Annotated in this window: 108 protein-coding genes, 1 tRNA gene and 3 pseudogenes (1 of these 112 cut by a window edge); 43 read left to right on the top strand and 69 right to left on the bottom strand. The window is 61.7% G+C overall.

Features of this window, described 5'->3' with window-relative positions; genetic code table 11:
• From H0241_RS10760 to H0241_RS10740, 5 genes are all read right to left on the bottom strand, one after another.
• Nucleotides 1-1,773, bottom strand: the 5' portion of a protein-coding gene (locus H0241_RS10760) for a sarcosine oxidase subunit alpha (RefSeq protein ID WP_181057394.1). Its footprint begins 1,221 nt before the window's first position; 1,773 of the gene's 2,994 nt are visible here — the first part of the coding sequence; the start codon lies at nucleotides 1,771-1,773; its stop codon lies off the left edge, out of view.
• Nucleotides 1,770-2,066, bottom strand: coding sequence for a sarcosine oxidase subunit delta (locus H0241_RS10755; protein ID WP_181057393.1), 297 nt, complete (start codon nucleotides 2,064-2,066; stop codon nucleotides 1,770-1,772). The genes H0241_RS10760 and H0241_RS10755 overlap by 4 nt, the downstream gene beginning before the upstream one ends.
• A gap of 12 nt (nucleotides 2,067-2,078) precedes the next feature.
• Entirely contained in the window at nucleotides 2,079-2,501 is a 423-nt protein-coding gene (locus H0241_RS10750; protein WP_181057392.1) for a hypothetical protein, read from the bottom strand.
• Complete coding sequence (locus H0241_RS10745; protein WP_023683196.1) at nucleotides 2,501-3,754, bottom strand: sarcosine oxidase subunit beta; 1,254 nt, start codon at nucleotides 3,752-3,754, stop codon at nucleotides 2,501-2,503. Before H0241_RS10745 ends, H0241_RS10750 begins: the two co-directional genes overlap by 1 nt.
• 125 nt (nucleotides 3,755-3,879) lie before the next feature.
• Nucleotides 3,880-4,620, bottom strand: a complete 741-nt coding sequence (locus H0241_RS10740; protein WP_181057391.1) for a hypothetical protein — start codon at nucleotides 4,618-4,620, stop codon at nucleotides 3,880-3,882.
• Between the two features lie 200 nt (nucleotides 4,621-4,820).
• Between H0241_RS10740 and H0241_RS10735 the strand changes: the two genes are divergently transcribed.
• The 8 genes from H0241_RS10735 to H0241_RS10700 all read left to right on the top strand — a co-directional run bounded on the left by H0241_RS10735 (nucleotide 4,821) and on the right by H0241_RS10700 (nucleotide 11,107).
• A complete protein-coding gene (locus H0241_RS10735) occupies nucleotides 4,821-5,591 on the top strand; it encodes an SDR family oxidoreductase (RefSeq protein ID WP_181057390.1) in 771 nt (256 codons plus the stop codon).
• 110 nt (nucleotides 5,592-5,701) lie between these two features.
• Nucleotides 5,702-6,088, top strand: coding sequence for an SET domain-containing protein (locus H0241_RS10730; protein WP_023671139.1), 387 nt, complete (start codon nucleotides 5,702-5,704; stop codon nucleotides 6,086-6,088).
• A 176-nt stretch (nucleotides 6,089-6,264) separates the two neighbouring features.
• Nucleotides 6,265-6,543, top strand: coding sequence for a 30S ribosomal protein S21 (gene rpsU, locus H0241_RS10725; protein ID WP_023671138.1), 279 nt, complete (start codon nucleotides 6,265-6,267; stop codon nucleotides 6,541-6,543).
• A 210-nt stretch (nucleotides 6,544-6,753) separates the two neighbouring features.
• Entirely contained in the window at nucleotides 6,754-7,608 is an 855-nt protein-coding gene (locus H0241_RS10720) for a tetratricopeptide repeat protein (RefSeq protein ID WP_181057389.1), read from the top strand.
• Between the two features lie 166 nt (nucleotides 7,609-7,774).
• Nucleotides 7,775-8,335, top strand: coding sequence for a DUF4274 domain-containing protein (locus H0241_RS10715; RefSeq protein ID WP_181057388.1), 561 nt, complete (start codon nucleotides 7,775-7,777; stop codon nucleotides 8,333-8,335).
• A 140-nt stretch (nucleotides 8,336-8,475) separates the two neighbouring features.
• Nucleotides 8,476-8,949 (top strand): DUF992 domain-containing protein, encoded by a 474-nt coding sequence (locus tag H0241_RS10710; protein WP_181057387.1) that lies wholly within the window; start codon nucleotides 8,476-8,478, stop codon nucleotides 8,947-8,949.
• 88 nt (nucleotides 8,950-9,037) lie between these two features.
• Nucleotides 9,038-9,517 (top strand): DUF992 domain-containing protein, encoded by a 480-nt coding sequence (locus tag H0241_RS10705; protein WP_181057386.1) that lies wholly within the window; start codon nucleotides 9,038-9,040, stop codon nucleotides 9,515-9,517.
• Between the two features lie 153 nt (nucleotides 9,518-9,670).
• Entirely contained in the window at nucleotides 9,671-11,107 is a 1,437-nt protein-coding gene (locus tag H0241_RS10700) for an MFS transporter (RefSeq protein WP_181057385.1), read from the top strand.
• A gap of 33 nt (nucleotides 11,108-11,140) precedes the next feature.
• Here the strand turns inward: H0241_RS10700 and H0241_RS10695 are convergent, their stop codons facing one another.
• Nucleotides 11,141-11,992 (bottom strand): LysR family transcriptional regulator, encoded by an 852-nt coding sequence (locus tag H0241_RS10695; RefSeq protein WP_181057384.1) that lies wholly within the window; start codon nucleotides 11,990-11,992, stop codon nucleotides 11,141-11,143.
• Nucleotides 11,993-12,090: 98 nt separating this feature from the next.
• Between H0241_RS10695 and H0241_RS10690 the strand changes: the two genes are divergently transcribed.
• Nucleotides 12,091-13,416, top strand: coding sequence for an aspartate aminotransferase family protein (locus H0241_RS10690; RefSeq protein ID WP_181057383.1), 1,326 nt, complete (start codon nucleotides 12,091-12,093; stop codon nucleotides 13,414-13,416).
• Nucleotides 13,417-13,443: 27 nt separating this feature from the next.
• Here H0241_RS10690 and coaBC read toward each other — a convergent pair whose 3' ends face one another.
• The 3 genes from coaBC to ubiE form a co-directional block, all read right to left on the bottom strand.
• A complete protein-coding gene (gene coaBC / locus H0241_RS10685) occupies nucleotides 13,444-14,916 on the bottom strand; it encodes a bifunctional phosphopantothenoylcysteine decarboxylase/phosphopantothenate--cysteine ligase CoaBC (RefSeq protein ID WP_210284850.1) in 1,473 nt (490 codons plus the stop codon).
• Nucleotides 14,917-14,996: 80 nt separating this feature from the next.
• Entirely contained in the window at nucleotides 14,997-16,571 is a 1,575-nt protein-coding gene (ubiB, locus tag H0241_RS10680) for a 2-polyprenylphenol 6-hydroxylase (protein WP_181057382.1), read from the bottom strand.
• Between the two features lie 34 nt (nucleotides 16,572-16,605).
• Nucleotides 16,606-17,382 (bottom strand): bifunctional demethylmenaquinone methyltransferase/2-methoxy-6-polyprenyl-1,4-benzoquinol methylase UbiE, encoded by a 777-nt coding sequence (gene ubiE / locus H0241_RS10675; RefSeq protein ID WP_181057381.1) that lies wholly within the window; start codon nucleotides 17,380-17,382, stop codon nucleotides 16,606-16,608.
• 134 nt (nucleotides 17,383-17,516) lie between these two features.
• Between ubiE and H0241_RS10670 the strand changes: the two genes are divergently transcribed.
• The 3 genes from H0241_RS10670 to H0241_RS10660 all read left to right on the top strand — a co-directional run bounded on the left by H0241_RS10670 (nucleotide 17,517) and on the right by H0241_RS10660 (nucleotide 19,929).
• Nucleotides 17,517-18,491 carry an adenosine deaminase gene (locus H0241_RS10670; protein WP_181057380.1) on the top strand — a complete coding sequence of 325 codons (975 nt, stop codon included), beginning with the start codon at nucleotides 17,517-17,519 and terminating at the stop codon, nucleotides 18,489-18,491.
• 115 nt (nucleotides 18,492-18,606) lie between these two features.
• Nucleotides 18,607-19,236, top strand: a complete 630-nt coding sequence (upp, locus tag H0241_RS10665) for a uracil phosphoribosyltransferase (RefSeq protein WP_181057379.1) — start codon at nucleotides 18,607-18,609, stop codon at nucleotides 19,234-19,236.
• A 129-nt stretch (nucleotides 19,237-19,365) separates the two neighbouring features.
• The gene (locus tag H0241_RS10660; RefSeq protein WP_181057378.1) at nucleotides 19,366-19,929 is read left to right on the top strand and encodes a TIGR02281 family clan AA aspartic protease; all 564 of its coding nucleotides are present in this window, start codon (nucleotides 19,366-19,368) and stop codon (nucleotides 19,927-19,929) included.
• Between the two features lie 10 nt (nucleotides 19,930-19,939).
• Here H0241_RS10660 and deoA read toward each other — a convergent pair whose 3' ends face one another.
• From deoA to H0241_RS10630, 6 genes are all read right to left on the bottom strand, one after another.
• Nucleotides 19,940-21,259, bottom strand: a complete 1,320-nt coding sequence (gene deoA, locus H0241_RS10655; protein WP_181057377.1) for a thymidine phosphorylase — start codon at nucleotides 21,257-21,259, stop codon at nucleotides 19,940-19,942.
• Nucleotides 21,259-22,077, bottom strand: coding sequence for a purine-nucleoside phosphorylase (locus H0241_RS10650; RefSeq protein ID WP_181057376.1), 819 nt, complete (start codon nucleotides 22,075-22,077; stop codon nucleotides 21,259-21,261). Before H0241_RS10650 ends, deoA begins: the two co-directional genes overlap by 1 nt.
• Nucleotides 22,078-22,089: 12 nt before the next feature.
• Nucleotides 22,090-22,482 carry a cytidine deaminase gene (gene cdd, locus H0241_RS10645; protein WP_181057375.1) on the bottom strand — a complete coding sequence of 131 codons (393 nt, stop codon included), beginning with the start codon at nucleotides 22,480-22,482 and terminating at the stop codon, nucleotides 22,090-22,092.
• Between the two features lie 114 nt (nucleotides 22,483-22,596).
• Nucleotides 22,597-23,568 carry an ABC transporter permease gene (locus H0241_RS10640; RefSeq protein WP_023683182.1) on the bottom strand — a complete coding sequence of 324 codons (972 nt, stop codon included), beginning with the start codon at nucleotides 23,566-23,568 and terminating at the stop codon, nucleotides 22,597-22,599.
• Between the two features lies 1 nt (nucleotide 23,569).
• Entirely contained in the window at nucleotides 23,570-24,709 is a 1,140-nt protein-coding gene (locus tag H0241_RS10635; protein WP_181057374.1) for an ABC transporter permease, read from the bottom strand.
• Nucleotides 24,706-26,238, bottom strand: a complete 1,533-nt coding sequence (locus H0241_RS10630) for an ABC transporter ATP-binding protein (protein ID WP_181057373.1) — start codon at nucleotides 26,236-26,238, stop codon at nucleotides 24,706-24,708. Before H0241_RS10630 ends, H0241_RS10635 begins: the two co-directional genes overlap by 4 nt.
• A gap of 220 nt (nucleotides 26,239-26,458) precedes the next feature.
• Between H0241_RS10630 and H0241_RS10625 the strand changes: the two genes are divergently transcribed.
• Nucleotides 26,459-26,665 carry a SlyX family protein gene (locus H0241_RS10625; protein WP_181057665.1) on the top strand — a complete coding sequence of 69 codons (207 nt, stop codon included), beginning with the start codon at nucleotides 26,459-26,461 and terminating at the stop codon, nucleotides 26,663-26,665.
• Between the two features lie 13 nt (nucleotides 26,666-26,678).
• Nucleotides 26,679-27,074, top strand: coding sequence for a hypothetical protein (locus H0241_RS10620; protein WP_181057372.1), 396 nt, complete (start codon nucleotides 26,679-26,681; stop codon nucleotides 27,072-27,074).
• Here the strand turns inward: H0241_RS10620 and H0241_RS10615 are convergent.
• The 4 genes from H0241_RS10615 to H0241_RS10600 all read right to left on the bottom strand — a co-directional run bounded on the left by H0241_RS10615 (nucleotide 27,069) and on the right by H0241_RS10600 (nucleotide 29,993).
• Nucleotides 27,069-27,524: a GNAT family N-acetyltransferase gene (locus tag H0241_RS10615; protein WP_181057371.1), complete on the bottom strand. Its 456-nt coding sequence runs from the start codon at nucleotides 27,522-27,524 to the stop codon at nucleotides 27,069-27,071. The two genes, H0241_RS10620 and H0241_RS10615, sit on opposite strands and share 6 nt — an antisense overlap.
• Before the next feature lie 67 nt (nucleotides 27,525-27,591).
• Nucleotides 27,592-28,581: a BMP family lipoprotein gene (locus tag H0241_RS10610; RefSeq protein ID WP_181057370.1), complete on the bottom strand. Its 990-nt coding sequence runs from the start codon at nucleotides 28,579-28,581 to the stop codon at nucleotides 27,592-27,594.
• A 232-nt stretch (nucleotides 28,582-28,813) separates the two neighbouring features.
• Entirely contained in the window at nucleotides 28,814-29,137 is a 324-nt protein-coding gene (locus tag H0241_RS10605; protein ID WP_181057369.1) for a hypothetical protein, read from the bottom strand.
• Between the two features lie 115 nt (nucleotides 29,138-29,252).
• Entirely contained in the window at nucleotides 29,253-29,993 is a 741-nt protein-coding gene (locus tag H0241_RS10600; RefSeq protein WP_235984224.1) for a hypothetical protein, read from the bottom strand.
• Nucleotides 29,994-30,354: 361 nt separating this feature from the next.
• On the opposite strand from H0241_RS10600, the gene H0241_RS10595 reads away from it, so the two are divergent.
• Nucleotides 30,355-30,444: transfer RNA gene (locus tag H0241_RS10595), tRNA-Ser, on the top strand.
• Here H0241_RS10595 and H0241_RS36365 read toward each other — a convergent pair.
• From H0241_RS36365 to H0241_RS10555, 7 genes are all read right to left on the bottom strand, one after another.
• Nucleotides 30,400-32,175 carry a recombinase family protein gene (locus H0241_RS36365; protein WP_407941740.1) on the bottom strand — a complete coding sequence of 592 codons (1,776 nt, stop codon included), beginning with the start codon at nucleotides 32,173-32,175 and terminating at the stop codon, nucleotides 30,400-30,402. The genes H0241_RS10595 and H0241_RS36365 overlap by 45 nt on opposite strands.
• 642 nt (nucleotides 32,176-32,817) lie before the next feature.
• Nucleotides 32,818-33,753, bottom strand: a complete 936-nt coding sequence (locus H0241_RS36360) for a recombinase family protein (RefSeq protein ID WP_181057367.1) — start codon at nucleotides 33,751-33,753, stop codon at nucleotides 32,818-32,820.
• 598 nt (nucleotides 33,754-34,351) lie between these two features.
• Nucleotides 34,352-35,176: an ATP-dependent metallopeptidase FtsH/Yme1/Tma family protein gene (locus H0241_RS10575; RefSeq protein ID WP_181057366.1), complete on the bottom strand. Its 825-nt coding sequence runs from the start codon at nucleotides 35,174-35,176 to the stop codon at nucleotides 34,352-34,354.
• 348 nt (nucleotides 35,177-35,524) lie between these two features.
• Nucleotides 35,525-37,435, bottom strand: a complete 1,911-nt coding sequence (locus tag H0241_RS10570; RefSeq protein ID WP_181057365.1) for an AAA family ATPase — start codon at nucleotides 37,433-37,435, stop codon at nucleotides 35,525-35,527.
• A complete protein-coding gene (locus H0241_RS10565) occupies nucleotides 37,435-37,647 on the bottom strand; it encodes a hypothetical protein (RefSeq protein WP_181057364.1) in 213 nt (70 codons plus the stop codon). The genes H0241_RS10570 and H0241_RS10565 overlap by 1 nt, the downstream gene beginning before the upstream one ends.
• 368 nt (nucleotides 37,648-38,015) lie before the next feature.
• The gene (locus tag H0241_RS10560; RefSeq protein ID WP_181057363.1) at nucleotides 38,016-38,903 is read right to left on the bottom strand and encodes a hypothetical protein; all 888 of its coding nucleotides are present in this window, start codon (nucleotides 38,901-38,903) and stop codon (nucleotides 38,016-38,018) included.
• A 226-nt stretch (nucleotides 38,904-39,129) separates the two neighbouring features.
• Nucleotides 39,130-39,600, bottom strand: a complete 471-nt coding sequence (locus H0241_RS10555; RefSeq protein WP_181057362.1) for a very short patch repair endonuclease — start codon at nucleotides 39,598-39,600, stop codon at nucleotides 39,130-39,132.
• 67 nt (nucleotides 39,601-39,667) lie between these two features.
• Between H0241_RS10555 and H0241_RS10550 the strand changes: the two genes are divergently transcribed.
• On the top strand, nucleotides 39,668-41,212 hold the full coding sequence (locus tag H0241_RS10550) for a DNA cytosine methyltransferase (RefSeq protein WP_181057361.1): 1,545 nt from the start codon (nucleotides 39,668-39,670) through the stop codon (nucleotides 41,210-41,212).
• 3 nt (nucleotides 41,213-41,215) lie between these two features.
• Here H0241_RS10550 and H0241_RS10545 read toward each other — a convergent pair whose 3' ends face one another.
• From H0241_RS10545 to H0241_RS10500, 9 genes are all read right to left on the bottom strand, one after another.
• Nucleotides 41,216-42,046 carry a hypothetical protein gene (locus H0241_RS10545; protein ID WP_181057360.1) on the bottom strand — a complete coding sequence of 277 codons (831 nt, stop codon included), beginning with the start codon at nucleotides 42,044-42,046 and terminating at the stop codon, nucleotides 41,216-41,218.
• A gap of 176 nt (nucleotides 42,047-42,222) precedes the next feature.
• Nucleotides 42,223-44,028: an AIPR family protein gene (locus H0241_RS10540; protein ID WP_181057359.1), complete on the bottom strand. Its 1,806-nt coding sequence runs from the start codon at nucleotides 44,026-44,028 to the stop codon at nucleotides 42,223-42,225.
• Between the two features lies 1 nt (nucleotide 44,029).
• Nucleotides 44,030-45,031 carry a PD-(D/E)XK motif protein gene (locus H0241_RS10535; protein ID WP_181057358.1) on the bottom strand — a complete coding sequence of 334 codons (1,002 nt, stop codon included), beginning with the start codon at nucleotides 45,029-45,031 and terminating at the stop codon, nucleotides 44,030-44,032.
• A complete protein-coding gene (locus tag H0241_RS10530) occupies nucleotides 45,015-47,879 on the bottom strand; it encodes a Z1 domain-containing protein (RefSeq protein WP_181057357.1) in 2,865 nt (954 codons plus the stop codon). The genes H0241_RS10535 and H0241_RS10530 overlap by 17 nt, the downstream gene beginning before the upstream one ends.
• Entirely contained in the window at nucleotides 47,876-49,342 is a 1,467-nt protein-coding gene (locus H0241_RS10525) for an ATP-binding protein (protein WP_235984240.1), read from the bottom strand. The genes H0241_RS10530 and H0241_RS10525 overlap by 4 nt, the downstream gene beginning before the upstream one ends.
• Before the next feature lie 39 nt (nucleotides 49,343-49,381).
• Complete coding sequence (locus H0241_RS35405) at nucleotides 49,382-51,520, bottom strand: sigma-70 family RNA polymerase sigma factor (RefSeq protein WP_328824649.1); 2,139 nt, start codon at nucleotides 51,518-51,520, stop codon at nucleotides 49,382-49,384.
• A gap of 811 nt (nucleotides 51,521-52,331) precedes the next feature.
• Nucleotides 52,332-53,222: a plasmid partitioning protein RepB C-terminal domain-containing protein gene (locus tag H0241_RS10510; RefSeq protein WP_181057355.1), complete on the bottom strand. Its 891-nt coding sequence runs from the start codon at nucleotides 53,220-53,222 to the stop codon at nucleotides 52,332-52,334.
• Complete coding sequence (locus tag H0241_RS10505; RefSeq protein ID WP_328824648.1) at nucleotides 53,219-54,115, bottom strand: plasmid partitioning protein RepB C-terminal domain-containing protein; 897 nt, start codon at nucleotides 54,113-54,115, stop codon at nucleotides 53,219-53,221. Before H0241_RS10505 ends, H0241_RS10510 begins: the two co-directional genes overlap by 4 nt.
• Nucleotides 54,112-55,686: a recombinase family protein gene (locus H0241_RS10500; RefSeq protein WP_181057354.1), complete on the bottom strand. Its 1,575-nt coding sequence runs from the start codon at nucleotides 55,684-55,686 to the stop codon at nucleotides 54,112-54,114. Before H0241_RS10500 ends, H0241_RS10505 begins: the two co-directional genes overlap by 4 nt.
• Nucleotides 55,687-55,748: 62 nt before the next feature.
• On the opposite strand from H0241_RS10500, the gene H0241_RS10495 reads away from it, so the two are divergent.
• On the top strand, nucleotides 55,749-56,120 hold the full coding sequence (locus tag H0241_RS10495; protein WP_181057353.1) for a hypothetical protein: 372 nt from the start codon (nucleotides 55,749-55,751) through the stop codon (nucleotides 56,118-56,120).
• A 129-nt stretch (nucleotides 56,121-56,249) separates the two neighbouring features.
• Here the strand turns inward: H0241_RS10495 and H0241_RS10490 are convergent, their stop codons facing one another.
• A complete protein-coding gene (locus H0241_RS10490; protein WP_181057352.1) occupies nucleotides 56,250-57,008 on the bottom strand; it encodes a hypothetical protein in 759 nt (252 codons plus the stop codon).
• Between the two features lie 576 nt (nucleotides 57,009-57,584).
• Here H0241_RS10490 and H0241_RS10485 point away from each other — a divergent pair.
• Both H0241_RS10485 and H0241_RS10480 read left to right on the top strand, forming a co-directional pair.
• A complete protein-coding gene (locus H0241_RS10485; RefSeq protein ID WP_181057351.1) occupies nucleotides 57,585-58,178 on the top strand; it encodes a hypothetical protein in 594 nt (197 codons plus the stop codon).
• Between the two features lie 175 nt (nucleotides 58,179-58,353).
• Entirely contained in the window at nucleotides 58,354-60,537 is a 2,184-nt protein-coding gene (locus tag H0241_RS10480; RefSeq protein WP_181057350.1) for a KAP family P-loop NTPase fold protein, read from the top strand.
• Between the two features lie 20 nt (nucleotides 60,538-60,557).
• Here the strand turns inward: H0241_RS10480 and H0241_RS10475 are convergent, their stop codons facing one another.
• Nucleotides 60,558-60,953, bottom strand: a complete 396-nt coding sequence (locus tag H0241_RS10475) for a hypothetical protein (protein ID WP_328824647.1) — start codon at nucleotides 60,951-60,953, stop codon at nucleotides 60,558-60,560.
• 1,650 nt (nucleotides 60,954-62,603) lie between these two features.
• Here H0241_RS10475 and H0241_RS10470 point away from each other — a divergent pair.
• Together H0241_RS10470 and H0241_RS10465 are read left to right on the top strand one after the other, a co-directional pair.
• A complete protein-coding gene (locus tag H0241_RS10470; protein WP_181057348.1) occupies nucleotides 62,604-63,275 on the top strand; it encodes a toll/interleukin-1 receptor domain-containing protein in 672 nt (223 codons plus the stop codon).
• A gap of 6 nt (nucleotides 63,276-63,281) precedes the next feature.
• Complete coding sequence (locus H0241_RS10465; protein ID WP_181057347.1) at nucleotides 63,282-63,989, top strand: SOS response-associated peptidase; 708 nt, start codon at nucleotides 63,282-63,284, stop codon at nucleotides 63,987-63,989.
• Between the two features lie 43 nt (nucleotides 63,990-64,032).
• Here the strand turns inward: H0241_RS10465 and H0241_RS10460 are convergent, their stop codons facing one another.
• Nucleotides 64,033-64,725, bottom strand: a complete 693-nt coding sequence (locus tag H0241_RS10460; RefSeq protein WP_181057346.1) for a class I SAM-dependent methyltransferase — start codon at nucleotides 64,723-64,725, stop codon at nucleotides 64,033-64,035.
• A 635-nt stretch (nucleotides 64,726-65,360) separates the two neighbouring features.
• Between H0241_RS10460 and H0241_RS10455 the strand changes: the two genes are divergently transcribed.
• Genes H0241_RS10455 through H0241_RS10440 form a run of 4 tightly spaced genes read left to right on the top strand, consistent with a single transcriptional unit; the run spans nucleotide 65,361 to nucleotide 66,351 of the window.
• The gene (locus tag H0241_RS10455) at nucleotides 65,361-65,540 is read left to right on the top strand and encodes a hypothetical protein (protein WP_181057345.1); all 180 of its coding nucleotides are present in this window, start codon (nucleotides 65,361-65,363) and stop codon (nucleotides 65,538-65,540) included.
• Nucleotides 65,541-65,551: 11 nt separating this feature from the next.
• Nucleotides 65,552-65,761: a hypothetical protein gene (locus H0241_RS10450; protein WP_181057344.1), complete on the top strand. Its 210-nt coding sequence runs from the start codon at nucleotides 65,552-65,554 to the stop codon at nucleotides 65,759-65,761.
• 16 nt (nucleotides 65,762-65,777) lie between these two features.
• Complete coding sequence (locus tag H0241_RS10445) at nucleotides 65,778-66,098, top strand: hypothetical protein (RefSeq protein ID WP_181057343.1); 321 nt, start codon at nucleotides 65,778-65,780, stop codon at nucleotides 66,096-66,098.
• Nucleotides 66,088-66,351, top strand: coding sequence for a hypothetical protein (locus H0241_RS10440; protein ID WP_181057342.1), 264 nt, complete (start codon nucleotides 66,088-66,090; stop codon nucleotides 66,349-66,351). Before H0241_RS10445 ends, H0241_RS10440 begins: the two co-directional genes overlap by 11 nt.
• A 4-nt stretch (nucleotides 66,352-66,355) precedes the next feature.
• On the opposite strand, the gene H0241_RS36125 is transcribed toward H0241_RS10440, so the two are convergent.
• From H0241_RS36125 to H0241_RS10425, 3 genes are read right to left on the bottom strand one after another with little or no spacing between them, the layout of a single operon-like run.
• A complete protein-coding gene (locus H0241_RS36125) occupies nucleotides 66,356-66,697 on the bottom strand; it encodes a DUF982 domain-containing protein (RefSeq protein ID WP_181057341.1) in 342 nt (113 codons plus the stop codon).
• Between the two features lie 44 nt (nucleotides 66,698-66,741).
• Nucleotides 66,742-66,942 (bottom strand): hypothetical protein, encoded by a 201-nt coding sequence (locus H0241_RS10430; protein ID WP_181057340.1) that lies wholly within the window; start codon nucleotides 66,940-66,942, stop codon nucleotides 66,742-66,744.
• Between the two features lie 11 nt (nucleotides 66,943-66,953).
• Nucleotides 66,954-67,823, bottom strand: coding sequence for a hypothetical protein (locus H0241_RS10425; protein ID WP_181057339.1), 870 nt, complete (start codon nucleotides 67,821-67,823; stop codon nucleotides 66,954-66,956).
• Between the two features lie 457 nt (nucleotides 67,824-68,280).
• Here H0241_RS10425 and H0241_RS10420 point away from each other — a divergent pair, with 457 nt between their 5' ends.
• A complete protein-coding gene (locus tag H0241_RS10420; RefSeq protein WP_181057338.1) occupies nucleotides 68,281-68,484 on the top strand; it encodes a hypothetical protein in 204 nt (67 codons plus the stop codon).
• Nucleotides 68,485-68,627: 143 nt separating this feature from the next.
• Here H0241_RS10420 and H0241_RS36355 read toward each other — a convergent pair.
• Nucleotides 68,628-69,322: pseudogene (locus H0241_RS36355) on the bottom strand (DUF6119 family protein).
• Nucleotides 69,323-71,195: 1,873 nt separating this feature from the next.
• On the opposite strand from H0241_RS36355, the gene H0241_RS10405 reads away from it, so the two are divergent.
• Together H0241_RS10405 and H0241_RS10400 are read left to right on the top strand one after the other, a co-directional pair.
• Nucleotides 71,196-73,298 carry an oxidoreductase gene (locus H0241_RS10405; RefSeq protein ID WP_181057336.1) on the top strand — a complete coding sequence of 701 codons (2,103 nt, stop codon included), beginning with the start codon at nucleotides 71,196-71,198 and terminating at the stop codon, nucleotides 73,296-73,298.
• Nucleotides 73,299-73,307: 9 nt separating this feature from the next.
• The gene (locus H0241_RS10400) at nucleotides 73,308-74,846 is read left to right on the top strand and encodes a trimethylamine methyltransferase family protein (RefSeq protein WP_181057335.1); all 1,539 of its coding nucleotides are present in this window, start codon (nucleotides 73,308-73,310) and stop codon (nucleotides 74,844-74,846) included.
• A gap of 215 nt (nucleotides 74,847-75,061) precedes the next feature.
• On the opposite strand, the gene H0241_RS10395 is transcribed toward H0241_RS10400, so the two are convergent.
• The 15 genes from H0241_RS10395 to H0241_RS10325 form a co-directional block, all read right to left on the bottom strand.
• Nucleotides 75,062-75,742, bottom strand: a complete 681-nt coding sequence (locus H0241_RS10395) for a TetR/AcrR family transcriptional regulator (protein WP_181057334.1) — start codon at nucleotides 75,740-75,742, stop codon at nucleotides 75,062-75,064.
• A 43-nt stretch (nucleotides 75,743-75,785) separates the two neighbouring features.
• On the bottom strand, nucleotides 75,786-77,348 hold the full coding sequence (locus H0241_RS10390; RefSeq protein WP_181057333.1) for an ABC transporter substrate-binding protein: 1,563 nt from the start codon (nucleotides 77,346-77,348) through the stop codon (nucleotides 75,786-75,788).
• On the bottom strand, nucleotides 77,345-78,379 hold the full coding sequence (locus H0241_RS10385) for an oligopeptide/dipeptide ABC transporter ATP-binding protein (RefSeq protein WP_181057332.1): 1,035 nt from the start codon (nucleotides 78,377-78,379) through the stop codon (nucleotides 77,345-77,347). The genes H0241_RS10390 and H0241_RS10385 overlap by 4 nt, the downstream gene beginning before the upstream one ends.
• Nucleotides 78,376-79,341 carry an ABC transporter ATP-binding protein gene (locus tag H0241_RS10380; RefSeq protein WP_181057331.1) on the bottom strand — a complete coding sequence of 322 codons (966 nt, stop codon included), beginning with the start codon at nucleotides 79,339-79,341 and terminating at the stop codon, nucleotides 78,376-78,378. The genes H0241_RS10385 and H0241_RS10380 overlap by 4 nt, the downstream gene beginning before the upstream one ends.
• Entirely contained in the window at nucleotides 79,338-80,225 is an 888-nt protein-coding gene (locus H0241_RS10375) for an ABC transporter permease (protein ID WP_181057330.1), read from the bottom strand. Before H0241_RS10375 ends, H0241_RS10380 begins: the two co-directional genes overlap by 4 nt.
• Complete coding sequence (locus H0241_RS10370) at nucleotides 80,209-81,159, bottom strand: ABC transporter permease (RefSeq protein ID WP_181057329.1); 951 nt, start codon at nucleotides 81,157-81,159, stop codon at nucleotides 80,209-80,211. The genes H0241_RS10375 and H0241_RS10370 overlap by 17 nt, the downstream gene beginning before the upstream one ends.
• A 19-nt stretch (nucleotides 81,160-81,178) precedes the next feature.
• Nucleotides 81,179-83,188 (bottom strand): CocE/NonD family hydrolase, encoded by a 2,010-nt coding sequence (locus H0241_RS10365; protein WP_181057328.1) that lies wholly within the window; start codon nucleotides 83,186-83,188, stop codon nucleotides 81,179-81,181.
• A 315-nt stretch (nucleotides 83,189-83,503) separates the two neighbouring features.
• Complete coding sequence (gene atzF, locus H0241_RS10360; protein WP_181057327.1) at nucleotides 83,504-85,354, bottom strand: allophanate hydrolase; 1,851 nt, start codon at nucleotides 85,352-85,354, stop codon at nucleotides 83,504-83,506.
• Entirely contained in the window at nucleotides 85,351-85,701 is a 351-nt protein-coding gene (locus tag H0241_RS10355; RefSeq protein WP_181057326.1) for a cupin domain-containing protein, read from the bottom strand. The genes atzF and H0241_RS10355 overlap by 4 nt, the downstream gene beginning before the upstream one ends.
• Nucleotides 85,694-86,362, bottom strand: a complete 669-nt coding sequence (locus H0241_RS10350) for a cysteine hydrolase family protein (protein ID WP_181057325.1) — start codon at nucleotides 86,360-86,362, stop codon at nucleotides 85,694-85,696. The genes H0241_RS10355 and H0241_RS10350 overlap by 8 nt, the downstream gene beginning before the upstream one ends.
• Nucleotides 86,362-87,885, bottom strand: a complete 1,524-nt coding sequence (locus H0241_RS10345) for an ABC transporter ATP-binding protein (protein ID WP_181057324.1) — start codon at nucleotides 87,883-87,885, stop codon at nucleotides 86,362-86,364. Before H0241_RS10345 ends, H0241_RS10350 begins: the two co-directional genes overlap by 1 nt.
• Nucleotides 87,886-87,895: 10 nt before the next feature.
• Nucleotides 87,896-88,615, bottom strand: a complete 720-nt coding sequence (biuH, locus tag H0241_RS10340; protein WP_181057323.1) for a biuret amidohydrolase — start codon at nucleotides 88,613-88,615, stop codon at nucleotides 87,896-87,898.
• Nucleotides 88,612-89,538, bottom strand: coding sequence for an ABC transporter permease (locus H0241_RS10335; protein ID WP_181057322.1), 927 nt, complete (start codon nucleotides 89,536-89,538; stop codon nucleotides 88,612-88,614). Before H0241_RS10335 ends, biuH begins: the two co-directional genes overlap by 4 nt.
• Nucleotides 89,538-90,680, bottom strand: a complete 1,143-nt coding sequence (locus H0241_RS10330) for an ABC transporter permease (protein ID WP_181057321.1) — start codon at nucleotides 90,678-90,680, stop codon at nucleotides 89,538-89,540. Before H0241_RS10330 ends, H0241_RS10335 begins: the two co-directional genes overlap by 1 nt.
• A gap of 18 nt (nucleotides 90,681-90,698) precedes the next feature.
• Nucleotides 90,699-91,826 carry a BMP family ABC transporter substrate-binding protein gene (locus H0241_RS10325; protein WP_181057320.1) on the bottom strand — a complete coding sequence of 376 codons (1,128 nt, stop codon included), beginning with the start codon at nucleotides 91,824-91,826 and terminating at the stop codon, nucleotides 90,699-90,701.
• A gap of 295 nt (nucleotides 91,827-92,121) precedes the next feature.
• On the opposite strand from H0241_RS10325, the gene H0241_RS10320 reads away from it, so the two are divergent.
• Nucleotides 92,122-92,811, top strand: a complete 690-nt coding sequence (locus H0241_RS10320) for a GntR family transcriptional regulator (RefSeq protein ID WP_181057319.1) — start codon at nucleotides 92,122-92,124, stop codon at nucleotides 92,809-92,811.
• A 199-nt stretch (nucleotides 92,812-93,010) separates the two neighbouring features.
• Here the strand turns inward: H0241_RS10320 and greA are convergent, their stop codons facing one another.
• The gene (gene greA / locus H0241_RS10315; protein WP_181057318.1) at nucleotides 93,011-93,493 is read right to left on the bottom strand and encodes a transcription elongation factor GreA; all 483 of its coding nucleotides are present in this window, start codon (nucleotides 93,491-93,493) and stop codon (nucleotides 93,011-93,013) included.
• Between the two features lie 332 nt (nucleotides 93,494-93,825).
• On the opposite strand from greA, the gene H0241_RS10310 reads away from it, so the two are divergent.
• The 3 genes from H0241_RS10310 (at nucleotide 93,826) to H0241_RS10300 (ending at nucleotide 96,025) form a co-directional block, all read left to right on the top strand.
• Nucleotides 93,826-94,245, top strand: a complete 420-nt coding sequence (locus H0241_RS10310) for a VOC family protein (protein WP_181057317.1) — start codon at nucleotides 93,826-93,828, stop codon at nucleotides 94,243-94,245.
• 257 nt (nucleotides 94,246-94,502) lie between these two features.
• A complete protein-coding gene (locus tag H0241_RS10305) occupies nucleotides 94,503-95,447 on the top strand; it encodes a DMT family transporter (protein WP_181057316.1) in 945 nt (314 codons plus the stop codon).
• Nucleotides 95,448-95,833: 386 nt separating this feature from the next.
• The gene (locus tag H0241_RS10300; protein ID WP_181057315.1) at nucleotides 95,834-96,025 is read left to right on the top strand and encodes a hypothetical protein; all 192 of its coding nucleotides are present in this window, start codon (nucleotides 95,834-95,836) and stop codon (nucleotides 96,023-96,025) included.
• A 745-nt stretch (nucleotides 96,026-96,770) separates the two neighbouring features.
• On the opposite strand, the gene H0241_RS10295 is transcribed toward H0241_RS10300, so the two are convergent.
• On the bottom strand, nucleotides 96,771-97,772 hold the full coding sequence (locus H0241_RS10295) for a L,D-transpeptidase family protein (RefSeq protein ID WP_181057314.1): 1,002 nt from the start codon (nucleotides 97,770-97,772) through the stop codon (nucleotides 96,771-96,773).
• Nucleotides 97,773-97,922: 150 nt separating this feature from the next.
• On the bottom strand, nucleotides 97,923-98,681 hold the full coding sequence (locus tag H0241_RS10290; RefSeq protein WP_181057662.1) for a DUF1236 domain-containing protein: 759 nt from the start codon (nucleotides 98,679-98,681) through the stop codon (nucleotides 97,923-97,925).
• A gap of 203 nt (nucleotides 98,682-98,884) precedes the next feature.
• Here H0241_RS10290 and H0241_RS10285 point away from each other — a divergent pair, with 203 nt between their 5' ends.
• The gene (locus tag H0241_RS10285) at nucleotides 98,885-99,184 is read left to right on the top strand and encodes a DUF1236 domain-containing protein (RefSeq protein ID WP_181057313.1); all 300 of its coding nucleotides are present in this window, start codon (nucleotides 98,885-98,887) and stop codon (nucleotides 99,182-99,184) included.
• A gap of 251 nt (nucleotides 99,185-99,435) precedes the next feature.
• On the opposite strand, the gene H0241_RS35615 is transcribed toward H0241_RS10285, so the two are convergent.
• From H0241_RS35615 to H0241_RS10265, 5 genes are all read right to left on the bottom strand, one after another.
• On the bottom strand, nucleotides 99,436-99,705 hold the full coding sequence (locus tag H0241_RS35615) for a PilZ domain-containing protein (RefSeq protein WP_235984222.1): 270 nt from the start codon (nucleotides 99,703-99,705) through the stop codon (nucleotides 99,436-99,438).
• Between the two features lie 63 nt (nucleotides 99,706-99,768).
• A complete protein-coding gene (locus tag H0241_RS10280; RefSeq protein ID WP_181057312.1) occupies nucleotides 99,769-99,978 on the bottom strand; it encodes a hypothetical protein in 210 nt (69 codons plus the stop codon).
• A 116-nt stretch (nucleotides 99,979-100,094) separates the two neighbouring features.
• Nucleotides 100,095-100,676, bottom strand: a complete 582-nt coding sequence (locus H0241_RS10275) for a DUF308 domain-containing protein (protein WP_181057311.1) — start codon at nucleotides 100,674-100,676, stop codon at nucleotides 100,095-100,097.
• Between the two features lie 110 nt (nucleotides 100,677-100,786).
• Nucleotides 100,787-101,374, bottom strand: coding sequence for a TetR/AcrR family transcriptional regulator (locus H0241_RS10270; RefSeq protein ID WP_181057310.1), 588 nt, complete (start codon nucleotides 101,372-101,374; stop codon nucleotides 100,787-100,789).
• A 192-nt stretch (nucleotides 101,375-101,566) separates the two neighbouring features.
• Entirely contained in the window at nucleotides 101,567-101,911 is a 345-nt protein-coding gene (locus H0241_RS10265) for a hypothetical protein (RefSeq protein ID WP_181057309.1), read from the bottom strand.
• A gap of 36 nt (nucleotides 101,912-101,947) precedes the next feature.
• Between H0241_RS10265 and H0241_RS10260 the strand changes: the two genes are divergently transcribed.
• Complete coding sequence (locus H0241_RS10260; RefSeq protein WP_181057308.1) at nucleotides 101,948-102,226, top strand: hypothetical protein; 279 nt, start codon at nucleotides 101,948-101,950, stop codon at nucleotides 102,224-102,226.
• A 21-nt stretch (nucleotides 102,227-102,247) separates the two neighbouring features.
• Here H0241_RS10260 and H0241_RS10255 read toward each other — a convergent pair whose 3' ends face one another.
• A complete protein-coding gene (locus H0241_RS10255) occupies nucleotides 102,248-102,781 on the bottom strand; it encodes an inorganic diphosphatase (protein ID WP_181057307.1) in 534 nt (177 codons plus the stop codon).
• A gap of 106 nt (nucleotides 102,782-102,887) precedes the next feature.
• Between H0241_RS10255 and H0241_RS10250 the strand changes: the two genes are divergently transcribed.
• A complete protein-coding gene (locus H0241_RS10250) occupies nucleotides 102,888-103,097 on the top strand; it encodes a hypothetical protein (protein ID WP_181057306.1) in 210 nt (69 codons plus the stop codon).
• A gap of 135 nt (nucleotides 103,098-103,232) precedes the next feature.
• Nucleotides 103,233-103,742: a YciE/YciF ferroxidase family protein gene (locus H0241_RS10245; protein ID WP_181057305.1), complete on the top strand. Its 510-nt coding sequence runs from the start codon at nucleotides 103,233-103,235 to the stop codon at nucleotides 103,740-103,742.
• 90 nt (nucleotides 103,743-103,832) lie between these two features.
• On the opposite strand, the gene H0241_RS10240 is transcribed toward H0241_RS10245, so the two are convergent.
• The gene (locus H0241_RS10240; protein ID WP_181057304.1) at nucleotides 103,833-104,819 is read right to left on the bottom strand and encodes an aldo/keto reductase; all 987 of its coding nucleotides are present in this window, start codon (nucleotides 104,817-104,819) and stop codon (nucleotides 103,833-103,835) included.
• A 164-nt stretch (nucleotides 104,820-104,983) separates the two neighbouring features.
• On the opposite strand from H0241_RS10240, the gene H0241_RS10235 reads away from it, so the two are divergent.
• From H0241_RS10235 to H0241_RS10215, 5 genes are all read left to right on the top strand, one after another.
• Nucleotides 104,984-106,198 carry an ABC transporter substrate-binding protein gene (locus tag H0241_RS10235; protein WP_181057303.1) on the top strand — a complete coding sequence of 405 codons (1,215 nt, stop codon included), beginning with the start codon at nucleotides 104,984-104,986 and terminating at the stop codon, nucleotides 106,196-106,198.
• A gap of 73 nt (nucleotides 106,199-106,271) precedes the next feature.
• On the top strand, nucleotides 106,272-107,144 hold the full coding sequence (locus H0241_RS10230; protein ID WP_181057302.1) for a branched-chain amino acid ABC transporter permease: 873 nt from the start codon (nucleotides 106,272-106,274) through the stop codon (nucleotides 107,142-107,144).
• Complete coding sequence (locus H0241_RS10225; RefSeq protein WP_181057301.1) at nucleotides 107,141-108,148, top strand: branched-chain amino acid ABC transporter permease; 1,008 nt, start codon at nucleotides 107,141-107,143, stop codon at nucleotides 108,146-108,148. Before H0241_RS10230 ends, H0241_RS10225 begins: the two co-directional genes overlap by 4 nt.
• The gene (locus H0241_RS10220) at nucleotides 108,145-108,867 is read left to right on the top strand and encodes an ABC transporter ATP-binding protein (protein WP_181057300.1); all 723 of its coding nucleotides are present in this window, start codon (nucleotides 108,145-108,147) and stop codon (nucleotides 108,865-108,867) included. Before H0241_RS10225 ends, H0241_RS10220 begins: the two co-directional genes overlap by 4 nt.
• Entirely contained in the window at nucleotides 108,864-109,586 is a 723-nt protein-coding gene (locus H0241_RS10215; RefSeq protein ID WP_181057299.1) for an ABC transporter ATP-binding protein, read from the top strand. The genes H0241_RS10220 and H0241_RS10215 overlap by 4 nt, the downstream gene beginning before the upstream one ends.
• Before the next feature lie 26 nt (nucleotides 109,587-109,612).
• Here the strand turns inward: H0241_RS10215 and H0241_RS10210 are convergent, their stop codons facing one another.
• Complete coding sequence (locus H0241_RS10210; RefSeq protein ID WP_181057298.1) at nucleotides 109,613-110,353, bottom strand: FadR/GntR family transcriptional regulator; 741 nt, start codon at nucleotides 110,351-110,353, stop codon at nucleotides 109,613-109,615.
• Nucleotides 110,354-110,561: 208 nt separating this feature from the next.
• Here H0241_RS10210 and H0241_RS10205 point away from each other — a divergent pair, with 208 nt between their 5' ends.
• Both H0241_RS10205 and H0241_RS10200 read left to right on the top strand, forming a co-directional pair.
• A complete protein-coding gene (locus H0241_RS10205; protein WP_181057297.1) occupies nucleotides 110,562-111,464 on the top strand; it encodes an NAD(P)-dependent oxidoreductase in 903 nt (300 codons plus the stop codon).
• A 332-nt stretch (nucleotides 111,465-111,796) separates the two neighbouring features.
• Nucleotides 111,797-112,606: pseudogene (locus H0241_RS10200) on the top strand (AraC family transcriptional regulator); the annotation flags it as partial.
• A gap of 9 nt (nucleotides 112,607-112,615) precedes the next feature.
• On the opposite strand, the pseudogene H0241_RS10195 reads toward H0241_RS10200, so the two are convergent.
• Nucleotides 112,616-112,774, bottom strand: a pseudogene (locus tag H0241_RS10195) (IS630 family transposase); the annotation flags it as partial.

Here is a 112,774-nt window from a genome sequence, read left to right as displayed (position 1 = left end):
GACCGGGGTATAGGGCGCCCGGAAGGTAGTCAGGCCGACCTCGGGGATCGGCTTGCCCAGTGTTTCGGCGGCAATCGCCAGGCCGTGCATGTTGGACGTCTTGCCCTGGTCGGTCGCCATGCCGTTGGTGGTGAAGCGCTTGACGTGCTCGATCGAGCGCATGCCCTCATGCACCGCCTGGCGGATGTCCTTGGCGGTGACGTCGTTCTGGAAATCGACGAAAGCCTTGACCGTCTTGTCTGGTCCGGCGCCGGGGGCTGCGCCCAGCATGCCGCGCGACCAGCTTTCCGAGGCATCGACCTTCGGCTTCGTCCCCTTGGCTGTTTTCGCGCCGGCGTCTTTCGCCGCCTTGGCGCCGGCCGCATAGGCTTCGTCGATCGACGCCGCCAGCCCGTCCGTGCCGTTGCAGGCGCCGACCGAGACGCAGTCCTGCGCATAAATTCCGGGCACGAAGCGCTTGGTCTCGTCGTTGAAGGCAACCTTGCCGCGCGACTGCGAGAACAGATGCACCGACGGCGTCCAGCCGGCCGACATCAGGATGGCGTCAACGGGAATGGTGCGCTCGCCGCCGCCATTCTTCGGCTGCACCGTCATCGACGTCACGCGCAATTTGCCGCCGGCGCGGATTACCGCGCGACCGAAATTGACTTCGATGCCGAGCGCCCTCGCCTCGTCGATCACCGGCCCGGTCGGATGATCGCGCAGGTCGACGATCGCCGCAATGTTGACGCCGGCCTTCTTCAGGTCGATCGCTGCCGCATAAGCAGAATCATTGGCGGTGTAGACGCCGACATTTTTGCCGACCGCCACGCCATAATGGTTGAGGAAAATGCGCGCCGCCGAGGCAAGCATGATGCCGGGTCGGTCATTGTCGGCAAACACCATGTGGCGCTCGATGGAGCCGGTCGCCAGCACCACGCGCTTGGCGCGCACCTGCCACAGCCGCTCGCGCGGCAGATCGTGGCCGGGGCTTTGCAGATGGTCGCTGACGCGCTCGACCAGACCGACGAAATTCTGCGCGTAATAGCCGAACGCCGTCGTGCGCGACAGCACGCGGACATTGTCCATGGCCTTGAGTTTCGCGATCGCGCCTTGCGCCCAGGCATAACCGTCCTGGCCATCGATCTTCGCGCCGGTCTCGAAGCGCAGGCTGCCGCCGAAATCCGCTTGCTCGTCGGCGAGGATGACACGCGCGCCGGTTTCAGCCGCAGCCAAGGCGGCCGCGATGCCGGCAGCACCACCGCCCAGCACCAGCACGTCGCAATGCGCATAACGCGACGAATAGTGGTCGGGATCAGGCTTGTCGGGCGAAACGCCAAGACCCGCCGCGGCGCGGATCTTCGGCTCGTACAGGCTCTTCCAGGCCGCCTTCGGCCACATGAAAGTCTTGTAGTAGAAGCCAGCCGAAAACAGCGGCGATGCAATGTCGTTGACCGCGCCGACGTCGAAGGCGAGCGATGGCCAGCGGTTCTGCGACTGCGCGACAAGCCCGTCATAGAGTTCCTGCACGGTGGCGCGGATGTTCGGCGCCTTGCGCGCGTCGTCACGCTTGACCTCGACCAGCGCATTGGGCTCTTCCGCCCCTGCGGACAGGAAGCCGCGCGGCCGGTGATATTTGAACGAACGGCCGACGAGATGCACGCCATTGGCCAATAGCGCCGAGGCCAGCGTGTCGCCTTCGATGCCGGTATAGGACTGGCCGTCGAACGAGAACCGCGCGGTCTTGGCCTGGCTGAGACGGCCAGCGCTCGGAATACGGAACGCGCCGCTCATTTGGAAGCTCCCGGCAACTTCGCGGGTTTCGGCTCGCCCGCCTTGTAGGTCATGACGAACTTGTCGGTGACGGTGTCGCGCACCGCGTTGAAGAAGCGCGCGCAGCCATGGATGTGGCGCCAGCGCTCATAGATGATACCCTTGGGATTCGAGCGGATGAAGAAGAACTTTTCGAAGTCGTCATCGCTCTCGCCGGCCATGTTGGCCGAGCGCGCAATATGCGCCTCGCCGGCGTTGCGGAACTCGAGTTCCGGGCGCTCTTCCTCGCAATAGGGGCAGCGGATGAGAAGCATTGTTGTTCGTTCCTACAATTCGCCGTGGCCGACATGCGCGCCGGCCGGTTGGTTGCAAAGCCTCTGGCCCATCGCCGCAAAAGGCGCGACGAGCCGAATGCGCTCTTTCACGCTTGCGGCGGGGCGAAACAGCTCGCGATACTCCATGTTGCCGATCGTGAGCTGAAAGGGATCGGTCGTCACGATGACGCTGCGTGGCTCGAATGTGTCGTCCTCGCCGAGATCGGAAGGCCTGTTCTCCATGAAGATGACCACCTTCTGGCCACCGCTCCACACGCAGGCCAGAATGCCGGCGTCGATCGAAAACGGCCAACTGGCCTCGTTGCCGGCGCGGCTGATCGGCTGCGTGCGCACCTCTTCCGGTGACGGAAAGTGGAACAGATCCTGTTCCCCCGCCAACACCAGCGGCATCGCGACAGCCAGCTCCGCCATCATCAGTGTGCCACCGCCGCCGCCGCCGCCTCGTCGATGAGGCGGCCGGTGCGGAAGCGCTCGATGGTGAAGGGCGCGTTGATCGGGTGCGGATCGTCCTTGGCAATGGTGTGGGCAAAGACATGGCCCGAACCCGGCGTCGCCTTGAAACCGCCCGTGCCCCAGCCGCAATTGACGTAGAGGCCGGGCACCGGCGTCTTGGCCAGGATCGGCGAACGGTCGGGCGTGACGTCGACAATGCCGCCCCACGAGCGCAGCATTTTCATGCGCGTGAAGATCGGGAACATCTCGCAGATGGCGTCGAGCGTATGCTGCAGGATGTGCAGTCCGCCGGTCTGCGAATAGGAGACATACTGGTCGGTGCCGGCGCCGATCACCAGCTCGCCCTTGTCGGACTGCGAGATATAGGCGTGCACCGTGTTCGACATCACCACGCAAGGCACCACCGGCTTGACCGGCTCCGACACCAGCGCCTGCAGCGGATAGCTCTCCAGCGGCATGCGCACGCCGGCCATGTTCATGATGACGGAGGAGTGGCCTGCAGCCACCACGCCGACCTTCTTGGCGCCGATGAAGCCGCGCGTCGTGTCGACGCCCATGACCGCGCCATTGGCCGCCCGTTTGACGCCGGTGACCTCGCAATTCTGGATGATGTGGACGCCGCGCGCCGAAGCGCCGCGGGCATAGCCCCAGGCAACCGCATCGTGACGCGCCGTGCCGCCGCGCCGCTGCAAGGCAGCGCCGACGACCGGATAGCGCGCCTGCCTGGAAATGTTGAGCGGCGGGCAGAATTCCTTCGCCTGTTCAGGCGTCAGCCATTCATTGTCGATGCCGTTCAGCCGGTTGGCGTGGACATGGCGCTTGAGCACTTGGATGTCGTGCACATTGTGCGCCAGCATCATGACGCCGCGCGCAGAATACATGACGTTGTAGTTGAGCTCCTGGCTGAGCCCATCCCACAGCTTCAGCGCATGGTCGTAGATGCCGGCGCTTTCGTCATAGAGATAGTTGGAACGGATGATGGTGGTGTTGCGGCCGGTGTTGCCGCCGCCGAGCCAGCCCTTTTCCAGCACCGCGACATTGGTGATGCCGTGCACGGTGGCGAGATAGTATGCTGTGGCCAGTCCGTGGCCGCCGGCGCCGACGATGATGACGTCGTATTCCTTCTTCGGCTCCGGCGAGGACCATTGTTCCTCCCAGCCCTTGTGGCCGCGCATGGCCTCACGGGCGATGGCGAATACCGAATATTTTTTCAACGTTCCAGCCTCGCAAATGGCGGCAGGGCATTCACTCGGCCCCGGCGCGCGAGGTGTATCACTAGCGAAACGGCGCTTCCACCCTTGCGCTGTTTGCGACGGCGCTTGCCGTTTTGCGCCGGGCGTCAACCGCCGTCGTTTGGAACTTCGGCTTTTGACGGTTCGGCTGGCGGACGCCTGACAATGGACGGCCCGATTGCATAGGTCGGCCGCAAATAACCTTGGCGGCAATCGGCGGCGATTTTACGAATTTCCGCATCGTCCGACTGCTCCGCCATGGCCACGAAGCGCTCGACGATCACCTCGCGCGGCCTGATAGCCATTGCCGCTGCAAAGCGTCGCAACACCGCATCCGGATGCGCGAGCAACCTTGGCAGGTCTTTCGACCTCGGCATAGAATACCGGCCGTAAGCGTTGACCAACATCCCAAAGGCCGAGTCCTGACGCCGCGCGGCGGCATTTTCCACCGCGAGCTGCAACTGCCAACGCTCCGCAAGACAGATGAACTGTACGACTTTCCAGCGAACGCCGGCCTGTTCGTCATCCAGCCCGAGCATCACGCGACCGAGGATGGCTCCATCGTCCGGCGTCGTGCATCCCAGGAGCGCCTCGATCGCGTCGAACCTAATCCGCACGATTTTGCTGTCGAGCAGATCGGCGATCTCCGCAACAACGCAATTCATCCTATAACTTATCCTGGGACTGATTTCGGCCACCAAGTAAGCAGCGGCGGCCTGCGTATGAAGGTTGTCAGACGTCAGCAGCGGTCGGAGGTTTTCGAGCGGAAAGCCTTTGTGGAATTCCGATTGAAGAGCAAACGTCAACTCACTGTCGCCCTCGAAGCCGGGGGCCAACAACTTGCTCATTATGTCTTGGGGGGTCATTGCAAAGGGTGGCGCGTCCACCCGCAAGGTTTGAAGAGCCACTTCGTAGCTTGGTGTCCGCCAGGCGTCAAGAAACCCTTGTTGAGGGCAACGCAGGTATCGGGTGGCTCGTGCCGCCTCGATTTGCGACCAAGCATCCGAACGCCGGCAAGGCTGGCGCAGCGAAGAAAAGGATGCAGAAAATGTTCGCACTCGCCAACAAGGTCGCCATCGTCACCGGCGCCAGTTCCGGCATCGGCCGCGCTGCCGCAAAACTCTTTGCCGAAGAAGGCGCCAAGGTCGTTGTCGCGGCCCGCCGCCAGGCCGAGCTTGACGCGCTGGTGGCCGAAATCGAGGACGCCGACGGCACAGCGATCGCGCTTTCCGGTGACGTCAGGGACGAGGCCTATGCAAAAACCCTTGTCGATCTGGCTGTCGAAAAATTCGGTGGGCTCGATATCGCTTTCAACAATGCCGGCTCGATCGGCGAGACGGGTCCGGTTTCCGAACTGTCGCTCGAGGGCTGGCGCGAGACGCTCGACACCAACCTGACCAGCGCCTTTCTCGGCGCCAAATACCAGGTGCCGGCGATGGTCGAGCGCGGTGGCGGCTCGCTGATCTTCACCTCCACCTTCGTCGGCCACACCGTCGGCATGCCCGGCATGACCGGCTATGGCGCCAGCAAGGCCGGGCTGATCGGCCTCACGCAGGTGCTGGCCGCTGAATATGGCGCCAAAGGCGTGCGGGTCAACGCGCTGATACCGGGCGGCACCGACACGCCGGCAAGCATCACCAACGCACCGGGTGCCGGTCCCGAGGTGCTGGCTTTCGTCGAAGGCCTGCACGCGCTGAAGCGCATGGCGCAACCGCAAGAGATCGCCCGCGCGGCGCTCTTTCTGGCGTCGGATGCGTCGAGCTTCACCACCGGATCGGCGCTGTTTGCCGATGGCGGCGTCTCGATCACCCGGACGTGAAGCATTTCGCGGTCATTGCCTGCATCGATCAGCCATAGAGCTCGAAACCGGACTTGCTTTTTCCAGGCGATTTGGCGATTCGGTTTCGAGAGAGGACTTCGAGGACGGACATGCTGCTGATCAGAACCTATGTCGCCCAGAGCGCAATCGAAGGCGTCGGCGTCTTTGCCGCCGAGCCGATCAGGAAGGGCGCCTCGATCTGGCGGCTCGATCCGGATTTCGACCGGCTGATCCCGATGGACAAATACGAGGCAGCACCCCCGCATCTCAAGGAATTGCTCGACCGCTACGCCTATCCGAGCCCGGACCGTCCCGGCTTCATGGTCTATGAAGTCGACAATGGCCGCTTCATGAACCATGCCGAGCGGCCGAACACGGATTTCTCGCAATATGGCGGCGCGACCGCCACCCGCGATATATCAGCCGGCGAGGAAATCACCTGCGACTACGGCGAATTCTTCGAGGATTTCGCCCGGCTTCATCTGGCCAGCGCCTAGTTAGCGCCCTATCTTGGGGCGACCTTGGCAAATTGGCGGTTGTCCTTCATTTCGAGTGTGGACAGCGCGGCCTGATTCTGCTATCAGCCGCCACAATTCGTGGTGTAAATCGCCGCGGAGGCATGTGGCTATGGCCACTTGCCTGTTGATATCAAACCCGAAAGACAGGATTGCCCGTGCAGGTACTCGTCCGCGACAATAACGTTGATCAGGCGCTTCGCGCTCTCAAGAAGAAGATGCAGCGCGAAGGCATTTTCCGCGAAATGAAGATGCGCGGCCATTACGAGAAGCCTTCCGAGAAGCGCGCCCGTGAAAAGGCCGAAGCCGTTCGCCGCGCCCGCAAGCTGGCCCGCAAGCGCGCCCAGCGCGAAGGCCTGTTGCCGATGACGCCGCGTCCGGTTGCTGCCGGCGCCGCCGGTGGTCCTGGTGGTGCTCCGCGCCCGCCGCGGTTCTGACGCCAATTTTTCGTCCTTTTCGAAGGATACTCTGAGGTGGCGCGATGCGGAATCGCCGCCACCTTTTTGTTTAGAGCGCCGCCTTTTTGTTAAAGGGCGTTCCCTTGAACGCGCCAACGACGCTCTAAATCTTGTTACGACAATTTGTGACCCGGCCCGGAGGGAGGGACCCGGACTGAGCGACGCGGCTGAAGTGAGGACAGGGCAGACATGAACGCAATCAGCGTAAAGCGCAGAACCACAATGCGCGATTTGGCCCTGACGGCAGCCCTGATGTCCGGCCTGGTGCTTGCCAGCTGCCAGAGCGTCCCGACCGGTGAATTCAACAACATCGACAAGGCGCAAGGCTCAACCGAGAACATCTCCTCGCTGTCGGCGGTGATCCAGCGCAATCCGCAGGACCCGGAAGGCTACAATGTGCGCGGCTCCGCCTATGGCCGTGGCGGCCAGTACCAGGCGGCGCTGAAGGATTTCGACACCGCCATCCAGCTCAACCCGAATTTCTACCAGGCCTATTCGAACCGGGCGCTGATCCAGCGCTTCCTCGGCAACCAGGCAGCCGCCCTTGCCGACTACAACCGCTCGATCCAGATCAATTCGAACTACGACGCCGCCTATATCGGCCGCGGCAACCTCTATCGCAAGGCCGGCCAGACCCAGCAGGCCTTCAACGATTTCCAGAAGGCGATCCAGCTGGACACGACGGACGCCCGCGCCTACCACAATCGCGGCCTGATCTATCAGAGCCAGGGCCAGCACAAGTTTGCCATCGAGGATTTCTCGACGGCCATCTCGCTGGCGCCTGATGCCGCCGAACCGTATAACGGCCGCGGCCTCTCCTATCTCGCCATGAACGACGAGGACAACGCTTTCTCCGACTTCAACATGGCCATCAAGCTCGATGGCAAGAATGCTGAAGCCTGGGCCAACCAGGCGCTGATCTACGAGCGCCGCGGCGACAAGGTAAAGGCGTCGAAAGCCTACCGCGAAGCCGTCCATCTCGACCCGACCTACCAGCCGGCCAAGGACGGCCTGTCGCGCACGGCGAGCGCCACCGCCGGCTGATACCTAGCCGGCGCGCCGCCATCGGCGGCCGCCTTTCAACAATGTTCCGTTCCTAATGCAGCGCGCTGCAAGGCCTGCCGCGCAGCAAAATCGCAATATTTGCGTGCCACCATGCAAGGTGAGAGGCGACAGAAGTCGACATCCGCAACATCGGGACGGCACCGCGATGGATGAGAACGAACTCCAGATCCAGCAACAGATCGCCTGGCTTGAAACGGCCTCTCCCGACGATTGGCACCGTGCCGTGCTCGACTTCAACTGGGACTGGGACATCGGCCCGCTGTTCTGGATCGCGCGCCAGCCGCAATGCGACAAGGCCACGGCGTTGACCATGTTCTGGCTGGGGCAGCCGGCCTATTACCTCATCCTGGCCGCGGAGAACGGCGGAACGGACGATCGGCGGGAGCCGGTCTGGGACATGCTGAAATTTATTGCCCAGCGCATCAACGCCAACGGCTATATCAGGTCGAAAATCGCCTACGCCGTCGATGATCTCGTCGAGCAGGATTTTGACGAACTGGTCGAGAAAGCAGATCAGCTGGCCAATTCGCCGCTGAAGCCGCATCCGGATATGCGCCGCGCCCTTCGCGGACGGCGGATCGTCAACGACGTCGACTTTTACCGGCGTTATCCCGAGGATTTCCATGGCACGGTGCTGATCGAATTGCCGGACCCAAGCCCCCTGGACAAGGCTTGGTCGGCGCTTGGGCGCCTGTGGCGCCACTGAGTTCTGGCCGACACGCAATCACCCAATCTTAACCACCGAGGGCAAAGCGTTAACCCTCGCCTTGATCGCGCCAAGTTTTCAGCGGAACGCTCCGGGCCATTCAACCGTTGTTGAAGGCAATTTTCGAAAAGGACTGACCCATGATCAAGAAAATCATCTGTGCCGCGGCACTCGCCGCCACCGCTCTTGCCACTCCCGTCAACGCCGGCACGCTCCGGCTGGGCACGCTCGATTGCACCATAGATGGCGGCGTCGGCTACATTGTCACGTCGAACAAGGGCGTCGCCTGCACATTCCGCCCCTATCATCATGGGCCGGCCGAGCAGTACACGGGGATGATCTCCAAGCTGGGCGTGGATGTCGGCCAGACCCATCAGGGTCAGTTGGCGTGGGCAGTTCTGGCCGCCACCCGCAGCCATGACGAGGGCGACCTTGCCGGCCACTATTACGGCGTCAATGCAGAGGCTAGCGTGGTGACCGGTGGCGGTGCCAACCTTCTGGTCGGCGGCCTCGACAGCGCCTTCATGCTGGAGCCGCTCAGCGTCCAGGCACAGACCGGCGTCAACGTAGCGGTAGCCGTGACCTCGCTGGAACTGATCCACTCGTTCAAGTAAGCATCGGCAAATAAGCATCTACTGATCCCTCTACGTGCGGCGCGGAACAGGATACTGTTTCGCGCCGCATGCTTTTGGGGGAACCGCCGTGCTCAAAACCGCTATCGCCGCCGCCATCATAGCCACCTTTGCGGGACAAGCCCGGGCGCAGGACCAGGGCATCGAACTCGGTGTGCTCGATTGCGCCATCGGCGGCGGCACCGGCTTCATCTTCGGCTCCAGCAAGGATCTGAGCTGCACCTTCACGCCGGCCGACAAGAGCTTTTCGCCGGAAGCCTATTTCGGCGCCGTCAACAAATACGGGCTCGATATCGGCACCACCAAGCAGACCGTCATGCAATGGCTGGTGCTGACGCCGCTGAAGAACATTTATGCGCCGGGTGCGCTGGCCGGCGACTATATCGGCGCCAGCGCCGAAGTGACGGCGGCGGTTGGTGCCGGCGCCAATCTCCTGGTCGGCGGCTCCTCGCAGGCCTTCACCTTGCAGCCGCTCAGCCTGCAGACGCAGACCGGCATCAACATCGCCATCGGCGTCAGCCAGTTCCAGCTGCGCAGCACCGAGAACTGATAGCGCTGGCGAAAAAAGCCGCTTGAACTCAACCACGGTTGAGGTTTTAGAAGCCTGCCCTGACTGAAACAGCGCCCATGGCCCCGCCGGAAACCCTCGCTGGCTTCTGGTGCCATGCGCCGACATAGAGATATGCAAGGCAGGGTAGGAATGATGACTGAAATCACCAGCAACAAAGTCGACTGGCGGGCATTGTGGGCAAGCGGCGACCTCGCGCGCTTCTGCTTCATCAGCCTTGGCATCCTGCTGCACGCCACCAACGAGACGATGGTGGCAACCGTTATGCCGGCCATGGTCGGCGACCTCGCCGGCGTGCAGTTTGTCGGCTGGTCGCTGGCGGTCTACGAACTCGGCGCCATCGTCGCCGGCGCTGCCGCCGGGCGGCTGGTCAGCTATGTCGCGCTGCGCTCCAACGTGACGGTCGCCGCTCTGCTCTATGCCGCCGGCGCGCTGGTCTGCGCCACCGCGCCGTCCATGCCGGTGTTCCTCGCCGGCCGGCTGGTCGAGGGTCTCGGCGGCGGTGCGCTGGTGTCGCTGGCCTTCGTGTCGGTCGAGCGGCTGTTCGACCGCAATATCTGGCCGCAGCTGTTCGGCATCATGTCGGCGATCTGGGGCGTCGCCGCCTTCAGCGGCCCGATGCTCGGCGCCATCATGGTCGACCTGTTGTCCTGGCGCTGGGCCTTCGGTGTCTTCGTGCTTGGCGGCATCGCCATGGCGCTTGCCAGTTTCATCGTGCTGAACACACCGGAAGCGAAGAAGCCGCAAGCTGCGGCGGGCACCTCGCCGCCCTTCCCCTATGCCGCGCTTGGCTGTCTCACCGTGGCCGTCGTGCTCATCGCCACCGCCGGCGTCGATGTCGCCCTGCTGCGTTCGTCGCTGCTGCTTGTCCTCGGCCTCGCCGGCCTGGCGCTGTTTGTGTTCGTCGACGCCATGAAGCCGCAGTCACGGCTGTTCCCATCGGGCCTGTTCTCATGGCGCTCGCCGCTCGGCAGCGGCATGACCATGGTGGCCGCCTTCTCGACGGCGACCGTCTCCTTTTCCATCTACGGGCCGCTGCTGCTGACCACGCTGCACGGCATTCCGATCCTGACCACCGGTTACATCATCGCCGCCGAATCCATCGCCTGGTCGATCCTGTCGATCGCCATCGCCAACGCGCCGCTGGAGCGTGAGCGGCAGATCCTCGTCATCGGCGCGCTGATGATTGCAGCCGGACTCGCCGGCTTTGCCTATGCCATTCCGGAGGGATCGATCCCGCTGATCCTGCTCTGCGCTTTGTCGCAGGGCGGCGGTTTCGGCGTGTGCTGGCCCTTCCTCACCCGCATCATCGTCGCCTCGGCCCGTGACGGCGAACAGACCATCGCGTCGGCCGCCGTGCCGACCCTGCAGCGTATCGGCTACGCCGTCGGCGCCGCAATGGCCGGCATCATCGCCAATGCCAGCGGCTTCTCCGCAGGGTTGAACCGCGAGGCAGCGGCGCACGTCGCCGGCTGGCTGTACCTTGCCTTCGTACCGCTCGGCATTGTCGGTTGCCTGGCGGCGTTGAAGATGGCTTTGGCGGCAGGTCGGCCGCAGATTGCGACAGGCTGAGGCCAGTACGATTTGGCCGGTCGCCTGCTGGCCTCAAAGTGCTGGAAGCACGCCGCTGATATGATTGGCGAACGCTTCCACCGCGGGGGATCGCTCGGTGTCGGCAAAGGCGATGAGAATGCCAAGGCGCGGCAGCTGAGGCAGCGGCGCGCCCAGAATATGCAGGTCGGGTGGCACCGCCTCCTGCGCCATCACGCTTATCGCCAGACCCGACCGCGCCACCGCGATCAAACCCGCAAGGCTGTTGCTGGCGTAGGCGATCTTGTAGCGCAGCCCTGCACGGGCCATCGCCTCGCAAGCCGCCTTGTGGTCGACGGCGTTCGACGCCGACAGCGCCAGCGGAACGGTGTCGCCGAACTCGTAGGGATCGAGCGCCGGCTTGCTGCCGACCCAGACCAGCCTTTCCGTGCGCACGACGCCTTCTGCATCGTGCGCATTCGAAACCAATGCCAGGTCGATCTGGCGAGCGTTTAGAAGCGTCCGCAATTCAACCGTCGGTGCCGACACGACCTTGATCTCGACATCGGGATACGTCGTCCCAAAACTCTTCAAGAGCGCGGGAAAGAATGCGCTCAGATAATCCTCGGGGCTGCCGAAAATGATCGAACCGTGCAGGCCCTTCTCGGACAGTGCAGAGATCGCCTCGTCATGGATTTTGATAATGCGCTCGGCATAGGCAAGGAAGCGCTCGCCGCTGCCGGTGAGCCGCACCCCGCTGCCGCTGCGGTGAAACAGGTTCTGGCCCAGCGCCTCCTCTAGCCGCCGTATCTGCATGGTCACGGCCGACTGCGTGCGTCCGACCTGTATGGCCACCGCGCTCAGCGTTCCCGAATGCGCCGCACGCACGAAGGTTGCCAGCAGCCTGAGATCGAGTGGAGCCTGCATATCAATTCCATTGATATCGGAATCCGATTACTATCAATTTTACTGCATCCCTGCCATCGGCTATTTTTCCCTCCTCAAAGGTTTGATGGAGCTGCGGCATGTCGAAAAACTCGGATCGCGAATTCTGGGCAGCGGCGCAGAAGCATTTGATCCGCTATGGCGGCAGCTTCGAACCCGCCATCATCGAACGCGCCGCGGGCTCCTTCGTCTACGATGCCGACGACAGGCCGATCCTCGACTTCACCTCGGGACAGATGAGCGCGCTGCTCGGCCATTCTCACCCCAGGATCGTGTCGACCGTCAGCCGCCAGGTCGAAAAGGTCGCGCATCTCTTCAGCGGCATGTTGTCGCGACCGGTGGTCGAACTGGCCGAACGGCTCGCAGCTCTTGCGCCGGGGCTGGACAGGGTGATGCTGCTTTCGACCGGCGCGGAATCGAATGAGGCCGCGATCCGCATGGCCAAGCTGGTGACAGGCAAGCACGAGGTCGTCGCCTTCTCGAAGAGCTGGCACGGCATGACGGGTGCTGCGGCGTCGGCGACCTACAGCGCCGGCCGCAAGGGCTATGGGCCCGCCACGGTCGGATCGCTCGCCATCCCCGCCCCGAACAGTTTCCGGCCACGCTTCAGGCACGCCGACGGCTCACTGGACTGGCTGACCGAACTCGACGACGCCTTCGATCTCATCGACAGCCAGTCGACGGGAAGCCTGGCCGCTTTTGTCGCCGAGCCGATCCTGTCGAGCGGCGGCATTTTGGAACTGCCGCTGGGCTATCTGGCGGCGCTCAAGCAGAAATGCCGCGAGCGCGGCATGCTGCTCATCCTGGATGAGGCGCAGACCGGCATCGGCCGCACCGGCGATATGTTCGCCTTCCAAAGAGACGGCGTAACCCCTGATATTCTCACGCTGTCCAAGACCATCGGCGCCGGCCTGCCGCTGTCTGCGGTCATGACGACAGCTGAAATCGAAGACGCCGCGCACGAGAAAGGCTTCCTGTTCTACACCACGCATGTCTCCGACCCGCTGCCGGCGGCGGTCGGCCTCGCAGTGCTCGATGTGGTGGAAGACGAAAAACTGGTCGACCGCGCCCGGCAGATGGGCGCGCGTTTGTTCGACGGACTGTCGCGGCTGAAGCACCGTTACGAATGTGTCGGCGACGTGCGCGGGCGCGGCCTGCTGCTTGGCGTCGAGATCGTCAAGGACGGCAAGCAGCCCGACCACCAGCTCGGCGCCACCATTGCCGCGGAGGCGTTCCGGCGCGGCCTGAGCATGAACATCGTCAAGCTGCCCGGCATGGGCGGAGTCTTCCGCATCGCCCCGCCGCTGACCATCTCCGAGCAGGAGCTGGGCCTCGGCCTGCGGATCATTGCGGAATCGATCGAGGCCGGACTTGCAGCCAGCGCACCCGGCATCGCCGCGGAGTGAGGACCTACGGCCGGGCGCTGCGGCCGCTCAGACCACGATGGTCTTCAGCCGCTCGGCGATGAGCGCGGCGAGCCGCGCCGCCACTTCGTCCTTGGTCATTTCCGGCCATTCCTCGACGCCCGACTTCGAGACGATGCGCACCTTGTTACGGTCGCCGCCCATGACGCCGGTGGGGCCGACGCCGCTTTCATGCGAGACATCGTTGGCGACGATGAAATCGGCGCCCTTCTTCTTCAGCTTGGCCTCGGCATTTCGGATCAGGTCCTGCGTCTCGGCGGCAAAGCCGACGACCAGCCCCGGCCGCTGCCGGTGATGGCCGACGCCGGCCAGAATGTCAGGGTTTTCGATCATCCGCAGCGCCGGCGGCCCTTCGCCCGCCACCTTCTTGATCTTCTCGCCGGCCGTGCCGGCGGTGCGCCAGTCGGCGACCGCCGCGACGAAGACCGCAGCGTCCGCCGGCAAAAGCTGCTCGACCGCGTCTTTCATCTCAGCCGCCGTTTCGACATGCACTGTGGCGACGCCGGCCGGATCGGCGATGTTGACCGGGCCAGAGACCAGGCGCACATCGGCGCCCAGCCTCGCCAGCGCCGCCGCAATCGCATGGCCCTGCTTGCCCGACGAACGGTTGGCGATGTAGCGCACCGGGTCGATCGGCTCATGCGTCGGCCCCGAGGTGACGATGATCCTGCAGCCGGCCAGCAGCTTCGGCCTGGTGTCGAGCAGCGCCTCGATCGCCGCGACGATCTCCAGCGGTTCGGCCATGCGGCCCTCGCCGGCCTCGTTGCTTTCCGCCATCTCGCCCTTGGCCGGGCCGACAAAGGCGATGCCGTCCTTGGCCAACGTCGCCCGGTTGCGACGGGTAGCGGCATGCGACCACATTTTCGGGTTCATCGCCGGCGCCAGCAAAACCTTCTTGTCGGTGGCGAGAAGCACGGTCGAGGCGAGGTCGTTGGCATGGCCGTTGGCGAGCTTGGCCATCAGGTCGGCCGTGGCCGGCGCCACGACCAAAAGGTCCGCCTCGCGCGACAGCCTGATATGGCCGACATCGTGCTCGTCATTGCGGTCGAACAATTCGGTGAAGACATGGTCGGCCGAAAGCGCGCCGACCGACAAAGTGGTGACGAACTCCTGCGCGGCAGAAGTCATCACCACGCGCACCGCCGCACCCCGCTCGCGCAACCGGCGGATCAGGTCGAGCGCCTTGTAGGCGGCAATGCCGCCACCGATGATCAACAGGATGCGCTTGCCGGAGAGGCTGCCTCGCGACACGACCTTGCTCGCCGCAGCGGCAGTCGGCACCGCCGGGCTGCGTGCAACAGCCAGTTCGCGTAGCGTTTGTTCGATCTGGTCGATGCGGCCGGAAGGGCCAAGCTGTCCCTCAACCGCGGCACGGATCATCACCCGCGCCTGCTCTTCCATCGAGCGGTCATTCTCCGCTGCCAGCTGGCGCAGCAAATCCTTGACCTCATCGTCAAGGTTGCGAATGGTGATGCTGGCCATATGATTGCACTCTGCTCGACATCGCTGGAAGCAATGATAGCAATGCAATCATTTCAGGACAAGCCGTTCTTGGCAGGTCGCTAAAGGATTTTCCACGCGATATAAACCAGCGTCAGCGCGATCACCCACAGCGCCAATCGGCCGGAGCGGGTGTAGCGGGCTTCGGCCTTGCCGATGGCGCGCGATGTCGCCTCGTCGAAGCGCAGGCCGTGTTCGGCCATCAAATCGATCTCGCGTGACAGCCGATCAGTGCGGGCGGCAAGGTCCGGCGCCTGGCGGGCGAGCGCCAGCAGCGCCTTGGCACCGTCGCGCGCGTCCATGAGCAGGCCGCTCGGGCCCAGATTGCCGGCGATCCACTGGCCGACCACCGGCTCGGCCGTCTTCCACATGTTGAAGGCCGGATCGAGCGTGCGCGCCACGCCTTCGACCACCACCATGGTCTTCTGCAGCAGGATCAGTTCCGGCCGCGTCGCCATATCGAACAGTTCGGTGACCTCGAACAGCAGCGTCAACAGCTTGGCCATCGAGATGGTCTCGGCCGGCTGGCCATGGATCGGCTCGCCAATGGCGCGGATCGCCTGCGCGAAGGCCGCGACATTGTGCCGGCGCGGCACATAGCCGGCCTCGAAATGCACTTCGGCGACACGCAGATAGTCGCGGGTGATGAAGCCATAAAGGATTTCGGCGAGGAAGCGGCGCTCCTTCTTGCCGAGCCGTCCGGCAATGCCGAGATCGACGGCGACGATATCGCCATCGGCCTCTACGAACAGATTGCCCGGATGCATGTCGGCATGAAAGAAGCCGTCGCGCAGCGTGTGGCGCAGGAACGACTGGATCAGATTGGTGGCGATCGCCTTGAGATCGTGACCCGCTGCCACAAGACCGGCGATGTCATTCATCTTGACGCCGTCGACCCATTCCATCGTCAGCACGTCGCGGCCGGTGCGCTCCCAGTCGACCGACGGCACGCGGAAGCCGGGATCGTCCTTGGTATTCTCGCCAAGCTCCGATAGCGCTGCCGCTTCGAGCCGAAGATCCATCTCGACCTTGGTCGTCTGCGCCAGCGTCTCGGTCACCTCGACCGGCCGCAGCCGGCGCGATGACGGGATGTATTTCTCCTGCAGGCGCGCAGCAAGGAAATAGCTTTCGAGATCCTGGAAGAAGCGGCGCCGCACGCCCGGCCGGATCACCTTCACCGCCACCTTGGTATCAACACCGTCATGCAAGGCTTGCGCGGGATGAACCTGGGCGATGGAAGCCGCCGCCACGGGATCGCCGAACTCGGTATAGAGCTCGCCGATCTTGCGCCCGAGCGAGCCTTCGATCGCCGCCACCGCTTCCGCCTGCGGAAAGGTGTGCATCTTGTCCTGCAGCATGGCGAGGTCGAGCGCCATGTCGTTGCCGACGACGTCGGGCCGCGTCGCCAGGAACTGGCCGAGCTTGACGTAAGAGGGCCCAAGCCGGACCACCGCCTTGGCCAGCCGGTCGCTGCGCTCATAGGCGAGCGCCCGACGACGGGTGAACAGCCGCGCCATGCGCCAGCCAAACTTCGGCAGGCCGGTGAGCTCGTCGCCCGGAAGTGCTGCGATCACGCCCTCGCGGACCAGCACCCAGCCGGCCCGTGCGAGCCGAAAGGCGGCGCCGACGCTGCTCATGCCCAAGCCTGCTTCAAATTGACCTGCTGCAAACTCAAAGCTTCCAGCCCGAATGCAGTGCGGCAATGCCGCCGGAATAGTTGCGGAACGAAACGCGCTCAAAGCCGGCGCGGGTGATCATGGCGGCAAAATTCTGCTGATTGGGAAATTTGCGGATCGATTCAACCAGATAGGAATAGGGTTCGCCGTCGCCGGTCACCATCTTGCCGATCTGCGGGATGGCGTTGAACGACCAGGCTTCGTAGACCTTGTCGAGCAGCGGCATCTCGACCTCGGAAAATTCCAGGCACAGGAACCGCCCGCCGGGCTTCAGCACGCGAAAGGCTTCCGTCAGCGCGACATCAATGCGCGGCACGTTGCGGATGCCGAAAGCGATTGTGTAGGCGTCGAACGTGTTATCCGAAAAAGGCAGTTCCTCGGCATTGGCCTCGACGAAATCGGTGTTGCCGGACAGGCCCTTTTTCTCCGCCCGGTCGCGGCCGACGGCCAGCATCGAGCCGTTGATGTCGAGCACCGTGGCATGAGCGTTTCCATGGCTGGAGTCGACAATGCGGAAGGCGATGTCGCCGGTGCCGCCGGCGACGTCGAGCACCTTCCAGCCAGGACGTTTCGGCGGATTGAGCCATGTCACCATGGCGTCCTTCCACAGCCGGTGCAGTCCGGCCGACATCAGGTCGTTCATCAGGTCGTAGCGGTTCGCCACCTTGTGGAAAACGTCGTTGACCAGAGGCTGCTTGTCGCCTGGCCCTACCTTCTTGAAACCATAGGAGGTTTCCATGCCGCCCGCGGCCGTGGTTCTCTCAACTGACATTATTTTGATCCGTCATAAAACCGGCGGGACCATAGCCGATCGATGGTGCGGGCGCTATTGTTTAAGGCGCGGTGTTCAGCCGCGCTTCCAGGTGGCGGGTTTTCAAGACCTGGACTGACCGACGGGATGTTTGAATGCCTTTGAAAGCAGAACTGCACTGCCATATTGAAGGGGCAGCGGCGCCCGAACTCGTCATTCGCCAGGCGCAGAAATATGGCAAGGACAGCTCGCCCTATATCCAGAACGGCTCGTTCGTCTGGCACGACTTCACCTCCTTCCTCGCGGCTTACGATTTTTCCGCCGATTTGTTCCGCACCGAGGAGGATTATGCTCGCCTCGCCGACCACTATCTGACCAGCCTTGCCCGCGACGGCGCCATCTATTCCGAGGTCTTCACCTCGCCCGACCATGCCGTCAGGGCCGGGCTGTCGCCCAAGGCCTATACCGATGCGCTCGGCGAAGGCATGCTGCGCGCGAAAGCCAAGACCGGCATCGAGGGCCGCATGATCGTCACCGGCGTGCGTCACGTCGGCGTCGAATCCATCGAACAGGCGGCACGCTTTGCGGCACGCTGCGGCAATCCGCTGGTCACCGGCTTCGGCGTCGCCGGCGACGAGCGCATGGGCGAGATGGAAGATTATGTCCGGGCTTTCGAGATCGCCCGCGAAGCCGGCCTCGGCATCACCATCCATGCCGGCGAGCTGACGGGATGGGAGACGGTGCAGGCCGCACTCGACCATATCCGCCCCTCGCGCATCGGCCACGGCGTGCGCGCCATCGAAAACCCCGACCTTGTCAGGCGCATCGCCGATGAAGGCGTGGTGCTTGAATGCTGCCCCGGCTCCAACATCGCGCTCAAAGTCTTCGACAGTTTCGCCGACCACCCCTTCCCCGCTTTGCAGGCAGCCGGCTGCAAGGTGACGCTCAATTCCGACGACCCGCCCTATTTCTGGACCTCGCTGAAGCGCGAATACGACATTGCCGCCGAGCATTTCGCTATGAACGAAAAGGCGCTGACCGCCGTAACCCGCACGGCGATCGAGGCCGCTTTCATCGACAGGAAGACCAAGGCAGCGCTTCTCGCACGGCTGAACGCCGTCGCACGCTGATCGCTTCACCGACGATTTCTGGCGACAAAACTGTGGCCGGCGCCGCCAGGCGGTTCCTTGGCCGGCGCATTGTCGCTAGGGTTGTTCCAAGCAGCGAAAAATTCAGGAGCAACCCATGCAGGGCGTCACCGTCGTCGACCACCCGCTTGTCCAGCACAAGCTGACCATCATGCGCAAGAAGGAGACGTCGACAGCCGGCTTCCGGCGGCTGCTGCGCGAGATCTCGCTGCTGCTCGGTTACGAGGTCACCCGCAACCTCGACCTGACGACCACCACCATCGAAACGCCGATGGAAACCATGGAAGCGCCGACGCTGGAGGGCAAGAAGCTGGTCTTCGCCTCGGTGCTGCGCGCCGGCAATGGCCTGCTCGAAGGCCTACTCGACCTGGTGCCAGCGGCGCGCGTCGCCCATATCGGCCTCTACCGCGACCACGAGACGCTCGAGGCGGTGGAATATTTCTTCAAGGCGCCGAGCGACCTCGCCGACCGACTGGTGATCGTCGTCGACCCGATGCTGGCCACCGCCAATTCAGCGATCGCGGCCATCGACAAGCTGAAGGGGCGCGGCGCCACCAACATCCGCTTCCTGTGCCTGCTGGCGGCGCCCGAGGGCATTGAGCGCTTCACCAAGGCGCATCCGGATGTCCCGGTCTTCACCGCTTCCATCGACCGCCAGCTCAACGAGAAGGGCTACATCATGCCCGGCCTCGGCGATGCCGGCGACCGCATGTACGGAACCAAATGAGGGCGGCTGGCAAAGCCAGCTGACATCCCGTCGTTTACCACCCGTTTACGCAAAGCCGTGGTTTCGGATGGCGTTAAAGCGGCAAATACCATGTTCGCATGAGAATGGGGCCTCCACGAAGGTCCATTCATGCTGCGCAAGCTTCTCATTCTGGGCGTTTTCGCCGGCACATCGGCGTCGATCCCGATCGTCTATCAGTCGAACCCGCAGACCCTCGATGGCCTGCTGAAGTCGACCGTCGCCAGCAAGCCGGCCGCGCAACCGCAGCCCGAGCTGAACCTCGCCTCGGTTCCCGACAAGCCGGCAGCACCGCTGCCCACCGGCCGCAAGGTATTGGTGGCGGCAGACGAGCGCGGCCATTTCACCTCCGCCTTCAAGCTCAACGGCCGCCAGGTCGACGGCATGATCGACACCGGCGCCACGCTGGTCGCCATCAACACCTCGACGGCGCGCCGCATCGGCATCTCGCTCAACCCGTCGGATTTCAGCCATCAGGTCAACACCGCCAACGGCGCGATCAGGGCGGCCGTGGTCACCATCGATCGCCTGCAGATCGGCAAGATCAGCGTCGACAACATCCAGGCGGTGGTGCTCGACGACCGGGCGCTGCAAACCAACCTGATCGGCATGAGCTTTTTGCAGCGGCTGGCAAAATACCAGGTCGAAAACGGCACCTTGCTGCTGGCGCAGTAGCGCCTTCCGGCTACCCGCGCGCCAGCACCCGCCGGATGACGGTCTTGTCGGCGCCCGGCTTTGAAGCCCCAACCGTATAGGCCGAGAGTATGGCGCCTGCGGCTGCCTCGGCATCCGCATCCGTGCGGGCATGGACCAACGCCAGCGCATCGCCGGCCCGCACCTCGGCGCCGATCGGCAGCAGCCTGGTGATGCCGACCGCATGATCGATCCGGTCGTCCGGCCGCGTGCGCCCGCCACCGAGCCCGACCACGGCAAGCCCGATGTCGCGTGTGGCAATGCCAGTGACAAAGCCATTCCCGGTCGCCTTGACCGCAAACTCCACTGCCGCCTTGGGCAGATATTTCTCCGGCTTCTCGACGAAATCGGCGGGACCGCCAAGGGCTGCCACCATCCGCGCGAAGGCAGCCGCCGCACGGCCTCCGCCCAGCGTCTCAGTCGCCCGCCTGAGGCCGTCCTGGTTGGACGAAACCAGCCCTGCCGATTGCAGCATCTCGGCGGCCAGCGCTAGCGTCACATCCTCCAGCCGCTTGTCACGGAACCGACCGGTGAGGAAATCGACGGCGTTGCGCACCTCCACCGCGTTGCCGGCCGCCGACGCCAGCGGCTCGTTCATGCCGGTGACCAGCGCCGAGGCCTTCAGGCCGGCGCCATTGGCAACCTCGACCAGACTGTTGGCAAGTGCGGTCGCGTCGCGCGACCTCTCCATGAAGGCGCCATTGCCGACCTTGACGTCGAGCACCAGCGACTGCAGGCCGGCCGCCAGCTTCTTCGACAGGATCGAGGCGGTGATCAGCGGCACCGATTCCACCGTCCCTGTCACGTCACGGATCGCATAGAGCCGGCGGTCGGCGGGCGCGAGGTCGGCGGTCTGGCCGATGATGGCGCAGCCGGTCTCCAGCACCGTCTTGCGAAAACGCGCCACATCCGGCTGGCTGATATAGCCGGGAATGGCATCCATCTTGTCCAGCGTGCCGCCGGTATGGCCGAGCCCGCGGCCGGAGATCACCGGCACATAGGCGCCGCAGGCGGCGACGATCGGCGCCAGCATCAGCGAGACATTGTCGCCGACGCCACCGGTCGAATGCTTGTCGGTGACCGGACCCGGCAGGTCCGACCAGTCGAGCACGTCGCCGGAATCGCGCATCGCCAGCGTCAGCGCCACCGCCTCATCGCGGCTCATGCCGTTGAAGAACACCGCCATGGCGAAGGCGCCGACCTGGCCGTCCGTGACGCTGCCCGAGGTCACGCCGGTGACGAAGGCCGCAATCTCCTGCGCCGACAGTTTCTGGCCGTCGCGCTTGCGGCGGATGATTTCCTGGGGAAGCATCAGGCGTCGCCCTTTGGCTCCGGCAACCCGTCCTGGAACACATGCGCAAGGATCGTCGCCAGCCGCGCGCCGCCGATCGGCGCCATGTCCTTGGTCTCCTGGTGCGACAGCTCCGCCCCGGTCATCCCGGCGGCAAGGTTGGTGATCACCGAACAGGCGGCAACGCGAAGCCCAAGGAAACGGGCGAGGATGACCTCCGGCACGGTCGACATGCCCACCGCATTGGCGCCCATGATGCGCGCCATGCGGATTTCCGCCGGCGTCTCGAAGCACGGGCCGGAAAACCACATATAGACGCCCTTGTGCAACGCTGTCCCGGTCGCCTTGGCGGCGCGTTCGATCGCCGAACGCAGGCCGGCATCATAGGCTTCGGTCAGGCCGACGAAGCGGCGGTCGCTCGGCTCGCCGATCAGCGGGTTGGAGCCGGAGAAATTGATGTGGTCGGTGAGCAGCATCACCGATCCTGGCAGCATGTCGGGATCGACGGAGCCGGCCGCATTGGTAAGGATCAGCTTGGTGATGCCAATGCCGGCAAGCACTTCCAGCGCCGGCCGCATTGCAGCCGCAACGCCATGCTCGTAATAGTGGGCGCGGCCGGACAGCATCAGCACAGGCGTGCCGGCAAACAGCCCCGCCACCACCTCGCCGGCATGGCCGGTCACCCCGCTGCGGGGGAAACCCGGCAGGTCGGCATAGGAAATGCGCACGGCATTTTCGACCTGGTCGACAAGCCCGCCCAGGCCCGACCCCAGCACCATGGCGGCGGTGGGCGCCAACCCGTCCAGCCGTTCAACGAGATGGTCCAGAGCTTCTTTCATGTCAGCCAATCTTCATTTCAAAATGTCGCCGCGGAACCCGTAGGGCAGCATGTCGCCCATGGTCACGGTCTCGACCACGCCGCCGTTGTCGCAGAGATAGAGCTTCGTGTCCGGCCGGCAGAATTCCGCCAGCCTTTGCCGGCAGCCGCCGCAAGGCGAGCACTTCGCCATACGCGAGGCAATGACGGCGATTTCCACGATCTTGCCGCCGCCGCCCATGATGTAGTGGCCGAGCGCGGTGGTCTCGGCGCACCAGCCTTCCGGATAGGATGCGACCTCGATGTTGGCGCCGGTGAAGACGCGTCCGTCCTCGGTCCGCAACGCCGCCCCCACTGGAAACTTCGAATAGGGCGCGTAGGCCTTGGCCATGGCCTCCTGCGCGGCTTCGAACAGATCATGCGACATTCAGACGTTCTCTCCGACGATCATGGTCAAAACCCGGCGCTTTGCGTTTTCCTGGCGCCTTTCAAGCACCGAGCCGCGTGTTCGGCTCAGCGATCTCAGACTAGCGTTATCGGATCACCGTTCCTTGACATAGGGCACGCCACCGGCGCGTGGCGGGATCGCCTTGCCGATGAAGCCGGCAAGCAGAATGACAGTCAGCACATAGGGCAGCGCCTGCATGAACTGCACCGGCACCTTGCCGATGAGCGGCAGAGGCGAGCCCTGCAGGCGGATCGCCGCCGCGTCGAGGAAGCCGAACAGAAGACAGGCGAACATGGCGTTGACCGGCCGCCATTTGGCAAAGATCAGCGCCGCCAGCGCGATGTAGCCCTTGCCGGCGGTCATGTCCTTCACGAAGCCGCCATTCTGCACCATCGACAGATAGGCGCCGGCAATGCCGGTCAGCACGCCGGTGCAGATCAGCGCCCGGTAGCGCAGCCAGGCGACCGAAATGCCGGCGGTGTCGACGGCGGCCGGGTTCTCGCCGACGGCGCGCAGCCTGAGGCCGAAGCGGGTGCGAAACAGCACCCACCAGGTGAACGGAACCATGGCGAAAGCGAGATAGACCAGGATCGAGTGGCCGGACAGAAGCTCGGAATAGATCGGCCCTATAATCGGCACGTCGTGGATGGCGGCAGCACCTGGCAGAGTGATGGCCTCGAAGCGCTCGCCCGGCTGCAGCGCCGGCGTGCGCCCACCTTGCTGGAACCAGGCCTGGCCCAGAATGATGGTTGAGCCGGCGGCAACGAAGTTGATTGCCACGCCGGAGACGATCTGGTTGCCGCGATGGGTGATCGAAGCGAAGCCGTGCACCAGGGCAAAGGCGACCGACATCACGATCGCCATACCGAGACCGAGGAAGGCCGAATGGAAGACCGAAGCGGCCGCCGCACCGGCGAAGGCGCCGACCAGCATCTTGCCTTCCAACCCGATGTCGAAAACGCCTGCGCGTTCGGAATAGAGGCCGGCGAGGCAGGCAAGCAGTAGCGGCACCGACAAGCGTATGGTTGAGTCGAGGATCTGCACGATGGCGATGAACACATCCATCTCAGGCACCCTTCCCTTTGACCGCTTCGATGCCGACCGACCTTGGACTGAACGAGGCGAACAGCGCCTGGACGTAGGGCCGGAACATGTGCTCCAGCGCACCGGCAAACAGGATGACCAGGCCCTGGATGATGACGATCATGTCGCGGGAAATCGCCGGCATCTCGAAGGCAAGTTCCGCGCCGCCCTGGTAGAGCATGCCGAACAGGATCGCCGCCAGCACGATGCCGACCGGATGCAGGCGGCCCATCAACGCCACGGCGATGCCGACGAAGCCGGCGCCGGAAACGAAGTCGATCGCCACATTGTGCTGGTCGCCCATCACCGGGTTCAGCGTCATCATGCCGGCCAGTGCGCCGGAGATCATCATGGCGATGATGATGATGCGGGTCTCCGAAATGCCGGCATAGCGCGCCGCCTTCGGGCTGTGGCCGTAGGTGCGCATCTCGTAGCCGAGCTTGGTGCGCCAGATCAGCAGCCAGACCAGGAAGGCCATGACCAACGCCAGCAGGAAGCAGATGTTGAAGGGCGCGGAGCGGATCTTGGCGCCGAACAGTTCGATGATCCAGTTGAGCTTCGGCAGTTCCGCCCCGGCGAGGAAGTTACGCGTCTGCGGCGCCTGCGAGGCCGCTGGCTTCAACGGCCCGACCAGGAGATAGACCATGATCGACGCGGCGATGAAATTGAACATGATGGTGGTGATGACGATGTGCGAACCGCGCTTGGCCTGCAGATAGGCCGGGATCAGCGCCCACAGTGCGCCGACCGCAGCCCCGGCGGCGATAGCCAGCGGGAAGGTCAGCCACCATGGCAGTACGCTGTCGAAGGCAAGGCAGACCACGCCCACGCCGAGGCCGGCAATGTAGGCCTGGCCCTCAGCGCCGATGTTGAACAGACCGCAATGCGCGGCCACAGCCACCGACAGGCCGGTGAAGATGAAGGTGGTGGCATAAAACAGCGTGAAGGCAATGCCGGTTCCCTTGCCGAAGGCGCCTTCGACCAGGATGACGGCGGCGCGGAACGGGTTCTCGCCGACCAGCATGACGACGAAACCGGCAACGATGAAGGCGACCGACAGGTTGATCAGCGGGATCAGCCCATAGTCGGCCCAGGCCGGTAGTTTGGCGTAAGGCGTGCTCATTCTGCCGCCTCCTGGCGCTCGACGCCCGCCATCAGCAGGCCAAGCTCGCCTTCGGTCGCCTCGGGGCCGCGCTCACCGACGATGCGGCCGGCAAACATCACCAGGATACGGTCGGACAGCGAACGGATTTCGTCGAGCTCGACCGACACCACCAGCACCGCCTTGCCCTGGTCGCGCATGGCGATCAGCCGCTTGTGGATGAATTCGATGGCGCCGACATCGACGCCGCGCGTCGGCTGGCCGACGATGAGAACACCCGGGTCTTGTTCCATTTCCCGCGCCAGCACGATCTTCTGCTGGTTGCCGCCGGAGAAATTCGCCGTCTTCAGGCGCGGATTGCCGGGACGGATGTCGTATTTCTCGATCTTGTCCTTGGCGTCGGCCATGATCGCGTCGATGTTGAGGAACGGCCCTTTGAGATAGCGCGGGTCGTCATGATAGCCGAGGATCGAATTCTCGTTCTCCTCGAAGGCCAGAACCAGCCCGACATGATGGCGGTCCTCCGGTACGTGTGCGAGGCCGCGGTCGCGCAGTTCACCCGGATCTGCCTTGCCGGTAAGGTCGATCGGCTTGCCGTCGAGCATAACCGAGCCGGAGACGGCGTGCCTGATGCCGGATATCGCCTCCAGCAGTTCGGATTGTCCGTTGCCGGCCACGCCGGCAATGCCGACGATCTCGCCGGCTTTGATATCGAAGGAGATGTCGTCGACCATGGTGACGCCGCGAGAATCCTTCACCGTCAGGTTCTTGACCGCGAGCTTGACGGCGCCGGCTTCCGCCTCGCCCTTTTCGACCCGCAACAGCACGCGCCGCCCGACCATCAGCTCGGCGAGTTCGCCCACCGTCGTCTTGCTGGTCTCGCGCGTCGCCACCATCGTGCCCTGGCGCATGACCGAGACATTGTCGGTGATGGCCATGATCTCGCGCAGCTTGTGGGTGATCAGCACCACCGTTTTCCCCTGGTCCTTCAACTGCCTGAGGATGCGGAACAGGTGATCGGCCTCGGCCGGCGTCAACACGCCCGTCGGCTCGTCGAGGATCAGGATTTCGGCGCCGCGATAGAGGGCTTTCAGGATTTCGACGCGCTGCTGCAGGCCGACCGGCAATTCCTCGATGATGGCGTCGGGATCGACCTCCAGCCCGTATTCGCGCTCGAGCCGCTCCAGTTCGGAGCGCGCCTTGGCGATGCTCTTTTTCAGCAGCGCATCGCTTTCGGCGCCGAGGATGATATTTTCCAGCACGGTGAAATTGTCGACCAGCATGAAATGCTGGTGCACCATGCCGATGCCGAGCGCGATGGCGTCGTTGGAGGTCTTGATCGACGCCGGCTTGCCGCCGACGCGGATTTCGCCGCTGTCGGCCTGGTAGAAGCCGTAGAGGATCGACATCAGCGTCGACTTGCCGGCGCCGTTCTCGCCGACAATGCCGTGGATGGTGCCGCGCGCGATCTCCAGGTTGATGTCGCGATTGGCGCGAACGGCGCCAAAACTCTTGTTGATGCCGATCAGTTCGATTGCGGCTTGCGCCATGCAGCCTGTCCCACTCTTATTTTTTTATCGCTTGGTCAAAATGCCTAGCATGATGCCCCACCCGTGCCAATTGGCGGCGCAACCATCACTCTCGACAAATCCCGGTGCGATTGTCAATTTCGAACGTGGCCCGGGACCTTCACATTCACTAATATACAAGGCTCAATATTCGCATCATTCTGCGACTGCGTGCGCCAGGACCGAAGGATTTTTTTAGATGATCATGCCTGCCGACCGGCTGACGACGCTGGAAATCCGCGCCGCCGAGCAGGAAAAGACCATCGAGGAACTGTCCGGCCAGATCGCCGAGCAGTGGACGGTGATCGAGCGCATGCAGCGCAAGCTCGATGCCCTGACCGAGCGCTTCATGGCGCTGGAGGAACAGTCGGCGCCTGATGTGCCGATAACCAAACCGCCGCACTGGTAGCAAGGAGAAGCCGATGGCCAGTGAAAGCGATCGCGTGGCGCGTGCCGGCGACTATGTGCTTGGCCTGATGAACGACCGCGACCGGGAGCGCGCCGAGCGCGACCTGGCGATCGATCCTGCCTTCCGTGACACGGTGATGCGGCTGGCCGAGCGCATGCATGTCTTCGATCGCACGGGGCGGCCGTCGGGCGGCAGCGACCGCTGGCAGCTGATCTCGCAGCGAATCGCCGAAATGCCGCAAATGCGCGTGGTCAGCCATGACGAAGCCAAACCGACTCCGGTAATCAGCAGGCTGGAGCGCCGTCCCTATGGCGTCGGCGTGCATTCGCTCGGCGGCCGGCGCGGCTTCGCCATCGCCATCGCGCTGATCGTGGTGTTTGCGCTGGGCTATCTCGTGGGCACTTTATAGCGCGCGAGACATCAGTGCCATCGGTTCGCCATCCTGCGCGAAGGTCTGCACCTCTACCCAGCCGAGCGCTTCGTAGAAGCGACGCGCTTGCCAGGTGTAGAGATAGAGCCTGCGTACACCAGCCGATGCCGCATGAGCTTCGACCGCTCTGACCAGCGCTGTGCCGATGCCGCGCCCTTGATGGTCTTGGTCAACGATCAGCCCGGCAAGCCATGGCGTCAAATCGTGTGCCGGATCGATCTCGTCGCGGACCAGCAGGCAACTCCCGATCGGCAGGCCCTGCTCTCGCGCAACGAATGCCGCCTCGAACCCATTGCCACCGAGCAATTCGCGAAGTCCGGCCGCGTCTTCTGCCAATGTTCGTTCTGTACCAGCGAAGAACGCGGCGAGCCGCTGCCTTGCGATCGGCTCGACGTCGCGCTCCGCCATGGCTTCGATTGTCGTCGACATCACGGCTACCCTCAAAAACAAAACCGCCGGGCTTTCACCCGGCGGCTCCAAAACTAGCGCTTGCCGATCAATACGGGCAGGCGTTGTCGGCGGTGTAATCGTGCACCTGGATCGTTCCGGCGATGATGTCGGCCTTGGCTTTTTCGACCGCTGCCTTCATCTCGTCGGTGACCAGCGCCTTGTTGTTGTCGTCCATGGCGTAGTCGACGCCGCCTTCCTTGAGGCCGAGATTTTGCAGGCCGCCTTTGAAGGTGCCGTTCTTGCCGTCCATGAAGGCGGTATAGACGGCAACGTCGACGCGCTTCAGCATCGAGGTCAGCACCTTGCCGGGCTGCAGGCCATTCTGGTTGGAATCGACGCCGATGCCGAGCTTGCCGGCGTCAGCCGCAGCCTGCAGCACGCCGACGCCGGTGCCGCCGGCCGCGGCATAGACCACGTCGGAGCCCTGGTCGATCTGCGTCTTGGCGATCTCGCCGCCCTTGGCCGGATCGTTCCACGCCGCGGGCGTATCACCGGTCATGTTCTGGATGACGTCGGTAGCGCCGGCAGACTTGGCGCCGCCGACATAGCCGCATTCGAACTTGCGGATCAGCGGAATGTCCATGCCGCCGATGAAGGAGACCTTCTTGGACTTCGAGGCCATCGCCGCCATGATGCCGACCAGATAGGAGCCTTCGTTTTCCTTGAAGACAAGCGAGCGGACATTGGGCAGGTCGACGGCGTCGTCGATGATGGCGAAGTTGAGGTCGGGATATTCCTTCGCGACCACCTTCAGCGCATCCTCCCAGGCGAAGCCGGCCATGACGATGGGGTTGCGGCCGTCTTCGGCGAAGCGGCGCAGCGCCTGCTCGCGCTGCGAGGCGTTGGACACTTCGAACTCGACATAGGCGGTGCCGGTCTCGGTCTTGAACTTTTCGGCGCCATGATAGGCAGCCTCGTTGAAGGATTTGTCGAACTTGCCGCCGAGATCGTAGAGGATGGCCGGCTGGACATCCGCGGCGAAAGCCGGAAGAACCATTGCGGTTGCGGCCAGGAGGCCGAGAACGATACGTTTCATGTGATCCACACCCTGTCGGTTATTTTTTTCCGTTACGCGCCGCCCGCCTGCCCGGTTCTCCGGCAGGCATGCGACATCAGCCAGGAGCGTACTCCCCTCCCGCTCCAGGCAATCTGGCACGGCCCGAAACAAAATTCACGCGGAATTTTGACCTTTTGGAAAAGCATGCCCAAGGCAGTGACAACCGTGGATGGTTGCCGCGTTGTCGTCGCCGGCCCGCCGGGACAACCCGTCAGCCCGGGGCGAATTCCCCGCCTCGCCGCCGGCGCCGGTAGCCGATCGCGTAGAGGAGCAAGGCTGCGACCGAAAACACCGCAAAGCCGGGCTGGGCAAGCACCCAGGCGATGCCGCCATCCCATATCATCGGGCTCGCCTTGGCGCGCACGAAGGTCTCAAAGGCCGCGCGGGTGTCGGGCGAAACCGCCAGCCAGCTCGAATTGAGCGGCGTCATGACCAGCGCGGAAGCCGCCACCGAGCGTGTCGCGTCGAGCACCGCCATGATGACGGCGACCGAAAGTGCGACCATGGCCGCGAGGCGAAACAGAAAACGCAACATCGAGATCTTCCTCCGGTCCTCAAGCTCCTCCCGAGGACCTTCCGGTCAAGACGAGGAATAGAATGCGTAGGACCGGTGTGCAATCGGCATACGCGAATTTGAAGCCCCCGTCCGCCTATATCGCCGCCTTTCGGCGGCGCCGATGGACGAGCCAGACGGCAAGGATGCCGCCGGCGATGGCGCCGACCACCAGCCCGGTAAGGCCGATGAACACAGCAAAGTAGCCGCAGCCGCCCTCGAAACAGCTGATGTCGGTGACTTCGGCGATGCCAGCGCCGAGCGCGAATCCGGCGACGGCGCCAACGACCGCCCCGAGGATGATGCCGAGCAGCGCGGCGACGATCGAAGCAAAGACCGACGGCGCTTGCGCTTGCTGTGCGGTATAGACGTCTGCGGATCCGGCTTCGCGACGCAGCAGGTAGATACAAAACAGGCCGATGCCGATTTCGGCGGCAGCGATGGCCAGACTTCTGGCGGAGAACACGAATTCCGGCACAGCCAGCACATAGGCCTGCCTTGCCAGCAGAAAGACGATAATGGCGATCTGCCAGAAGGTGAAATGGCGCGGGAAGTACGCCGAACGGCCGAAGGCGAGGCCGAGCAGATAGAGCCCCCACAGGATGGTGATGATGTCGAAGGCCAGCGCGCCAAGGACGAAATAGAAAACCGTCTCCGGCAGGCCGGAATTGCCCACCAGCCACCAGGCCGAGACCAGCCCATAGACCGACAACGCCATGACGAAGAGGAGCCAGACCACCGGGATGAAGGACAGGTCCGAACGCCCGGGCGGCGGCAACCCGCCTGGGATACCTCCGGCCGGCGTCCCGCTGGCCGGCTGTTGATTGCTCGATGTCATGTCTGGACGTTGCCCCCGCAAAGCCTCTGCCTCACTCGACAGCTGGCCCGGGGCGATGTCAAGCGCGGCCGGCCCTGCTGCCTTGCCTGTGCACACCATTCGGAGCCGAGGCGCCCTTGAAGCGAAGGCGTTGGCGGCCCGACGAAACGATGCATGGCCGGCAAAGCGAATAGACTGCCGTTATGGCTTGGCATTCGGCGCCGGATCGACTAGATGAGCCCCGCGCCTGTTTGATTGACGGGCGCCGGGAAGGGCATCCGCTGGTTGGCGGCGCCTATCGCGCGGGTCTCCCCCGCACTTCCCAAAGGGATGCATCTCCCCAACCCGCGCGGCAAAACCGGCCGGCGCGAAATGCAAGGACGGAGAGGTGGCCGAGTGGTTGAAGGCGCACGCCTGGAAAGTGTGTTTACGGGAGACCGTAACGCGGGTTCGAATCCCGCTCTCTCCGCCATCTGCGAACATATCTGCGAACTTCTGGGTCAGAGCTACCACCCGATCCGTTGGCAGAAGCCTCCACGGCTTTGCGCAGGTCCTCGATATGTCCTTCGATGTGAACCTCGGTTTGTCCTACCTCAACTCGCTGAACTATCGATTCGAGATAGATCTTGCGCCTGTGAACATTTGGGCCGTCCAGAATGTCCAAGAGCTGGTCTCGAAACAGCTGCATAGCAGCTGCGCTGACATCGCCAGCATCATCCATCGCTTCAACTGCATCATCGAGTTTCGAGCGGGTGAACTCCAGCTCATCTGCCGCAAGCCTGAGGTTCTTCTGAAAGAGCGGGTCCTTTTCCAAAGTGGGTGCAAGACGGAGGCTGGCCCACAATCCCTCCATGGCCACCTCTGCCGCCGACACACGGGAACGTAGTGCGGGCATTTCTCGAGATACTGATGCTGCTCGACTGCGCTCTCGGCGCTGCAGGCCACCGAGGAGTCCTTCCAGGTGGTCTTTGCTCAGCACGCGCGAGCGGACTGCGTTGAGAACGGCATCGTCCAGTTCCTTCTCCGGAATCGCCGGCCCACTGCACACCAATTTCCCCATATTGGCGGAACTGCAATAGTAGTAGCGGTACGTCTTCCCTGTTCGCAACGTCATGGCCTTGCCGCACTCCTCGCAATGCGCGATGCCGGACAACAGAAGACGACTGCTCACCTGCTTTGCCGCATGCATTTTGGGGTTGCGTTTGCCCAGCATGAGCTGAACTTCTTCGAACATGGTTCGCGAAATGATAGCCGGAATTTTCAGGAGAACAGGGTCCTGTTCCTCCCGATGCTCACTGATCGCCGGGTCTACGCCCCAGTAGTGATCACCGAAGTAGGAAGAGCAGGTTAGTATGCGATGGATTGCCTGGCTACTCCAACGGGCACCTGTTCTCGTCCATATTCTTCGGCTATTCAGCCACATCGCTATGGCCTTAACGCCAAGCCGCGGGCCTTGACCATCGCCATGCAGAGCCAATGAACAAATGCGCTCTACGATGGGGCGCCTGTCTTCGTCGATGGCCACCACCTTCCGGTCCCGCTGGCCTGGTGCAGGGACCAGCGTATACCCATCCGGCGTCATGCCGCCGGGCCACAAGCCGTTTTCGACCATTTGACGGCGTGCATTGATAGAATCTTCCGCCGACCTGATGGAGTGGTACTCATCGAACATTGTCGAAACGCGTTTGGCGACGAAACCGCCTGCGTTCCGCGCAAACGACTGCGAGACCGACAGAACCTCTATGCCGTGGGAACGAAGGAGCTGCTCAACTAGGGCGTAGTCGATTGACGATCTCGCGAACCGCGATGTCGTCCAGATGAGAACTACGTCAAACGGGCGCTCCAGAGCCTGGGCATCGGATACCATCATGCGGAACTGGGGCCGATTGGTCGTCTTTGCTGACTTGCCAGCTTCTTCGTACACGGTAACGACAATCCACCCGCGCTCCTTGCAGTATCTCCGCAGTTGTTTCTCCTGTTCTGGGATCGAGAGATTCGACTCGACACTTCTGCTGCTGGATACCCGAAGATAAAGAGCAACACGAATGGCCTTTTGTACGCCAAGCGCTTGAACGTTAGCCGTTCCTAATGCGAGAGCGCGTCTCTCTTGTGTTGACCTCAGGCGCGTCGACTTCGGTGCGCTCAGGTTCTCAATTGTCAGCTTTGGCGAGGGTGCCGATCGCTCCCTCCTTCGATTTGTCATATCGAGACTCCTTCCTCATTCTCTCCGTATGTCGCTGAAAGCAGTATCTCCAAGGCATCCAATTCGCGGATTGTGACTGTCAAATCTGATGGCATCAGCAGGCTGACCTGTCGTGCGTTCCGTGACGCCGTTTTCCTTTTTCGCTCGTAGAGAACCAGGTGCTCTCGACGGGTATCTGGTTTCGCCTGGGATCTTCGCTTGGAGTCATGTCCTCTTGGTCCTCGATTGGCAGATCGGCGTGAACGGTCGCCGCCGACTTTTCGGGACTGCAGCAGCGCTTTCTTGATAGGCGCCATTGTTAACGCTCCCTACGAACCCGTCTTCGTGATATTTCCGCGGGCGGCTTCGCTCCACGAGACGCCGATGCACGTTCGACCGTTGTGTCGGATCGAGCAGTCGCTTGTTCGGGCACGATCGGACGAATTCTGGACCGTTTTGACGATGCTAGGCGAGGCACAAGCATTACAATGCCGCACGGCACTCGGGCCGCGAAGGTGCGCTTTCTCTGACCGAGGGCCGTATCTCGGTGTCGTGTCGGTGGATTGGCTTTCGATCGCCGGCCGACGTCAAGGCCACTCCGGCGTGTGCCGCCTGGAGGGGGCAATCCTGCGCGCACCGCCAGCGGTCGTCCTGTGGACATGGTCATTTACTCTTCTTGCCCCTATGCGGCCGCCTGAAAACGTTGTCGGTCAGCGGTCTGCACGGTTCATCTCCCGCCCACGTTCGAGATTTTGAGGAGTGGGCCGGGCCGCGGCGAAGGGTCCGGTCCCGGCAAATCCGTTGAACGCTGAAAAAGTGTTGCCTCGAGACTATGGGAGGCACCGAAATGCGGATTCCAGTGATGCTTTCGGCAATATTGTCGATATCCAGCGGGGCCTTGATGCGGGCAACTCCCGAGTAAATCGGGTTCCCAAGCATCCGACCAATTGCGGATACAGACCAAGCCTTGCCGCTTCGCGTGGTATGCCCGGCATCGTTCAAATGGCGGGCTATTCCTCTCGGTCCCTCGTTGTACTCGAGCGCAAGATGGAAGGCATGTCGCACCACCTTGGCCTCTGCCTCGTGGATCGCCCAGGTACGACGGCCATTGGCTTCGCGAGTACTGATATACCCGAAAGGCGCAGAAAAGGAGCAATGGCCAGCAGGCGCAGCGGCCAGACTGCTAGCTCGGACATCCTCCGCGATACGACAGATGTACTCGTCAATAGACAAAGACATGCGATCGGCCATTGTGGCCATCGGAAAGGAAACTGCCCCCGTCGTGCAGACTTCGATCCCGGCAAGCTTCAGGCGCCGCGTGATACTTTCTAGTGCCGCCCCGTCTCTCGACAGGCGAGACAATGACTCCACCAAGAGAATGTCGAACCGCTTGGGATGTGAATCAGCAATCTTTAACAGGGAAGCGAGCCCTGGCCTGTTCGGTGCGATTCCGGATGTTGCCGGTTCGCGCGTCTCTCCAACTATTTCCCATCCGTGATCGCGAGCGTACCGGCGTAGCCTTTCCAGTTGGGCATCCACTTTCGCCCCCCACTCGTTTTGGCTTTCATTCGCGGTACGTGCACAGACCCAAGCGCGCATTTCATGGCTCCAATCTAAGGTTGTATCTCTCTTGCATGTTGATAATTCCAGATGACACCATTCTAAGCATTTCAGGCCCGCTTTTGCAACGAGGTGAGGCAAGCATGACTCATCTAACCCATTGTCAACATTATCGAATCCTTGTTATCCGCTGCCAGATGAATCCTTGACGAACCCCCAAATCTGAATGCAACCAGAAGGATTCGTTCCGCCAAGAAAGGGACCATTCAGGGAGCGTTGCAGGGACCAAAACCTTGCCAACAAGGATTCGTCGGCCTCTGCCCCTCGGTTCCGGACAAAGCCGTCGCGCTTGGGCATGGACGAGCAATCCAATCCTTATGCGAGCGGAGCATCGCCAACCTCCTACCGAAGCCGAAAATCGATCAATGAACGACCGGCCACCTCGGCAAATTGTCGGCTGATCTGACGTCGAGCGGCCCGCGCACGCCGCCACAGGCGCCCAATATTCCTCGTGATGTTGGCCGACCCCAGCCACAGGTTGTACGCCGCCAATGGCGGACTGCATCGCCATGGTTGGTGTGGCTTCGATCACCCCCCGGAACTCCCCGACCGGTGTCAGTGATCATCATCGGGACGCTCAGGGCTTCTCGCTGTCGACAGCATCCAAAGGGATATCGGACGTACCGCAATCGTCCCCGACCCTCTCGCAGGCGTCGGAAACTATCCGCTTTTTCACCTCCCTCAGGACGGCGATGAGGTCCAACCCTTCCAGCGTGTCGTGCGCCATCAGCGCCTTCGCAAGGAGAAGGATCGCGTCGGTATTGCGGCGGATGAGGTCACGGGCGCGGTCATAGGCCTCGTCGAGCCGGGCGCTGACACGCTCGGCCAGCAACGGATTGTAGGCGAGCAGCGAGGACCTATCCTCGACGGGACGGTAGAGAAGCGGACATGTCCCGGCAAAACCCAGCGCGGTTTCCATCGCCATTGCCAGTTCGGTCGCTTGCGCAAGATCGCTGTCCGGCGACCCGCCAGCACCGGCGGTGACAGAGCCGAGCAATTCATCCTCGGCAGCGCGTCCGGCGAGGCCTATGACGAGCAGTCCCTTGAAGAAACCCGCTGTCTCCGCTTCCATGGTCGGCGTTTCGCCTGCTGTGTAGCCGCCGGCCAGGCCGTCGATGCTGATCGAGATGACACGGCCCAGTTCCAGGACTAACCTGGCGACGGCGTGGCCGGCTTCGTGGATCGCCATGCGCCAGCGAAGCGGTTGCGGTCGATCCGGCCGGGCGGAGGTCAGGATATCGTAGATGTCGGAGAAGGCGAGTTGCCTGCTTCCACGCCGCGCCTTGTGGCGGGCCTCGCGAACCAGCCGCGCGATGTCGGCGCCGGTCATGCCTTTCGTCTTCAACGCGAGCCGGTGGAGCACGTCGCGGGTCGCCTCGTTGGCATCGTTTTGGTCGATCATGGCAGCCTCCTCATGCATCATTTCGGAAGTTGTCGACGGGACGGCTCAAGGCGGTACCAGCGCGACAACGTCCTGGCCCATTGACGATCCTTGGACATCAACCAGAGATCGGAAGTCACGATCGGCCGAGCCTCACCCGTCAGCCTCGGGGTGCCCCCGTCGACAGCCCGGCGAGGCACAGTGCCGGCCTGTGTATCATGACCCAGCGGTCCAGGATCGGGGCTCCTTCTCCGAGAAGGTCAGGCGGTGCACCCGACCGGATCTTCTCCATGTCGGTCACGAGGGCGCAAAGACGCGCTAGCTCGCGATCGAAGGCGGCATCCTGGTCAGCATTGTATGGGTTGAACGTCACCATGGCGGATTGTCCTTTGTGTCTTCGGCAGGATGTCGACGAGATGCCGGGTCGCGCCATTTCTCGGCGGTGGAGCCAGCATCTCTCACCTCAGCAGTCTCGGCGATCCCGGCATCGGCCGAATGGGCTGGCCGTGGTGGAGCGCTCGCCACGACGGAGTCGAGATCGTTTTTCAGATGATGGCGAAGGATTCCGATCAGCGCCGTGGTATCGGGCCGTGGAATGGGGATGTGTGTCTCGAGCCTTCCAGAACGCAGCAACGCACGATCAATCGCATCCGGATTGTTGGTCGCCCCGATGACGATCACGCCGTCAGATTTTGCCGCCCCGTCCAGAAGCTCCAGAGCGCGGTTAACGACGGAGTCCCAGTAGCTGGTCCACTCACCGCTGGCGCCACGTTTGCCGATACCGTCGATCTCGTCGATGAGCAGGATTGCTGGCTTTGCCGCTTCCGCCTCGGCGAACGCGGCGGACATTCTTTTCAGGACATCACCGAGATAACCGGGTTCCAGCCACACCGAGACGGCCGAGGCAATCAGCGGAATCTGAAGGCTGTTGCAGAGCGCCTTGGCAAATTGGGTCTTTCCGGTGCCGGGCGGGCCGCTGAGCAGAATCTTAGTACTCATGTCCTCCCAGGCGAGCGTGCCCGCCCGCCAGAGCGCGAGGTCGTCCTTGAGTGCAAGCGCCCATTCCTTGGCCTCGCCATAGCCGGTCAGCGTCTCCACGCGGGGTATGAAGCGATTCTTTTCACTTCCCGTCACTGCGGCCGGTTCGATCCTCTCGCTGCCCGATCCGGGAGTGCCGCGCACGGTTTTGGAGGCCGTCGTGCCGGAACTCCTGCGGGCGAAATCCTTGCCCGAGACGTCCCTCTTGTCTGCCTCGGTCGAAGCGAGCCGCATACGGGCAAGGTCATCCAGAAGGTCAAGGGCGCGTCGCACGGACGTTCCTGGCCGGATCGCGAGCGCCAGATCGGAGAGCACCAGCACGGAGGCGCGGGCGTCGGCGATGCCTGTTTCCGGCATCTCACCAAGAACCGCGCGCAAAGTTTCGCGGATGATGCCCATGTCAATCGGACCGCAGGTCAAATTGATCCGGGCGGCGTGTCGGAGGAGCTCCGGAAGTCGATCATCGCTCTCGGTAACGCCAAGGATCGGATAGACACTCCGGGCGGCGCCCGCGACGCATCGCTCGGCCTGCTGTTCATCACCTGCCTCGAAATCTTGCCCCCGGAAAGTGACCACCCGCCAACGGGGATCATCGGAGACTTGGGCGAAGCGGAGTCCATAACCATCCCGCACGAGGTTATAGCCTTTGCAAGCCGCCACGATGCCAGGAAGAATCAGGCCCCGCCCGAGCAGGTCGAGGAATGCTTCCTCGAATCCTGCGACCCGCCCGGTGACAGTCATGATGGGACTGGGGACGCGAAGCGCCTCCAGGACTTCGCCGAACGGTGTCGCGCTCATCGTGATCGACTGGGCGACGAGCAGCATGGTGGCGACGTCTACCGCGCGCAGAGGCTCCGCCGACCGGCGCACGGCGCGGAGTAGGTTTGCCGTATCCGGAAGACGGTGCGCAAAGGATCGCGCCGTACCGCTGCCCTTCCGGAGTCCTTTGGCGCCGCGACCGGCTGAACTCTGCAAAGCCTCCATCGCAATGCCGTATTCGTCGTCTTCCGCCGCTCTGCCAGATCTCGAGCCGGCACTGCTGGCATGCTGAACCAGGCGCAAAATCTCGGCCTCCGATTTGCCGGCGACTGCTGACCCTGGCGTGAAGGTCCGCACCTTCCGCCCCTCCGATGTCCGAAGCTTCTCAACAAGGATTCCACGTTCCACGGCATGGTCGATGGCGTCAGACTCCGCGCGGTGGCGGAGACGCCAAAGGAGATGATTTGCAAGACGGGTATCCATCACCCAGGCCTCCGTTTCGAGCGCGTCAAAGGTTTCAGGTCGAGCAGCCCTGATGCGTCGCACCACTCGGCGACCATGATGCAGGCCGGATCACCTTCCTCGACCCGTCGGGTCAGCAGTTCGATGATGACGGGCGGAATAGGTACCCGCTGGGCGAGGCTGATCCGCGCATAATGGATGACGAGTCCCACCGTCACCGCGGGATCTTCCATGGGCTTGATCCTGCAGTCGCAGGCCATGATGCGGCCGGCGCGCCTGAGCTCCGCACAGCATTCGCTGTGCCCAAGCAGCATCAGAAGAGGAAGCGAGGCGGTCGCCTTCCTTGGTCTAACGGTCGGCGTCACGTTGCGAGTTGCCGACGCGGGCGCCCTCCGAGGTTTCGACCGTGGGGCTGCTCCGATGCCGTTGCCCACGTCTGCAGGACTCGCCTGCTTCTGTTTCCGGGTGCTGGGCGCTTCGACGGTGAGCCGAATTGGCTCCTTCCAGGGGACTGGCTTTCTCATGGGGACATATTCCTCCGTTCCGCGGAACGCTGCGGCCGATGATTTCGACAGTGGAGAATGGGGATCGCCGCGTGGCGTCAGTGCAGGCCCGGCCTTCGGGCGTATCCAAACCGAGGCTGTTGCGTTACGGACGCCTGCAACGGAACGACAGAGGCCTGCTCGTGCCCAGTTGAAGCATCGTCGCCCGCAGGATTCGCCACGTCGGGGAAATTGTGAGGTCCGACGTGGTCGACTGCCAGCGTCCGGCACCGGCGCGCGAGCTCATCCTGGACCCGACCGGAGAACGCTGCCCGGATCAGCCTGATGGAGTCGGCAGCGCCCTCGGATTCGAGAAGGTCGTCGATCTCCGAAAGCCGGAAGACGCCCCGCTCGGGATCGGACACCTGATCGGCTCCGTCGACGATCGCGGTCTCGATCTTCACCAGAAGCGGCCCCTGGTGTTCAGCCACCCATTCCGGCGCTATCGCCGCCACCGCCAGCATCCTGAACCGCAGCCGGTCCACTTCCTGAGGACGGTAGGAGCCGAGGCTTCGCTTGATGTCCAGGATTAGCCCGCTGTGCTTTGTTCTGTTCACCACAAACAGGTCAGGCTTGTAGGTCTCGGTCGAATGCACCCGCGACGGAAAGCGTACACCCTTGATCTCGTCGGCGGGTGTGCGCTTCAGCATCTCCTGCGCGGCGGGCACGATCGGCATTGCCGTTGTTGGCAGGAGTTTGAGGTCGGGGTTCTTCTGGACGGCCTGCCCGATGGCCAGTTCCAGCAGCCGGCCTTCCTGCATCACCGCCGAACGGAAGAAGCCGAAGAGCGACGCATACTCGCCGAAGGTGATGTCGCCCCGGACCTCTCCGGCGAGCGCCGCTTTCATCGCTTCATCGACCAGCCTGTCGATGTCGTTGTCGAAGGATCCAGGCGGCAGCGATCCTGTCGATTGTCCCAAATGTCGTCGATAACCCGACAGCCGCACCGTCGAACTCCGCCGGTCCCCTTCCGGACGGCGGAAATGCCATCTATCATTTCTCATAGCCCAAGACCTCTTACCAGGTTGCGGGTCAGGCCTTCGTCTGGTGCTTCCAACACCAGCGGGGGCCGCTTGCTGCTGCTCCGCTAGCGAAGCACGCGCAACCGATCGGGATCCGGATCGGATCTCAAGCCCAGAGTCGGGATATGGTTAATTCTCGTCCGTCTCGTCGCTAACGCGAACTTCCGGGAACGTCCAACTCCCCGATTTCGAGAAGCGCATCTCCGGAGTGTAACCAGACTACAAGAAGCTCGGCTGCTGCCGCAACCTGATCGGGTTTCCGTAATGCGCACTCCCAAACCGTCGCCACGCGCCAGCCTGCCTCAAGGAGCGCGGCGTACACGACACCGTCCCGCGTGACATTTGCCTCGAACTTGGACTGCCAGAATTCGGGACGCGTGGCCGGGGTCGTCGTGTAGCGGCACCCCGCGTGGCGGTGCCAGAAGCATCCGTGTACGAAGACTGCAGCTCTGAATATAGGAAAGACGAGATCCGGCCGCCCCGGTATCCCTTTCGAGTGCAGACGGTACCGGAACCCGCGCGCGTGCAGCGCATGACGAAGCGCCAGCTCGGGCTTCGTGTCTTTGCCCCTGATCCCAGCCATCATCCGCGAGCGGGTCTGCTTGTCGACGATATCTGTCACGAGCCTCCTGGCGTTCGCTTCCGCAATTGGTATACACCGTTCGAACAGAATTCGTCAGGAGCCTGATTTGCCTGCCACTTTTGGCGTCGTCGATCTCTTTGCCGGTCCGGGCGGCCTAGGCGAGGGCTTTGCCTCCTTTGTCGAGGATGGGCACGCGCCGTTTCGCACCGGCATCTCGGTCGAGAAGGAGGCATCGGCGCATCGCACCCTGACCTTGCGTGCATTCCTGCGGGAGTATCGGGCGCGTCACGATGTGTTGCCGAAGCAATTCGTGGAGTTCCACGCGGGGCTCATCCCCGAACCGGATTGGGCCGCTGTGGACCCGGAGGCCTGGCGTATGGCTAGCGAGGAGGCGCGCTGCCTGGAACTCGGCACCGGTGCCGCTGCCGAGGCGATTGAGGGTGCGATCACGAAGCAGCTGAGCGAATCCGACGACACCATACTGATCGGCGGGCCGCCCTGTCAGGCCTACTCGCTCGTCGGCCGGGCGAGGGCGAAAGGGAAGCGCGGGTACGTTCCGGAAAGAGATGAACGGCACTACCTCTTCCGCGAATACATCCGCGTCCTCGACCGGGTTCGACCCGCTGCCTTCGTGATGGAGAACGTCAAGGGGATGCTGTCCTCGACAGTCGAAACCCGCCTGGTCTTCGAAATGCTCATGGAGGACCTGTCCTCGCTCGGCATCGGGCACGGCCATCTCTACGAGCTACGCGCCATCCGCCTCAAGGATGGCAAAGCCAGCCTTGAGGCGGCACGGCAACCTTCGGACTTCATCGTGCGCGCTGAGGAGTTCGGCGTCCCGCAGCGGCGGCATCGAGTGATTGTCATCGGCATCCGGTCGGATCTCGCGGCAAGGGCGTCAGGAGCAAGCGTCGACCTGCCGGGGGCGGTGCGCACAGTGGACGAGGCTATTGGCAGCCTTCCTGCACTGCGCAGTGGTCTTAGTCGCGTGATCGACAGCAGCGCGGCGTGGCAAGATACGGTCGTCGATGCAGCGCACCTTCTGGCTGGTATTCACTCCGGCAAGAACGATGGCGAAATGCGTGATGCGTTCACTGATCTCGCAGGGCGTTCACGAAAGGCGCTCCCATCCGAACGCTCGTCATCCACGTTGCCGTGCAGCTATGGGAAATCGAATGATGATCTCTTCAGCTGGCTCGAGCGCCCCGAGCTTCGCGCAGTCTCTCAGCATGAGACCCGCGGACACATGGCCTCAGACCTCGGGCGCTACATGTTTGCGGCAGTGTTCGGAAAGGTGCATGGCTACAGTCCCAAGGCTGCTGATTTTCCGCTCGCGCTCAGCCCGAACCACCGAAACTGGCACACAGGCGTGTTCGCCGACCGCTTCCGCGCGCAGCTCGGGCTTGAGCCCTCGACGACAGTGACCAGCCACATTTCGAAGGACGGTCACTACTTCATTCACCCCGATCCTACCCAATGCCGAAGCCTTACCGTTCGCGAGGCAGCGAGGCTGCAGACCTTCCCCGATGACTACCTTTTCCTAGGCAACCGCACTGAACAGTATGTTCAGGTGGGCAACGCGGTGCCGCCGTTCCTGGCGAGACAGATTGCGCATCTAATTTGGAGGTCACTGAAGGTCTCGGGCCGCTAGCGGTTATTGCTGATCGGCCAGGTACTTGTGAATTCTGTCAATGTCTATTGCCAGCCGGGAGGTGCCTTTCGCCCGGGTCAAAAGGTAATGTAGAGCATTCAGTTCAGGTCTTGTTAGTTTTGCATAGCCAAGCTTTATGTTGTCCAGTGCGGAACTGGACTTGGGCGATAGCCATCCTCGACTCTCGGCCTCTGCGCGTAGCCTGCCGGCTGAGGCGCAGAGCGGGCTCTGCGAAATTGACTGACTGGCGGCCTCGCGCGCCCCAACCCGACTGGCGAGTCGCATGCCTTCAGACCCTCGAGACTTGGGTTCAGCTGCCTCGGAAAAAATCTCTCCGACATCCCATTCGGTCTCCACGTGGGCGAAGCTGACGCGGCTTGTCGGGACGAACTGCCCGACAACCCTTTTGCCCTGCGCCTGATGGAAAAACTCCTCGGCAGTCACCTCGGCATCTAACTTGAGGCACAGCAGCTCATCTGGATGGCAGGCGTTCTTTCCAAGATCGGCACCTGAAACACATGGATTCGATTCTTCTCTCCGATTGCACGCTAGATGTTCGGAGCTAGCATTCTCCGTGAGCAGCTCGGCGCCAAACATTTGCCTCGCAGCTAATGCCGAAGGGCTCTCGGCTTGGGCACTGCCCGATGCATTCAACGGGGAGGACCCTCTTTGTCGATCCAAGTTGCCCGGCCCTTTGGCGGTATCTGTCAACGTTCGTAGCTGCCGAAGAGCAAATTGATTCATCTCGGACGAAGCAACTTTCAAATCTCGACTAGTGATTTGTTCGCGAAGCAGCGGCAAACCCCTCATCATGGATGACATTGCCCTTTTCATAACCTCCTTGACTGTCCCTATGAACAAGCAAACGCCCCGCGCCTTCATCATAAGAGCGGCCCACTCAGCCGTTTGGTTCGAAGAGCAGGGCGAAAGGTCGGAAGAATACATCGCCCGCTACAATTCGTTGACTTATGGTGAGATTTACGCGCAAAAGGCCCATAGCTGGCTGATGCCTATACATTGCGCACCTCTTGGACATGCCCCTGTGGCAGAGGGTAATCGGCTGCTCTAATGTTGTTCCAAGTCTCGGCGCGCTTTGCTACTTCCGAGAACTGCTGGCCAGGTGCGATCCGGTTGAACTCGGAGTTCACGACGACGGCCCAGTCCCACAGCAGATGCCGCAGCCCAGCAGAGATACCTTGCTTCAGCCAGATCTGCTCCAGATCGAGTCTTTCCCCTAGGCGATTCGACACGACTGCGACGACATATGTAGCAATGTTGACCCAACCCTGTCGGAATACTTCTTTCGCCTCCTTCGTCTTGATCATGCCCTCGATCTCCTTGAACAGGATGACCTTTGCGATCACCGCGCGATACCACCGCGCATCGAGCGGGCTAGGGACAATTCCTGGATCTTCGTCGAGCGCGGTCATGAACGCCGCAAAGTTCTTTTCACCGGCCATTGCCACCTGGTTCGGTTTGCCGCGCCATGCTTCGTGATACTTGGCGATGTCGTTCTTGGTCAGTTTGCGTTTCGGTGACACCATCTCCTTCAGTTTGCGACGTCGTGCGGGAGTGGTTCCTTCGCGCAACAACATCACGTTGTAGGCTCCGGCGGCGCGTTCGTAGAACCACCGCCCGGCACCGTCAGGACACCAGGTCTCGTTTGCCAGTTTCTCGAGCTGGACGTGGAACGGGCGGTTCGCAGACAGATCAGACATCTTCACGGCATTCTGACTGTTTGCGAAACGTGACACATTGCTGATCAGTCGTTCTCGTGCGTCGTCTTGCGAGCCTTTGAGAATGATGATCTTGGCGGGCACCATCACGTGGCTCAGGTCTATGGTCCGATCATCCCGCGACGCGAAATAGATGGTTGAGGTGGTCTGACCGCCGTTGACAATTTGCAGGCCCTTGAGGAAAGAAAGGCCGACGCTACCGTCGTCGGACCGTTCGAATGCAGCCTCATCGCAGACGAGAACGAGCCCGTTGTTGAACGCGAGGAAGTGTTCAGGTTCCTTCTTGAGCGTCTCCGCGATCCCCTTGTTGACTGTTTTCTTTGAGCCGAGGAACGTCCGAACGTTGGCTTCGAGGAGGCGAGACCCGAACCGCAGATAGAGGTCTCGAATGAGCTGCCCAGGGATTGCGGTCAAGACGTACTCGTAATCTGCATCCGGGTCGGGCACGTGGACGCATGGCAGTGGGCGTCCGATGGTCTGAACAAGGCTGAGCGCAAGTTCGTCTCGCGGCTTGCCATCGGTGTGGCGGAACAACCGCTCCATATCCATTGCTTCGACAGCCACCATCTTCTGGTGTACTTCCTTGTTCGAAAACCGCTTGGTCTTGGTGCGGCCGTCAGTGATCACGAAGACCCGGAGTCGGTCGAGATCGTTCCAGCGCGAACGGATTGTTGCTACGAGGTCGCGAACCGGATGGGTGGGATCAATTCGCGTTTCAAGGTTCCCACCCGCCGCACGGAAGAGGAAGCGTACGCCTTCGCTTGCGGTTGCAGCGGCATCCGAGTCTCTCAAATCATTCAGCTCGTCGGTGCCGAAATAATGAGTGACAAACAGGTCGAGGGCGGTTTCATCGGAACTGAGGGCATAACCGGTGATGCGAAGCTTTGCATTGCCAACCTGACCATTCCAGTGGCAGACGGTCGGGGCCTCGCATATGCCCGTTTCCGCCACATGTTCCATGACCATCTCTGCGAAGACCAGCTCTTCCGACGGAAAAGGCCCTTCGCCACCTTCGACCCGCTCGGCAATGATAGTCTGCATGTCGGAGCGGAAATTGCGGTGGAAATCTTCAAGGCTCATGTCAATACAGTCCAAATGCTTTCAATAGCTCCGGAAGCCCCATCGAAGGGGTCTCAAGAGCGTCGAGGTCGAGAACGTAGGTCGCTGAACGCACAGCGGCCGGCAGCGTGGCCCGAGTGAGACGCGGCATGGCGCCTTCCGAAGGAAATGCTCTGGCCTCCTTGACCGCGAGGATGCGCCCGTAAAGCGGCGCATGCTCGTCGAGGTATCCCATCACCATCAGAAGAGCCTCAAAAGCGCGGTGAGTCCCTGCCTCCGCAAATCTCTGGCGCATAGCGTTCACCAGCTCGACGAGTGACGTGCCGTCTATGCTTTCCTCGAGGCGAAAGGCACAAAGGAACATCGGTGACCGATAGCTATCAAGCTGCTCGATGCTGTTGATTCGTGCGAGGAAGGCCCCCGTTCGTACCGTGCTCTTCACTTCGATGGCGCCTCCACGCACATGAAAGTCCTGCGCCGCCCGCAATGGTCCCTGCCAGCAGTCAAGAGCGCCAGGCCCGAGTGGGGAGTCCATGAGCAATCGGAGCGTCCACAACTCTCCTAACAGACCGACTTGGGCATCGGGTGACAACGGGCGGTGCGTCCGCGCCATGAAGGCCTGCCACTCCCTGACTCTTTCAAGGAAGGCATCCATCACGTCGCGGTGTGCCGCCTGTGTGGCCTCGAGCATGCGCAGCACATCGACAACCATCACGGCAAAGATCTCCGGCGATCCCTCGGCTCGACGGATCAGGGCGATGGCCGTTCGCCCGGCGAAGACCTTCTGGCCCTCTATGCACGCAACATCAAACCCCTTGCCATCAGGCAGGCGCGCCGGGTTGACGGGCCAAGCTCCGGGAAAGGAAACGATCAATGCCTCCCGACCTGCCGGAAAATGACAACCAGCCTCGACAGAGACCTCGCCCATTCCACACAGATGGACGAACCGCCAGTCCTCGCCTGCCTCTTGGTGAACAAGGGCTCGCCACGCCCGGACCAGCCCTTCCTCAGTCCACCCAGTCATTGAGGCCTCCCCACAGGACGCTGTTGCCGACGTAACTCGCGTTCGAGACCCTGCGGTCAGAAGTGCTTCCCGGAAAGCTGATCGCCCATGCGACAACCGGGTCGGCATCTGCAAGCGCGTCACTAGCTCCCGCCGGGTCAAGCAGGTAGAGCATCAGCAGACCGCGATCGCGGCGGTGCGGGCTCCCAGCGCCCTTGACTCCCTCTCCTAGGATGCGGCGGATCTGCGGGCCCCGAGGTTCGGACGGAGGTTCCTTGCCTTCGTTGCGGTCCGTATCGTTGCGCCAAGTCCTGCGACTGAGCTCGAGGGCGGTGGTCCATTCGGTCTCGGTAAGATCGATGGCTTGGTCACGAGGAGAGATCAGCGTCTTGATCGAATAGCGGTCGGAGTGCTCCGTCGTGCGATTGCGCTGGAGCATGTTGATGGAACAACCGCCTATGGTCCGGTGCTTGTCATCGGGGCCGCTGTCCTTGCCGATCAAAGCCACGGTCCAATGCACGAGTTCGAGGCCTTTGTTCATCTCCTCGATGAAATCGGCAATTAGCGGACTCATGATACGGAAGCTGGCCGGGTGGGTCCGATAACCGCGAAGGAATGAGACGACGCTCAGGGCTGGCACCTCTCTCCACAGATGTCCGTTCCACCGCTGGCCGTTAGGCACGAACTGCTGCTGATTCAGATCCAGAGAGAGGCCTAGCGCCTCGACGAATCTATCGGTCGCTCGGAAGTTGGCCGTGATGTCATCTTTGCGATTCGGAAACACGATGGTCTGCAGCAGATCGCCGGAATAGGTCAGCTGCATCGCGCGCGCGTTGCGCATCTTGGCCCGCGACGTGATGGTCAGCACGGAATGGGACTTCACGCGGAGGCCGAACTGCTTCGGAGTCGCGCCAGCTGCGACCATGTTGTCGAACTCCTGACGCAGCTCTTCCGCGGCATCGGCGATATGGCCGAACCACTCCACCATCTCTTCCGAGGTGTACAGCCGACAGACATCAAGGTAGCCGTCGCGATACCCGAACCAGCGTCCCATCTGCATCAGCGTATCGTACATCCGAGCAGTCCGCAGGAAATAGCTCGTGCAGAGTCCTTCAAGCGTCAGGCCACGCGCCAGCTTATCTCCACCGATTGCAATCACCTTGAGACCTGTGCCTTCGTTTTCGACGTAGTCGAGCGCATCCTTGGCCGTGCCATTTATCTCGCGCACGCGAATGTCTGTCAGGATGTCAGGCAGGACGGCTCGCAGAGCGCTCCATTCGAAGTCCTCCAGCTTCTCGTCCTCCACCAAGGCACTTCGGATTCGACGCATTCCCGGGAGAAATACCGTCTCATATTCCGCCCGCATGTTAGCCTCTAGGTCGGCCAGATCCATTCCCCGCATGTAGCGCCCTTTCAGATCGCGCACGTAATCCGCGACTTGGCTGACCACCGCGCTTTGCACCGATGTGAACCGGGTGACGTGGACAAGCATCGACGAATGCTTGCTGCCCTGTCCGCGGAGCTTCCGAACGGCGCAGGCATAAACAAAGGACCGGATCGCCTCTGCGAGCGTGTCGGGAATGCGCTCGCCCCCCTGCCAACGGGGCCGGTACCCGCTTTTGTGGCCTTGCGGGATCCAAGGTTTGAAATCGGCCTCGACCAATGGTCGGATCAACGGCAGGCCATCGGGGGTACTTGAGGCCGAGCCGAAGACCCTGCCTGGCCCGACATAGTTTGAGGGTGCCGCGAGGTTCGTGATGAAAGCTGCGGGGAACAGGTCAGGGCCATGCTCCTGAGTTTCGCCCCTGTCGTGGATGAAAATGTTCGCGAAAGGCGTCGCGGTATATCCGACATAAGCCGTTCGCGAGAAGTGGTGCAGGATCGAGCGGATCAGCCTATTGATAGTCTTCGGCTCGTGCTCGAGGTCCGGATTGCCGACCTCGTCCACGACATCCTCGCCGGTGTCGACCGACCCATGGTCGGATTCGTCGTCGATGACGAGCAGCGGCAGATTGGTGACCAGTTTGCGACCGGTTTCCGGATCGACGTGGTTCGCGACGCGATTGCGGATCCAGTGAAGCAGGCGTTCGAGGACCGTCTTGTTTTTCTTCACAACGAACAGCCATGGGCGCTGCTCGGGGCTGATGTTCATCTTGGCCGCAACAGCGGTATTGAAGTCGCCCTTGTCGCTGCGATTGGTTGCGGCATTCGGACGGACGGACGTGTCACTGTCGATTAAGCCGACCCCGACTGCCGGAAGTTCATCTGCATCCGAAATGGTGGCGAAACCAAGAAAGCCTTCATCGAGACGGATCTGTGTCTGTGCCCTGAGATTGTTATGAAGACCGGCAAGGACGATGATGATTTTGTAACCTGAATCCGCCGCCTTGCAGATCAGTCCGGTGTAGTTTCCGGTCTTGCCTGACTGGACATGACCGACCACAAGGCCGCGTCGATCCCAAGCGCCCTCCCGGTTCGGATCTTCCAGCTGTGATAGAATCTCGTCGGTTGCGACATCGAGTGCATCGAGCGCCGACCACGGAACTCGAGCCTCCATGTACTCAGAATAGCGACGCCAGTAGGTCCAGCCTTTCTTGCGCTCAGAATCGAGCCAAGGAACGTGGTCCTCTCCGCTCGAAAGGGTCGCATTGTCTCCCACGGTGCGGCTAGAACGTCGGATCAATTCGTCCACAAGCGCTTCCCGATCCACAAGGGCGAAGTCCTCCTCCATCAGGATCGCAAGCTTGTTCAGTTCCTTTTCGATCATCTCCGGCGTGACCGCGCTCTGCGCTCGTTCTGCGGCAAGGCGGAGCATGTTCTGCGCCATCGAGAGTATCGAATTGAATGCCTTCTGGCTGAAGAGCGTCATGTGGATTCTTTCGGGTCAAGAGCGGCAACAAGGTTGAGATACCGATCGAAGGGTGGGGTGCGGCCGAGTCGTTCACGCGCTTCGTCGGGACTGAGGCCGCGATGCCTTACGAGCGCCTCGAACATCGAAGACAGCGTGTCGCGTATTTCGGCTTCCGGGGCGCCCACAAATCCGGTCCGGGGTATTTCCTTGTCCTCGGCGGTGTCCAACCAGATCCGCTGGACAGGAACCGTCTCCTCGATGAGCCGTAGGAGGGCGAGAATGTCCGCTTTCAGCGGCGCCGCACGGTCGAGAATCGATGCGACAAGATCGTGGTCCCGGGCGATGCGATACGAGGTGCCTTGGGACGACCGCCGGACTTGCCATGCATCGGCCAGCGCGTTTAATCTACTGCCAGAAGCCTCTGTGACATGGCCACGATGGGCGAAGACCCGCCTGGCGGTTGCCCGCGTCTCCGACGCAAGCCGATGAAGTTGGGGACGCAAGCGAACGGGCGGGCTGGCTGCGGACTTCAGGACGTTGATCTTCCATTCCGCATCGGCGCTATTCGGAATGTCCAGCCGGATGCGTGCGAGCCGGTGCGCTTCGTCACGGGGCCACGACTTGCCGCCGTCGCCGAGGCCCAGCCAGCTGCCAGCCAGCAGAAGCCGTCGATTGCGATACACATAGAATCCCTCTTGCTGGATCCATCCGCTTGGCCCGGCGGCCGCTTTCTGTTCGGCAGGTTTGAGCATGTCACGGTGCGGCAGCACGTGGCATTGAATGGTCACACCGGTGGTGTGGAGGATGCGGTAGTCTGGACTCTCCAGGGCCTTTCCGGGATGTCCCACTAGGAACGGGTCCCATGGCTTCACGGCCCGGCCGTTGAGAAGGAGCCGGATTTCGGGGTGCGGGCCATCGATCAGCCGATGAAAGGTCATTGCAATGTGCGCTTCCACACGGTCGGCCAACTCGATCATGTCATTGGCCGTGAAGCCGTCTGTGACGATACGGTCGAGGGTTTCCCAGAGAACGACGGTTCCGTGCTCCATTCGATTAAGAGGTTCGAGCAGGTGCTCTGACCCAGGCGCCGGGCCTTCGAACAGCGGCCAGTCGGCGCCAGGCTCCTGCCCAATGAGATCCAGATCCCAGCGCAGGCAGACGATCGAACCTCCCTTGCAGCGACTGGCGACGGTCAGCCGCCGGGCCTGCGAAAAGCTCGCCGTCTTCATGCCAAGACCGAAACGGCCAAGATCGCTGATGGCGCGATCCGCCCTTGGATCACGCGCACCAAGCCGCATTCCTTCCTCGAGGGCGGCATCGTCCATGCCATCGCCGTCGTCGACGATCCTCACCCAACTCTCCGCGCCCTTCCACTCGAGGCGGATGCCAACTTCATGCGCTCTTGCCGCAATGGAATTGTCTACGAGGTCTGCCAAAGCAGTAGTCGGGGCATATCCCAGCCCTCGAAGAGACTCGAGCATGGAGCCGGCATGGGGCGGAGCATTGCGCACACCCATCCGTCACATCCCCAAAAGCGACTTCAGGCCGCGTATACGCCCAGGATTCGTCAGATATCGAAACGCTTTTGCCTCAATCTGTCGGATGCGCTCGCGTGTGACCCCGTAAACTTGCCCAATCTCTTCCAGTGTCATTTCATCTTCGCGTCCGATTCCGAAGCGCATGCTTACTACGTCTGCTTGGCGATCCGGCAGTTCTGCCAGCGCTTCGGAGACGATCCTGGCAATTTCCATCTGACAAAGAGCAACCTCCTGATCAGGCGTCGAAATTGCCCCATCCCAATCCTCAAAGACATGCGTGCCGGAGTGGTGACGAGGAATACACAGGAGCTGCTCGACTTCGCCCGTGTCCCATCCAAGTTCGGCGACTAACTCTGGCACTGTCGGGAATCGGCCATGCGTACCTTCGAGTTTCTCAACCGTTCGGTCGAGCTCAGTGAGTTTCTGGTGTCTATGCACTGGGATCCGAACAATCGCCCCTTCATCAGCACGCCATCGCGCCAGGGCCTGCCTCATCCAGAACGTGGAGTAGACAATGAACCGATGCCCACGTTCGGGATCGAAACGACGGGACGCTCGCTGCAGCCCCAAGAATGCCACCTGAAAAACATCTTCTGGATCTTCCCCCTCTTCAACGCTGCGGGCAGCAAAGCGACGTGCGTACGGGAGATGTTCGAGGATCAGGCGTTCGATGGCCATCTCGAAGGCGGAGATCAGGCCATCCAGGTTGTGAGATGCTTCAATATACGGTTCGTACTGGGCAAGTACTCTCATAATGGCGTTGTGGAACGTAGGCGAGAGGTCAAGCGTTTCGAGCGCCTCCAACGCTTCCCGGCGACGCCTCCCATCCATCACGCGACCGCCCGAGTTCCAACTGCGCAGGATTTGGCCTGCATTGGAAAAAGCTGCGGTTTCGGCGTTTTCGGGTCGCGAGGGGAGCAAAGGTCTCATGGTCACCATATCGGGCTTCCAAGAGCCATCCAAGACCTTGTCGATCGCTCCTAGGACGGCTTTTACGGCAGGCTCGCAGGAGAGGATCCATAGTTGAAGTTGCTGTTTCGCTCGGAGCAACGGGGCGAGCAGCCGCGCCTCGTCAGACTTGTCCATGTCGAAGCGCCTTGTTCCTGGCAAGCGCGTGGCTCGCGAGAAAGCCGCTTCAATTGCCTCCGCTAGGCCGTCTGTTGAAACGTCGGATCTGATGTCCCAAAGGATATCGCCACTCGCGATTGCCTCGTCGAACAATTCGAGGCCAGCCCTCTCGAGGAGTTGGATAAGGTTGAAGCGCAAATCATCGGTTTCTCCGTTGCCTTCGCACAACGAGATCAAGGTGTCCAAGTCTTCGGAACTGAAGTATCGCTTTTCGAGGATCTCGGCTGCCCAAGTCAGGCAATACTCTGGATCGATGGACAGTCGAGTGCCTGACGATACCACTGCACGCCTTGTCGATTGCCTCCCCCGATTTCCAACCTTGAGAAAGTCATGTTCTCCGCCATGATCGGGAGTGATCGCAGCTTCCGAACCGATGCCGTCTCCAGCAATCTGGGCCGAAGAAAGTTCAATCTCCCAATCGACATCCGTTGCGGTTGAATCTGTCGGTGAGCTGGTCACCAGCGCAACGAAGGTGCCCGAAGCTGAATCACCGGCTGATCGATCGAAATAGTGCTCTGCATCCTCTTCCGGTTCGAAGTTTAGCCGATCATCTAGCGCAATCTGATCTTCGTCTGGCTCGAACGGTGCAGGCTCGACGGCGGGCGATGGCAACGCATGTTCATCTGTAAACCCAACATCTCCCCGCGGTACCTCGGCAAGCACCACGCGAGAAGTATCGACGTGAGGACCACCAACGAGCGAGAAGAGAAGTTGTGCTGCGATTAGATGGCCCTCGGCAGAGGCAACATCTGCTGGTGACTGACGATCATGATTCCTCGCTCCAGGATCAGCACCCGAACGAATGAACAGATCGCATAGGGCGAGGTTGCCCATCCGTGCCGCGATATGCAGCGGCGTGTCGCCTTTGGGATCCACTGCATGCACGCGCGGCGAACTGGCGAATCCGGCGAGTTGTTCTGTCCGGTTATCCGCAATCAAACGGATTTCGGCCAAGTCGAGCGGATCAAGCTCCATCAAGTCGCTTCGGTTCACGTGTCCCTCCCAAAACAAGGCGGAACTCAATGAACTCGAGGCGCTTCTCGACTCCCCAACGAAGCGGCTGCTGCCCCCATCCCACCCATGTCCCCTCTCCAGCCAAACCCACTCGAAAACTAGGTGGGTCCAATTTCTGGATTCGTCAGGAACTTATCGGCGCAAGCTGGTGTCGGCAAGATCTGAGCTGTGAGTTGACCCAACTAATCTGCCAAGGACCGCTCCATCAGCTGGACGGGTGCGTGCAGGAAAAAAGCCTTTCGAGTAGAGGGGATCCAGAACGAAGTCTTCCAGCCTGTTCGCCACTTGCGTGCGAAGTAACTGATCCGAGATTCGACTTATTCCAATACGGTGTTTGGATCGCACGAAACCTCGGAATTGGCATGGTCCCGGTGACGGTCAAGGGTGCTCGCGAGCAATTCTAGGAGGGTACACGGTCCCGAACCTCAGGCACCTCCTGCATCACTGCGCGGATCACCTCGGCGCCTCTGCCTCAGCAGAACCAGTGTTCACTTTCGCTACCGCTGCCCCTTGTCTTCCCGTGATGCTCCTAGCGGGGAACGTGAAAGATGCGCTGCCGTGCGAGCGATATTGCCTGATTTTGCAGCCGTTGGACGACTCCTTCGCCATCAACGGCGCACTCTGTGGAGGCTGCTGCTCCTGCGCGGTTCGGCCCGCTCGTGTTGGATCTCTCGGATTCGAATGACCTAGCACCAGGATCAACCCATCGTCGTTGTTCAGGCGCTAGTCTCCGGCGGGTCCGAAAACTGATCATCCCACGGTCCCCGCGCTCAATTGTTCAGTGTTCCTGTTATGCCACTTTCTGCAGTTCCGTTATCTTCTGGAATTCCGCGAGAATGTCAGGGTGACGGTGGGCCATGTGCCGCACCACCCTCGCGTTTTCGAGCAAGCGGGCCACATAACCGGTCGCTAGGACGACATCCAGGTGATCGCTCCCATAATCCTGCTCAATCGCCTTGAATTCACGGTCGAGCGTGGAGGACTCGCCCTCCATCAATGCGATCTGTTGCTGGCTTAGACCCTTCACGGATTTGACGCCTCGGACGAGCTGGCTGTCAGGTGTCGCAGCCACCAAGGACTTCGCATAACTGATCGAGTACCTGTTCATCGCGATCATCAATTCGGCCGCCTCGATCTGTCTGATCGATTTCAGTTTCTTCAACTCTCCGAACGTGTTGATCGGCACATGCCTGTCTTTAAGCAATTCAACGACTTCCGGGCAGATGCCTTCTAGCAAACTGCGTTTGTGGCGGATGCTGGTTATGTTGACGTTCAATGCCCGCGCGAGCCGCTCTTCCGAAACGCCCTTCTCGATCGCCTTCAGGATCATCTTGTGTTCCTGAATGATGGCGATCCGACTGATGCGTTTGTTGTATGTGAACGCCTCGTCTTCGGTGGCCACTAAGCACACGACTTCGGCCTCGCCACGCGCTCGCAAGATGTCGATGCGGATATGGCCATCAAGCAGGTGGAAGCGGTTTCTATCGGTGCCATCCCTGACCACGACGGGAGGTTCGATGATGCCTACCTCGGCGATGGAAGCTGCTATCTGGGCATACTTCACCGACTTTATTACAGAAGGCGTGAGTTGTCGGAGCGGCAATATCTCATTGATCGGAATGCGGAGGCTGGCTGTCTCAAACGCTATTTTGACGAGAGCTGTTTTGCCCACCTTACTCATGGATTGGATGCCTCTAGGCGATCCAGACGCTGGGCCAGATTCTTGGGCAAGGTCGTCAGCCCTTCCTTGGACAGCAGATCCCGGAATTCATCGTCGTGCAGCAGCCTGCGCATGGCTTCAGCGATAAAGATGAGACGATTCCTGGCAGCCTGCGCGCGCCTGATCAGCATCCGCTTCCGATCAGTGTCTTGCTGGTAAGCCCGGACAAGGGCCTCCGTCGACAATTGCTTTGGTTTCAAATGTGGATTGCTCCTCAGCCGCTTGCCCTGAACGCGTCTCTGTTCGACTAGCCGTTTCGCGGTGAGGAGTTTTCGCCCGCGAAGCAAGTTCTTTTCATAGGCGTTCTGGAGTGCAGCCTGGACATCCTGGTCGTCCGCCTCCGCTATATCGAGCGCCACGCTGAAAGGAATGTGACCGGATTCCACCGCACGCAGAAGGCGTTGCTCCCCATTCTCAAGAAGCCTGACCACCGCATGAACGTATTCCGCCGTGAGTCCTGTCTTCCTGGCGATGTCGGAAGTACTATGCCCACTCTGTTTCATGCGTCCGATGTCGTTGAGAAGATCGATCGCGTGGTGTTTTCGGCGTGCGCAGTTCTCGACCAGGCTTGCCACGAGACAGTCTTCTGGATCGGCCGCGACGACAAGAGCGGGAACCTCCTGTTGGCCAAGCGCCTTGTAAGCCTCGAGCCTGCCCTGGCCGCAAACCAGATCATAGTAAGGTCCGCCCGCCTCGGCGCGGCGGGCAACGGTTATCGGCCGTTTCAGACCGATCTCGGAAATGTTGTCGACGATATCCCTGAAGCTCCGCTTGTTACGTATTCTGGGATTGACGACTGCAATCCTGTCGACGGGGATCATTTCAACTCGCTGCGCCGGCATCGCCGTCATCATGCTGCCTCCTCTACAGGGGTTCGTTCCGACATTGCGTAAAAGGTTTCGAGCGTCTCGAAGCGGTATGCATCGAGGGATAGCCCGTTGTGCTCGCAAAGACGCAACACGGCCGTATGCATGTCCAAACGGGGAAGCAGGTAGTAGTCTCGCGGCTTCGCGTTTTTTGAATCCATGCGTATGGCGACCGTCAAATCTGGGTTCAGCGCCGTATCCAACCGAAGCTTCCAGCGAAGCAAACCTGCCCCGGTATGGAAGCATCTGACGATCACAATGCATGCGGTGAACTCGTGATTCACCGTCAGCATGTCCGTTGACGAATCCTGTTCGACAGTTCCCCCTGCTGCCCTGATTCTCTCGATCACTTCCGCCATCACGTGAGGGTGCATCCTTCGCAGGGCGCGGTTTATCTCCAGATATCGATAGTCGTGATCCGGAACGAACCCGACGAGAGCATAGGCGCGCAGCAGACTGCCAAAGCGTGACATGTACGAGCTGCTCGAGGGACAGTCCTCTGCCTCGTCGATGATGATGCCGGAGAGGTGACCGTTCTTCGCCAGTATTGCGCCCAGGAGGTTCAGCATGCTCTCGTCCGACAGACGATCCGACCTTGCTCCGATGATCGCTTGTGCCCGGCTGAAGGAATCCTTGTCGACGATCGCTTCGAACGCCTCGTCGGCTCGTACCCAGGCGTCCTCAGGATTTCGGACATGCGACTGCTTGAGTTTGAAGGACGTACGTGCCCACACGTTGTTCCCGATGTATTTTTCATTGATCAGGAGCTGATGCACCGTCCCCTTCGTCCAAGGCCGTCCGAGGTCTGACAGGATTCCACGAGCGTTCAAAATCTCGGCGATTTCTCGCTCGGCGCGGTTCTCGGATATGAACTTCCGATAGACCTCTCGTACGGTGTCGACCTCTTGTTTTGGCCCGGGAACCAAGATGACTCGATCGGTCGCGATGCTTTTTTGTTCGCCTCGTTCGAGTTCCGCTTTCGGATTTTGGTCCTGATCGACAAGAACCCTACGCAACCCGTATCCAGCGGCGCCGCCTTGCCTAAATCCAAGGCGGATCAGATGAGCCTGGCCTGCGAAAACTTTCACGGAGAGTTCGCGGCTGTATTCGCCGGCCATCGCCCGCTTGACCGTTTTCACGATGGAAGAGCCGATGCTGCCGTCGTTCTCGAACTGCTCGGCGCAGTAGTGAACACGAATCCCAGCGTGCTTGCATCTAAGCTCGATCGCGGCCGCTTCATCGGGGTCCTGAAAGCGTCCCCATCGGCTGACATCGTAGACAAGAATTGCTGCATAGTCCGCGCGGCCGCTTTCGATGTCGCCCAGAAGGGACTGCAAGGCATCCCTTCCGACAAGACGTAAGCCGCTTTTGCCCTCGTCCGCGTAGGTCCGGACGATTTCGAAGCCGCGTGCGTCGGCATACCGTTGTATCGCCGACGCCTGGTTGTCGGTCGAGTACTTCTGGTGCTCGGTCGACATGCGAACGTATTGGGCGGCTCGAATCCTGGAACGCGCGTGCCGGGCTTCGTTTCCGCCCGTCTGGTTCCAATTGATTACCATCTCGGGCCACGTGCGGAGCAAGCAGGAAGCTGCGAACGATTCTAGCTCAAGGAGCCGGAAATATGTTTCCGAAAAGCGGCAATAAATTTCCAGAATCCATTCACGCAACCGAAGTGATGTATGCAGCGGCTATCGCAAAAGCATTGGCATCCGAGGTCGGCACGAGCCGACTAGCGACGAAAACCGTGATGTCTTGGACGGGTGCCAGTGACCGTAGCGCGAGGCATTGGTTGAATGGAGATCATGGCCCAGGTGGTTTGCACCTCATTCTGTTGGCCAGGAATTCGACGGCGGTAATGAAGACAATCATGCAACTCGCCGATCAGGAAGGATTCGAATTGACAATTGAACTCTCGGCCGCGCGCGCAGCTCTCATTCGAGCCACCGCGATCGTGGAAGCCTTATCTTCCAAGGGCAGACAGATTGATGCATGACATTCACCAAAGCCTGACAGTGATGACTAGTGGCAGGAACGAAATGTCATAGACGAGACGAGGAGTAAGCGAAGGCCAGAAACCATCGATCATCGGCAGGGCAAACATTCCGCTCAAGGATTCAGAGGACTATGGCCGGAATGCTGCCGCAATGGCGTTGCCGTGCCCGCGCACTTGGAGGTCAGACGCTTCCCACGTTCCCAGCCATTCGCGGTAGCTGCATGCCACGAACCTCACAGCTGCTCCTGCCACCAACTTGGCAAAGAGGTCTATTTCTGTGCGGTGCCGTCTTGTCGCGGCATCATCGATCACTCGGCCGGCCAGGCGCTCCGGTTCGGCAAACAGGTAGAGCAATATGGCGGGCTTTCCCCTTCGCGTTGCTTCCGTTACGAGCCCGAAAGCGTGTTTCACAAGCTGCGCAGCATCAAGGTGTACGAATGAGACTTCGCCGCTTCGCAGCAGGTCTCTCATCCGTTCGTAGGGATTCATACCATTGCCCCAGACGGGGCGATCATACGCGGCGGACAGAGAGACGGTCTTCGTATCGCGAAATGGCTCAAAACGCTTCGACTCCACGCCGATAATGCAGGCACCAGTCTCGACGAAGGCATCGAGCCAAGGATGCCGTCCGCCCGACCACGGAAAACGCGCGCAGTATTCCACTTCCACCAATTCTGGTGGCCAGCCCGCCTCAAGCTGTGGAAACGGCGGCAGCAATCCGGGCCGTTCGACAAACCAGCCAAAAGCGTTGATGGCGAGCGCAGCCGAACTTTGAGGACTGTCCAATTTCCCACTGCCTGCTTCGTTTCCTCCGGCCTTGTTCAGCCGATCCAGAACGTGATCAGCCGGAACACCAGGAAGGAAGCGAGGGTGTGGAGACACGGGCATGGCGAACTTTCCGATCTCTGGTTAATTCGGATGAGAGTTGGTACAAGTTTCATTCGTACTTGGTTCGCTGCCGCATTGGACACCCCGCGCGATGTCGGTGCGCAGTGAAGGATCCGTGGCGACCGACTCAATTTCTTGGCAGCTTGTGGACATCTCAAGTCTGATCGGCCCGCCCCTGTCGCAGTTCGTGCAGAAAAGCGACCTCTCAATCGTGCTGATTGGTGTCCTTCCCATATCGATATTAACACCTACGGCTCACAGGCGGCGACAATCGCGGACCCCGGCTACGATTCCAAGCGCACCAATCTGGGCAGAAAGCTGCCTGTCGGTCTCCGGAGCGCGATTGGCCGAGGCGGACATTGTCCACCAATGGTAGTCAGACTTAGATCGACTGTTTCTCATCACAGCCAAGTCATGCAGCTTGCAGAAGTGTGCGTTTTCACAGTCTGCCCCGCGCACCGGCTGTGCTGGCGTCGACTTGAAGAAGCTGACTCAGCTAGAAATCCGCATGCGCATCGCTAAAAGCATTGGTAACCAGATTGATGACTAATCACCACGTCAGACCGGGACGCAAGCATGGCAGAACATCTTAAGCCGCGTGCAGCCGACGACCTGTTGCGTCTGATCATCGGCTCGCACCACCACCACATCATCGGAGACACGATCTACCTCGAACGACTTTCCGTGCTGGCGAGAATTGGCCCGGCGAAGCACCCGGCAACGCAATACGCAGCGGCGACTTTAAACGAGCATACCTTCGTATTGAACAGCGAATCCTTTTCGGAAGGCGAAGGCGACGAGGGGTCATCGGACGCGGACCGTGGAGCGGGCACGACCGAAGTCGGCCCCGACGAAGACGGCTACCTTCACTTAATAACGACTGCGGGCGTCCATCCCTTTGATGACGATTTTTTTCCATCGATCCCGCACGGACACCTTCGCAAGGGCGAGTGGGGGAAACTCGATGCGTATCTGGGCTGGGTCTACGAAGACCCGAGTAACAGGTCGCGGCAGTCACGCCGGATAAAGCGGAACAGCATTGTCGCGCTTTGGAACGACAACACGTTCCGCGATTTTGCGTCTGACGCCATCGACTACCATCTCAATAGATTTCCCAAGTTCCAATGGCGCGTAGCGAGCCCGAGGAAACTACCACGCAAGAGAATCTAAGCCGTCGGCTGCATGGCGGACGCTGCCATGGGTCGTAACGATGAACGAATGGCGACTTTCGCTGGCCTGAAGGTGATCAGTAGAGGCGCAAAGCAATCTGCAATCTGTTCCGCTCGTGTACGGTCACCGCGAAATAATTGGCATGCTCTCAACAACGACGATCTAAGATAGTCAAATGCACCTGCCCAATTCAGACCGCCCCCTCTCCAATCCTGACGATGACAAATATGGGTTCGTGGAGCTTTCCAGTCGTCTGGCGGGTCCAATTGTCCACGCGACAACCGGCGAAGGGTTGGTCGTCGGAATTGAAGGGCAGTGGGGAGTTGGTAAGACAACCCTTCTCGAGTTTCTCGATCATACTCTTCGTCATGCGAAGATCGAAGGTTTGCGCACGATCACGCTTGCCCCTTGGCTACAAGGAGATCGAGTCGGACTGTCAACCGAGTTGTTGGCCAAACTCGGCGAGGCACTTGATGCCGAGAACAAGGAAACCCAGAAGAAGGCAAAGCAGAAGGAATTTAAGGAGACGATCGGGAGGTACGCTATTCTTGCTGGGCGGGGGAGTGCCGCAGTGCTCGATGTTGCTGGCGATCTCCTTCCCGGCGGCAGCATGGCCAAAAGGGCAACGAAGCTCGCGACTGACGCGCTTGAAAGCGTGATTGGCGGGGGGACCCTTCTAGAGTTGAAGGCCGCGATCCGGAAACGCATTGCCGATAGCGGACTGCGGTTTGTCGTTGTCATTGATGACCTCGACCGATTGGAGCCCACGCAGGCAGCGGAGGTTGTGAGGGTTGTCAGGTCTGTGGCCGACTTTCCTCGCGTCGTGTACGTCCTCAGCTACGATAGGGATGTCCTCGCCCATGCCCTTGAGCAAAGTCTCGGCGTTAAGGACGGCGCGCGGTACCTACAAAAAGTCGTTCAGCTCTCCCTACCAATGCCTGCCTTCGAGCCATTCGATCTTCGCCTTCAGCTCCGCGAGGAGTTGCTCTCCCTTTATGGCGAGTTCGAAGGAGCTTCCTCCAATAAGGTGGTTCAGGAAGACCTTGAACGCGCGATCGACAGCGCGGGAGCGTTTCTCAACACCCCGCGGGAGGTCACACTCGTCACCAACGCAGTACGCTTCGCTTGGCACGCCTCGCGGCTCGATACTTACTACCCAGATGTCTGTCGAGTCCAAATCTACAAGATCGTACGTCGCGATCTGTATGATTGGCTCGAGGGGTATCTTGGTGTTCGTTCGATACTTGTGACGAATGCGGGTCGGATCAGCGCAGTGGAGCGTGCGCGGTTCGGCACGAAGCTATACGAGGTTCTTCCAGACGACGACACTTCCTCAAACTCAATCTACACGCTTAGTGGTATCGTGCCCGGATTATCGAGGGACGAGAACGCTGAGAAACGAGTCTTCGGGGGTTCGACTGCACGCGAAGTGAACGCGATGATAGATCGCAAGCGGCTCGGGAGTCCTATCCACTCACGCGCGTACTTTGCCTTCGCTATCCCCAAAACCGTCATGAGCGACAGGGACTGGAACGCATTTCTCCATGCAGCTGGCTCCGACCGCAACGAGTTAGAGCGATTGATTCTATACTATGCGGAGACGCAACGGCCTGTAGGGGGCAGTTGGCTCCGTCATGTTCTTGATCGAATGGACGACAGCGCAATTGAGCGCATGAGCTTTGCCCAACTTAAAGGGGTTCTCTTAGCGTTCGCAAACGTAATGGACGACATTCTGCGTCTTGGGCGTCCGTGGATACCGTTCCTCGGTTCAGACGAACAGCGAGCAGCTTCGATTGCGTGGGCGATCCTTCGGCGCCTAAGAAGTGGCGACCCCGAAGGTGTGGGTGTCGTGCTCTCGGAAGCACTCGAAAATGGGCGAGCAATCAATTGGCTCGTGGGGGAGTTTATTCGCACCGAGCTCTTCGCGCGGGGTGAGGCAGGGGACGGTGGACACATTTCCAATGACCCAGTGCTGGCAAATGACGAAATCAATCGTGCGCGATCCACACTGGGGATTCGCATCGAGGAAGTCGTTTCCGATGGGAATGTTCTCGACCTTCCGAAGCCATCACGTTTCCTATGGGGGTGGCGTGACTTGAAAGGAGAGGAGGCTGTACGCGCATGGGTAGCTACTGTCATCCAGGAAGATCTGGCTTTCGTGCGGCTGCTATCAGAGCTCCGTGGGACGGTATTCAGCGACCGTGAATACCGTGTTCTAAAAGAAGATAACGTCTCAGCATTTATGAATTTCGAAGAAGCTGCGGAACGCATCAGAGCATTGGTGAGTGTGGAGGATACGGCGATCTCTCTGCAGGCTCGCGAGGTGCAGGACGCAATTGATCTCGCACGCTCGTTCTAGTCGGTGAACCGACCGACTGATCATTCTGGGTATAGATTCCGTACGCTGACGAAGCAGCTACCGGTCTCTGCCGCTCGGCGAGCTTTTTGCTCGATCACGCTGCTCACGGGAATCTGCCGCCGGAACGCCTCGCCGAGATCGAAGCCGTCCATGCACACGATGCGCTTTCCCCGCCCGAGCCCATCTTCCGAGAATCCCGAATAGCTGATGAACAGCCCGCGCGCCCAAGCCGCCTTCTGTTCGATCTTGCCGTGAAAGGTATGAAGGTCACCGACACTGACGGGCGCATTAAGCCATTTAGCTTCGAGCAGATAGACCTCGTTGGCGAGTTCGAAACTGCCATCGATCTGCTCGCCGCGGTTGCGGAATGGATCGCGGGCCCGCATGCCGAAGAGGTCGAATATGGACTTTAGCAATGCCTCGAAAAGGAAACCCCGCTCACCCGGCCCTTGCCGCCTGGTTCCCGGTCCTGCAGGCAAACGTGGAGATTGACGCGCTCGCTCTTGGGCGGCTGCATCGCGCGATTGAGCTAGGAAAGGCACACATCACGACTTACTACAATCTTGCGTATGGCCGTGCCACCGACAACGTACCTGGGTCGGAGTTCCGTGATCTGGTGCTCGCCATCGCGCGTAAGCCCGGCGGCTGCCTAGTCGGACTTCAGATAGTCTCGATGCGCCTATATGCAGACGGCAGCGCTAAGCGCCAGCCGCTGCTTGAGGTTCGCGAGGCCGGACGCCTTACATCGGCCCGTTCGGATTGGTCCTCATTCGAACCGGTTGTTACGTGCACGGTCTTCTTCTTGCTCGCTCCGTCGTTCAGCGTCGACTTTCGCTTGAAACCTCTTTCTTGCCTCGGCTAGCGGTTCGGCAAGAGCGGGGGCGATCGGGGTGTCCGCTTCTGGCGAAACCACAACCAACTGCGTGGTCGTTTTCCGACATCTTCTTTCAGGTAGCTGCAAGGGTGATGTCTGTGGGCCGATAGCCAAACTGCAAAGCGACGTCCTGTATTGGGATCAGCGCCAGACGCCGAAACGATCTTTGAGTCAGATTTCTAACCGAGGACAAACCAGCACACTGCCGCGGTAACTCCCGCTCCTAGCGCGAACGACCAATACGCGTGAGAATTCCAATGTACCATCTGCGGGCCCCTCGCGAAGGAAGAGAGCGCGGGTTGGGCAGCCAGGTCCCTGAGGATGGCTGCCGTGGACGGCTCCGTCGTGAGTCTCCCCGCGACCGCCTTGATCGCCCGCCGAGCGTCTTCACTGTCTGGGATCACGACATTGATCTGTCGCAATCCGATGGAGCGTTGATTGTTTCTGTGCCTTCGCGCACGGGCGGCTTCAGCAGTCCGCTCATCCCATGTGTAAGCGCGTATTTTTCTCAGGCCGAGGGCACGAAGCTCTCTATCATCGCGACGCACGTGCACCGTGCTCGCGGGTTTCATATCTTTCGTGGACTTCTGAGGTGCAGCCATGTCCGTCCCCGTTACTAGTAACGTTCTAGTTGCAAACTAGCAGGATCTGGTACTCACGCAACGCACGGCAGATCGCTCGATACTTGCCTTGGCTGGCCGCCCAACTGGAAAAGTCGGGTCACCTTGACGACGCCATTCCGCACATCACGGTCGAGTGGCATGACGACCGGCGAATTAGGAATAGAGTGTCCCGGCGCAACGTGCCGTTGATGGGTGGCGCGCTGGAGGCCGCAAAGGAAGCCGTCAAAGCTGCCGGCAGCGCGACGATGCTCTTCCCAACCTACGGACGTCCTAAAGGTGCGTCCTCAGCTTCTGCCTCTTTAGGCAAGCAAATGGTGGTGACGAGGCGCGACTTGAGGTGGCCAGAAGGGCGATTGAGAAGGCGCTAGCGAAAGTTGGTTAGCTTGCTACCGGTCTTGGTCGCCATCAAACCTCAATCGGTTCCTCTGAGTCACTCTAAAAACTTGGCGCCACGTGGCGTTGGGCAAGGCAAAGCTGAATGGTGCCGGCGTCCGCTTGACTAACCTCACCTCATAGGTGACATCATCCGAAGGGATCCATGCAACATAATAAGATATTGAGGGGGCAACTTGGCGACATTTGAGGAACGGTTCCTAAACAAACTCAAGGAACTCGGAGGCGCTGAAGAGGCGGTCACCAACAATGCAATGCGCGCGCAACTTGGCTGGAAGCCTGAACGTTATGAGCAAACGAAAAAATCGCTGCTCGAGAAGAAGTTGATTACTCTTGCTCAGGGTGCCGGAGGAAAGGTTCGTCTTGCAAACGGAGCCGCAGTCGCCCCCAAAGCGTTAAAGGTATTCATCTCCTATGCACATGTGGACGAGACCATCATGTTGCAACTGTTGGCGCACTTAAAGCCGATAACCAAGCTTGGCTTGGTTGACCATTGGTATGATGGCAAAATAAAGCCCGGAGAAAAATGGGCAGCTGCGATCAAACAGAAGCTAAATGAGGCAGATATCGTCTTACTCTTGATCAGTGTTGACTTCATCAATTCCGAATATTGCAATGAGGTGGAACTGAAGGATGCGCTAAGCCGACATGCTCAGGGCTTAACGGAGGTGATCCCGATCATAGCTCGAAACTGTCTCTGGCATGATGAAGCGTTTGGGGAGCTTCAAGCTCTACCCAAGAACGGCCAAGCGATAACGAGTTGGGCGGACCGGGATGACGCCTTGACTGAGGTTGCCAAAGCAGTGCGAGCAAGAGCACAGGACTTGATAGGCAAGAAGGTCAATTAAGGCCGAATGTGCAACCTCTACAACCTCACCACGTCGCAAGAGGCCATCCGCCAGTGGACCAGCACCTTGCGGGACATTTTGGGCAACCTTGAGCCGTCCATTGACATCTATCCCAACCGGCCTCCCGGTCCTGTAGTTCGCAATGCGTCGGACGGGCAACGCGAGCTTGCCAATCTGCTGTGGGGGATGCCGACGCCTGTAGAGCATGTGAAGGGCAACGCCGATTACGGCACCACCAACGTGCGCAAGACCCACCTTGCCTATTGGCAGCAATACCTTGGCGTAGAGCATCGCTGTGTGGTTCCAGTGACGAGCTTTGCCGAGCCGAGCCAAGAGAAGAATGACAAGGATCCCGAGACGGGTGTTCAGCGGAACTACTGGTTTGCCTTGAACGAAGACCGTCCACTGTTCTTCTTTGCGGGCGTTTGGACGCCTTGGCATGGGGTGCGCAAGGTGAAGGACGGTCCCGGCGATCACGAGGTCTATGGGTTCTTGACGACCGAGCCTAACGCCCTCATCAAGCCGATCCACGAGAAGGCCATGCCGGTGATCCTGAGGACGCAAGAGGAGACCGAGACGTGGCTGACAGCGCCGTGGTCGGAGGCAAAGCGGCTACAGCGCACGGCGCCGGACGACGCCCTTGTGATTGTCGAGAAGCCCGCCACGCAGATCAAGGTTCCGCAGCAGGCACCGGCTCAGGGCTCACTGTTCTAGGCCGGGTGGGAACAGGCACACTTCGCCAGCAGTTTTGTTGAAACTAGTGACGGAAACGGTAAACGCGTGCCAGCTTGTTCGGCACCATCATCAGTTCATCCGCAGTTGTGAAGCCAGCATTGCGGCCCATGTCAATCCAAGTCGTGGCCGTCTCAGAATAGTCGGACGCACGACAGTGGCTCTCGAAGGCCGCGAACTCCTCGTCCGAGATCGCTCCCCAATCCGGCCGTAGCTGATGAAATCGCTCCATCCATCCGTCGCGGTCCTCACCCTCAAGGCGCGTCGGCTCCCAGATCAAGAAAAGACCACCCGGTGACAGCAGGCTGTTGATTTTGCGCATAAAGGCCACCTTATCCTGTGCAAGGAGGTGGTGCAGTGACTGGCCAATCCAGACAACGTCGAGCGGGCCCTTCCAGCGATCGATGGCCGCTACGAAATCCTCGCAGCGCAGTTCGACCGGACAGGTGAGAGCGGCAAGGGCTTTCTTCGCAACGTCGAGCGACGGTTGAGATATGTCAATGCCAACGTAGCGTGAGACGTTACTGCCGGCCAATGCGGCTGCCGACCTGGGAGCGGTGCCGCAGGCGAGATCGGCAAAGACGAAGCCATCGGCAGCCTCATCGAGCAGAACTCGGCGCAGCATGTCATGGACCTCCCTGTGGGCCATGTAGTTCGCCGCTACAACCTTCTGGTATGTGGCAAGACCTTTGGCGAATAGTTCCTGGTCGGACTTCATAGACCCTCCTTATGACGAACATTTCGCATGCCGGAAGTGCTGCGCTCAGTAACTTCGGACGCCAGTCCGATTGCCGCTGGCCAGAGGGTCAGGGCCACTTGTCTATTAGTTACAGCTCAAAGACTGTCCCCCTCTTGTCTGGAGCAGTCAATCTCTATCGCCTGGACGTGACCCGAGAAGGCGTCGCCTTGGCAGGGTCGAAAGCAGCCGCCATCATCCCTCGTCCCGCCAGACCACCCGCCGCACGATCCTGATTTCTGCAAGCCGCGTAACCCGAATGCCCTGCCGTTCTCGGGCTGACGGGTTTTGCGTCTCGGCAAGTATGTACTCGTTCTTGCCACACCGTCTGCAGCTCATTTTGCCTCCCACCAGCTCGGCCTCAATGTCCCCAAAGATCTCCCTCAGGTCACCCGGTAGGTACCAACGCTTGACGTTGCACAGCCCACAGCGGACCAGCACAAGCTGCCCTATCTCATGGGCATTGCTGAGCTTCCATTCGCCGCCGCGCTTTCGTCTTCCACCAGTGTCAGGCATGACCCAAAGTAGGAACTCATTCCTCTCCCGGTCAATCCGCTCTTGACATTTATGTTCTCTTTTTGTTCACTGTTGGCCATGCAGCGTTTGGAGTGATCGCCATGGACCACATTGTGACACTGGGCAGCCGGCAAGAGGCTGCCCTTCAAGCCGTCGCCGACAAGTTCGTTGCCGTACACAAGGGGGACGTGATGAAGGCGCTCAAGGAAATGATCGTTCTCAACGGGCGGCTTCAGGACCAGCTTGACGCGCTCACCACGCCGCGCCGCGCGACACGCTAGCAGGGACCGCAATGGCCACGATGCACCTAGACGCTGAATCGAAAGCTGAATTGCACTCCGAAGCAGAGAAGCTCATCGCCCGCTACGAAAGCCCCCTTGAGACCGTGAAGGCGCTTATGGCCTACAACTGCGAGCTTGAGACCCAAATCCTTGCGCTCGCTCACAGGTATCCGGGGCTCGTGGCGATCAGCTTCGACCCTACGCCGCCTGTGTTGGGGTGAAAGTGGCGGGCGCTCGATGCATGACCTTATCTCTTTCATTCAGAGTAACTCTGCGCTGGTGGTGGCCAATCCAGCAGCCTTTGCCACCTTTGCTGTGCTGTGCGGAGGCGACGGATTTGCCGTTGGACGCTATTTCTTGACGGAGCGCATTGCCAATTTGGAAAGCCGAATTGCGCGACGCGACGAGGAAATCACAGACCTGAAGGCCAAGCAGAAAGCCCCAGAACTGGAGGTCCCATTGGTGCCTCTATTCGAGATGGCCGAGGTTCTTCCCCCTGCACCGCTCAACTTCAACCGGCTTCTAGTCCAGCGGAAAGAAGACCTACATGTCGGATAACTTGATGCCTCAGCAAAAGACGCCCAAGCTAATAGTCGTCACCGCCTTCGACCGCGATGAGACCGGCGACCTTCAGCCTGTCTTTGGGCCTGCCGAGCAGCAGACGGAAGATCGGGCGATAAGGACCGCGAAAGGCTTGGCGGGGAAACATGCCGGTGTCATTGCATGGTCGCGTGATGCGAACCCCTCGCTTGGTGAATACGGCGAACCGACGACACTCTTTGTAGGCGGCGACGTGCCTGACATGGAATAGTGGCTCAAGCCTTCTCAGCCGCACCGACCAACTTCCCTTCCTCCATAGCAGCGAGCCTGAAGCACCTCCTGACCTCCTGAGGTGTTGCTTGGTCAGCCAGGGCGGCCATGCAGGCGCGCACCGCTTGGTTCCATTTGGGGCCACGTTTGGTCCACTGAAGGAGATGCTCGGAGGCTGCCTCGACGGTGTTGACCATGTGGGTCATACCCGTCTGTTCGCCGCTAACAGGGACGGGAGGGGAGAACCAATGGGTTGGCGGAAGGCGCGCCGATGATGGATGAAGATTGCTCGGGCCATGATGCGCGCCGGTCGGACGCGCCACCTTTCGGCAGCGGGCCAAGGTCATGGAGTGCTGGGATCAACCAGCATAGCGGCGGAGGGGTTGATTGCCTAAATGTCCAGCAATCGTTCAAGAAAATTGGAGTATTTCTTGGTCAAGCTGTCGAGCTCCTTCGCAGCTTCCAAGGCTGAAATTTTCCCATCGACATGACGCTTCCGAATCTCGGCAGCGGATTCCCTCAACTCTTCGAGTCGGCGCGAGTGTCTGGAGGCGGGCGGCAAATTTCCAATATTCTGCATCGAAGCAGCCATCTTTGTGCCCTTTATATCAGTTCGTTGATGCGACTGAGAACAGGCTCACACGTAACTACTAGCACACTTGATCGGTTCCCGTAAAATGCATACGGGCGAGGACTATCAATCGAGATAAACCCTCGGATCTTTTCATCCGCCTCCCCTCGCCGAGTCACCACCGGAATCATAAAGATCGAACGATAGTTCACCGTAGTTTGCGTGGGGCTTACCATGCTTTTGCCCCCGAATTTTTTCAAATCATGCACCACTCGGGGTTCGGTGCCACGCTTGCATGCGTGAAATCCCATCAAGTGCGTAGCGTCGAACTCCCTATTTGTCGGACGCTCGTTTCCTGGATTTCTATGCCTCACCTTCATCCGAGTGGTGCTATTGCCCGCAAAAAGTACGAGGGAGACTGAGATATCTCCCTTCTTTGAGCGCGTAACCAAACGAGCATAGTTCTCCAAAATCCCCAAGCAAGCTCTGATGGCGTCATCTCTATCCGCTTGGCCAACTGCACGTCCCCCCTTCATGCCGGTCAGCAAATCGCCAAGTCTAACCATCAGTTCGGTTTGAGCCTGGCCCGTGCCGGATGATTTCTCTTGGGAAAGGCGGTCGAGGACAGTGACAACCGAATTCGCCAAAAAGATAGCGGCTGCCGTTACAGCTGCTGTAGCAGCACCAACAGACCCATAAAAAAATGCGACTGCGGGTGCAGATGATGCCAGGCCAGTCTTCGCTAGCCAGTGGGTCATCCCTATTACTCGGAAGCCGCGCGGAATCCGGTTGTAATAGAAGCCCCAAGCATAGCGCTTAAATCGGTAGCCGCGTCCATAGCCGTCCGAAAGCCAAAGCTCTATCGGCTGGCTGTCTTGCGATGTTGCCAATGCTTTGGGCAAAGTAAAATTGATTCCCGTCCCTGACGGACTTTTATTTCTACAAACAAAACAGCGCTAGCAAAAAGATTGGGTTCCACAGGAATCGCTATTTCGGCACTTCAGTTTGTCTGTGTCCTATGTTGCCTCGTCCAGCCGCAAGGGCCGCGCTCCGCTGCAGCCGGGTTCAGCGATCACCCGCCGCGCAGCACGCGTCAGATGTCTGACCAATAAGGCGGTGACGAGCGATGCCAGTGCCGCAAGCGTGTACCGATCGTGTGCAGCTGCATGGCTGCCCCGATCTGCCCATGGACGACCCCCATATTTTCGATTGGAAAAATGTGCGCAATTGGTTCACGGCGGTACGTGGAGTCGACCGGACCAGGTCTCGAGACGCACCCTTTGGCCTAGAGTTGAAATGTGATTTTGTGGTCGGCACCAGACAGGTTACGCTGCGTCATCAACGAATGAGGAGAAGACGATGAAAACTTTCCTCGCTGTCGCTGTCGCTGTCGCTGCCGCGCTGGGCCTATCCTTATCTGCCGCTTCCGCGGATTGCCCCGGACATTCGAAGGTACAGGCATCGGCATCGGTCGACACGCAGACGAAGACAGCGAGCGTCGACAAGGCCGACACCTCGACATCGGCAGAGATCAAGAGGGAAGTTCCGCCGAAGACCGAATGACGGCACGGTCCACGTGTGACCCCTCGAAAACACGACCGATAGCTGCGATGCTCCTCTTGGGCGACGGGCTTTTCCGCTATAATGAACCCGGCGAAGAAAGTTTGGATGTTACACCGATCTGCATTCTTAAGGACCGGACAGTTTCAACGTTCAGGATTCCAGGAACACGTTACAGGATTCAAAAAATTGAAACTTTGTGTGAAATAGAAGGACGATCTTCCGGCCTTGTAGTCCTCACTCCGGTACAGGTCGAGCAGAGTCTCGCACAGGTTCACCAGCCCATCGGCCTCAGTATCCGTGCTGATGCGCAGACTGCTACCGCCCGTGGCGTGACGGAACAGTTCCTTGTGTTCGTCGCGGACTTTCCCGGTCAGGCTACGCACGATTGAGCTATCATGGTCGAAATCGAAAATCGTCAGTTCGGATTCGAAGGGGAGCTGCGCGCGCTGGCGCTTAGCGGCTCCAGGATCGAGCGTATCGGTGTTTTTTAGTTTGAGCGGTCGAGGCTGTTCAGCGTGATCCGAAGCCCGAAGTCATATTCGTAGCTCGAGTCGATGAGGTTATGAGCGACGTGGCCGAATGATAGCGCGAAGCATCGGTTACTGACCGGCAGGAACACAAGCGCACCCTTTGTTACGTGCATCAGGTTCTTGTCGACGCCGAAGTATGACTTCCACCAGGGTGGGCGCGGGTCGCTATCAAGCACGAACAGCGTTGCGCCCTCCGGCAAGCCCTGCGCGCCGATATCGTCATCGAGCGCATGATCCTCGCGCAGCGCATTCGTCGCGTCGAAACCTTCCTTGAGAAGGTAAATTGAGAGAGACCTGCTCTTTGCCATGCGGCCCCCCCGGCGCGCGATCAAGGATCCGTTTCTTCTAGCTGAGGTAACAGAAAGGACACGGGAGGGCATGTCAATGACGAACGACCGGAGCAGAAGTATGGGCAGGGCTTTCACCAAACGCATCTTCTGCAATTGCGTCTCATGTCACGGAATCCTTGTGTTCTGCAACGTGATCCGACGACTTCCTAGTCACCGCTGCTGGCGGCGATGCTGGTCGTCGCCGCTCAGGATGTTCTAGCTTCAGGAGGTTTAGAGCCTTGGGCAGCGGCGACGACCTATATCGTTATGATGGCTTTGCTCTTCTTATACCGACCCTACCTGCCTTATTAAGGATTCTATAGACCGCGCCATTACTGAGGGCTAGTTGCTTGGCTATCCGCTTGTGCCCAAAGCCCGTTGTGTGGAGCCGGATAATCTCTTCTGACTGACGCTGAGCAGGCGTGCGCCGCTGGAGATCAGACCGTAACAGATTGATATCCCACCATAATTCGATGTTCTTAGTTCTATCCCGCTTCACCCGCCAGTTTTTCAATAAAACTGATAAAAATCAATTCGATAGAAAACTGTTACGCGGAGGCCCACCTTAAGTCCCGCCAATAGGCTGTTCCGCTTTGAAGTGCGGGGCCAAGCTGCTGAGGGACCCAACTTTTCCCTGTTGCGGACTCAGGCACGGCTGGCATACTTCACCTTGCCCCACTGACTGCATTGAGGACACAAAGGGCGGAGATAGGCCAACTTGTCGCCCGGAATATTTCCGGAACTGGTGATCGTCAGGCTGCCGCCCTCGAAACCCTCCAAGCTGTAGGATTCCCAAGTGCCGCTGAGGGGCTGAGCGTCTTCTCGTAGTTTCAAATACCCGGTGCGACCGCATTCGCAAACCAGCTTTTCCCGCAATACAGTTGAGAGCACTTAGGACGCCTTCCGACGATACAGCGAACAGGCCCGATGCTACCATGGACGTTTGCTATTCGGGTTTCCCGCACTGCCCAAGCTACCGGCATATTAGCGATAGCTCAACTAAGACTGAAGTCCCCTAAGCCCTCTCTCGAAGGTCGGCTTCCACTCGCGATTGCTCCTGCGGTCTGTATCATTTTAATACAATCCTCAATTGCTAGACTCGCGCGGTGAACCGGCAGCTAGTTGATCTCCGTCGGTGCCAAAGGAGGGAAGCGCCCGCGCCGATTTGGGGAGGTAACGATGTCTGTGCAAAAGGAAGACTATCGAACGAACAGAGCCGACTACGCGATTGCTACGAAGCTGGGCCAAGCGACCACTGATGACGGCGATCGAGCTGAGCTACTGGCAATAAAAAAGAAGTCCCTTTGGCTGAAAGATCAGCGATCCGCCAGATTGTGCGCACACCCGGCGGAAAGCTCGCCAGGACCGAAAGGCCGACCGCGCGGTTAAATTAGCTGAATATATCGCCCCTGCAGGATTGCGGAACGCATGGGAGGGAAGGGTGCGCGTCACAAGTCTGTTTTTCCTATAAGCCGGCCCCACGATGCCAATTGTAGCCTTCGCTCAAGGCGAAGTATCGGTCGAATGAGGGTTGTTTCAATTAGCATGCGCTGAAATAGTTCCGAATAAATAATTCTGCGGCAAATCCCGAAGCGGTCGAAGGGGTTCGATAGAAAACTGTTACGCGGAGACCCACCTTAAGGCCCGCCAATAGGTTGTTCCAACGTTGGCACTGATAACAGTTTCGACCCTCGGCCTAGTGCAATCTTTTTCGGTCTGTCGAGTGCACGTCTCACCTACGGTTCGCAGCCGCCCCTAACAAGGAGGTGCTTCCCGCCGGCCATTGCGTTCTGCCCATCGAGCGAATATGCTTGTTGTACGATCGTTCAACAAGCATATTTGCGAAGCCCCGATGCCGTGTAATCCCAGCTATGAAATCCTGTTCGAGCCGATGCGGATCGGGCCGGTCACTGCGCCGAACCGCTTCTACCAGGTGCCGCACGCCAGCGGCATGACCAACGCGCTGCCGCGCGTTCGCGCCGCCTTTCGCGAAGCCAAGGCCGAGGGCGGCTGGGGCGTGATCTGCACCGGCGCCTGTTCGATCGATCCGAGCTCGGACGATTCACCACTGCCTTTCGCCACCCTTTGGGATGACAACGACATCCGCGCCCATGCGCTGATGACGGAGGCTGTGCACCGGCATGGCTCGCTTGCCGGCGTAGAGCTCTGGCATGGCGGCGCATCCGTCATGAACAGGACCAGTCGCTTGCCGCCACTGTCGCCGTCGGGAATTCCCTGGATGGCCACGCATGTCGGCTTCATGGGCAATTTGCGGCCGAAGACCATGGACAAGGCCGACATACGCGAAGTGCTGCGATGCCAGGCGGAGGCGGCACGCAAGGCGCGTACGGCCGGCTTCGACGTGGTCTACGTCTATGCCGGCATGGGCTATCTCGGCTACGAGTTCCTGCTGCCGGAATACAATCATCGCACCGACTGTTATGGCGGATCGATCGAGAACCGGGTGCGCTTCGTGCGCGAGATGATCGAGGTCACCAAGGATGCCGTCGGCCAGGATTGCGGCGTCGCGCTGCGCGTCAGCCTCGAGGAACTGCGCGACCGGCCCGGCCGCAACCAGCCCTCCGAAGCGCACGAGCTGGTCGAACTGCTCGCCGACCTGCCGGACCTCTTCGACGTCAAGATGGATTCCAGCCCGACCGACTGTTCGGCATCGCGCTTCAGCGGCGAAGGCAGCCACGAGCCGGTGATCGATTTCGTCAAATCACTGACCAAAAAGCCGGTGGTCGGCGTCGGCCGCTTCACCTCGCCCGACACGATGGTGTTGCAGATCAAGCGCGGCGTGCTCGACTTCATCGGCGGCGCACGGCCGTCGATCGCCGACCCCTTTCTGCCGGCCAAGATTCGCGAGGGCCGCGAGGCCGAAATCCGCGAATGCATCGGCTGCAACATCTGCATTTCGAGCTGGCATGACGGCGTGCCGGTGCGCTGCACCCAGAACCCGACCGCCGGTGAGGAATGGCGTCGCGGCTGGCACCCCGAACGCACCGACCGTGCCGACAGCCCGGAGCGCATCCTGATTGTCGGCGGCGGGCCGGCCGGGCTGGAATGCGCGCTGACGCTCGGCCGCCGCGGCCATGAGGTGACGCTCGCCGACAGCAGCCGCAGCTTCGGCGGACGTCTGGCCTTCGAAAGGACGCTGCCCGGTCTGTCGGCCTGGAACCGCGTCGTCGACTACCGCCTCGGGCGCCTCAACGAGATGGGCAACGTCTCGCTCTATCCCGAGAGTGTCTTGGGCGCTGACGAGATCATCGAGCTGGCGCCGGACCGCGTGGTGCTGGCGACCGGCGCGCGCTGGACCGACATGCTCTATTCCTCGATGGAGATTCCGGTCGGCCGGCTCGACCATCCCGGTGTGTTCACGCCCGACGACATCGCTGCTGGCCGCCTCCCGCAAGGGCCGACGCTGGTCTTCGATTTCGACAATTATTACATGGGCGGCGTGCTGACCGAGCATCTGGCCGCACAAGGCATTCCGGTCAGCTATGTCACACCCGCCGGTCAGGCTTCCGCCTGGACGATCATGACCAACGAATTGCCGCTGGTGCACCGGGCGCTGGCCCGGCGCAAGGTGCCGGTGACGACGCTGCATCTCTTGAAATCCTTCGACGGCGAGACGGCAACGCTGGCGCATCTGTTCACCGGCGAAGAGGTCCGCGTGGCCTGCCGCTCGGTGCTGATCGTCGGGCTGAGGCTGCCGCGCGGCGAGCTGTTCGAGGCGCTGACGCTACGGGCGGACGCGCTGGCGGCTGCCGGCATCCGCAATGTCGATCGCATCGGCGACACGCTGGCCCCAGGCGCCCTCGCGCATGCGGTGCATAGCGGCCACAAGCTTGCTCAGGAGATCGGCACAAAAATCCGCTGGCAGCCTTACCGCCGCGATACGCCCATCGTCGATGCAGTGGCGGATTTCGATATGCGCACGGCTGCCGAATAGGAGAAAATTATGGAGCGCATCCCGGCACGTCGCAGACCCGGCCGCCCGCAGCGCGAGATCGGTGGTATCGAACAGCGGCCGTGGAAGCAGCTGACGCGGCCCTATGCGCCGATCGAGATCCTGTCGGCCGACCAGGTGCAGACAATCCACGAAATGGGCCTGACCATCATCGAGGAGATCGGCATGCGCGTGCTGCAGCCGCAGGCACGCCAGCTCTATCGCACTGCGGGCTGCGATGTCGACGAAGGCGAGATGCGGGTGCGCTTCGACCGTGCCATGGTCATGGAGCGCGTCGCCATGGCGCCGTCCTCGTTCGAACTGCGGGCTCGCAATCCGGCGAAGAACGTCAAGGTCGGCGGGAAACACTGCATTCTGTCGTCGGTCGGCGGACCGGCCTATGTCATGGACAACGATCGCGGCCGCAGGCCGGGCACCTATGCCGAGATGTGCGACTATCTCAAACTCATCCAGTCGTTCAACGTGCTGCATCAGGAAGGCGGCGGGCCGTTCGAACCGCTCGACCTGCACCAGAACACACGCCATCTCGACCTCTATTATGCCGAGATCACTTTGCTCGACAAGAACTGGCAGCCGCAGGCGCTTGGCCGCGGACGCGCCATCGACGCGCTGGAAATGGTGGCGATATCGCTCGGCACGACGCGCGAAAACCTGGCGCAGGAGATGCCGGTGTTCACCGGCATCATCAACACCAACTCGCCACTGCAGCTCGATGAGCCGATGGCCGAAGGGTTGATCGCGCTGGCCGAACATGGCCAGGTTAATGTCATCACGCCGTTCACACTGGCCGGCGCGATGAGCCCGGTGACGCTGGCCGGCGCGCTGTCGCAGCAGCATGCCGAGGCGATGGCCGGCATCGTGTTGACGCAGATCGTGCGTCCCGGCGTACCGGTGATGTATGGCGGCTTCACCTCCAATGTCGACATGAAGACCGGCGCGCCGGCTTTCGGTACGCCCGAATACACACAAGCCGCGCAGATCACCGGTCAGCTGTGCCGGCTGATCGGCGTGCCGTTTCGCTCCAGCAATGTCACCGCCGCCAATTCGGTCGACGCGCAGGCGGCCTATGAGAGCGCCATGTCGTTGTGGGGCTGCCTGATGGGCGGCGCAAACCTGGTGTTGCATGCGGCCGGCTGGCTCGGCGGCGGGCTGACGGCATCATTCGAGAAACTGGTCATTGATGCCGAGATGCTGCAGATGATGTGCGCCTATTTCGACCCGCCGGTTGTCGACATCGATACGTTGGCGCTGGAAGCGGTGCGCGAGGTCGGCCCGGCTGGGCATTTCTTCGGCGCCGAGCACACCATGCAGCGCTATGAGCGGGCGTTCTATTCGCCGCTGGTGTCCAACTGGGACAATTACGATACCTGGATAGAGCGCGGCGAGGTGACGGCGCGCGAACGCGCCAACGTCGTCTGGAAGCGCATGGTCGCCGAGTATGAGCAGCCGCCGATCGATCCCGGCATCGACGAAGCCCTGCGCGACTATATGGAGCGGCGGAAACGCGAGGGTGGGTCGCCGCTGAATTGAGTGCGCGAGTTCGACACCGATTTGAGGGTGGCGCCTGGGCACCCCCCTCTGTCCTGCCGGACATCTCCCCCTCAAGGGGGGAGATTAGCAGCTCCATCGAAGGCGCTTCTCCTTCAATGTTGATGGTTGGCGAAGGCCGACGCGACATCCGATCTCCCCCCTTGAGGGGGAGATGTCCGGCAGGACAGAGGGGGGTGATGCGCCGGTCTGAAATGTTATGAGTCGCGCAGCGGCCCGACCTGCGCTTCGAGCATCTCGAAGCCGGCGGCTTCGGCGGCCTGCGGCGTCAGCACGCTTTCATCGAGGCACCATTCGAGCCAGAGACCGTCGACGAGGGCTATGAAATTGCGCGCCAGCGTCGGGGCGTCGACTTGCCTGCCGCGCGGCACCGCGACTGCGGCGATGTCCTCGGCGAGTTCCACCCGGTAGGCATCGTAGAGTTCGCGATGGGCCGCCTTGAGCCGCGGGTTGACGGCGATCTCGCCCCACAGTGACAGCCAGATCAGCAGGTTCTCGCGGCTGAAATAATCGGGCGAAAAATTGGAATGCACCAGGGCAGCGAGCGCTGCCTGTGGCGACCAATCGGACGTCTCGGCGCGCCGCCGCTTGGCTTCGGCGATCTGGTTGTTGACGCTGGCGTAAAGCGAGGATTTGTAGACCTCGACCAGCAAGCCATCGAGGCCTTCGAAGTGATGGTTGATGAGGCCGCGCGAGACGCCGGCCTCCTTGCAGATGCGATCGATGGTGAAGGCGCCGATGCCGCCGACCGACAGGCATCGCGTCGCCGCCTCGATCAGCATGGAGCGGCGCACGTCAGCCTGTTCGCGGCTGAAGCGCGGCGGCGATTTCTTGGCGCCGCGCTTGCGTTTTTCAGGTGCTGGTCCTGTTTCCGTCATGGCTCCAGCTAATCGATCGTGGCTTTTCTGTCCACGGAGTGATTCATACCTTCTTCTTGAACAAGACCGGATTGGGGTGGCCGTCGGGATAGATGACCGGCTCGAAACCGGCCTTGTGGATGACGACCAGCGGCTGGTGGCAAATGAAGACGAAGCCGCCGGACTGTTCCATCAGGTCCTCCATGCGGTTGGACAATGCGATGCGCTTGGCCTCCTCGCTTTCCGCCACCAGCTGCTGGTAGCTGGTCTCGAACTCCGCGCTGTCGAAGCCGGACCAGTTGTAGACGCCGATCTGGTCGGGACGGAACCAGACCAGGTTTTCGGAAGGGTCGACGCCACCGGCGAAGTCCATCAGCGCCAGATCGATGTTCTTGTAGCCGTCGCCTTGCGTCTTGTCGCCGACGCCCCAGAACGCGGCCTCGTCATAGGGCTGGATCTCGACCTTGATGCCGGCCTGTTCGAGGCTGGCCTGGATGATCTGCGCGGTCGCTGCACGGATGGAATCGTTCATCACCGTCAGTGTCAACGACAGATCGCTGACGCCGGCCTCGGCCAGCAGCGCGGCGGATTTCGCGTAGTCCGGTGCGGCGATCAGATTGCCGGCCCGCGCGAATTTGGTCCCGGGCTGGACGACGCCGGTGGAGCGCTTGGTGAGATCGTCATAGACGCCGGTCAAGATCTGCCCGACATCGACGCCGTACTGCACGGCCTGGCGGACCTTCAAATCCTTGAGCCGCGGGCTCAGCATGTTGATGGTGAGCCAGACGTAGCGGGTCGACTGCGCTTCGATCACCTCGGTGTTGGCGGGCGGGCTGGCCTTCACCGCCTTCGTCGCCGAAATGGCGATCTTGGTGTAGTCGAAGGCGTCGGCCTCATAGGCCAGTTGTGCTGCCTGATCGTCGGCGACGATGTAGATCTCGACCTTGCCGAAATCCGGCTTCGGTCCCGGCCAGTCAGGATTGGCGGTGAGCGTCACCTTCTGCTTCTGCTGCCAGTCCGAGAAGAGATAGGGGCCGCAGGTCGCCGGCGGCTCTGTGGTGAACTTGCCGCCTGCCTTTTCGGTGCCGGCGCGACTGATGATGTGGCCACCATAGTAGGGCAGGCTGGTGACGAAGATCGGCTGGTACGGGTCCTTGAGATGGATGATGCCGGATCTGTCATCGACAATCTCGACGCGGTCGAGCTTTTCGAACTGGTAGGCCCAGGGCGATGACAGCTTCGGATCAGCAATACGCTCATACGAGAATTTCACGTCTTCGGCGGTGACAGGGCCAAAACCGTTCGACCATTTCAGCCCGTCGATCAGCGTGAACGCAATGGTTTTCGGATCCTTCAGCTCAAGCTTCTCCGCACCCCAGAGCGACCATGGCGAACCTTCCCTGAGATCGCCAAGCCGGTTCAGCGAAACGTAAATGCCGCGCATCATCACATCCTCGATGCCGCCGATCATGAAGGCGGGATCGAGCGTCTGAAGATCGCCCTCCATTCGGATGCGCAACGTGTCGCCGACGGCCGACCAGGCGAAACCCGGCTTCATCGTCAGGCCAACGCCCAGCGCGCCGGCCGCCTTCAGGAATGCACGTCTGTCCATGTTCCATTGCGTCATGTCAGTTTCCCCTTTTGGTTTGCGGAAGCGCGTGAGAAGGCCTCCCGTTCTTGCCCGCCTGTCACCAGCGGGAAATGGCAGCGCACCATCCGGTCAGCGCCCATCGGTCGATAGGTCGGTGCCTCGGTCTTGCAACGATCGCGGGCGATCGGGCAGCGCGTGTGGAACTCGCAGCCCGAGGGCCGGCGGAACACACTTGGTATCTCGCCAGTGACGGCCGGGTTTTGGCTGCGTCGGCGTGGGTCGGGTATCGGCTCGGACTGGATCAGCGTGGCGGTATAAGGATGCATTGGCTCCGAGAACACGTCCTGCGTCGGTCCGGTCTCGACTAGCCGGCCGAGATACATGATGGCCAGCCGATCGCTGACATGGCGGATCATTGCCAGATTGTGGGTGACGATCATGGCGGCGAAACCGAGTTCGCGCTTCAACTCGCCGATCAGGTTGAGCACATCGCCCTGCACCGACACATCGAGGCCGGCGGTCGGCTCGTCTGCAAGCAGCAGATGCGGCTTCATCGCCAGCGCCCGGGCAACGCCGACGCGGCGCGCCTGCCCGCCGGACAGCTCGTGCGGGAAGCGGTCGACGAAGGAGGCCGGCAGCCCGACCAGAGCCAGCAGCGCTTTTGCCGCGGCGCGGCGGTCCGGCATCGGCAGCCCCTGGATGACCTGCGGCTCGGTCAGCAGCGTGCCGATGCGCAGGCGCGGGCTGAGCGACGCCACCGGATCCTGGAACATCATCGCCGAACGCCTTCGCATGGCGCGGAAATCGGCCGTCGTCTGCACGTCCCTGCCCTCGAAGACGATGCGGCCGGCCGCCGCGCGCACAAGGCCAAGAATGGTGCGGGCAAGCGTGGTCTTGCCGGAACCGGACTCGCCGACCAGTCCAAGCGTCTCGCCCGGCATCAGCGACAGCGTCACACCGTCGATGACGTTGAAGCTCGGCAACGGGAACGGGTTGATCAGGCGGCTGAGCAAGCCGCTGCGGGCGAAGGTCACCGACAGATCGTCGATGGCGAGCAGCGGGCTCATGGCGTCACCGCGTGGCAGCGCGCGATATGCGAGGCGGACAGTTTCACCCGTGGCGGTACGACGCTGCCGCATGGCGCGAAGGCGCGGTCGCAGCGCGGCGCGTAGACGCATCCGGATGGCGGCTGGGTCAGATTGGGCAATGAGCCTGGAATGGTCGGCAGCCTGTCCAGCCGCTCTTGGAAGCGGGCTGGATCGCAGGCGAGCAATGCCTGTGTGTAGGGATGCCTGGCGTCGTGGAAGATCGCGTCGACCTCGCCGTCCTCGACCACCTCGCCGGCATACATGACATAGACCCGGTCGCAGAGCTCGGCGATGACGCCGAGATGGTGCGAGACGACGATGACGATGCCGTTGTATTCGCGCCGCAGTTCGCGCAGCAGATGGATGATCTGCGCCTCCATGGTGACATCGAGCGCCGTCGTCGGCTCGTCGGCGATGAGCAGGCCGGGATCGGTCAACAATGCCGCCGCGATGGCCACGCGCTGGCGCATGCCGCCGGAGAGTTCGTGTGGGTAGCAGTCCATCCGCCGTTCCGCATCCGCGATGCCGACGCGACCGAGCATGGCGGCGATCCGCGCGCGCTTCTGCGCACGGCCGAGATCCTTGCGGTGGTGCTGGAAGTCGACGAGTTGGTCGCCGATGGTCAGCACCGGGTTGAAGGCGGTCATTGGATCCTGGCTGACCAGCGCGATCTCGTCGCCACGCAGCAGGCGCTGGCGGTGCGCGTCGAGCTTGGCCAGGTCAACGCCGTTGTAGCTGATCGACCCGTCGATGCGGGCGTTGGCGGGCAGCAGGTTGGCCAGGGCGGTGACCAGCGTGGACTTGCCGCAGCCGCTTTCGCCAACGATGCCGATCACTTCGCCCGGATGCGCCTCGATGTCGACATGGCGCAACGCGTACACGCTGCCATGCGGCGTCTCGTAGCGGACGCTGAGATCCCTGGCAGCAAGCGAGCCGCTCATGCCGGCCTCCGCAACTGCAGGCGCGGGTCGAGATAGTCGCGCAGGCCTTCGCCAAGGAAGGTGAAGCCGAGTGTCGCGAGCACCAGCGGCAGCCCCCCGAAGATGACCATGAAGGGCGCCGAGCGGATACTGGTGTAGCCGTCATAGAGGATCGAACCCCAGGACGGCGTCGGCGGCCGCACACCGAGGCCGAGGAAGCTGAGACCGGCCTCGACCATGATGACAACCGGAATGTCCATCGACAAAAGAATGATCAGCGGGCCGACGACATTGGGCAGAAGGTGGATGAAGATGATGCGCGCCGGGCTGGCATCGAGAAGGCGCTCGGCGAGGATGTAGTCACTGTTCTTCAGCGCCAGCGTCTGTGCCCGGATCAGTCGCGCATAGCTCGGGAACGAGGTCGCGGCGATGACGATGATCAGCGTGCCGGTGCCGGCGCCGAGCACGGTGATGATGGCGAGCGCAAACATGATCATCGGCAGCGAATTCAGGCTGTCGAAAGTCAGCACCAGAATGGCGTCGAGCCAGCGCGGCCCGTAGCCGGCGACCAGCCCGAGCAGCAGGCCGATGGCGCCGGCGATGGCCACCGACACCATGGCAATGGTCAGCGCGGTGCGCGCGCCATAGATGACGCGCGACAGGAGATCGCGGCCGAGATGATCGGTGCCGAACCAGTGTTCGGCCGATGGCGGCTGCAGCTTGTGCAGCACGTCGATCTTGAGCGGCGAATACGGCGCCAGCCACGGCGCGAAGACGGCGGTGACGAGGAACCCGGCAACCAGGATCAGCGCGACGCAGGTGAACGGATCGGCAAGCAGTGCGCGCAGCAGCGGAAACCGTTGTCGGTCCGGCGTGGATAAAGAGGCCTCAGCCACGGAATACATCACGCACCCTTGGATCGAGCCGCGCAATGAGCAGATCGGCGGCTATGGTGATGGAGACGTAGATGGCGGTCATGATCAGCACGGTGCCCATGACCACCGGATAGTTGCGGGTGTTGACGGCGTCGGTGATCAGCTTGCCGATGCCGGGCCGGGCAAACACCGCCTCGACGAAGACGGCGCTGGACAGGATGCTGCCGAGGCCGACGGCGACCAGCGAGATGGTCGGGATGATGGCGATGCGCAGCGCGTATTTGGAGACGATCTTCCACTCAGGCAGACCAAAGGAGCGCGCGGTGCGGATGTGCGGCTCGCCCATCACCTCCATCATCGAGGCGCGCACCATGCGGGCGATGTAGCCGATCCAGCCGAGCGCGATTGCCGCCGCCGGCATGACCAGCGCCTTGGCCTGGCTGACGAAGTCACCCGCCTCGCCTGCGCCGATGGCCGGCAGCCAGCGCAGCGTGACGGCGAAGAGCAGCAATGAATAAATCGCGACGACAAAGGACGGCACGGCGATGACGCCGACCGAGATCACGCCGATGACGGCATCGGCTGCCGTGCCGCGCCGCATCACCGACAGGCAGCCGAGCGGCACGCCGATGAGGAGCGCGACGGTGAGCGCAGTCAGGCCGAGGATCAGCGTGTTCGGCAACGCCTCCATGACCAGGGTCGAGACCGGCCGGTTCGACCAGACGTCATAGCCGAGATTGCCGGTCAGCGCGTTGCGGAAGAATTCGACGATCTGCCACCAGACCGGCTGGTCTAGCCCCATGCGCTCGATCAGCAGCCGCTTCAGTTCCGGTGTGGCGCGCGGCCCGAGCGCGACACTTGCCGGATCGCCCGGAACGAGGAAGACAGCCGCGTACATGGCGATCATGACGAGCACGAGGATCAGGAGACCGAGACCGATGCGCTTCACTGCATATGCAAGCATGGTCTCCTCCCTCCTCCTGTCAGGCGAAATCGCGCCTGATGCGCCGTGTTGCCGAGGCGCTGTGGACGAGCTTGCCCCGTTCTCGCGCCTCGAGCCGCCAACTCAGGTTGAAATGCGTTTCGTCCGCTGTCAGTTCGGTCACCGCCATCGCCTCGGTGTCGGCGTCGGCGCTGGCAATGGCCCAGCGATATTCAGTGACGAGTTTTGCCGAAAGCGGGTCGTCATTGCCGATGCTCATCGTGTCGCTGTTGGAGGAAGACACGGTGATGGCGCGATCGTCGTAGCGCCTGCGGCCATGGTCGGAGGTCAGCGCAATGGTCTGCTCGCCGGAGCCGACATCGTCGGTGACAATGCGGCGGTCGAAGCCCTCGTCCAGCGTCGTGGTGGGAACCGGCGGTGCGGTTTCGGCTGGCTCGAAACGGACGTCGCGGTCGAGCGATGACGGCGGGCGCACAGGAAGCATCACCGTGCTGTCGCCGGTCGCAACCGAGAGCGTCGACAGCTTCGGCTGTGGCCACAGGATCGGCCAATGCTGGTTGGCCAGCGCCAACCGGATACGATGGCCCTTGGAGATGGTGCGGGCGAAATCATTGAGCTTCAGCTTGACGCGAAAAGGCGCTCCGACCAAGCACGGCGTCGGATGCTCATGGCTGTCGCGATGGCTGAGATTGAGCACGCCATAGCTCATCAGCGCCGAGGTACCGTCGGGGTAGACATCGCAAAGACGGGCGGAGAGGTTGACATGTGGCTGGTCGACGATGACCAGCAGATCCAGTTCCGGTGCACCGAGCAATGTCAGGTCATCGTCCAGCGGCTGCGTGTCGAAGCACAGCGCCATGCCGTCCTCACGGCGCTGGTCGATGGGCATATCAGGACAGGAGCCGCCATAGCCGCCCCAGCGACCGCAATCGCGCCCGGCAGTCGCCGGCGAACGTACGGAAAGCGTCGCTCCATGCGCAGGCTCGCTGCGCAGCCCGGCAGCGTTGAGGTGCAAGGTGCGGCGCTCGATGCGCGGCGACGGCCATTGGTCCTCAGCGACCCAGCAGCCGGCATGATCGGGAAGATAAAAAGGCTGCGGCCGTTCTTCGCCGGTGATCCAGACACGGTAGGGCGGCTCGTCCATGATGCCGGTGTCTTCGCCGCAGAGCCAGTGACGCCACCAGCGCAGCGCCTCTTGCAGATAACCGATCAGCGGCCCCGGCGCGCCGCGGCAGGGATAGGCATGCGACCACGGCCCGACAATGCCGAGCTTCGGTCCTGGCAGATGTTCGAGCAGGCGCGGCACGAAGTTGGAATAGCTGTCCTCCCAGCCGCAGACAGCCATGACGGCGCATTCGATCGCGGAATGGTCCTCGCAGACCGAGCCTTGCCGCCAGTATTCGTCGCGGCGCTGATGCGCGAGCCACACTTCCGACAGCGAGCTTGTTGCCGCAAGGCGGTCCATCCACATGGCGCGCCAGGCGTCGCCGACGATCTGCGGATCGGGCGCCATCGCCTTCTTCACCAGCATGAAGTTCGACCACATCTCCTGCTCGGTGAGCAGCGCGCCGCCCATATAGTGGATGTCGTCGGCGTAGCGGTCGTCGGTGGCGCAGTTGGTGATGATCGCCTTCAAGGCCGGCGGCCGGCACGCCGCGACCTGCAGCGCGTTGAAGCCGCCCCAGGAAATGCCGGTCATGCCGACATTGCCGTTGCACCAGGGCAGTGCTGCGAGATGGGCAATGATCTCGCAGGCGTCTTGCTGCTCGCGCGGTAGGTATTCGTCGGCCAGATCGCCGTCGGAATCGCCAGAGCCCCTGATATCGATGCGGGCGCAAGCGATGCCATGGCCGGCAAGCCAGGGGTGGATGTCGATGTCGCGCGCCACGGTGCCGTCACGGCGGCGATAGGGGACCATTTCGACGACGACAGGCACCTTGGCGTCAGTGCGCGGGCGCCACAGGGTGGCGGCTATGCGCGTGCCGTCAGCCAGCGTGATCCAGAGCGGATCGACGGTTTCGACGGCAAAGGGGAACTCGGTTCGTACCACGGCAGGTACTCGTTAAATCGCCTTGTTGAACGTTCGTACAACAAGGCGATTTAAGGCGCAATCCCGCTTTGCGCTTTTTAATCCTGACAGCGAACAAACCCGTCTATCTGCGGAAAGGGAGGATCTTCATAAAACGCGACGCGCGCCATGTGTTCAGACCTCACAATCCTCCTCGGCATCGACCGCGCCCGTTTGCACGAGCCTCTGACTAGCGCTGATCAAGTGTCTGAGATGCGCCTCATATTGGTCGTTCAGGTCAGCCTCGCCGTTTCCTGAAAACAGACCTCCGAATCCCGAGTTTTAGTGTTCACTCGATTACATCGGGTGCACGGCGGGCTTTTTTTTCTGCGGTTCAGATTGACCAGCAATATCTTGGGCGCGTCCAATAAAACTGCGCCAGCCACCATGGGCAGAGATATCAGATGCGCCTGCGAGGCCGGCGGTCTCGACCAGAAATCCTTTTGCCGACGTACGATCGTCGAGTTCGATCGTGCCTATGCCAAGCGGAGCCGGGACGGCGGCGACGAAGCGTCCGAAGGCATCCGGATCAAGCCGCCAGACCTCAACATCTATCTGCATGCCGTCGCCGGCGACGCGCACGAGGCCAGGCTTGGGTACCGATTGGCCGGCAAGTGCGTAAAGTCGGTAGGAAGGCGTTGTCTTTGCACTCCTCGAGAATCGGGCGCCAAGCTCAAGCAGCTGGCCATTGAGCGGCATGCCCGAAAGATGCGCGCCGACAACCACCAGATCGATCATCGCGTCCGGCGCGCATTCTCCAAGCCGCGACTGGCCCGGCTGCGGCCAGCCGGTCGCGCCAAGCGGCAGGCCGCTTGCGGCATGGATGTCGCGCGCAAGTGCCGCCGTCAGCCAATCCTTGCCCGCCGTGCCGAGCAAGGTCACGCTCATCGGCAGCCCGTCGAGGCGCTTGCCGGTCGGCACGGCGATGCCACACATGTCCAGCAGATTGACGAAATTGGTGTAGGTGCCGAGCCGGCTGTTGGTGGTGATCGGATCGGCGAGCACGGCATCGAGCGCATAATGCGTCGGCGCCGTCGGCACGCAAAACAGGTCGACCGAGGCGATGACCGGGGCGAGCTTCGCCTTGTAGGCCTGCAGTGCATAGAGGCCCTTGAAAGCGTCGGCCGCCGACAAGCTGCGCGCGCCGCCGATGATCTGGCGCGTTACCGGGTGCAGGGCCGCTTCGTTGGCGTCCATGAAATCGCGGATCGCCGCATAGCGTTCGGCCACCCAGGCACCTTCGTAGAGAAGGTTGGCGGTGGCGTAGAAATCGCCGAAGGGGATTTCGACCAGCCGGCAGCCGAGCCTTTCCAGCAGGCCAAGCGCCGCCTCGAAGCCGGCCTGCATCGGGGCATCGCCGAAGAATTTGAGTTCCGCCTTCGCCGGCACGCCGACTCTCAGCACCGGCGGGCGCGCGACCAAGGCCGGCACCTTCACAGTCCGCGAATAGGCGTCGGCTGGGTCCTTGGCCGCCGCCACGCCGTACACTGCGTAGGCGTCGTCGACGGTGAGCGCGAACACCGAGACGCAGTCGAGCGTGCGACAGGCCGGCACGACCCCGGCGGCGGAGAGCGCGCCGACGGTCGGCTTCAGCCCGACGATGTTGTTGAGGCCGGCGGGGATGCGGCCGGACCCCGCCGTGTCGGTACCGAGCGCGAACGAGACGATGCCGCGCGCCGTCGCGACAGCAGACCCCGACGAGGACCCGCCCGGCACCAGGCTGGCATCGACGGCGTTCCTCGGGATCGGGTAGGGCGTGCGCACCCCGACAAGGCCGGTGGCGAACTGGTCGAGATTGGTCTTGCCGACCACCAGCGCGCCAGCGGCCTTCAGCCGGGCAACCACGGTAGCGTCCTTGTCAGGCATATAGGCATATTCGGCGCAGGCGGCGGTCGTCGGCATTCCGGCAACATCGATGTTGTCCTTCACCGCGAACGGCACGCCCCACAGCGGCTTGTTGATCGGATCGAACGGCCCGAGCGCTTGCGCCTGCGCCAGCATGTGCGCCTTGTCGGCGAGGTGGATGAAGATGCCGGGATCGTCAGCCGCCGCGATACGGGAATGCACGGCGTCGATCATGGCAGCGACAGTGACACCGCTGGCATAGGCCGCGTGCAAACTGCCGATGTCGAAGCGGATCTCGTTCATGTGGCTTCTCCCAGAATGATCACCGGCAGGTCCCACTGGATCAGCACGACGCAGCCATCCTTCGTCCACACCGAATGCTCGGTCCCGACCGGATTCAGGATGACGCTGCCCGAGGGATAGTCGCCATTCTCGTCGCTCTGCGTGCCCTCAAGCACAACGATGGTTTCCAGCCCGACATGGCGGTGGCGCGGCACGCTGGCACCTGGCCGGTAGTTGAGGATAGCGACCGACGGCTCGACCGGCCCGCCCTTGAGCAGCCAGTGCACGGTGATGCCGTCCCGGAAATGTTCGAACGCCAGACCGCGCCAGCCACCGTCGAGCAGGCCGGCAAAGGCAAGATTAGGCATCGGCAATTCCCTTGAGCACCTGGTCGGTGGTCGCCGTCCAGCCGACAATGGCGCCCTGCGCGCGGATCATGGCGATGGCCGCCGCCTTGAATTCGGGGAAATAGCTTTCCGTCGCATCCTCGGCGAGCAGGCATTCATAGCCGCGGTCATTGGCCTCGCGCATCGTCGTCTGCACGCAGACCTCGGTGGTGACGCCTGCAAAGACGAGGTGCTGAGTGCCGAGCCGCTTGAGGTCGTCACCGAAGCTGGTCGCATAGAACGCGCCCTTGCCGGGCTTTTCGATGACGATCTCGCCGGGCAGGGGGGCAAGCTCGTCGAGGATCGCCGTGCCCGGCTCGCCGGCGATCAGCACGCGACCCATCGGACCGGAATCGCCGATGCGGATCCACGGATTGCCGCGATTGCGCTTGGCCGGCGGCAAGTCGGAGAGGTCGGGCTTGTGGCACTCCATGGTGTGGATCACCGGCAAGCCGGCAGCGCGAAAGCCTTCGATCAGTCGCTTCACCGTCGGCACGATCGCGGTCACCCGGCTGACATCGTTGCCGAGGCTGGCGCCGAAGCCGCCCGGCTCGGCGAAGTCGCGCTGCATGTCGATGACGACCAGCGCCATCGTCTGCTTCTTGAAAGAGAAGGCGAATGGCTGCGCGTCGATTTCAGCCATCAGTGATGTCCCGCCATATGCTCGCCGATGGTCTGCACGCTCGCCTGCGCGATCGGCGTCTCGTAGACCAGCGCGCCATCCGACATGACGAAGATGCGGTCCGACAATTCCAAGAGTTCGTCGAGGTCTTCCGACATCAGCAGCACGGCCGCACCCGCATTGCGCGCCTTCATGATGCGGGCGCGGATTTCGGCAACCGCCGAGAAATCGAGGCCGAAGCAAGGGTTGGAGACGATCAGCAGATCGACCTCGCCGGTCAGCTCGCGCGCCAGCACCACGCGCTGCACATTGCCGCCCGACAGCGAGGCGATGGGCGACGACAGCGAGGCGGTCTTGACCTTGAACTGCTCGACCAGCCTGGCACTGAAGGCGCGGATGGCGCTGGTGCTGATCCAGCTCACCGGCCGGCCATTGCCGTCCATGTCGAAGGTACGGAAGGAGATGTTCTCGGCCACCGTCATTTTCGGCGCACAGGCATTCTTCAGCGGCTCCTCGGGAATGAGCCGCACATTGAGCGCGCGCGCCTTTGCCCGCGTCGCCGCATAGGCGGCCCCGCGCACCACCACCTCGCCGGCGTCGCGCGGACGCTGGCCCGCAAGCACTTCCAGAAACTCCTTCTGGCCGTTGCCGGAAATGCCGGCGATGCCGACGATCTCACCCGAACGCACGCCGAGATCCTCGATGCGGATCGACTTCAAGCCGGTTCGGTCCGGCGCCTTCAGCGATTTGACCTTGAGCACGATCTCGGCGTCTGGCCTTGGCGCGGCCCGGCTGTCGAGTGCGGCGATCGGCTGGTCGCCGATCATCATCGCCGCCATCGCCTTGTGGTCGAGATCGGCGACGCGGCCGGTTCCCGTGAGCTTGCCCTTGCGCAGCACGCTGACATCGTCGGCGAATGCCGTGACCTCGTGGAATTTGTGCGAGATCATCAGCACGGTGAGGTCGCCCGCCCTGGTCATGTCGCGCACCAGGCCCAGCACCTCCTGCGCCTCGCCGGGCGTCAGCACCGAGGTCGGCTCGTCCAGCACCAGGAAGGAGCGGCCGAGATAGAGCTGCTTGATGATTTCAAGCTTCTGCTTCTCGCCGGCCGCGAGCTCCGCCACCTTGACGTCGAGCGGCAGCTTGAACGGCATGCGCTCCATGAACTCGGCAAGGTCGCCACGCTCCTTGCGCCAGTCGATGATATCAGGAACCTTTTCGCGCGAGATGACGAGGTTCTCCGCCCCCGTCAGCGACGGCACGAGTGTAAAATGCTGGTAGACCATGCCAAGCCCAAGCGCCGAGGCGTCGCGCGGACTGGCGATTGACACCTCCCGGCCGTCGACCAGCATGTCGCCGGAGGTCGGATGATAAAAACCCATCATGCATTTGACCAGCGTCGACTTGCCGGCGCCGTTCTCGCCGAGCAGCGCGTGGAACGAACCCGCCGGCACCTTCACCGACACGGCGTCCAGCGCCGTGAAGCCGCCGAAGCGCATGGTCATGCCGATGGTTTCGACGCCGACCGCTTTCCTGCCACTCATCGCGGCCTCCTCACGGCAGCTGCGCGACGAGCGCCGTCGAATTCGACACCGTGCCGAAGACGCCGCCCTGCATCTTGATCATCTTGATCGCCGCCAGATGGTTGCCGTGGTCGGTCGCCCCGCAGCAATCTTCCAGCATCATGCACTCATAGCCGCGGTCATTGGCCTCCCGCATGGTGGTGTGCACGCAGACATCGGTGGTGATGCCGGTCAGCACGATGTTCTCGATGCCGCGCTGGTTGAGGATCAGCTCCAGGTCGGTGGCGCAGAACGAGCCTTTGCCGGGCTTGTCGATGATCGGCTCGCCCTCGATCGGATAGAGGTCGGGGATGATGTCCCAGCCCGGCTCGCCGCGCACCAGGATGCGCCCGCACGGACCGGGATCGCCGATCCCGGCATTGATGCGCCGTGAGCGCCAGCGCTTGTTGGCTGGCAGATCGGCAAGATCGGGCCGGTGCCCCTCGCGTGTGTGGATGATGGTGTAGCCCTTGGCCCGCATCGCTGAGAGCACCGATTTGATCGGCTCGATCGGTGCCCGCACCAGCGACAAATCGTAGCCCATATGGTCGACATAGCCGCCCGGTCCGCAGAAATCGGTCTGCATGTCGATAATGATCAGCGCCGTGTTGTCGGGCCTGAGATCGCCATTGTAAGGCCACGGATAGGGCTCGGCGTCGATCGTGCGCTGGGTGATTTCGGCTCTGGCGTTCACGGGCAAAACTCCAGTCATTTGGTGATCGACAATTCGCCCGGCGCACCCGCAAGCGAGCGTGTCGGCGACGAAGTGGCAATCATGATGATGAGGGTAAGGATGTAGGGCGCGGCGTAGAACAGATAGTAGCCTTGCGTGACGCCGACCGATTGCAGCGCGGGGCCCAGCGCACCGGCGCCACCGAACAGAAGTGCCGCGGCAAAGCAGCCGAGCGGGTTCCAGCGCGCGAAGATGACCAGCGCCACCGCCATCAGACCCTGGCCCGACGAAATACGTTCGGTCCAGCTGCCGGGATAATAGAGCGACAGATATGCGCCGCCGATCCCCGCCAGCGCGCCGCCGACGCCGGTGGCAAGCAGCCGCACCGTGTCGGGGTTAAGGCCCATGGCGCGCGCAGCATCGGAACTGTCGCCGACGACGCGCACAATCAGCCCGGCGCGCGTATTGCGGAATGCCCACCACAGAATGACTGACAGCACCGCGCCGATCAGGAACAGCACGTTGACGTCGAGCGCCGCCTGCACCTGCGGAATATCGGACCAGCCGCCAAAGGGAATGGCCGGCAGATTGGGCGCCTTTGGCTTGATGAAGGGCTTGCCAAAGAAGAAGGCGAGGCCCGAACCGAACAGCATCAGTGCGATGCCTATGGCGATGTCGTTAACCCGGGGGAATTTGCAGATCCAGCCATGGAACAGCCCAAAGCAGAGGCCGGCGAAGGCTGCGGCGAGCAGGCCAAGCCACGGCGAACCGGTCATCACCGCCACCGCATAGGCGGTCATGGCGCCGAAGACGAGCGTGCCTTCAAGCCCCAGATTGATGCGGCCGGACCGCTCGGTGATCGCCTCGCCCAGCGAGACGAAGATGAAGGGCGTCGACACACGGATGGCGCCGCCCAGTATGGCCAGCGGCACGCCCCAGAGGCCGATCTCGGTCGCATCCATCAGGCAGTCCCCCGCACGAGATCGGGCCGCTTCCAAAGATCGGGATTGAAGGCCTTGAAGCGGCCGTAGAAGGTTTCGCTGAGCAGGATGATGATGAAGATCATGCCTTGCAGCACCAGCACGGTGGCGTCGGGCAGGTCCATGCGGCGCTGGATCAGTCCACCCGAGGCATCGATGCCGCCAAGCAGGATGGCGACCGGAATGATGGCCAGTGGATTATGGCGGGCAAGGAAGGCGACGAGGATGCCGGTGTAGCCATAGCCGGCCGCGAGCGAGGCGTTGGCGCTGCCCTGCACCGCCGCGACTTCCAGCATGCCGGCAAGCCCGGCAAAGCCGCCGGCTAGTGCGGTAAAGCCGACGATCAAGGGGCCGACAGCCAGTCCCTGCACTTGCGCTGCCCGCACATTGCCGCCGGCGATGCGCGCGGCAAACCCCCAGCGGGTCTTTTCAATGAGCACCCAGGATATGATGCAGGCGAGGATGCCGACGACCAGCCCCCAATGCACATCCATGCCCGGAATGTTGCCGATGCGGTAGATGTCCGCCAGCGGCTGGGTCGACGGCTTGTTGAGCGAGGCCGGATCACGCAGCGGCCCTTCCACCAGCTGGTTCATCAGCGCGATGGCGATATAGGCCAGCAGCAGGCTGGAGATGGTTTCATTGACAGCCCGGTAGTGGCGCAGCGCGCCGACGGCACCGATCCAGATGCCGCCGGCGGCCATGCCCGCCACGCCCATGGCAAGAATGACGATTGAGGAAGGCGCGCCGCTGAGCGCCACGCCGATGGCAGCGGCTCCGACTCCGCCAAGCACGATGGCGCCCTCGCCGCCGATGACGACGAGGCCGAGCCGCGCCGGCAGCGCCACGCAGAGCGCCGCCAGAAGCAGCGGTGCGGCCCGCGACAGCGAATTCTGCACCGAGAACCAGGAGCCGAAGCCGCCCCGCCACATGGTCTCGTAGAGCAGGATCGGCGACTTGCCGACGAGCGCAATGAACAGGCTGAACAGGGCCATGCCGACGATCAGCGCCGCGAGCGGGATGACAAAGGCCTCCGCCCGCCGCGCAATCCATTCCAGCGTCGGCGGATATCCCCTGGCGCCGAACAGTGCCGGCATGTCGGATCCTGCCACCGTGTCCACCATCGTGCCGTTCCCCTCGGATCAGGCGGTCGAGCCGACGACCCCGTCGACCAGATAGTCCATGCTTTCCAGCTCGATCGCAGTCTCGGGGAATGCCTGTCCCTCGGTGGCGACGACCACCCCCTTGTTGCTCTTGAGCGGCCCCTTGATGACGGCGAAGCCGCCCTTCATCATCTCGGCCAGCGTGGCATCGAATTGCTTGCGCGCCGGCTCGCCGACGGCGGGGCCGAGCGGGCTCATCTTGACGAAGCCGTCGGCCAGGCCGCCGCGGGTGAAGTTGGGCAGCGGCGTGCCGGCGACGAGGTCGTCGACGAACATCTTGTAGACCTTGGCCCAGTTCCATTCGGCGCCGGTGAGATATTTTTCAGGCGCAAGCGGGCTCTGGTTGGCGTGATAGCCACAGACGAACGCTCCACGCCCGGCGGCTGTCTCGACCACAACTTTCGGACTGTCGACATGGCAAGTGATGACGTCGGCGCCCTGGTCGACCAGCGCGTTGGTGGCTTCCGCCTCCTTGACCGCCAGTGACCATTCGCCGGTGAAGATCACCTGGCACGTGATGGTCGGATCGACCGAGCGTGCGCCAAGCAGGAAGGAGTTGATGTTGAGCAGCACCTGCGGGATCGGCTTGGCGGCGACGAAGCCGAGCTTCTTGCTCTTCGAGGTGTGGCCGGCGACGACACCGTTGAGATACTGGCCCATGCCGATATAGCCGAAATAGGAGCCGGCATTCATCGGATGCTTGTCCTTGTTCCACATGCCGCCGCAATGGCGGAACTGCACGTCGGGGAACTTCTTGCACATGGCCAGCATGTGGGGATCGAAATAACCGAACGAGGTCGGGAAGATCAGCGAGGCACCGTCGAGATTGATCATCGATTCCATCGTCTTCTGGACATCGACCGTCTCGGGCACATTCTCCTCCTCGACAACGGTGATGCCCTCGATGCCCTTCAGCGTCGCCGCACCCTCGGCATGCGCCTGGTTGTAGCCGTAGTCGTCCTTCGGCCCGACATAGATGAAGCCGACTGTGGCGGCCGCGGCAAACGCCCTCCTGATGGGAAAGGCTGCCGAAGCAAGGCCAAGTGCTGCTCCGGCGGCAGAGGTCTTGAGCAGTTGGCGGCGGCTAAGCATGAATCTGTCGGTCATCTCTTATGCTCCCCTACAGGACCCTTTTTCCAGGTCGGTTAACGCCTTCTCAGGAAAGTGCATGCAATCAATGTGCCAGTTCAAAAATCTTAATTTATGCAATAGAATCAGTTGTAGTGCCGAGCCTGTCTGCACAAGCGAAGGGCAATTGCATACACTTTCTGCCTTGAAAATAGCCAGTTTGACATGTAGATTAAAATAAAGGCATAGAGTGAGGCGACCCCGAGTCGGGACTGGCCCGCGAGCCAACCCTGCAAAAAGACTGGACGGAGGAGACGTGTCGGGAAAGCGCGGCTTGATCAGGTCAGGTACGACGGTCGATCAGATGGTGCGGGCGATCGGCGACCGCATCGTCACCGGCTTCCTGCGTCCCGGCGAAAAGCTCGACGAGGCATCGCTGGCCGCCCGCTTCGACGTCTCACGCACGCCGGTGCGCGAGGCGCTCGGCCATCTCAGCGCCATGGGTCTCGTCGAAAGGCGTCCCAACCGGGGCGCCATCGTCGCGGTTGTGACGCAGGAACATCTCGCCTCGATGTTCGAAAGCATGGCCGAACTGGAGGCGATCTGCGCCCGCTTTTCCGCCGAGCGCATGACCAGCATCGAGCGCCGCGCGCTCGAGATCGAGCATCAGGGCTCGGCGCGGCTGGTGCAGCTGGGCGCCGAGGAGGATTATGAATACTTCAACACCGAGTTCCATAGCCGGCTCTACCGGGGCGCCCACAACACGCATATTTACGAAATGACGGTGATGACGCGCGGCCGTCTGGCACCCTTCCGCCGGGCGCAATTCATGCTGCCGGGGCGGCTCGCCAAATCCTGGCAGGAGCACGATGCCATTGTCACCGCAATCATGCGTGGCGACGGCAATGCCGCTGGCAAGGCTGCCAAGGATCACGTCTCGATCGTCAGCGAAGCGAGCGCTGTGTTTGCCGTTGGCGAACAGACGAAGGACGCAAGTACGACAAAGCCGCGTGTCGCCACCTGAAAAAGCAAAGTTCCAAACGACCGGAGGCCAAAGTCTGCTTTGTCAGCCGGAGACCTTCGCACCGAGCGGAACGTCCGCTATGCTCTTCGCACCCCAGAATCTGCCTGTCCGTTATTGGCCATTGGTCCTGAGTAGCCGCCTTGCAACCACCATGTTGCGCCCACGGCAATTCGGTCGTGCGCCCTCCCCCGATGTCCAACTAAGAGATGGACAGGATCTCGAGTTCGCGCTGACCCAGATGGACAATATCTCCAACGGTTTTGCCAATCAGCGCGATGGCAACCGGTGAACCATGCGATATGGAAGCTCGAGACGGGTTGGCCTCATCCTCACCGACAATGCGGAAGGTCTGAGTGCGGCCATCATCGCGCTCGAAGGTAACGGTGTGACCGAAGGTGATCACTTCATTGGACGTCGGCACAGACATAAGCTGAGCCGTACGAACGCGTTCGGTATAATAGCGCATATCTCGAACCGGAACCGCCGACTGCCGCCGCCTTTCGTTGACATCCTCCAGCACGTTAGCGGCCTCGAGAGCCTGCTGGGCGCGAGCCAATTCATCCTGCAGCATCTTAAGCCCCGCCTCAGTGACGAGGTTGATCCGATCGGAGATAGGCCGAGCCGGCAATATGGTTTCCGCCGCTGCCTCGGCGCTTTCCTCCTTGGCAAATGCTACGCTCAATTGGTCAAAACTCCCTGTCGAACACCGTCATTAATCAGATAGCGTAGGGCTGCCAGTAAAGCTGCAACAATCTGGGCGCCAGGCTTCGGCAGGAACGTCCTGGGCAAGGCAGGCTGCTCCCTTGCATTCAATTGAGCAGCGGGCCGGCATCACCCGCCAGTAGGATTGCCACCTCTGTCTGGCTCCGCCTCGCGCCGTTGCCTGGGCGCTGATCTGCAACTGCGCAGGCGATCTAAAAAAGTTGAGATGCTGTGTCGGATCTGTGGGCGGTCAACCGTCTTAAAGCAGGCGCCACTCGCTGGACTGTATCTCAACAACCAAAGGAATGATCGATGAGCAAGAAGATTTTTGTGAGCCTGCCGGTGGCCGACGTGAAGGCATCCACGGCGTTCTATGAATCTCTCGGGTTCAAGAACAATCCCACGTTTGCCAGTGAGACGGCTGCCGGGATGGTGTGGAGTGAAGAAATCAACTTCATGCTGCTGAGCCGTGAAAAATGGCAGACTATGACCACGCGCCCCATCCCGCCATCAACGTCCAGCGAGGTAATGCTGGCGCTGTCGCTGGATAGCCGCGAGGCGGTCGATGCGATGGCCGCCGCAGCTGCTGCGAACGGTGGCATCGCCGACATCAATCCAGTCGAAGATCATGGGTTCATGTATACCCGCGACCTCGCCGATCCCGATGGTCATGCCGTGGGCGCGATGTGGATGGACGTTTCCGCAATGCCTTCTGGCGACATGGCCGACTGACATAGTTACTCTATCAGCCTCAAAGCAGTGGGCCCGCTTGTCGTGGAATGAACAACGATAGCGGACGTTGAACGTCCAATGTCCGATGTCGCGAGTTGACCCGTTCCGGTCGTCGCTCACGGGAAAGAACCTCCTCGCCCCATCAAAGACGAGCGCAGATTCCTTTTGACCTCATCCTTTCAAAACGGATGCACAACCTAACGACGCAGTCTATGTTGCCCCCGTCGGGCCTATGTCATTGAAGGGAGGGGCATGGCATGCAGGCAATGCCGATAGCGCATCAAGCCGCGCAACCCGAGGTCGGGCCTATATCCTCCTTGACCGGCTATCCGGCCGCGGTCCTGTGCTGGCTGCTTTCGGCTGGTGTCTACATCGCGGCAAAATGGGTGGCGCCCGAGATGCCGCCCTGGGGCCTCTGCTTCTGGCGGCTGACGCTTGCTTGCGCCATCCTGCTGCCGATTGTGCACCGTCATCACGACGCGATGATCGGCCTTTTGCGCACGCGCGCCGCGGAGGTCATCGCCGTGGGAGCGATCGGCCTCACGCTGTGCCAGGGTATGATCTACCATGGCCTCAACGACACCGACGCCACCACGGCCGGTATCATCATGGCGCTGTCGCCTGTCATGACGATGGTGCTCGCCCGTTTCGTGCTTGGCGAGCCGCTCGGGCTGTGGAAGTCGCTTGGCGCGCTGGTTGCGCTCGCCGGGATGATTTTCATCGTTGCCCACGGGAACCTGACGGCGCTGCTGCAACTCAAGTTCAACGCCGGTGAGCTGTGGATCGTCGGCAGCGCCTTCTGCTGGGGCCTGTACACCGTGCTTTTGCGCCGTGCCAAATTCGGCATCGAACTCCTGCCGATGGTCGTGCTGCTGCTCGGCGCCGGGGCGCTGGTCGCCTTGCCTTTCCATGTGTGGGAATTGTTCAACGATGAACGCTCCGCCATGAACGTCCACAGCATTCTCGCGCTCGCCTATCTGGCGGGTCCCGGTGGCGCCCTAATGTACTATCTCTACAACAAAAGCGTGGAAACGCTCGGCGCGAGCCGGGCGAGCATGCTGCTTTACCTTCAGACTGTGTTCGTCGCTGTGCTCGCCTATCTTCTGCTCGGCGAGGAGTTGCACGATTACGATCTGGTCGGTGCGGCCTTCATCGTCGCCGGCATCGTACTTGCCACCGTGATCAAACCAAGGCCAGCATAACCACCAAACCGACAACGCAACTTCGACAAGCGGTTGCTTGACCCGCGACCATGCTCCCGCCGCGTGCGATGTTGCGATGTTCGTCCGCAGTCGTCTCGCAGGCGCTGGACCCGCTGATCGCAAAGGCTATCGTGAGTTTTGCCTGGTCGCAGCATTTTCGCCCCACTATGTCAAACTTTATTGCTGGCAACGGTCCCTCTGCAGATAATCCCATTGCTTGGCGAGGTGGGGGAGCCGGCGGCCTGCGCGCTTCTTCCGTATAGGGAGAAGGCGCGGGTCCTCGGTTGAGTTTGGTCGAGACCCTAAAGACGTTTGTAACTTGAAGAACTGATTTCGGCGGTCCCATAAATTCGTGATTGTCCACATTGCGCGGGAGGCAGTGCGAAATGGATGATGTAACATTCAACGCCTGGGTTTGCCCCTGTGTTGAAGTGATCGAGGCCTGCGGCGAATGGTTCGTCCGCGTGGTCGAGGATGACCAGGAACTGACCCGATCATTCAATATGGAATCGTTCGCACTGGCCTATGCGGAAGGTCAGCGAATACGGTTGGGGCTCGCGGACTTCAAGCGATTGTAGACCACCAATAGCCTTGTATGAGGCAATGGAACGACTGGACGCCTCGCCCTGGCAGGCCTGTAGGCGCAACCCAGTTGGAGGGACGAAAACTAAAAAGGCCCCGGCGCTGGGTCGATGCGCTGGGGCCTTTGGCATGTACGAGCTACTTGGCATGTCCGTTTATGAGCCTGGCCTAATATGGTCAACAAACGGTGAATGATCGCTGACCCTTGCCAGCTGATCGACAGGTTGCTCCTGATCGCGCAGGGAACCTTTTATCGGCGAGCCGATTTGTCTGCATGTCCCGAGCCGTCGAACCACCCATATTGTCAAAGGATAGCCCAGACCGGGAGGCAAACTGCGAAGTCGCCTTGGAAGCCGCATTCGCAGCGCTGGTGACTGCGTCGGAAGCGCAAGGGTGGACGCCGCGGGAAACGGCTTCATCCCTGCTGAAAATCGCTACGGAGCATGCCCAGCAGTTCACGCTTGTGCCGGCTGAGCCGCCAGGATGGCAATCGCGAAGAGGTATATTGATTACGTGTGCCGCGCTCGTGTTTTTACTGTGTGCCGCCATCGTTTGGTGGGTGCTGAGGTGAGCCCGTCGATCGGCGACAAGGTCCGGGTCAAAGAGTTACTCCGAAGTCGAAGCAGTGGCCGACCAGGTGTTACTGAGACAACAGTAAAGCCGTCGGTCACTGCGGCTTATTGAGGGGTTGCCGCCCGCAAGAGCTCGAGCCCCTTAGGCAGCCATCGCGGAGTGCATGGTCTAATCGGCGAGCTTGACGTCTGCGTCCGCCATCTCGTCCTTGAAGTTCACCTTCGTTCCCTTCTGCACCATAGAGGCGAGGTCTTCGGCATCCCAGTTGGTCAGCCGGATACAGCCGTGTGAGAAAGTCGCGCCGATCTTGCCGGGTTCGGGCGTGCCGTGAATGCCGTAGCTTTCGATTGAAAGGTCGATCCAGACCGATCCGACTGGATTGTTTGGCCCCGCGGCAATGGTGAAGGGCCGCTTGGTCTTTACTCCCTTGAAGGCGAAGTGCGGATCGTAGTGATAGGTAGGATTTTGCGCTACGCGCTTGATCTCTGCCATGCCGCTTGGCGCCGGCTTCTCGTCGCTCCCGATCGATGCGGGGTAGACTGCGAGCCATCTGCCGGAAGGATCGAGCACGCGCACCTGTCGGGCGCCCTTGTCGACCTCGACGCTGGCAACGCCCGCAGGAGGATCGCCCCGGCCAACATCTGGCACCATCAAGGTCACGCCGGCCCTCCCGAAACCGGCGCGGGGATTGAGTCTTCTCAGCAATTGTTCGCTAACATGGAAGCGCTCCGCCAGCTTCTCTACCGCGTTGCGATAGCCCAGCCGCGGCAGACGGGCCATCCTCTCCATGCGGGCCGGAATCCGCTTGGTAAAGGGTCCGCGCACATCCTTACGCGTCACCTCATAAGCTACCAGAACCGGGCTGGCGGAGGTTGCCATCAGCTTGTCCCAGGTCTCCCGCGTGAGCGTGCCATCGGACTGGAATCCGTTCGCCGTCTGAAAGGCGCTGACTGCCTTGGCGAAGTTCTTTGAGAGGCGGCCGTCGATCAGGCCCGGCGAGAATCGGGCACGATCCAGAAGAATCTGGGCTTTCAATATAGTTGGATTGTCACCTTTCGGTTGGCCGACGCCGAATTGGGCCTGATTGACGGCGGTTTGGTCCAGCTTGGCCGCCTCCGCCCCGCCGCAAGCAAGGGCGAGCGCCGCGGCGAAAAGAAGGAGCCTAAACATCGAGTCAACTCCGGAGCTGCACAGAACCTCCCTTATGACGCGGAACGGCCTTTCTGGTTCCGTTCGCCGAAAGCTGATTCATCAGCAGATCTTATGGAAAGGCCCGCCACGTCGACGTGGCGGGCGTTTCGGTGCGATGGGCTTTCAAGGTCAGGTCAGGATAAGCACGATCTTCAGCGTATCCGGATCGACGATGACGATGCGACCGTCAGCCAAAACGAAATACTCGTAGGTTTCGTAGGCTGGCACGATCTTGACGATACGCGCCGGCAGACGATGCAGCCGAATCTTGTGCCGGGGAATCTCGATGCCGACCGAAATGTCGAAATCGACATTGGACACCGGCTCGATCCTGGTCTCCTTGATGACCTGGGTGATCTGGGTTTTCTGTTCGACCGTCACGTTGGTGATGGAAGCAGTCGAGCCCTGGTCAGTCTGTGTCGAGGTCTTGCCCTGAGCCTGCTCGTCGGTCTGGACGTTGGCTTTGCCCTGAGCCTGCTGGTCGGTTGTCGCACCAGCCTTGCCCTGGGCCTGCTCATCGGTCTTAAGCTTTGGCTTGCCTTGAGCCTGCTGGTCCGTCTGGACCTTGGCTTTGCCCTGGGCCTGCTGATCGGTGGTCACACCTGCCTTGCCCTGGGCCTGCTGATCGGTGGTCACACCTGCCTTGCCTTGGGCCTGCTCGCCGGTCTTGAGCTTGGGCTTGCCTTGAGCCTGCTGGTCCGTCTGGACCTTGGCCTTGCCCTGGGCCCGCTCGCCCATCTTCATCTTCGAGCCCTTTTGACAGTCGGCCGCGCCGGCCGCGCACTTGGCGTCGGCGCCCGACTGGGTTTCGGCTGGCTGTGTCTGAGCTAGTGCGGCTCCGCAGCCAACGCCGAGCGCCAGCATGCTGGTGATCAGAATATGTTTCATGGAAAGTCTCCTCGAAAGTGTCGGTCCCTTCGCTGGGTAAACCTCAACCGAAAAGCTTTGTTCCAACGCGAATTGGCAAAACCGACAGGCAGAAATTTGAAGGAACAAGCCACATCCGATGGCGTTTACGACCATGAGACCCGGCTGCGAATGGCATCAAACGCGCAGCGCAAGGGCTCGCTCACAGAGGAAAGGAGACGATCATGAGAATGCATCTTACAACCGCCGCGGCAGGACTTTTGCTACTCGCCGGTGTTGGCGCTGCAGCCGCTCAGGATGTGATCATCCAGCCTGAGCAGGAAACGGTAATCAAGGAGTATGTGCACAAGCAGCCGCTCGCTTCCGTCAAGCTTCCCGGCGTGGAACTCAATGTCGGCACGGCTCTGCCCGATACCGTTGAACTTCACGAAGTTCCCAACGTCAAATACCGCTACGTCGTGGTCGACAACCAGACCGTGGTGGTTGATCCTGGCACCCGCAAGATCGTGAAGATTATTCAGTGATCCAAGTTCATCCAAGCCCGCCGCTTTCCGGAGTGGCGGGCTTGCCGGTGCCAAGTCGGCCGATTGAGGTAACCTTTTCGCGGAACGGCTTGCCAAGCAACGGGACATCGGACGGTCGATCGGCAATCGCGTCCGCATCAGCGTAGCCGGTTGTGATTACGGCTGGCCAATCCGAGCGGAGATTGCGCGCAAAGCGGATGACATCCACCAGAGGCGCGGTGCATCCAGGCATGGCTGGTGGCTACCGCCATCTACGTCTGCCTTCCCGCATCGAGTTGCACCCCAAGTCGCTCCTTCCGTCTCCACCGCACCACGGCGCGATAACTGGTACGATCGACAGGGACGTGAAGCACGAAACGGTCGGGAATTGCGATGTCGGCCTTCACCCGTAACTCCGCACCGTGAGCGTGCTGGTTACAAACCAGGCAATTGATAGTGGCGTCGCCGGAGTCGATTGTCGCTTCCTTCAGAACAAGGTCACGGATATGCGACCGTCGCTCTATTGGTGGGTCAGTCGGCATTGCCTTGTTCCTCTGAGTTGACGAACCGAAACCCTTCATTCCGGCACGCGGGATGGAAGCGCACTACCGGCCCAGCGGTTGCCTCGAAAGAGTGACGAGCTCGGCTTCGTCGAACACGCCGGCCATATAGTTCGCGATAATCCGGGATGCGAGAGCGTCGCGTGCTTCTGGCGATTGACCTTCGAGCTTGAGCTGCTGGAATACACGCCCCAACAGGTCGAGTTCGGATGGCCGCAGAATGCCAGCCTCCGTGGCCTTGCTTCGAATGCCCACTTGTTATCCTCCACCGCGGTCAACGAACATACGACCGCGGCCAGGAAACTCAACTCACCTGTTGAGGGCGCCCAGCGGCGCTAACCTCAAAATCCCATTTCGGACGTGCGATACCTTCATCCCGCTGCCTGTGCCGACTTGCGCCGCGCGTCGCTCACCGTCAGCCAGACGGCGGAGACCAGGAAGTAGAAGGCGCCGAACGCGGCGTAGGGCGCGACGTTGGTGATTTCGATCGTCGCCGCACCGCCGGCCATCTTCACGAAGAAAATGCCGGCCAGTGCCGACTGGGCGCCGCTCAGCACCATTGCCCACTGCGCGCCGGACTTCCAGCGCCGGATCGCGGTGGCGAGCTGGAAAAGGCCCGACAGGACAGCCCAGACACCAAAGACCGCGAGCACCGCATTCATGCTTTTGCCGAGAGCAATGGCGACCGCGACCGTGGTGATAACGCTGATGATAAAGTTGAGCAGCTGCGTCTTGTTGCGGTTCAGGCCGCCGCTGCGCTGGGCGTCGACGAAGTTGGCCAGCGCATCCCAAGCTGGATAGGCGACCAGCATGATGGCTGCCAGGGACGGCATTGCCTTGGCGACCGTGAAAGCCAGGAGCACCCAGGCGGCCGCGACGGCAAAGCGCATGAAATAGTAGCTCTTCAGCCAGGAAGATTGGACAAGGTTGGTTTCATTCGTCTGGGCAAGCATTGGGATTTTCCTTTCGTGCTTGGTTTGGTATACCTACTAGAAGGTAGGCGAGATGAACGCATTGCGGGAAGTCGGTGGAGGGCTTGCCCTTCAGTCGTGCAAATTCCCTGTTAGTGAACCTTCGCCGATAGACGCAGCACTGTCGGCGTCAGGATGGCGTCAAAGACGGCAGGGTTGCCATAGGCACGCGCCGACAGCATCGCGCCATGGACAGTCGCCATGAAGGTCTCAGCCTCCAGCCCGGCAGAGTTGGCGAATTTGAGAATCCCCTGTTCAGCGCCCCGCTGCATGACCTTGGTCAACCAGGACGACAGAAATCGAAAGTAAGCCCGCACCTCGACCGCAACCTCAGGCGGGAGTGCCGGGAGTTCGCTGGCAAGCAGCGCACAAACGCAAAACGGAACGCTCGCGTCTTCAATGCATTTCGCCCAGTGCCCAGCATAGGCTCGAAGCAGCGCAAGCGAGTCAGGGAATTTACCTTCCAGATCTGCCATGCCGACCTCAGTACGCTCGCGATGGCGCGCCACAAGGCTGCGAACAAGGTCGACCTTGCTGGGGAAATGATGGTGGATGCTCGCCTTGCGTATCCCCACCTCGCCGGCGATATCGGCGTAGCTGAATCCGTTGTAGCCGCCCGCCACGATGAAGGTTCGCGCCGATGCCAAAATCTGATCCGAGGTCGCCACAAGATTGCTCATGGCGGTTACCTACCTACTAGTAGGACAGTTGTCAATCTCGGATTTCTGATCGGGGCGATCTACGCCAAGGCCAGAGATTGATTTGGCAATCCTCCCACAATGAAAAGCCCGCTGGCCAAGCCAGCGGGCGCGATAGTCACTGCGACCCATCCCGCAACGGGACAGGTCGCGCCAAATCACCTCTGCCGCCCGCTAAAACCAGCGGCGGTCACGTTCCTGGGTTTGCCCGAGCAGCAGTCCGATCAACAGCCCGGCAATGCCGCCAAGCACGAAAGCGCTGCTGATGGTGCCGGGATTCTGCTGGACGGTTTCGGATACCGTGTGCGCCTGCGATCTCAGCTGCTGCGCTGCCCGCGCCGCCCGCTCGGTGGCGCTGCCATACCAGCCGCCGGCTTCGTCAGCGGCGTCTTCGGCGCGGTCAGCAAGCGTCCTGTTGATCTTGCTGATCTCCCGCTTGAGCGATGCAACCTGCTTTTCCAGGGCCTCCTGGGCCTCTCGGGTGGAAATCTTCGGGGTGTCGTTCGAGGTGTCGGCCATGGCTGTTCCTTTCGTTTGAGATACGGGGAACGGCCAGTGGACAAGGATGGTTCCGAGCTATGCCCGGCGCAGGCCGATAGTGAACGCCTTTTTGGGAACGGTCTCCAGCTCCAGCGGTTGTGCTTGACAGGAGGCACGCATTTGCCGAATCCATTGAGCCATGCCGAAACGCTGCGAGCGGTCTCCGCCCTGCTCCACCGCGCCCGCCTCGTCATTCGTGACGGCGGGCATGCCGTGGCGATGTTCGAAATAGACACGCTGCTGCAGGTCGCCCAGACCGAGGTTGCGCGCAATCTCGAACGCATTGAGCGCTGAGCGCGGACAGCGGCCCATCGATCACTTGCGGGCCGCGAAGGCCTTCATTCCCCTTTTGATCGACTTGCGCGCTTCCGCAGCGTCCTGCCAGCCCTTGAACCTGATCGCCTTGCCCGTTCCCAGCACAGACGACCGAAAGAACTGTTCGATTTCGCGCCTTAGATGTTCGGGCACGTGATCCGCGGCGACCGGCTCGTGTTCGGCATCCTCGTTGCGTGGGGAGAAGATGTAGCGGTCATTGCGCAGGGCCGCGCCACCCTTGTCCTTCTGCTTGACCCGCAAGGCGCCCAGCAGATCGCATTTGATGACGATGCCGGGTGCCGTGGCCGCCTGGTGGATGACCAGCCCGTCGAGGGGATCGCCGTCCTCGCCGAGCGTCGAAGGGATAAAGCCCCAGTCGTAGGGATAGGTCATCGCGGCCGGCAACGGGCGAACATAAGCGAAGGCCTGGATGGCCGGGTCATAGGCCATTTTGGCGGCAGCGCCGCGGGGGGTCTCGATCACCACTCTGACCAGGCCCTTGGTCGTGGTCGGCAGTTTTAGATAGTCGGGCATCGGCGTGCCTCTGTCGCGGGTTCGCTTGGGATGGAACTTCAAGACACCAAGAATGTTCCCGAGAGCAGGCCGCCGGCTAAGGAGATTTCGGCCAGGGAGATTCGAGATGACAAGAGCTGCTCTGCATCTGCTCAAGGGCGTCGGCTATCTGATTTCGACCGCCAGTGTTGTTCTGCTGGCCATCGTGAGCTGGTCGAGCGCCTCGCAAAGTCCGCTGTTGGTCGCCTGCCTGCTCGGCGGAGCCGCGGCATCGATCGTCGGCATGTTCTGCCGATGGCTCACCTATGAGATCGAAAAGCGCCAGGAGAACAAATAGGCGCTCGCCAGCCGTATGGACCAAGCCGCCGCAAGAGCCGTGGAAATTACCCGCTGGTTTAATCGATATCTTGGCGGAACCTGTCCCGGATGCCGGAGTTGAAATGACACTCCACTCCAAAAAAGGAAAGCAACGATGGCGACGACGAAGGCATCCTCCAAAGACCTGAGCAACCTCTTCCACGACAGTCTCAAGGACATCTATTTCGCCGAGAAGAAGATCCTGGCGACGCTTCCCAAAATGGCCAAGGCAGCGCAGAGCCGCGACCTGAAGGCAGCGTTCGAAAAGCACCGCGGGCAGACCGAAGAGCATGTCGCCCGGCTGGAGAAAGTGTTCGCAGTCATCGGCAAGAAGCCGGTCGGCAAGACCTGCGCGGCCATCATGGGCATCACCGAGGAAGGTGCGGAGATCATGGACGAATACAAGGGCGCGGCGGCTCTCGACGCCGGCCTGCTGGCGGCAGCACAGGCCGTCGAGCACTATGAGATTTCGCGCTACGGCACCTTGCGCACCTGGGCCGCGGAACTCGGCCACAACGAGGCGGTGAACCTGCTCGAGTTGACGCTGAGCGAGGAAAAGGAAACCGATGCGGCCCTGACCCAACTGGCGGAGTCGGCGGTTAACATCGCGGCGGAAGCGGCATAGCGCGAGCCGGTTGCTACATCCTTCGGAGCCCGATGCCTGAGGGGCATCGGGCTCCGAAACTTTCCAGGAGGCTCGGCGCTCGGCGCCTCATTACCAGCGCTGATGCACGTAAGGCTTGATATCCCGGTCGTAGATCGCCTTCACCTTGGTCATCAGTTCGGAAGACAGCGGCGCAAGCTCCGCCGCTTCCGCATTGGAAACCGCCTGCGCCGGGTTGCGGGCGCCGGGGATGACCACCGTCACCGCGTCGAACATCAGGATCCAGCGCAGCGCGAATTTCGCCATCGTCGTGTCGCCTGACACCAGCGGCCGCACCTTCTCGACCGCCGCCAGGCCGACCTCATAGGGCACGCCCGAAAACGTCTCACCGACGTCGAAGGCCTCGCCGTTGCGGTTGAACAGGCGGTGGTCGGTGCTCTCGAATTTGGTGTCCGCCTTGAACTTGCCCGACAACAGGCCGCTGGCCAGCGGCACGCGGGCGATGATGGCGACGTCGTTCTTCTTCGCCTGGTCGAAGAACAGTTCGGCCGGACGCTGGCGGAAGGCGTTGAAGATGATCTGCACGCTGACGATTCCGGGATATTGCATCGCCTTCAGCGCCTCTTCGACGCGCTCGACGCTGACGCCGTAATTGCGGATCTTGCCCTGCTCGGTGAGCTTGTCGAGACGCTCGAACACCTCCGGGTGGTAATAAAGATCGGTCGGCGGGCAATGCAGCTGCACCAGGTCGAGCGTGTCGGTCTCGAGGTATTTCAGGCTGCGGTCGATCCAGCTGTTGAGGTTCTCAACGCTGTAGCCTTCGACGCTCTGCTTCGGCAGCCGCCGTCCGGCCTTGGTGGCGATGAACGGACGGGCGCCGCCGCGTTCCTTCATCACCCGTGCGATCAGTTTTTCCGAGCGGCCGTCGCCATAGACGTCGGCCGTGTCGAGGAAGGTGACGCCGGCGTCGAGCGCGGCATGCAAGGCGGCGACCGCATCGTCGTCATTGACCTCGCCCCAGGCGGCGCCGATCGCCCAGGCGCCAAAGCCGATCTCGCTGACAGTACGGCCGGTCCGGCCAAATTTCCGTGAATGCATCTCGCTGTTCCTGACTTGCGGCTTTGATGAACGATTCTGATTTCGGGAAGCCTCATATCGCATGGCAACGCGATTGACATCCCTCTTCGTAAGATTTACCAGATTACAGGGTTGTATGACAACCCGGTAAGACTGCAACGATTTGGAGTCGGGAGGATCTCAAGTTGAAAACCGTTCTGAAACTGGCCGCGTCAGCGGCCTTGTGCCTTGGCGCGTTTGCTCGTCCGGCGCTCGCCGAAGACAACATCGTCAAGATCGGCGTCGTCGCCGCCGAGTCCGGCTCGTTCGTCTCCGCCGGCCACACGCTGCCGGCAGGCGTCGGCCTCGCCGTCAAGCAGATCAATGACGCCGGCGGCTTCAAGGTCGGCGGCAAGACCTACAAGCTCGAAATGGTCAAGCGCGACGATCGCACCGATATCGCCACCGCAATCGCCGCCACTCAGGAGCTGGTGCGCGACGTCAAGGTGCAGGCGATCTTCGGCTCGGAGACGCATGACTTCACGCTGGCCATGGCCAAGATCACCCAGCCGGCCAAGATCATCCATTTCGCCGGAAATTCGACGCTGGCGAAAATACTGACGCCGGACTCGGTCAAGCCGGGCGGCGAGGACCACTATCTCTTCCAGTCCGAACCGCAGGAGTTCCAGCGCTCCGGATCGACCGCGCGCGGCGTGCTGACCCTGCTCGAGCCGCTGCTCGGCTTCAAGCCGAAGAAGTCGGTGATGATCGTCGGCAATGACGCCACCGGCCAGTTCCTGTCGTCCTACTATTTCAAGGCGCTGAAGGCCGAGGGTCAGGATGTCCCCGACATCATCTTCTATCCGCCTGACACCACTGATTTCTCGCCTTTCCTGACGCGCGCCAAGAGCCTCAATCCGGATATCATCCACTTCTGGTACAATGGCGATTCAACGCTGACGGCGCTGCCGCAGGCGCTCGAACTCGGGGCCGCCAAGAGCTACTTCCTGTTCGGCGTCGACCCCGGCATCTGGAAGGAAAAGCAGCTTTCGGCCGACGTGCCGGTGGCGATGAGCTGTGTCCCGGTGTGCTGGGGCGAGTCGTCCAACCCCAAGGCGAAAACCTATTTCGACGCCTACTTCGCCGCCGGCGCGCCGCATGGCGTGACCTCGTCGGTGTCGCTGCTCTACCACGACTATGTCCACTTCCTCGTCGAAGCCTGGCAAAAGGCGGACAGCTTCGATCCGGACAAGACGGTCGAGGCGCTGCTCAGCCTCCACCACCAGGGCGTGGTCTCGGACGATTTGACCTTCAATCCGACGCATCAGGTCACCCACGCGACGGAAGTCTGCGCCGCGGCGCCCGGTGGCGACATCTCCTGCTCGATGCAGCAGCCGCCGGCAGAAGCGCCGAAGAGCTGAGGCATCATCCCCAGGCTGGCGGCGCCACCCGCCGCCAGCTTCTCTTTCTGAAATGCAGCAGGTCTCGATCGCCGTGGATATTTTCATCCAGCAAATCCTCAACGGCCTTTCCATCGCCAGCGTCATCACGCTCATCGCCATCGGCGTGACCCTGATCTTCGGCCTCACCGGCATCATCAACTTCGCCCATGGCGAATTCCTGATGATCGGCGGCATCGTCACCTGGCTCGCCGTCAGCGCAGGTCTCGGCTTCGCCTTGGCGGTGGTGCTGGCGATCCTGGCGGTCGGGCTGATGGGCTATGTTCTCGAGCGCGGCCTGTTCCGCTTCACACTGGAGCGGCCGACCAACGGCTTCATCGTCTCGCTCGGCCTCATCGTCGTTCTGCAGCACGTCGTCGTGCTGTTCTGGAACCCCAATCAGAAGAGCATTCCGCGCCCGCTGACCACGGTCTGGGAGGTCGGCGGCGTGCGCATCGCCTCCGTGCGCGTCATGGTCATCCTGATCACCATCGCCGTGGTGGCGCTGAGCTTTCGCATGATCACCGCCAGCCGCTATGGCCGCGCCTTGCGGGCAAGCGTCGAGGACCGCGACACCGCCGCTTTGATGGGCATACCGGTGCGCCGCTACATCACCGGCGTCTTCGTGCTCGGCAGCGCTTTGGCCGGCCTCGGCGGCGCGCTTTTGATCGCGCTGTTTCCGATCACACCGTTCACCGGCGGCACCATGGTAATGAAGGGCTTTGCCGTCGCGCTCATCGGCGGGCTCGGTAACATCTACGGCGCCGTCGCCGCCGGCCTCATCCTCGGCATCGTCGAAGGCTTCAGCGCCGGCTACGGCTTCTCGCAATGGACCGACGCCTACTCCTTCGTGCTGATGATCCTGGTGCTGATCGTGCGCCCGCACGGCCTGTTCGGTGGCACCAGCGGACCGAGGATGGCGTCATGAGCATCGCCCCGAAGGCGTTGCGCTCGCTGCTTCCGGTGCTGGTCATCCTGGCGCTGATCGCGCTGGTGCCGCTCGCCTCGCCCTCGAACCGCTTCCTGTCACTGGCGATCTCGGCCGGCATCAACGTCATCGCGCTCTACGGCCTCTCGGTGCTGTTCGGCCAGACCGGCATATTGTCGATGGGCCATGCCGCCCTGGTCGGCGTCGGCGCCTATGCCTCGGCGATCCTCGCGCGGGATTTCGGCGTCGGCTTCTGGCTGGCGCTGCCGGTGGCGGCGATTGCGAGCGCCGTCTTCGCGATGATCGTCGGCATTCCCTCGCTTCGCGTCGGCGGCCACCACTTCGTCATCATGACTTTCGCCTTCGGCCAGCTGGTCGCCATCGTGCTGACAAATGGCGGCGACTATACGGGGGCGGCGACCGGCCTCGACCTGACCGACCACGTCACTTTGTTCGACGCCGACATGACCGACCTCACCCGCTACTACCTGATGGTCGTGGCCTTCGTCACGGCAGCAGCGGTGGCGAGTTGGGCGATCATCCACTCCTCCTATGGACGCACCCTGCGCGCCATCCGCGAGAATGAAAAACTGGCGGCCTCGCTCGGCATCAATGTCGGCCGGCACAAGATCGGCGCTTTCGTCGTCAGCGGCGTCTTTGCCGGCATTTCCGGCGTGCTGCTGGCGTATTTCCTCGGCCACATCTCGCCCTCGCAATTCTCGTCCTTCCCCAGCATTTACCTCGCGCTGATGGTGATGATCGGCGGCGCCCGCCTGATCGAGGGGCCGCTCGCCGGCGGCATCCTCGTCGCCTTCCTGCCGGAAGTGCTCAACCTCGATCCGGTGCAGTCGCGCATCGTCTACGGCGTCTGCCTGATCGCGGTCATCATGCTTTTGCCCGACGGCCTGATCGGCGGCATCGTGCGTGCCCTTCGCGGCCTCTTTGCAGGCAAGCCGAAGCCGGAGACGGAGCGCGAGACTGCCCCTTCGGAGGCGCGCCAGTGAGACCGATCCTGGCGATTAGCGGTCTCAGCAAACAGTTCGGCGGCGTCACCGCCCTTGCCGGCGTCGACCTCACCGTCGAGGAAGGTGAAATCCTCGGCGTCGTCGGCCCCAACGGTTCGGGCAAAACCACTCTGTTCAACGTCGTCACCGGCGTCCACAAACCGAGCGGCGGCACGGTGCTGTTTCGTGGCCGCGACATCACCGGCCTCGCGCCGCACGCCATATCGCGAACCGGCATCGGTTACACCTTCCAGCAGGCCATGGCCTTTGCCGGGCTTGGTGTGCTGGAGAATGTCCAAATCGCCGGCGAGCACGCGCGCGCCACCGGCGGCGCGAGCCCATGGCCGACACCGCAAGCACTGCTCGATTTTGTCGGCTTGAGCGCCCTTGCCGGCGAAAAAGCCGGCGTGCTGCCCTTCGGCAGCCTGCGTCTGCTCGGCCTTGCGCTGGCGCTCGCCACGCGCCCGTCGCTGCTGTTGCTCGACGAGCCTGCCGCCGGCCTCAACGACCGCGAGACCTCGGCCCTTGTCGGGCTCGTGCGCCAGCTTCCCGGCCACGGCATCACCGTCTGCGTCATCGACCACGACATGAAGCTGATGCAGATGCTGTGCCGGCGCCTTGCCGTGCTCGATTTCGGCTCCAAGATCGCCGACGGGCCGACCGAAGCGGTACTGGCCGATCCCAAGGTGCTCGACGTCTATCTCGGAGGCGAGCTGTGAGCCTGCTTGCCGTCTCCGATGTCATCACCGGCTACGGTCCGACCATCGTCAACCGCGGCGTCTCGCTGACGCTGGAAAAAGGCGAGATCGTCACCATCCTTGGCCCCAACGGCGCCGGCAAGTCGACACTGCTTAAGGCCATCGCCGGGCTGATCAAGCCGCGCGCGGGCAACATCGCTTTCGATGGCGCCGACGTCACCGGCCTCGCCGCCGATGTCATGGCGAGACGCGGCGTCGTGCTGGTGCCGGAAGGTCGCAAGATCTTCGTCGACATGACGGTCGAGGAGAACCTTCGCCTCGGCGCCTATGCCCGCCGCGACGAGGCCGCCGTCGAGGCCGATTTCGAGACCATGCTCTCCTTCTTCCCGATCCTCGCCGCCAAGCGGCGCGACAGGGGCGGCTCGCTGAGCGGCGGCCAGCAACAGATGCTGGCCATTGCGCGCGGGCTGATGACGCGGCCGCGTGTGCTGCTGCTGGACGAGCCGTCGCTTGGCCTGTCGCCGCTGCTGGTCAAGGAGATCAAGGCGATCATCCTCGGCATCGGCGAACGCTTCGGCGCCTCGGTGTTGCTGGTCGAGCAGAATGCCGGCCTGGCGCTTGCCGTGGCGTCGCGCGGCTATCTCATGCAGAACGGCAGGATCGTTGTTTCAGGACCGATCGCTGAACTACGCGACATGTCACTGATGCGCGAACTCTATCTCGGCGGGGTTGCCGGATGAGCAAGCAATCAGTCGTGACTTGCCCCTTATTCGTGAACGGCCTTGTCGCGCAAATCCTCGAAGCGGGCATAGCTCTTGGTCAGATGGCTGCGCATGGCGCGCCGCGCGGCGTTGACGTCCCTCGCTTCGATGGCCCCGAGGATGGCGCGATGTTCGCGCTGCATGCGGTCGAGATATTTTTCCCGCTCGGCCTCCGTCATCCGGTCGAGCCGCGTCCACTGGCGCGGAATCATGGCGCTGCCGAACGTGTCGAACAGCCGGGTGAAATTCGCATTCTGTGTCGCGGCAAGAATGGCGCGGTGGAAACCAAAGTCCTCTTCCGAGCCGGAGCCGCCGGCGCGCACCGCCGCCTCCAGCGCGTCGAGCCGCGCGCTCATCTGCGCAAGCGCCGCCTCGCTGCGCCGCTCGGCGGCAAGGCCTGTCGCTTCCACCTCGATGCCCATGCGCAGTTCCAGCACACGCAGCACTTCGTCGATCGATTCGAGATCGTCGGGCAGGACGGAAAACGTCTTCGGCAGCGGGTCCTTGGCGACGAAGGCGCCGAGGCCCTGGCGCGTGGTGATCAGTCCCCTGGCACGCAGGGCGGCAAGCGCCTCGCGCACCACCGTGCGGCTGACGCCGGTCGCGGCGACAATCTCCTGCTCGGTCGGCAGCCGCTGGCCCGGCGCAAGGTCGCCGGATTCGATCTGCGCAATCAGCGTGTTGACCAGCCCGGTCCTGAGATTGGGCGCCTGCGGTATGGCATCGAAAGTCATGGGCTCCGCCATCGGCGCGACTCCGGTTCGATTCTTGTTCGAAGGATTGCATCGACAGGTGCCCGCCGCAAGGTGACGAAAGTTCAGAGCAATTCCAGGGAAAAGTGTGGGCGGTTTTCCCGTCCGGAATTGCGTAACAACAACGAGATGAAGTGGCTCGCCGTTTCCGTGAAACGGTGAACCGCTTCAGCCTGCAGGCGCGGGCTATAGGAGGATTCTCATGAAGGAACGCATCGGCTTCATCGGCCTGGGCAGCATGGGCGCCGGCATGGCCGACAATTTGCTGCGCAAGGGCTGGCCGCTGACGGTGCATGTGCACCGCAGCCGCACCGCAGCCGACCGCTTGATCGCGGCCGGCGCCACTGAAGCCGCAACCCCGCGCGAGCTCGCCGCTGCCAGCGACATCGTCATCCTGTGCGTCACCGGCTCGCGCGAAGTCGAGATGCTGGTCAAGGACGCGGATGGGCTGGCTGCAGCCAAGACGCCACTGCTGATCATCGACTGCTCGACCTCCAATCCATCCTCGACCACCGCACTTGCCGCCGACCTCGCCCAGCAAGGCATAGCGCTGATCGACGCGCCGCTGGCGCGCACGCCCAAGGAAGCCGCCGAAGGCAAGCTCGACGTCATGGTCGGCGGCCCGACCGAGGTGGTCGCCCGCGCGCGGCCCGTGCTCGAAGCCTTCGCCGCGCGCGTCGTCCACACCGGTCCGACCGGCAGCGGCCACACCATGAAGCTGCTCAACAATTTCGTCTCGATGGGCTATTCCGCCATCTATTCCGAAGCGCTGACGCTGGGCGCCAAGGCCGGCCTGACGCCGCAGGTCTTCAACAGCGTCATCTCAGGCAGCCGCATGGATTGCGGCTTCTACCAGGCCTTCTTCGATTTCGTCCTCAACCGCAACGAAAACGCCCAGCGCTTCGCCATCGCCAATGCTCTGAAGGACATGACCTACCTCGCCTCCTTCGCCCAGGCCGCAGGCATCGCCAACCCGATCGGCGCGGCGGTGCGGAATGGATTTGCCACCGCTGTCACCACCGGCCACGGCGAGAAGTTCGTGCCGGCGCTGTCGGATATTGTGGCGGGGCTGAATGGGGTGTCGCTGGTGGAGCAGGTGGAGTAAAATCTCGTACGGCGCTCCCCCTCTCCGTCCGCTTCGCGGCCACCTCTCCCCCACTTTGTGGGGGCGAGGAACCCAAGCTTGTGAAGGTCGCGATCTTTGCGATTAGCGTTTCCTCGCCCCCATGAAATGGGGGAGAGGTGGCTCGGCGAAGCCGAGACGGAGAGGGGGCCGGCGCTGACATATGCGATAAGCTGTGTAAGCCGCCTTGGGCAGCTGCGCCTCCAAGCACCCGCTGGTGGCCACCCGCCCATCCATGTCAAACCGCAAGATCGGTCGAGCGCGACATGTCAGGCGGCGCCTATCTGGTGTCGCCACGCAGGACGAGACGTTTGATGACGCCACTTGAAAACTACCATGCCCGGATGCAACGGGTGCTGGATCACATCGACCAGCATCTGGACGACGATCTGGGCCTGGACGCTTTGAGCGGCGTTGCGGCGTTCTCGAAATTCCATTTCCACCGGCAGTTCACGTCCACCTTCGGCGTGTCCGTGCATCGCTATGTCCAACTCGCCCGCCTGAAGCGCGCTTCCTACAGGTTGGCTGAGAGCGACGCCGAAAGCGTCACCGACATAGCGATGGATGCCGGCTACGACGCACCGGATGCCTTCGCCCGCGCCTTTCGACAACGGTTCGGACAATCCCCTTCGTCGTTCCGGAAGTCTCCCGACTGGGGGTCGTGGCTCATGGCCTTCGGGCCGCTCGAAAAAGCAAGGACCACGCTCATGCAGATAATCTTCGAACCCGACGATGTGATGATCCGCGAGGTGCCGCCCACGCCGGTTGCGATCCTGGAGCATCGCGGCGATAGGGCGACGCTTCCTGACACCATCCAGCGCTTCATCGCCTGGCGCAAGGCCGCCGGCCTGTCGCCCGAGACAAGCCCGACCTTCAACATCTTCCGCTCCGAAAGGGAGCCCGCGAATCCGGCCGATTACAGCATGGACATCTGTGCCGGAACCGACCTGCCGGTAGAGGATGGGCCGATCGAGGGCGCGCAGATGAAGGCCGGCGTCATCCCCGGCGGACGCTGCGCGGTGCTGCGCTACCCCGGCAACACCAACAATCTCGAGCCGGCAGCACTTTACCTCTACCGCGAATGGCTTCCGGCCAGCGGCGAGGAAGCGCGCGACTTTCCGATCTAGAGTCTTTCACGTTTTGATGGAAGCGTATCCGGCGTTTGCGAAGTAGTTCTTGCATTCGCCGGGTTCGATTGTTTCGACGAGGTGGCCGATGTGGCGCCAAGTGTCCTCGACGGTTCGCTTCTGGGCTTGTCGCATCCAGTGTTTGATCTTGGCGAAGGCCTGCTC

This window comes from Mesorhizobium neociceri (assembly GCF_013520985.1).
GTDB lineage: Bacteria > Pseudomonadota > Alphaproteobacteria > Rhizobiales > Rhizobiaceae > Mesorhizobium > Mesorhizobium neociceri.
This window is presented reverse-complemented; position numbering and strand designations above follow the sequence as displayed.

Excerpts from the sequence above, each read along its gene's own strand:
- H0241_RS36360 (WP_181057367.1), bottom strand. The coding sequence starts at position 33,753 with ATGCGCGCTTGGGTCTGTGCACGTACCGCGAATGAAAGCCAAAACGAG.
- H0241_RS10530 (WP_181057357.1), bottom strand. The coding sequence starts at position 47,879 with ATGACGCTCTTCAGCCAGAAGGCATTCAATTCGATACTCTCGATGGCG.
- H0241_RS10440 (WP_181057342.1), top strand. The coding sequence starts at position 66,088 with ATGTCGGATAACTTGATGCCTCAGCAAAAGACGCCCAAGCTAATAGTC.
- H0241_RS10490 (WP_181057352.1), bottom strand. The coding sequence starts at position 57,008 with ATGCCCGTGTCTCCACACCCTCGCTTCCTTCCTGGTGTTCCGGCTGAT.
- H0241_RS10670 (WP_181057380.1), top strand. The coding sequence starts at position 17,517 with ATGCCTTTGAAAGCAGAACTGCACTGCCATATTGAAGGGGCAGCGGCG.
- H0241_RS36125 (WP_181057341.1), bottom strand. The coding sequence starts at position 66,697 with ATGACCTTGGCCCGCTGCCGAAAGGTGGCGCGTCCGACCGGCGCGCAT.
- H0241_RS10335 (WP_181057322.1), bottom strand. The coding sequence starts at position 89,538 with ATGGATGCGACCGAGATCGGCCTCTGGGGCGTGCCGCTGGCCATACTG.
- H0241_RS10505 (WP_328824648.1), bottom strand. The coding sequence starts at position 54,115 with ATGATGACGGCGATGCCGGCGCAGCGAGTTGAAATGATCCCCGTCGAC.
- atzF (WP_181057327.1), bottom strand. The coding sequence starts at position 85,354 with ATGAACGAGATCCGCTTCGACATCGGCAGTTTGCACGCGGCCTATGCC.
- H0241_RS10270 (WP_181057310.1), bottom strand. The coding sequence starts at position 101,374 with ATGAGCAATCTTGTGGCGACCTCGGATCAGATTTTGGCATCGGCGCGA.
- H0241_RS10480 (WP_181057350.1), top strand. The coding sequence starts at position 58,354 with ATGCACCTGCCCAATTCAGACCGCCCCCTCTCCAATCCTGACGATGAC.
- ubiB (WP_181057382.1), bottom strand. The coding sequence starts at position 16,571 with ATGAGCAGCGTCGGCGCCGCCTTTCGGCTCGCACGGGCCGGCTGGGTG.
- H0241_RS10295 (WP_181057314.1), bottom strand. The coding sequence starts at position 97,772 with ATGTTTAGGCTCCTTCTTTTCGCCGCGGCGCTCGCCCTTGCTTGCGGC.
- H0241_RS10750 (WP_181057392.1), bottom strand. The coding sequence starts at position 2,501 with ATGATGGCGGAGCTGGCTGTCGCGATGCCGCTGGTGTTGGCGGGGGAA.
- H0241_RS10545 (WP_181057360.1), bottom strand. The coding sequence starts at position 42,046 with ATGAAAAGGGCAATGTCATCCATGATGAGGGGTTTGCCGCTGCTTCGC.
- H0241_RS10305 (WP_181057316.1), top strand. The coding sequence starts at position 94,503 with ATGCAGGCAATGCCGATAGCGCATCAAGCCGCGCAACCCGAGGTCGGG.
- H0241_RS10615 (WP_181057371.1), bottom strand. The coding sequence starts at position 27,524 with ATGTCGACGACAATCGAAGCCATGGCGGAGCGCGACGTCGAGCCGATC.
- H0241_RS10640 (WP_023683182.1), bottom strand. The coding sequence starts at position 23,568 with ATGGATGTGTTCATCGCCATCGTGCAGATCCTCGACTCAACCATACGC.
- H0241_RS36365 (WP_407941740.1), bottom strand. The coding sequence starts at position 32,175 with ATGACAAATCGAAGGAGGGAGCGATCGGCACCCTCGCCAAAGCTGACA.
- H0241_RS10345 (WP_181057324.1), bottom strand. The coding sequence starts at position 87,885 with ATGAGTGGCAGGAAAGCGGTCGGCGTCGAAACCATCGGCATGACCATG.
- H0241_RS10330 (WP_181057321.1), bottom strand. The coding sequence starts at position 90,680 with ATGGTGGACACGGTGGCAGGATCCGACATGCCGGCACTGTTCGGCGCC.
- H0241_RS10355 (WP_181057326.1), bottom strand. The coding sequence starts at position 85,701 with ATGCCTAATCTTGCCTTTGCCGGCCTGCTCGACGGTGGCTGGCGCGGT.
- H0241_RS10450 (WP_181057344.1), top strand. The coding sequence starts at position 65,552 with ATGGCCACGATGCACCTAGACGCTGAATCGAAAGCTGAATTGCACTCC.
- H0241_RS10570 (WP_181057365.1), bottom strand. The coding sequence starts at position 37,435 with ATGGATACCCGTCTTGCAAATCATCTCCTTTGGCGTCTCCGCCACCGC.
- biuH (WP_181057323.1), bottom strand. The coding sequence starts at position 88,615 with ATGACTGGAGTTTTGCCCGTGAACGCCAGAGCCGAAATCACCCAGCGC.
- H0241_RS10465 (WP_181057347.1), top strand. The coding sequence starts at position 63,282 with ATGTGCAACCTCTACAACCTCACCACGTCGCAAGAGGCCATCCGCCAG.
- H0241_RS10620 (WP_181057372.1), top strand. The coding sequence starts at position 26,679 with ATGGCCAGTGAAAGCGATCGCGTGGCGCGTGCCGGCGACTATGTGCTT.
- H0241_RS10500 (WP_181057354.1), bottom strand. The coding sequence starts at position 55,686 with ATGGTAATCAATTGGAACCAGACGGGCGGAAACGAAGCCCGGCACGCG.
- H0241_RS10390 (WP_181057333.1), bottom strand. The coding sequence starts at position 77,348 with ATGACGCAATGGAACATGGACAGACGTGCATTCCTGAAGGCGGCCGGC.
- H0241_RS10695 (WP_181057384.1), bottom strand. The coding sequence starts at position 11,992 with ATGCAGGCTCCACTCGATCTCAGGCTGCTGGCAACCTTCGTGCGTGCG.
- H0241_RS10430 (WP_181057340.1), bottom strand. The coding sequence starts at position 66,942 with ATGGCTGCTTCGATGCAGAATATTGGAAATTTGCCGCCCGCCTCCAGA.
- cdd (WP_181057375.1), bottom strand. The coding sequence starts at position 22,482 with ATGTCGCATGATCTGTTCGAAGCCGCGCAGGAGGCCATGGCCAAGGCC.
- H0241_RS10210 (WP_181057298.1), bottom strand. The coding sequence starts at position 110,353 with ATGGCGGAGCCCATGACTTTCGATGCCATACCGCAGGCGCCCAATCTC.
- H0241_RS10755 (WP_181057393.1), bottom strand. The coding sequence starts at position 2,066 with ATGCTTCTCATCCGCTGCCCCTATTGCGAGGAAGAGCGCCCGGAACTC.
- H0241_RS10245 (WP_181057305.1), top strand. The coding sequence starts at position 103,233 with ATGGCGACGACGAAGGCATCCTCCAAAGACCTGAGCAACCTCTTCCAC.
- H0241_RS10485 (WP_181057351.1), top strand. The coding sequence starts at position 57,585 with ATGGCAGAACATCTTAAGCCGCGTGCAGCCGACGACCTGTTGCGTCTG.
- H0241_RS10630 (WP_181057373.1), bottom strand. The coding sequence starts at position 26,238 with ATGGCGCAAGCCGCAATCGAACTGATCGGCATCAACAAGAGTTTTGGC.
- H0241_RS10525 (WP_235984240.1), bottom strand. The coding sequence starts at position 49,342 with ATGCTCGAGTCTCTTCGAGGGCTGGGATATGCCCCGACTACTGCTTTG.
- H0241_RS10395 (WP_181057334.1), bottom strand. The coding sequence starts at position 75,742 with ATGACGGAAACAGGACCAGCACCTGAAAAACGCAAGCGCGGCGCCAAG.
- H0241_RS10610 (WP_181057370.1), bottom strand. The coding sequence starts at position 28,581 with ATGAAACGTATCGTTCTCGGCCTCCTGGCCGCAACCGCAATGGTTCTT.
- H0241_RS10660 (WP_181057378.1), top strand. The coding sequence starts at position 19,366 with ATGCTGCGCAAGCTTCTCATTCTGGGCGTTTTCGCCGGCACATCGGCG.
- H0241_RS10635 (WP_181057374.1), bottom strand. The coding sequence starts at position 24,709 with ATGAGCACGCCTTACGCCAAACTACCGGCCTGGGCCGACTATGGGCTG.
- H0241_RS10240 (WP_181057304.1), bottom strand. The coding sequence starts at position 104,819 with ATGCATTCACGGAAATTTGGCCGGACCGGCCGTACTGTCAGCGAGATC.
- ubiE (WP_181057381.1), bottom strand. The coding sequence starts at position 17,382 with ATGTCAGTTGAGAGAACCACGGCCGCGGGCGGCATGGAAACCTCCTAT.
- H0241_RS10535 (WP_181057358.1), bottom strand. The coding sequence starts at position 45,031 with ATGACTGGGTGGACTGAGGAAGGGCTGGTCCGGGCGTGGCGAGCCCTT.
- H0241_RS10740 (WP_181057391.1), bottom strand. The coding sequence starts at position 4,620 with ATGAGCAAGTTGTTGGCCCCCGGCTTCGAGGGCGACAGTGAGTTGACG.
- H0241_RS10265 (WP_181057309.1), bottom strand. The coding sequence starts at position 101,911 with ATGGCCGACACCTCGAACGACACCCCGAAGATTTCCACCCGAGAGGCC.
- H0241_RS10285 (WP_181057313.1), top strand. The coding sequence starts at position 98,885 with ATGAGAATGCATCTTACAACCGCCGCGGCAGGACTTTTGCTACTCGCC.
- H0241_RS10375 (WP_181057330.1), bottom strand. The coding sequence starts at position 80,225 with ATGTATTCCGTGGCTGAGGCCTCTTTATCCACGCCGGACCGACAACGG.
- H0241_RS10650 (WP_181057376.1), bottom strand. The coding sequence starts at position 22,077 with ATGAAAGAAGCTCTGGACCATCTCGTTGAACGGCTGGACGGGTTGGCG.
- H0241_RS10730 (WP_023671139.1), top strand. The coding sequence starts at position 5,702 with ATGCTGCTGATCAGAACCTATGTCGCCCAGAGCGCAATCGAAGGCGTC.
- H0241_RS35615 (WP_235984222.1), bottom strand. The coding sequence starts at position 99,705 with ATGCCGACTGACCCACCAATAGAGCGACGGTCGCATATCCGTGACCTT.
- H0241_RS10420 (WP_181057338.1), top strand. The coding sequence starts at position 68,281 with ATGAAAACTTTCCTCGCTGTCGCTGTCGCTGTCGCTGCCGCGCTGGGC.
- H0241_RS10495 (WP_181057353.1), top strand. The coding sequence starts at position 55,749 with ATGTTTCCGAAAAGCGGCAATAAATTTCCAGAATCCATTCACGCAACC.
- H0241_RS10250 (WP_181057306.1), top strand. The coding sequence starts at position 102,888 with ATGACAAGAGCTGCTCTGCATCTGCTCAAGGGCGTCGGCTATCTGATT.
- deoA (WP_181057377.1), bottom strand. The coding sequence starts at position 21,259 with ATGCTTCCCCAGGAAATCATCCGCCGCAAGCGCGACGGCCAGAAACTG.
- H0241_RS10600 (WP_235984224.1), bottom strand. The coding sequence starts at position 29,993 with ATGACATCGAGCAATCAACAGCCGGCCAGCGGGACGCCGGCCGGAGGT.
- coaBC (WP_210284850.1), bottom strand. The coding sequence starts at position 14,916 with ATGGCCAGCATCACCATTCGCAACCTTGACGATGAGGTCAAGGATTTG.
- H0241_RS10325 (WP_181057320.1), bottom strand. The coding sequence starts at position 91,826 with ATGACCGACAGATTCATGCTTAGCCGCCGCCAACTGCTCAAGACCTCT.
- H0241_RS10735 (WP_181057390.1), top strand. The coding sequence starts at position 4,821 with ATGTTCGCACTCGCCAACAAGGTCGCCATCGTCACCGGCGCCAGTTCC.
- H0241_RS10225 (WP_181057301.1), top strand. The coding sequence starts at position 107,141 with ATGAGCATCGCCCCGAAGGCGTTGCGCTCGCTGCTTCCGGTGCTGGTC.
- H0241_RS10385 (WP_181057332.1), bottom strand. The coding sequence starts at position 78,379 with ATGAGCCCGCTGCTCGCCATCGACGATCTGTCGGTGACCTTCGCCCGC.
- H0241_RS10205 (WP_181057297.1), top strand. The coding sequence starts at position 110,562 with ATGAAGGAACGCATCGGCTTCATCGGCCTGGGCAGCATGGGCGCCGGC.
- H0241_RS10275 (WP_181057311.1), bottom strand. The coding sequence starts at position 100,676 with ATGCTTGCCCAGACGAATGAAACCAACCTTGTCCAATCTTCCTGGCTG.
- H0241_RS10460 (WP_181057346.1), bottom strand. The coding sequence starts at position 64,725 with ATGAAGTCCGACCAGGAACTATTCGCCAAAGGTCTTGCCACATACCAG.
- H0241_RS10510 (WP_181057355.1), bottom strand. The coding sequence starts at position 53,222 with ATGAGTAAGGTGGGCAAAACAGCTCTCGTCAAAATAGCGTTTGAGACA.
- H0241_RS10540 (WP_181057359.1), bottom strand. The coding sequence starts at position 44,028 with ATGAGCCTTGAAGATTTCCACCGCAATTTCCGCTCCGACATGCAGACT.
- H0241_RS10605 (WP_181057369.1), bottom strand. The coding sequence starts at position 29,137 with ATGTTGCGTTTTCTGTTTCGCCTCGCGGCCATGGTCGCACTTTCGGTC.
- H0241_RS10380 (WP_181057331.1), bottom strand. The coding sequence starts at position 79,341 with ATGAGCGGCTCGCTTGCTGCCAGGGATCTCAGCGTCCGCTACGAGACG.
- H0241_RS10700 (WP_181057385.1), top strand. The coding sequence starts at position 9,671 with ATGACTGAAATCACCAGCAACAAAGTCGACTGGCGGGCATTGTGGGCA.
- H0241_RS10255 (WP_181057307.1), bottom strand. The coding sequence starts at position 102,781 with ATGCCCGACTATCTAAAACTGCCGACCACGACCAAGGGCCTGGTCAGA.
- H0241_RS10565 (WP_181057364.1), bottom strand. The coding sequence starts at position 37,647 with ATGGAAGATCCCGCGGTGACGGTGGGACTCGTCATCCATTATGCGCGG.
- H0241_RS10300 (WP_181057315.1), top strand. The coding sequence starts at position 95,834 with ATGGATGATGTAACATTCAACGCCTGGGTTTGCCCCTGTGTTGAAGTG.
- H0241_RS10710 (WP_181057387.1), top strand. The coding sequence starts at position 8,476 with ATGATCAAGAAAATCATCTGTGCCGCGGCACTCGCCGCCACCGCTCTT.
- H0241_RS10455 (WP_181057345.1), top strand. The coding sequence starts at position 65,361 with ATGGACCACATTGTGACACTGGGCAGCCGGCAAGAGGCTGCCCTTCAA.
- H0241_RS10445 (WP_181057343.1), top strand. The coding sequence starts at position 65,778 with ATGCATGACCTTATCTCTTTCATTCAGAGTAACTCTGCGCTGGTGGTG.
- H0241_RS10310 (WP_181057317.1), top strand. The coding sequence starts at position 93,826 with ATGAGCAAGAAGATTTTTGTGAGCCTGCCGGTGGCCGACGTGAAGGCA.
- H0241_RS10370 (WP_181057329.1), bottom strand. The coding sequence starts at position 81,159 with ATGCTTGCATATGCAGTGAAGCGCATCGGTCTCGGTCTCCTGATCCTC.
- H0241_RS10720 (WP_181057389.1), top strand. The coding sequence starts at position 6,754 with ATGAACGCAATCAGCGTAAAGCGCAGAACCACAATGCGCGATTTGGCC.
- H0241_RS10575 (WP_181057366.1), bottom strand. The coding sequence starts at position 35,176 with ATGATCGACCAAAACGATGCCAACGAGGCGACCCGCGACGTGCTCCAC.
- H0241_RS10405 (WP_181057336.1), top strand. The coding sequence starts at position 71,196 with ATGCCGTGTAATCCCAGCTATGAAATCCTGTTCGAGCCGATGCGGATC.
- H0241_RS10400 (WP_181057335.1), top strand. The coding sequence starts at position 73,308 with ATGGAGCGCATCCCGGCACGTCGCAGACCCGGCCGCCCGCAGCGCGAG.
- H0241_RS10290 (WP_181057662.1), bottom strand. The coding sequence starts at position 98,681 with ATGAAACATATTCTGATCACCAGCATGCTGGCGCTCGGCGTTGGCTGC.
- H0241_RS10690 (WP_181057383.1), top strand. The coding sequence starts at position 12,091 with ATGTCGAAAAACTCGGATCGCGAATTCTGGGCAGCGGCGCAGAAGCAT.
- H0241_RS10350 (WP_181057325.1), bottom strand. The coding sequence starts at position 86,362 with ATGGCTGAAATCGACGCGCAGCCATTCGCCTTCTCTTTCAAGAAGCAG.
- H0241_RS10715 (WP_181057388.1), top strand. The coding sequence starts at position 7,775 with ATGGATGAGAACGAACTCCAGATCCAGCAACAGATCGCCTGGCTTGAA.
- upp (WP_181057379.1), top strand. The coding sequence starts at position 18,607 with ATGCAGGGCGTCACCGTCGTCGACCACCCGCTTGTCCAGCACAAGCTG.